Annotated in this window: 108 protein-coding genes (2 of these 108 running past the window's edge); 58 read left to right on the top strand and 50 right to left on the bottom strand. The window is 61.4% G+C overall.

The genetic code is table 11. The features are described from left to right. The 9 genes from AC3RCP_RS23035 to AC3RCP_RS22995 form a co-directional block, all read left to right on the top strand. A protein-coding gene (locus AC3RCP_RS23035; protein WP_101338728.1) for a heparinase II/III family protein crosses the window boundary here: on the top strand, positions 1 to 1,539 show its 3' portion. It extends 291 nt beyond the left edge of the window; the window shows 1,539 of its 1,830 coding nt (coding positions 292–1,830); its start codon lies off the left edge, out of view; it ends in the stop codon at positions 1,537 to 1,539. A 2-nt stretch (positions 1,540 to 1,541) separates the two neighbouring features. Beyond that, a complete protein-coding gene (locus AC3RCP_RS23030; protein ID WP_101338727.1) occupies positions 1,542 to 2,756 on the top strand; it encodes a glycosyltransferase family 4 protein in 1,215 nt (404 codons plus the stop codon). Continuing rightward, complete coding sequence (locus AC3RCP_RS23025; protein WP_101338726.1) at positions 2,756 to 3,352, top strand: sugar transferase; 597 nt, start codon at positions 2,756 to 2,758, stop codon at positions 3,350 to 3,352. Before AC3RCP_RS23030 ends, AC3RCP_RS23025 begins: the two co-directional genes overlap by 1 nt. Then, positions 3,349 to 3,978 carry an acetyltransferase gene (locus AC3RCP_RS23020; RefSeq protein WP_101338725.1) on the top strand — a complete coding sequence of 210 codons (630 nt, stop codon included), beginning with the start codon at positions 3,349 to 3,351 and terminating at the stop codon, positions 3,976 to 3,978. Before AC3RCP_RS23025 ends, AC3RCP_RS23020 begins: the two co-directional genes overlap by 4 nt. Positions 3,979 to 4,060: 82 nt before the next feature. Next, a complete protein-coding gene (locus tag AC3RCP_RS23015) occupies positions 4,061 to 5,236 on the top strand; it encodes a DegT/DnrJ/EryC1/StrS family aminotransferase (protein ID WP_101339474.1) in 1,176 nt (391 codons plus the stop codon). 167 nt (positions 5,237 to 5,403) lie between these two features. Beyond that, positions 5,404 to 7,398, top strand: coding sequence for a polysaccharide biosynthesis protein (locus AC3RCP_RS23010; RefSeq protein WP_009044988.1), 1,995 nt, complete (start codon positions 5,404 to 5,406; stop codon positions 7,396 to 7,398). A gap of 294 nt (positions 7,399 to 7,692) precedes the next feature. Next, positions 7,693 to 8,718, top strand: coding sequence for an MraY family glycosyltransferase (locus AC3RCP_RS23005; protein WP_492571847.1), 1,026 nt, complete (start codon positions 7,693 to 7,695; stop codon positions 8,716 to 8,718). 121 nt (positions 8,719 to 8,839) lie between these two features. Continuing rightward, entirely contained in the window at positions 8,840 to 9,175 is a 336-nt protein-coding gene (locus AC3RCP_RS23000; RefSeq protein ID WP_101338724.1) for a ComEA family DNA-binding protein, read from the top strand. A gap of 211 nt (positions 9,176 to 9,386) precedes the next feature. Next, the gene (locus AC3RCP_RS22995; RefSeq protein ID WP_101338723.1) at positions 9,387 to 10,181 is read left to right on the top strand and encodes an SDR family NAD(P)-dependent oxidoreductase; all 795 of its coding nucleotides are present in this window, start codon (positions 9,387 to 9,389) and stop codon (positions 10,179 to 10,181) included. A 28-nt stretch (positions 10,182 to 10,209) separates the two neighbouring features. Here AC3RCP_RS22995 and AC3RCP_RS22990 read toward each other — a convergent pair whose 3' ends face one another. Then, on the bottom strand, positions 10,210 to 10,776 hold the full coding sequence (locus AC3RCP_RS22990) for a TetR/AcrR family transcriptional regulator (protein ID WP_101338722.1): 567 nt from the start codon (positions 10,774 to 10,776) through the stop codon (positions 10,210 to 10,212). Between the two features lie 197 nt (positions 10,777 to 10,973). On the opposite strand from AC3RCP_RS22990, the gene AC3RCP_RS22985 reads away from it, so the two are divergent. Together AC3RCP_RS22985 and AC3RCP_RS22980 are read left to right on the top strand one after the other, a co-directional pair. Further along, positions 10,974 to 11,627, top strand: coding sequence for a GntR family transcriptional regulator (locus tag AC3RCP_RS22985; RefSeq protein WP_007931348.1), 654 nt, complete (start codon positions 10,974 to 10,976; stop codon positions 11,625 to 11,627). 15 nt (positions 11,628 to 11,642) lie between these two features. After that, positions 11,643 to 12,494 (top strand): urea carboxylase-associated family protein, encoded by an 852-nt coding sequence (locus tag AC3RCP_RS22980; protein WP_081360182.1) that lies wholly within the window; start codon positions 11,643 to 11,645, stop codon positions 12,492 to 12,494. A 76-nt stretch (positions 12,495 to 12,570) separates the two neighbouring features. Here AC3RCP_RS22980 and AC3RCP_RS22975 read toward each other — a convergent pair whose 3' ends face one another. Further along, on the bottom strand, positions 12,571 to 12,738 hold the full coding sequence (locus AC3RCP_RS22975) for a DUF2897 family protein (protein ID WP_007931351.1): 168 nt from the start codon (positions 12,736 to 12,738) through the stop codon (positions 12,571 to 12,573). Positions 12,739 to 12,905: 167 nt separating this feature from the next. After that, positions 12,906 to 14,291 carry an ethanolamine permease gene (eat, locus tag AC3RCP_RS22970; protein WP_007931353.1) on the bottom strand — a complete coding sequence of 462 codons (1,386 nt, stop codon included), beginning with the start codon at positions 14,289 to 14,291 and terminating at the stop codon, positions 12,906 to 12,908. Between the two features lie 415 nt (positions 14,292 to 14,706). Between eat and kdpF the strand changes: the two genes are divergently transcribed. The 6 genes from kdpF (at position 14,707) to AC3RCP_RS22940 (ending at position 22,803) form a co-directional block, all read left to right on the top strand. Next, complete coding sequence (gene kdpF, locus AC3RCP_RS22965; protein WP_007899818.1) at positions 14,707 to 14,796, top strand: K(+)-transporting ATPase subunit F; 90 nt, start codon at positions 14,707 to 14,709, stop codon at positions 14,794 to 14,796. Between the two features lie 8 nt (positions 14,797 to 14,804). Continuing rightward, positions 14,805 to 16,514: a potassium-transporting ATPase subunit KdpA gene (gene kdpA, locus AC3RCP_RS22960; RefSeq protein ID WP_007931354.1), complete on the top strand. Its 1,710-nt coding sequence runs from the start codon at positions 14,805 to 14,807 to the stop codon at positions 16,512 to 16,514. Between the two features lie 10 nt (positions 16,515 to 16,524). After that, complete coding sequence (kdpB, locus tag AC3RCP_RS22955; RefSeq protein WP_492571816.1) at positions 16,525 to 18,624, top strand: potassium-transporting ATPase subunit KdpB; 2,100 nt, start codon at positions 16,525 to 16,527, stop codon at positions 18,622 to 18,624. A gap of 114 nt (positions 18,625 to 18,738) precedes the next feature. After that, the gene (gene kdpC, locus AC3RCP_RS22950) at positions 18,739 to 19,290 is read left to right on the top strand and encodes a potassium-transporting ATPase subunit KdpC (RefSeq protein WP_150052507.1); all 552 of its coding nucleotides are present in this window, start codon (positions 18,739 to 18,741) and stop codon (positions 19,288 to 19,290) included. Positions 19,291 to 19,342: 52 nt separating this feature from the next. Beyond that, a complete protein-coding gene (locus AC3RCP_RS22945; protein ID WP_101338720.1) occupies positions 19,343 to 21,994 on the top strand; it encodes a DUF4118 domain-containing protein in 2,652 nt (883 codons plus the stop codon). Between the two features lie 113 nt (positions 21,995 to 22,107). Beyond that, positions 22,108 to 22,803 (top strand): response regulator, encoded by a 696-nt coding sequence (locus AC3RCP_RS22940; protein WP_492571815.1) that lies wholly within the window; start codon positions 22,108 to 22,110, stop codon positions 22,801 to 22,803. Between the two features lie 19 nt (positions 22,804 to 22,822). Here AC3RCP_RS22940 and AC3RCP_RS22935 read toward each other — a convergent pair whose 3' ends face one another. Next, positions 22,823 to 23,863: a patatin-like phospholipase family protein gene (locus AC3RCP_RS22935; RefSeq protein WP_007931359.1), complete on the bottom strand. Its 1,041-nt coding sequence runs from the start codon at positions 23,861 to 23,863 to the stop codon at positions 22,823 to 22,825. Between the two features lie 264 nt (positions 23,864 to 24,127). On the opposite strand from AC3RCP_RS22935, the gene AC3RCP_RS22930 reads away from it, so the two are divergent. The 3 genes from AC3RCP_RS22930 (at position 24,128) to AC3RCP_RS22920 (ending at position 26,223) form a co-directional block, all read left to right on the top strand. Next, a complete protein-coding gene (locus tag AC3RCP_RS22930) occupies positions 24,128 to 24,406 on the top strand; it encodes a hypothetical protein (protein WP_007931360.1) in 279 nt (92 codons plus the stop codon). A gap of 144 nt (positions 24,407 to 24,550) precedes the next feature. Further along, complete coding sequence (locus AC3RCP_RS22925) at positions 24,551 to 25,318, top strand: CHAD domain-containing protein (RefSeq protein WP_492571814.1); 768 nt, start codon at positions 24,551 to 24,553, stop codon at positions 25,316 to 25,318. Positions 25,319 to 25,425: 107 nt separating this feature from the next. Continuing rightward, a complete protein-coding gene (locus tag AC3RCP_RS22920; RefSeq protein ID WP_101338718.1) occupies positions 25,426 to 26,223 on the top strand; it encodes an acyl-CoA thioesterase in 798 nt (265 codons plus the stop codon). Between the two features lie 7 nt (positions 26,224 to 26,230). Here the strand turns inward: AC3RCP_RS22920 and AC3RCP_RS22915 are convergent, their stop codons facing one another. The 3 genes from AC3RCP_RS22915 to AC3RCP_RS22905 all read right to left on the bottom strand — a co-directional run bounded on the left by AC3RCP_RS22915 (position 26,231) and on the right by AC3RCP_RS22905 (position 29,118). Beyond that, on the bottom strand, positions 26,231 to 26,593 hold the full coding sequence (locus tag AC3RCP_RS22915) for an Mpo1-like protein (RefSeq protein ID WP_053262176.1): 363 nt from the start codon (positions 26,591 to 26,593) through the stop codon (positions 26,231 to 26,233). Positions 26,594 to 26,744: 151 nt separating this feature from the next. Continuing rightward, the gene (locus tag AC3RCP_RS22910; RefSeq protein WP_492571813.1) at positions 26,745 to 28,226 is read right to left on the bottom strand and encodes a methyl-accepting chemotaxis protein; all 1,482 of its coding nucleotides are present in this window, start codon (positions 28,224 to 28,226) and stop codon (positions 26,745 to 26,747) included. A gap of 85 nt (positions 28,227 to 28,311) precedes the next feature. Continuing rightward, complete coding sequence (locus AC3RCP_RS22905; protein WP_007931367.1) at positions 28,312 to 29,118, bottom strand: TatD family hydrolase; 807 nt, start codon at positions 29,116 to 29,118, stop codon at positions 28,312 to 28,314. A 236-nt stretch (positions 29,119 to 29,354) separates the two neighbouring features. On the opposite strand from AC3RCP_RS22905, the gene AC3RCP_RS22900 reads away from it, so the two are divergent. The 3 genes from AC3RCP_RS22900 (at position 29,355) to AC3RCP_RS22890 (ending at position 31,879) form a co-directional block, all read left to right on the top strand. Next, on the top strand, positions 29,355 to 30,776 hold the full coding sequence (locus AC3RCP_RS22900) for an MltF family protein (protein ID WP_007931369.1): 1,422 nt from the start codon (positions 29,355 to 29,357) through the stop codon (positions 30,774 to 30,776). A gap of 102 nt (positions 30,777 to 30,878) precedes the next feature. Continuing rightward, the gene (locus AC3RCP_RS22895) at positions 30,879 to 31,313 is read left to right on the top strand and encodes a DoxX family protein (protein ID WP_007931371.1); all 435 of its coding nucleotides are present in this window, start codon (positions 30,879 to 30,881) and stop codon (positions 31,311 to 31,313) included. A 257-nt stretch (positions 31,314 to 31,570) separates the two neighbouring features. Continuing rightward, positions 31,571 to 31,879 carry a hypothetical protein gene (locus AC3RCP_RS22890; RefSeq protein ID WP_101339469.1) on the top strand — a complete coding sequence of 103 codons (309 nt, stop codon included), beginning with the start codon at positions 31,571 to 31,573 and terminating at the stop codon, positions 31,877 to 31,879. An 81-nt stretch (positions 31,880 to 31,960) separates the two neighbouring features. Here AC3RCP_RS22890 and AC3RCP_RS22885 read toward each other — a convergent pair whose 3' ends face one another. Continuing rightward, complete coding sequence (locus AC3RCP_RS22885; RefSeq protein ID WP_007931372.1) at positions 31,961 to 32,590, bottom strand: response regulator transcription factor; 630 nt, start codon at positions 32,588 to 32,590, stop codon at positions 31,961 to 31,963. Positions 32,591 to 32,736: 146 nt separating this feature from the next. Here AC3RCP_RS22885 and AC3RCP_RS22880 point away from each other — a divergent pair, with 146 nt between their 5' ends. The 3 genes from AC3RCP_RS22880 to greB all read left to right on the top strand — a co-directional run bounded on the left by AC3RCP_RS22880 (position 32,737) and on the right by greB (position 35,798). Beyond that, positions 32,737 to 33,030 carry a hypothetical protein gene (locus tag AC3RCP_RS22880; RefSeq protein WP_492571812.1) on the top strand — a complete coding sequence of 98 codons (294 nt, stop codon included), beginning with the start codon at positions 32,737 to 32,739 and terminating at the stop codon, positions 33,028 to 33,030. 186 nt (positions 33,031 to 33,216) lie between these two features. Beyond that, positions 33,217 to 34,959 carry a hypothetical protein gene (locus tag AC3RCP_RS22875; RefSeq protein ID WP_492571811.1) on the top strand — a complete coding sequence of 581 codons (1,743 nt, stop codon included), beginning with the start codon at positions 33,217 to 33,219 and terminating at the stop codon, positions 34,957 to 34,959. A gap of 365 nt (positions 34,960 to 35,324) precedes the next feature. After that, on the top strand, positions 35,325 to 35,798 hold the full coding sequence (gene greB, locus AC3RCP_RS22870) for a transcription elongation factor GreB (protein WP_007931374.1): 474 nt from the start codon (positions 35,325 to 35,327) through the stop codon (positions 35,796 to 35,798). A gap of 16 nt (positions 35,799 to 35,814) precedes the next feature. Here greB and AC3RCP_RS22865 read toward each other — a convergent pair whose 3' ends face one another. Both AC3RCP_RS22865 and AC3RCP_RS22860 read right to left on the bottom strand, forming a co-directional pair. Then, on the bottom strand, positions 35,815 to 38,319 hold the full coding sequence (locus AC3RCP_RS22865) for an ABC transporter permease (RefSeq protein ID WP_492571810.1): 2,505 nt from the start codon (positions 38,317 to 38,319) through the stop codon (positions 35,815 to 35,817). Beyond that, positions 38,319 to 39,002 (bottom strand): ABC transporter ATP-binding protein, encoded by a 684-nt coding sequence (locus tag AC3RCP_RS22860; protein WP_007931376.1) that lies wholly within the window; start codon positions 39,000 to 39,002, stop codon positions 38,319 to 38,321. Before AC3RCP_RS22860 ends, AC3RCP_RS22865 begins: the two co-directional genes overlap by 1 nt. A 10-nt stretch (positions 39,003 to 39,012) precedes the next feature. Here AC3RCP_RS22860 and AC3RCP_RS22855 point away from each other — a divergent pair, with 10 nt between their 5' ends. The 3 genes from AC3RCP_RS22855 to AC3RCP_RS22845 all read left to right on the top strand — a co-directional run bounded on the left by AC3RCP_RS22855 (position 39,013) and on the right by AC3RCP_RS22845 (position 41,053). After that, positions 39,013 to 39,618, top strand: a complete 606-nt coding sequence (locus AC3RCP_RS22855) for an arylesterase (RefSeq protein WP_009044965.1) — start codon at positions 39,013 to 39,015, stop codon at positions 39,616 to 39,618. A 56-nt stretch (positions 39,619 to 39,674) separates the two neighbouring features. After that, a complete protein-coding gene (locus AC3RCP_RS22850; RefSeq protein ID WP_007931378.1) occupies positions 39,675 to 39,968 on the top strand; it encodes a hypothetical protein in 294 nt (97 codons plus the stop codon). 116 nt (positions 39,969 to 40,084) lie between these two features. Then, complete coding sequence (locus tag AC3RCP_RS22845; RefSeq protein WP_101338714.1) at positions 40,085 to 41,053, top strand: L,D-transpeptidase family protein; 969 nt, start codon at positions 40,085 to 40,087, stop codon at positions 41,051 to 41,053. Between the two features lie 126 nt (positions 41,054 to 41,179). Here the strand turns inward: AC3RCP_RS22845 and oprI are convergent, their stop codons facing one another. Then, positions 41,180 to 41,431, bottom strand: coding sequence for an outer membrane lipoprotei OprI (gene oprI, locus AC3RCP_RS22840; protein WP_003448337.1), 252 nt, complete (start codon positions 41,429 to 41,431; stop codon positions 41,180 to 41,182). 674 nt (positions 41,432 to 42,105) lie between these two features. On the opposite strand from oprI, the gene AC3RCP_RS22835 reads away from it, so the two are divergent. Beyond that, a complete protein-coding gene (locus tag AC3RCP_RS22835; protein WP_007931380.1) occupies positions 42,106 to 42,387 on the top strand; it encodes a GNAT family N-acetyltransferase in 282 nt (93 codons plus the stop codon). Positions 42,388 to 42,446: 59 nt separating this feature from the next. Here AC3RCP_RS22835 and AC3RCP_RS22830 read toward each other — a convergent pair whose 3' ends face one another. Next, positions 42,447 to 43,523 carry a 3-deoxy-7-phosphoheptulonate synthase gene (locus tag AC3RCP_RS22830; RefSeq protein ID WP_101338713.1) on the bottom strand — a complete coding sequence of 359 codons (1,077 nt, stop codon included), beginning with the start codon at positions 43,521 to 43,523 and terminating at the stop codon, positions 42,447 to 42,449. 131 nt (positions 43,524 to 43,654) lie between these two features. After that, complete coding sequence (locus AC3RCP_RS22825) at positions 43,655 to 44,098, bottom strand: PilZ domain-containing protein (RefSeq protein ID WP_007931382.1); 444 nt, start codon at positions 44,096 to 44,098, stop codon at positions 43,655 to 43,657. Between AC3RCP_RS22825 and AC3RCP_RS22820 the strand changes: the two genes are divergently transcribed. The 5 genes from AC3RCP_RS22820 to cysB all read left to right on the top strand — a co-directional run bounded on the left by AC3RCP_RS22820 (position 44,097) and on the right by cysB (position 48,049). After that, positions 44,097 to 44,483, top strand: a complete 387-nt coding sequence (locus AC3RCP_RS22820) for a thioredoxin family protein (RefSeq protein ID WP_101338712.1) — start codon at positions 44,097 to 44,099, stop codon at positions 44,481 to 44,483. The genes AC3RCP_RS22825 and AC3RCP_RS22820 overlap by 2 nt on opposite strands. Further along, positions 44,483 to 45,439: a putative 2-dehydropantoate 2-reductase gene (locus tag AC3RCP_RS22815; RefSeq protein WP_101338711.1), complete on the top strand. Its 957-nt coding sequence runs from the start codon at positions 44,483 to 44,485 to the stop codon at positions 45,437 to 45,439. The genes AC3RCP_RS22820 and AC3RCP_RS22815 overlap by 1 nt, the downstream gene beginning before the upstream one ends. Positions 45,440 to 45,462: 23 nt before the next feature. Then, a complete protein-coding gene (locus tag AC3RCP_RS22810) occupies positions 45,463 to 46,368 on the top strand; it encodes a 5'-nucleotidase (RefSeq protein WP_007931385.1) in 906 nt (301 codons plus the stop codon). Positions 46,369 to 46,461: 93 nt separating this feature from the next. Then, entirely contained in the window at positions 46,462 to 46,962 is a 501-nt protein-coding gene (locus AC3RCP_RS22805) for a universal stress protein (protein ID WP_007931386.1), read from the top strand. Positions 46,963 to 47,074: 112 nt separating this feature from the next. Continuing rightward, a complete protein-coding gene (gene cysB, locus AC3RCP_RS22800; protein ID WP_007931387.1) occupies positions 47,075 to 48,049 on the top strand; it encodes an HTH-type transcriptional regulator CysB in 975 nt (324 codons plus the stop codon). Positions 48,050 to 48,056: 7 nt separating this feature from the next. Here cysB and AC3RCP_RS22795 read toward each other — a convergent pair whose 3' ends face one another. Next, positions 48,057 to 48,539: a GreA/GreB family elongation factor gene (locus AC3RCP_RS22795; protein WP_007931388.1), complete on the bottom strand. Its 483-nt coding sequence runs from the start codon at positions 48,537 to 48,539 to the stop codon at positions 48,057 to 48,059. Between the two features lie 2 nt (positions 48,540 to 48,541). Next, on the bottom strand, positions 48,542 to 48,937 hold the full coding sequence (locus AC3RCP_RS22790; RefSeq protein WP_007931389.1) for a hypothetical protein: 396 nt from the start codon (positions 48,935 to 48,937) through the stop codon (positions 48,542 to 48,544). 122 nt (positions 48,938 to 49,059) lie between these two features. On the opposite strand from AC3RCP_RS22790, the gene earP reads away from it, so the two are divergent. Beyond that, positions 49,060 to 50,193 (top strand): elongation factor P maturation arginine rhamnosyltransferase EarP, encoded by a 1,134-nt coding sequence (earP, locus tag AC3RCP_RS22785; RefSeq protein WP_492571809.1) that lies wholly within the window; start codon positions 49,060 to 49,062, stop codon positions 50,191 to 50,193. A gap of 48 nt (positions 50,194 to 50,241) precedes the next feature. Beyond that, entirely contained in the window at positions 50,242 to 50,814 is a 573-nt protein-coding gene (locus AC3RCP_RS22780) for an elongation factor P (RefSeq protein ID WP_007931398.1), read from the top strand. Between the two features lie 81 nt (positions 50,815 to 50,895). Here the strand turns inward: AC3RCP_RS22780 and AC3RCP_RS22775 are convergent, their stop codons facing one another. The 4 genes from AC3RCP_RS22775 to AC3RCP_RS22760 form a co-directional block, all read right to left on the bottom strand. Next, positions 50,896 to 51,909 carry an alpha/beta hydrolase gene (locus AC3RCP_RS22775; RefSeq protein ID WP_492571808.1) on the bottom strand — a complete coding sequence of 338 codons (1,014 nt, stop codon included), beginning with the start codon at positions 51,907 to 51,909 and terminating at the stop codon, positions 50,896 to 50,898. A gap of 41 nt (positions 51,910 to 51,950) precedes the next feature. Beyond that, on the bottom strand, positions 51,951 to 52,370 hold the full coding sequence (locus tag AC3RCP_RS22770; RefSeq protein WP_009044954.1) for an organic hydroperoxide resistance protein: 420 nt from the start codon (positions 52,368 to 52,370) through the stop codon (positions 51,951 to 51,953). Between the two features lie 278 nt (positions 52,371 to 52,648). Next, a complete protein-coding gene (locus tag AC3RCP_RS22765; protein WP_053280308.1) occupies positions 52,649 to 53,110 on the bottom strand; it encodes a MarR family winged helix-turn-helix transcriptional regulator in 462 nt (153 codons plus the stop codon). Positions 53,111 to 53,185: 75 nt separating this feature from the next. Beyond that, positions 53,186 to 54,136 carry a LysR family transcriptional regulator gene (locus AC3RCP_RS22760; RefSeq protein ID WP_025805488.1) on the bottom strand — a complete coding sequence of 317 codons (951 nt, stop codon included), beginning with the start codon at positions 54,134 to 54,136 and terminating at the stop codon, positions 53,186 to 53,188. A gap of 107 nt (positions 54,137 to 54,243) precedes the next feature. On the opposite strand from AC3RCP_RS22760, the gene AC3RCP_RS22755 reads away from it, so the two are divergent. Next, positions 54,244 to 54,993, top strand: a complete 750-nt coding sequence (locus AC3RCP_RS22755) for a sulfite exporter TauE/SafE family protein (RefSeq protein ID WP_101338707.1) — start codon at positions 54,244 to 54,246, stop codon at positions 54,991 to 54,993. Here the strand turns inward: AC3RCP_RS22755 and AC3RCP_RS22750 are convergent. Continuing rightward, positions 54,983 to 55,837, bottom strand: a complete 855-nt coding sequence (locus AC3RCP_RS22750; RefSeq protein ID WP_162136185.1) for a LysR substrate-binding domain-containing protein — start codon at positions 55,835 to 55,837, stop codon at positions 54,983 to 54,985. The two genes, AC3RCP_RS22755 and AC3RCP_RS22750, sit on opposite strands and share 11 nt — an antisense overlap. Before the next feature lie 97 nt (positions 55,838 to 55,934). Between AC3RCP_RS22750 and AC3RCP_RS22745 the strand changes: the two genes are divergently transcribed. After that, entirely contained in the window at positions 55,935 to 56,156 is a 222-nt protein-coding gene (locus AC3RCP_RS22745; RefSeq protein ID WP_101338706.1) for a DUF1127 domain-containing protein, read from the top strand. Between the two features lie 64 nt (positions 56,157 to 56,220). Continuing rightward, entirely contained in the window at positions 56,221 to 57,432 is a 1,212-nt protein-coding gene (locus tag AC3RCP_RS22740; RefSeq protein ID WP_492571807.1) for a winged helix-turn-helix domain-containing protein, read from the top strand. 47 nt (positions 57,433 to 57,479) lie between these two features. Here AC3RCP_RS22740 and AC3RCP_RS22735 read toward each other — a convergent pair whose 3' ends face one another. Beyond that, positions 57,480 to 58,826 carry a class II 3-deoxy-7-phosphoheptulonate synthase gene (locus AC3RCP_RS22735; RefSeq protein WP_007931431.1) on the bottom strand — a complete coding sequence of 449 codons (1,347 nt, stop codon included), beginning with the start codon at positions 58,824 to 58,826 and terminating at the stop codon, positions 57,480 to 57,482. 161 nt (positions 58,827 to 58,987) lie between these two features. Here AC3RCP_RS22735 and AC3RCP_RS22730 point away from each other — a divergent pair, with 161 nt between their 5' ends. Continuing rightward, complete coding sequence (locus AC3RCP_RS22730; RefSeq protein WP_007931432.1) at positions 58,988 to 59,743, top strand: spermidine synthase; 756 nt, start codon at positions 58,988 to 58,990, stop codon at positions 59,741 to 59,743. Between the two features lie 89 nt (positions 59,744 to 59,832). Here the strand turns inward: AC3RCP_RS22730 and AC3RCP_RS22725 are convergent, their stop codons facing one another. Together AC3RCP_RS22725 and AC3RCP_RS22720 are read right to left on the bottom strand one after the other, a co-directional pair. Beyond that, positions 59,833 to 60,624: a crotonase/enoyl-CoA hydratase family protein gene (locus AC3RCP_RS22725; RefSeq protein ID WP_492571806.1), complete on the bottom strand. Its 792-nt coding sequence runs from the start codon at positions 60,622 to 60,624 to the stop codon at positions 59,833 to 59,835. Then, positions 60,590 to 60,925, bottom strand: a complete 336-nt coding sequence (locus AC3RCP_RS22720; protein WP_164485202.1) for a hypothetical protein — start codon at positions 60,923 to 60,925, stop codon at positions 60,590 to 60,592. Before AC3RCP_RS22720 ends, AC3RCP_RS22725 begins: the two co-directional genes overlap by 35 nt. A gap of 119 nt (positions 60,926 to 61,044) precedes the next feature. On the opposite strand from AC3RCP_RS22720, the gene AC3RCP_RS22715 reads away from it, so the two are divergent. Beyond that, a complete protein-coding gene (locus tag AC3RCP_RS22715) occupies positions 61,045 to 62,718 on the top strand; it encodes a DEAD/DEAH box helicase (RefSeq protein ID WP_007931434.1) in 1,674 nt (557 codons plus the stop codon). Between the two features lie 113 nt (positions 62,719 to 62,831). Here the strand turns inward: AC3RCP_RS22715 and AC3RCP_RS22710 are convergent, their stop codons facing one another. After that, complete coding sequence (locus AC3RCP_RS22710) at positions 62,832 to 63,599, bottom strand: DODA-type extradiol aromatic ring-opening family dioxygenase (RefSeq protein WP_277589366.1); 768 nt, start codon at positions 63,597 to 63,599, stop codon at positions 62,832 to 62,834. A gap of 101 nt (positions 63,600 to 63,700) precedes the next feature. On the opposite strand from AC3RCP_RS22710, the gene AC3RCP_RS22705 reads away from it, so the two are divergent. Beyond that, entirely contained in the window at positions 63,701 to 64,357 is a 657-nt protein-coding gene (locus AC3RCP_RS22705; protein WP_492571805.1) for a thiopurine S-methyltransferase, read from the top strand. A 69-nt stretch (positions 64,358 to 64,426) separates the two neighbouring features. Here the strand turns inward: AC3RCP_RS22705 and htpX are convergent, their stop codons facing one another. Continuing rightward, positions 64,427 to 65,317, bottom strand: coding sequence for a protease HtpX (htpX, locus tag AC3RCP_RS22700; protein WP_492571804.1), 891 nt, complete (start codon positions 65,315 to 65,317; stop codon positions 64,427 to 64,429). Positions 65,318 to 65,618: 301 nt separating this feature from the next. Then, positions 65,619 to 66,830, bottom strand: a complete 1,212-nt coding sequence (locus AC3RCP_RS22695; RefSeq protein WP_007931438.1) for a pyridoxal phosphate-dependent aminotransferase — start codon at positions 66,828 to 66,830, stop codon at positions 65,619 to 65,621. Between the two features lie 224 nt (positions 66,831 to 67,054). Here AC3RCP_RS22695 and msrB point away from each other — a divergent pair, with 224 nt between their 5' ends. The 3 genes from msrB to AC3RCP_RS22680 all read left to right on the top strand — a co-directional run bounded on the left by msrB (position 67,055) and on the right by AC3RCP_RS22680 (position 68,503). Then, positions 67,055 to 67,447, top strand: a complete 393-nt coding sequence (gene msrB / locus AC3RCP_RS22690; protein ID WP_007931439.1) for a peptide-methionine (R)-S-oxide reductase MsrB — start codon at positions 67,055 to 67,057, stop codon at positions 67,445 to 67,447. 112 nt (positions 67,448 to 67,559) lie between these two features. After that, the gene (locus AC3RCP_RS22685; RefSeq protein ID WP_007931440.1) at positions 67,560 to 68,045 is read left to right on the top strand and encodes a glutathione peroxidase; all 486 of its coding nucleotides are present in this window, start codon (positions 67,560 to 67,562) and stop codon (positions 68,043 to 68,045) included. After that, complete coding sequence (locus AC3RCP_RS22680) at positions 68,042 to 68,503, top strand: MarR family winged helix-turn-helix transcriptional regulator (protein WP_087092769.1); 462 nt, start codon at positions 68,042 to 68,044, stop codon at positions 68,501 to 68,503. The genes AC3RCP_RS22685 and AC3RCP_RS22680 overlap by 4 nt, the downstream gene beginning before the upstream one ends. Here AC3RCP_RS22680 and AC3RCP_RS22675 read toward each other — a convergent pair. Continuing rightward, positions 68,487 to 70,808: a hybrid sensor histidine kinase/response regulator gene (locus AC3RCP_RS22675; RefSeq protein WP_492571803.1), complete on the bottom strand. Its 2,322-nt coding sequence runs from the start codon at positions 70,806 to 70,808 to the stop codon at positions 68,487 to 68,489. The genes AC3RCP_RS22680 and AC3RCP_RS22675 overlap by 17 nt on opposite strands. 164 nt (positions 70,809 to 70,972) lie before the next feature. On the opposite strand from AC3RCP_RS22675, the gene AC3RCP_RS22670 reads away from it, so the two are divergent. Then, the gene (locus tag AC3RCP_RS22670) at positions 70,973 to 71,863 is read left to right on the top strand and encodes an ATP-binding protein (RefSeq protein ID WP_007931443.1); all 891 of its coding nucleotides are present in this window, start codon (positions 70,973 to 70,975) and stop codon (positions 71,861 to 71,863) included. Further along, a complete protein-coding gene (locus AC3RCP_RS22665) occupies positions 71,860 to 72,342 on the top strand; it encodes a GAF domain-containing protein (protein WP_085531688.1) in 483 nt (160 codons plus the stop codon). The genes AC3RCP_RS22670 and AC3RCP_RS22665 overlap by 4 nt, the downstream gene beginning before the upstream one ends. A 6-nt stretch (positions 72,343 to 72,348) precedes the next feature. Here AC3RCP_RS22665 and AC3RCP_RS22660 read toward each other — a convergent pair whose 3' ends face one another. The 10 genes from AC3RCP_RS22660 to AC3RCP_RS22615 form a co-directional block, all read right to left on the bottom strand. Then, positions 72,349 to 75,297 carry an HD domain-containing phosphohydrolase gene (locus AC3RCP_RS22660; protein ID WP_492571802.1) on the bottom strand — a complete coding sequence of 983 codons (2,949 nt, stop codon included), beginning with the start codon at positions 75,295 to 75,297 and terminating at the stop codon, positions 72,349 to 72,351. 206 nt (positions 75,298 to 75,503) lie between these two features. Continuing rightward, positions 75,504 to 77,609 (bottom strand): ATP-binding protein, encoded by a 2,106-nt coding sequence (locus AC3RCP_RS22655; protein WP_492571801.1) that lies wholly within the window; start codon positions 77,607 to 77,609, stop codon positions 75,504 to 75,506. A 107-nt stretch (positions 77,610 to 77,716) separates the two neighbouring features. After that, complete coding sequence (locus AC3RCP_RS22650; RefSeq protein WP_007931447.1) at positions 77,717 to 78,343, bottom strand: response regulator transcription factor; 627 nt, start codon at positions 78,341 to 78,343, stop codon at positions 77,717 to 77,719. A gap of 296 nt (positions 78,344 to 78,639) precedes the next feature. Beyond that, positions 78,640 to 83,598 carry a hemagglutinin repeat-containing protein gene (locus AC3RCP_RS22645; protein WP_492571800.1) on the bottom strand — a complete coding sequence of 1,653 codons (4,959 nt, stop codon included), beginning with the start codon at positions 83,596 to 83,598 and terminating at the stop codon, positions 78,640 to 78,642. A gap of 111 nt (positions 83,599 to 83,709) precedes the next feature. After that, positions 83,710 to 85,332 carry a ShlB/FhaC/HecB family hemolysin secretion/activation protein gene (locus tag AC3RCP_RS22640; RefSeq protein WP_492571846.1) on the bottom strand — a complete coding sequence of 541 codons (1,623 nt, stop codon included), beginning with the start codon at positions 85,330 to 85,332 and terminating at the stop codon, positions 83,710 to 83,712. Positions 85,333 to 86,190: 858 nt separating this feature from the next. After that, on the bottom strand, positions 86,191 to 87,522 hold the full coding sequence (locus AC3RCP_RS22635) for a deoxyguanosinetriphosphate triphosphohydrolase (protein ID WP_007923253.1): 1,332 nt from the start codon (positions 87,520 to 87,522) through the stop codon (positions 86,191 to 86,193). Between the two features lie 101 nt (positions 87,523 to 87,623). Next, positions 87,624 to 88,787: an EAL domain-containing protein gene (locus AC3RCP_RS22630; RefSeq protein ID WP_277589360.1), complete on the bottom strand. Its 1,164-nt coding sequence runs from the start codon at positions 88,785 to 88,787 to the stop codon at positions 87,624 to 87,626. 138 nt (positions 88,788 to 88,925) lie between these two features. Beyond that, a complete protein-coding gene (locus tag AC3RCP_RS22625; RefSeq protein WP_007923255.1) occupies positions 88,926 to 89,267 on the bottom strand; it encodes a hypothetical protein in 342 nt (113 codons plus the stop codon). Beyond that, positions 89,264 to 89,650 (bottom strand): phage holin family protein, encoded by a 387-nt coding sequence (locus tag AC3RCP_RS22620; protein WP_102679607.1) that lies wholly within the window; start codon positions 89,648 to 89,650, stop codon positions 89,264 to 89,266. Before AC3RCP_RS22620 ends, AC3RCP_RS22625 begins: the two co-directional genes overlap by 4 nt. Before the next feature lies 1 nt (position 89,651). Beyond that, positions 89,652 to 89,966, bottom strand: coding sequence for an ElaB/YgaM/YqjD family protein (locus AC3RCP_RS22615; protein WP_007923257.1), 315 nt, complete (start codon positions 89,964 to 89,966; stop codon positions 89,652 to 89,654). Positions 89,967 to 90,296: 330 nt separating this feature from the next. Between AC3RCP_RS22615 and AC3RCP_RS22610 the strand changes: the two genes are divergently transcribed. Next, positions 90,297 to 91,505 (top strand): ammonium transporter, encoded by a 1,209-nt coding sequence (locus AC3RCP_RS22610; protein WP_101338695.1) that lies wholly within the window; start codon positions 90,297 to 90,299, stop codon positions 91,503 to 91,505. Between the two features lie 49 nt (positions 91,506 to 91,554). On the opposite strand, the gene AC3RCP_RS22605 is transcribed toward AC3RCP_RS22610, so the two are convergent. Further along, the gene (locus tag AC3RCP_RS22605; protein ID WP_492571799.1) at positions 91,555 to 93,513 is read right to left on the bottom strand and encodes a cation:proton antiporter; all 1,959 of its coding nucleotides are present in this window, start codon (positions 93,511 to 93,513) and stop codon (positions 91,555 to 91,557) included. Positions 93,514 to 93,728: 215 nt separating this feature from the next. On the opposite strand from AC3RCP_RS22605, the gene AC3RCP_RS22600 reads away from it, so the two are divergent. The 4 genes from AC3RCP_RS22600 (at position 93,729) to AC3RCP_RS22585 (ending at position 95,863) form a co-directional block, all read left to right on the top strand. Next, a complete protein-coding gene (locus tag AC3RCP_RS22600; protein ID WP_101338693.1) occupies positions 93,729 to 93,965 on the top strand; it encodes a glutaredoxin family protein in 237 nt (78 codons plus the stop codon). Positions 93,966 to 94,078: 113 nt separating this feature from the next. Continuing rightward, the gene (locus tag AC3RCP_RS22595) at positions 94,079 to 94,507 is read left to right on the top strand and encodes a S24 family peptidase (RefSeq protein ID WP_009044928.1); all 429 of its coding nucleotides are present in this window, start codon (positions 94,079 to 94,081) and stop codon (positions 94,505 to 94,507) included. Positions 94,508 to 94,563: 56 nt separating this feature from the next. Next, the gene (locus tag AC3RCP_RS22590) at positions 94,564 to 94,884 is read left to right on the top strand and encodes a hypothetical protein (RefSeq protein ID WP_007923266.1); all 321 of its coding nucleotides are present in this window, start codon (positions 94,564 to 94,566) and stop codon (positions 94,882 to 94,884) included. Positions 94,885 to 94,972: 88 nt separating this feature from the next. Then, a complete protein-coding gene (locus tag AC3RCP_RS22585; protein WP_492571798.1) occupies positions 94,973 to 95,863 on the top strand; it encodes a pseudouridine synthase in 891 nt (296 codons plus the stop codon). Positions 95,864 to 95,944: 81 nt separating this feature from the next. Here AC3RCP_RS22585 and AC3RCP_RS22580 read toward each other — a convergent pair whose 3' ends face one another. Next, the gene (locus AC3RCP_RS22580) at positions 95,945 to 96,166 is read right to left on the bottom strand and encodes a YgdI/YgdR family lipoprotein (protein WP_007923269.1); all 222 of its coding nucleotides are present in this window, start codon (positions 96,164 to 96,166) and stop codon (positions 95,945 to 95,947) included. 70 nt (positions 96,167 to 96,236) lie between these two features. Next, positions 96,237 to 96,632 (bottom strand): glycosyltransferase family protein, encoded by a 396-nt coding sequence (locus tag AC3RCP_RS22575; RefSeq protein ID WP_062825099.1) that lies wholly within the window; start codon positions 96,630 to 96,632, stop codon positions 96,237 to 96,239. 79 nt (positions 96,633 to 96,711) lie between these two features. On the opposite strand from AC3RCP_RS22575, the gene moaB reads away from it, so the two are divergent. After that, positions 96,712 to 97,251, top strand: coding sequence for a molybdenum cofactor biosynthesis protein B (gene moaB / locus AC3RCP_RS22570; RefSeq protein ID WP_007923271.1), 540 nt, complete (start codon positions 96,712 to 96,714; stop codon positions 97,249 to 97,251). Then, positions 97,235 to 98,461: a molybdopterin molybdotransferase MoeA gene (locus tag AC3RCP_RS22565; RefSeq protein WP_492571797.1), complete on the top strand. Its 1,227-nt coding sequence runs from the start codon at positions 97,235 to 97,237 to the stop codon at positions 98,459 to 98,461. The genes moaB and AC3RCP_RS22565 overlap by 17 nt, the downstream gene beginning before the upstream one ends. Positions 98,462 to 98,519: 58 nt before the next feature. Here AC3RCP_RS22565 and AC3RCP_RS22560 read toward each other — a convergent pair whose 3' ends face one another. Beyond that, positions 98,520 to 98,783 carry a hypothetical protein gene (locus AC3RCP_RS22560; RefSeq protein WP_009044924.1) on the bottom strand — a complete coding sequence of 88 codons (264 nt, stop codon included), beginning with the start codon at positions 98,781 to 98,783 and terminating at the stop codon, positions 98,520 to 98,522. A gap of 224 nt (positions 98,784 to 99,007) precedes the next feature. On the opposite strand from AC3RCP_RS22560, the gene yegS reads away from it, so the two are divergent. Next, entirely contained in the window at positions 99,008 to 99,910 is a 903-nt protein-coding gene (yegS, locus tag AC3RCP_RS22555; RefSeq protein WP_007929994.1) for a lipid kinase YegS, read from the top strand. Here the strand turns inward: yegS and AC3RCP_RS22550 are convergent. From AC3RCP_RS22550 to AC3RCP_RS22540, 3 genes are all read right to left on the bottom strand, one after another. Next, a complete protein-coding gene (locus AC3RCP_RS22550; protein WP_009044922.1) occupies positions 99,907 to 100,566 on the bottom strand; it encodes a response regulator in 660 nt (219 codons plus the stop codon). The two genes, yegS and AC3RCP_RS22550, sit on opposite strands and share 4 nt — an antisense overlap. Further along, on the bottom strand, positions 100,563 to 101,456 hold the full coding sequence (locus AC3RCP_RS22545) for a sensor histidine kinase (protein WP_007929997.1): 894 nt from the start codon (positions 101,454 to 101,456) through the stop codon (positions 100,563 to 100,565). The genes AC3RCP_RS22550 and AC3RCP_RS22545 overlap by 4 nt, the downstream gene beginning before the upstream one ends. A 503-nt stretch (positions 101,457 to 101,959) precedes the next feature. Continuing rightward, positions 101,960 to 102,427 carry a hypothetical protein gene (locus tag AC3RCP_RS22540; protein ID WP_009044920.1) on the bottom strand — a complete coding sequence of 156 codons (468 nt, stop codon included), beginning with the start codon at positions 102,425 to 102,427 and terminating at the stop codon, positions 101,960 to 101,962. Positions 102,428 to 102,967: 540 nt separating this feature from the next. On the opposite strand from AC3RCP_RS22540, the gene AC3RCP_RS22535 reads away from it, so the two are divergent. Then, positions 102,968 to 103,903, top strand: coding sequence for a chemotaxis protein CheV (locus AC3RCP_RS22535; RefSeq protein WP_009044919.1), 936 nt, complete (start codon positions 102,968 to 102,970; stop codon positions 103,901 to 103,903). Positions 103,904 to 104,002: 99 nt separating this feature from the next. Next, positions 104,003 to 104,806 (top strand): MOSC domain-containing protein, encoded by an 804-nt coding sequence (locus AC3RCP_RS22530; RefSeq protein ID WP_062825103.1) that lies wholly within the window; start codon positions 104,003 to 104,005, stop codon positions 104,804 to 104,806. A gap of 80 nt (positions 104,807 to 104,886) precedes the next feature. On the opposite strand, the gene ppnP is transcribed toward AC3RCP_RS22530, so the two are convergent. The 6 genes from ppnP to atuC all read right to left on the bottom strand — a co-directional run. Next, positions 104,887 to 105,171 (bottom strand): pyrimidine/purine nucleoside phosphorylase, encoded by a 285-nt coding sequence (gene ppnP / locus AC3RCP_RS22525; protein WP_007930001.1) that lies wholly within the window; start codon positions 105,169 to 105,171, stop codon positions 104,887 to 104,889. An 81-nt stretch (positions 105,172 to 105,252) separates the two neighbouring features. Continuing rightward, positions 105,253 to 105,795 carry a 3'-5' exonuclease gene (locus tag AC3RCP_RS22520; RefSeq protein WP_007930003.1) on the bottom strand — a complete coding sequence of 181 codons (543 nt, stop codon included), beginning with the start codon at positions 105,793 to 105,795 and terminating at the stop codon, positions 105,253 to 105,255. Between the two features lie 69 nt (positions 105,796 to 105,864). Beyond that, positions 105,865 to 107,823 (bottom strand): acetyl/propionyl/methylcrotonyl-CoA carboxylase subunit alpha, encoded by a 1,959-nt coding sequence (locus tag AC3RCP_RS22515; protein ID WP_492571796.1) that lies wholly within the window; start codon positions 107,821 to 107,823, stop codon positions 105,865 to 105,867. 115 nt (positions 107,824 to 107,938) lie between these two features. Further along, positions 107,939 to 108,736, bottom strand: a complete 798-nt coding sequence (locus AC3RCP_RS22510) for an enoyl-CoA hydratase/isomerase family protein (protein WP_492571795.1) — start codon at positions 108,734 to 108,736, stop codon at positions 107,939 to 107,941. After that, entirely contained in the window at positions 108,733 to 109,890 is a 1,158-nt protein-coding gene (gene atuD / locus AC3RCP_RS22505) for a citronellyl-CoA dehydrogenase (protein WP_007930006.1), read from the bottom strand. The genes AC3RCP_RS22510 and atuD overlap by 4 nt, the downstream gene beginning before the upstream one ends. Positions 109,891 to 110,100: 210 nt before the next feature. Continuing rightward, a protein-coding gene (gene atuC, locus AC3RCP_RS22500; protein ID WP_492571794.1) for a geranyl-CoA carboxylase subunit beta crosses the window boundary here: on the bottom strand, positions 110,101 to 110,180 show its end. 1,537 nt of this gene lie beyond the right edge of the window; 80 of the gene's 1,617 nt are visible here — the last part of the coding sequence; its start codon lies off the right edge, out of view — the gene reads right to left on this strand; it ends in the stop codon at positions 110,101 to 110,103.

Raw genomic sequence — 110,180 nt, 5'->3', positions numbered from 1 at the left:
GATCCCGAAAGGGAGTGGTGGCGCATCCCTGACTTTGATGCAGCTGTTGGCGACATCAAGAATATCTGGGAAGCGTCGCGTCTAGACTGGACGCTGGCATTCGCTCAGCGAGCCTGCTCAGACGATGCCTCGCAGATGGAGCGGCTGAACCAGTGGTTGACGCACTGGTGCAAGAATAACCCTCCTTATTGCGGTCCGAACTGGAAGTGCGGTCAGGAGGCTTCCATTCGTGTTTTGCACCTGGCGATGACGGCGATCATTCTCGAGCAGTCGTCGACGCCGTTGCCTGGGTTGATGGAGCTTGTTCGACTGCATCTCAAGCGTATCGAGCCAACGCTGAGTTATGCGATGGCCCAGGACAACAATCACGGCACCTCTGAAGCTGCGGCCTTGTTTGTCGGTGGTAGCTGGCTGGCACTGTGCGATCATCCCGAAGGGCTGCGTTGGCAGCGATTGGGGCGTAGGTGGCTGGAGAACCGTGCTGCTCGATTGATTGAGCTGGACGGTAGTTTCAGCCAGTACTCGGTCAATTATCACCGGGTCATGCTCGATACCTTTTCCATGGTCGAGGTCTGGCGAGTCAAGGCCGGACTCGAGGCCTTCTCCGCAACCTTTCAATCCAGGATGCGGGCCGCTACGAATTGGCTATTTTCGCTGGTTGACGAGAGTTCCGGGGATGCGCCGAACATAGGGGCCAATGATGGCGCGCGGCTGTTGCCGCTGACGGACACTGACTACCGCGATTTCAGGCCGGCGGTTCAGTTGGCCATGGCGCTGTTCTGCGGAAAAAGAGCCTATGCGGCTCCAGGGGCGTGGGATTTGCCTTTGCAGTGGCTGCAACTGTCCGCGCCGTCGGCTGTTGTCGAGCGCCCGGCTAGCCAGCTGTTCGACCAGGGTGGATATGCACTGTTGCGACGCGTAGACACCCTTGCCGTGCTGCGTTATCCGCGCTTTCGTTTTCGACCCAGCCAGGCCGATGCCTTGCACGTGGATCTCTGGCGCTCGGGCCTCAATCTGCTGCGCGACGCAGGAACCTATAGCTATAACACCTCGGCTCAATGGCTGAGCTATTTCCCAGGTACCGTCAGCCATAACACCGTGCAATTCGACGGGCGTGACCAGATGCCAAGACTCAGTCGTTTCCTGTTTGGCGACTGGTTGCGTACGCGCAAGGTCGATGGTCTGGGCGATACACCGGAGGCCACTACCTGCGGTGCCAGCTATAGCGACAACGCTGGTGCCTCTCACACACGGCAGGTGCGTCTGAGCGATACCGGGTTACAGGTTCGGGATGAGATCAAAGGGTTCAAAGCCGGCGCGGTTCTGCGCTGGCGTTTGCAGCCTGGCGATTGGCAGATGTCGGATGGCGTATTGAGCAACGGTTCGCACCGGATATCGGTAACGGGCAGCATGTCGATTGTCCGGCAGGAGCTGGTTCAGGGCTGGGAGTCTCGTTACTACTTGCAGAAGACTGAAGTGCCGGTGCTTGAAATAGAAGTGGATTCGGCGGGTGTTTTGATTACGGAGTATCACTGGTAAACATGAAAATTCTTTATTTTCATCAGCATTTTTCCACTCCGAAAGGAGCGACTGGTATTCGTTCCTACGAAATGGCCCGTCGTCTGATTGCTCGAGGGCATCAGGTTTCCATGGTATGCGGTAGCTACGGCGGTGGGCAGACAGGGTTGGAAGGGCCTTTTGTCGGAGGGAAACGCAAGGGCACCGTCGACGGAATCGAAATCATCGAGTTCGATCTGGCGTACTCCAACAGTGATGGTCTGTTCACCCGTACACTCAGTTTCCTGAAATTTGCATTTCGCAGTATCGGCTTGGCGCTGACCGAGCGTTACGATCTGGTTTTTGCCACGACAACACCATTGACGGCAGGGATCCCCGGTATCTTTGCCCGCTGGTTGCGCAACAAGCCGTTTGTATTCGAAGTCCGCGATCTCTGGCCCGAACTCCCCAAGGCAATGGGCGTCATTCGCAACCCTCTGATTCTGTCTGCCATGTCGCTGCTTGAATGGGCAAGCTATCGTTCCGCTCACCGAGTCATCGGGCTTTCCCCGGGTATTGTCGACGGTATCGCCCATCGCGGTGTTGCACGCGATCGGATCACCATGATCCCCAATGGCTGTGACCTTGACATTTTTAATGCGCCCGCCGAGCCATGGCGGCCTGCCGGTGTGGAAAAAGATCAACTGATGGCGGTCTTTGCCGGTACCCACGGCGTTGCCAACAAACTGGATTCGGTACTGGATGCGGCGAAGGAACTGAAACTTCGCCAGCGTGACGATATCCGCCTGGTGCTGATCGGGCAGGGCAAGCTGAAGCCGGCGCTGCAGCAGCGAGCGGCCAGGGAAGGGCTGGATAATGTGATCTTTCACGATCCGGTGAACAAAGCGAAGTTGTCCGGTCTGATGGCCAGCGCAGATCTTGGCTTGCAGTTGCTCGCCAATGTTCCTGCTTTCTATTACGGCACCTCACCCAACAAGTTTTTCGACTACATTGCTTCGGCATTGCCTGTTCTGAATAACTATCCAGGCTGGCTGGCCGAAATGATCAGCAAGGAAGATTGCGGTTTTGTCGTGCCGCCGGAAAACCCATCGCTGTTCGCCGATGCCCTGATACAGGCCGCCGATGTCCGTGAAGAACTCAAGGCCAAAGGCCTGAGAGGTCGTGAGCTGGCGGTCAGAGAGTTCGATCGTCGTAAGCTGGCGGATCGATTTGTCGATTGGCTGGAGGGTGTGGCCTGATGATCAAGCGTGGGTTCGATCTGCTTGCTTCGATACTGGGCCTGTTGCTGCTGGCACCGGTCATGGCGATAGTCGCCTGGCAGATCCGCAAGAAACTTGGTTCGCCCGTGTTGTTCCGCCAGGTCCGGCCGGGCAAGGAGGGCAAGCCCTTCGAGATGGTCAAGTTCCGTACGATGCGCGATGCTCATGACGCGAAGGGCAATCCACTGCCGGATTCGGAGCGCATGACGCCGTTCGGCAGCTTCCTGCGTTCGAGCAGCCTGGATGAGCTGCCTGAACTGTGGAATGTGTTGAAGGGCGATATGAGCCTGGTAGGGCCTCGACCTCTGCTGATGGAGTATCTGCCGCTCTATAATAGCGAACAGTATCGTCGCCATGAGGTGCGTCCGGGTGTGACCGGCTGGGCCCAGATCAATGGACGGAACGCCTTGGAGTGGGAAGAAAAATTCAATCTGGATGTCTGGTATGTGGATAACCAGTCGTTATGGCTGGATCTGAAGGTCATCTTCCTGACGATCAAGAAGGTCGTTATCCGTGATGGTATTAGCGCGGAAGGCGAAGTCACCGCCGCCAAGTTTACCGGGACCAAGCGATGAACCGGCTGGCAGTGCTGGGAGCCAGCGGGCATGGCAAGGTCGTTGCTGATACGGCTGAGTGCTGTGGCTGGAAAATTGTCGAGTTTTTTGACGATGCCTGGCCCGAGCGGCGACGCAATGGTGCCTGGGATGTCGTGGGTGATACCGCGGCGCTTCTGGCCAATCTGGATCACTATGACGGTGTGATTGTCGCGATCGGCAATAATCGTATTCGTCAGGCCAAGCTTGCTCAGCTCAAGGCGGTGGGTGCCAGGCTGATAAGCCTGTTGCATCCTGGCTGTACGTTCAGCCGGTATGCCAGCCTCGGTGAAGGGTCGGTTGTGTTTGCCGCGGCTGTGGTGAATGCTGATGCGATCGTTGGCGCGGGGGCCATTCTAAATACAGGTTGTAGCGTCGATCATGATTGCCGCCTGGGCGACTGTGTACATATCAGCCCTGGTGCCCGGCTTGCCGGTGGCGTATCGGTGCAGGATCTGAGCTGGGTAGGTATTGGTGCCAGTGTGCGGCAGCTTGTGAACATTGGGGCGCAAGTCATGATTGGTGCCGGCGCGGCAGTGATCAAAGACGTGCCGGACAACGTTATCGTCGCAGGCGTGCCTGCCCGGATAATGGGGCCCGGTGTTTAAAGCACCCCCCCGCTTTTTGTAGACAGCAGGAGCTCATGAAGAGCTCTCCATATTTTCGAATGAAAACTGACGGGTATTGGTTGTGTTGAATACACCTTTTTCTCCCTGGCCTTCCTTTTCCGACGAAGAGGCCAATGCTGTACGTGATGTGATCCTGTCCAACAAAGTCAATTACTGGACCGGCACGCAAGGACGTGAGTTCGAAAAGGAATTCGCGGCATGGACGGATACTCAATACGCCATTGCGCTCGCTAACGGCACGGTTGCCCTGGACCTGGCCCTTAAGGCTCTGGGGATTGGCGCCGGTGACGAAGTGATCGTTACCTCGCGTACGTTCCTGGCATCGGTGTCCAGCATCGTCAATGCCGGAGCGACTCCAGTTTTCGCCGATGTGGATCGCGATTCGCAAAACTTCACCGCGCAGAGTATTCGTGCCGTAATGACTCCTCGTACCTGCGCGGTCATCTGTGTGCACCTGGCTGGCTGGCCTTGTGACATGGACCCGATCATGGCCCTGGCGCAGGAGTTCGATCTCAAGGTGATCGAGGACTGCGCGCAGGCCCATGGGGCCCTGTACAAAGGGCGTCCCGTCGGTTCGATCGGTCATGTCGGTGCCTGGTCTTTCTGTCAGGACAAGATCATGACCACGGGTGGCGAGGGCGGCATGGTCACCACCAACGATCGCCAGTTGTGGGCAGACATGTGGGCCTTCAAGGACCATGGCAAGAGCTGGGAGGCTGTCTATGAGCGCGAGCATCCACCAGGTTTCCGCTGGGTGCACGAAAGCTTTGGCACTAACTGGAGGATGCTGGAAGTCCAGGCCGTGATTGGCCGGATTCAACTCAAGCGCATGACCGATTGGCAGGCAAGCCGTCTGCAGAATGCACAGCAGATTTGGGATTGTGCTCGCCAATTGAATGGTCTGCGTACTCCAGCCATACCCGAAGGCAGCGTTCATGCGGCCTACAAGTGCTATGTGTTCGTGGAACCGCAACAGCTCAAGGACGGGTGGGACAGGGACCGTATTCTCGCGGAGATTACAGCGCGGGAGGTCCCGGTATTCTCCGGCTCCTGCTCCGAGGTCTATCTGGAAAAAGCCTTCGACAATACTGACTGGCGCCCCACGACTCGTTTGCCGATTGCTCGAGAGCTGGGTGAAACCAGCCTCATGTTCCTGGTACACCCTACGCTGAAGGCATCTGAAATCGAGAAAACGTGCTCGGTGCTCAAAGAGGTCATGCAACTGGCCGCGCGGTAACTATCAGCCAACGGTGTGCGGTGGGGCGGTTTCTGCTCCCTGCACAAAAAGAATTCGGCTGCTGGGCTGTAAAGCGGGTTTGCCTGTTGTCATAAAATGGAACTTCTTGGGATCACCCAGTGTGGCACCAGATATATTTCAGGAGTAATAGAGGTGTTCAAGGTGTTATGGATAAGTTGAGAGCCTTTTTACTGGGATTAACGCGCCGGCAAAAGCGTGCCTTTCAGGTGGTGACTGACGTTGTCCTCGTCTGGTTCGCCCTCTGGATGGCTTTTGTCGTTCGTTTAGGCGTCGATGAGCTGGTCAATCCCTTTGCTGATTACCTCTGGTTATTTTTGAGTGCCACTGTTGTCGCCATCCCATTGTTCATACGCTTCGGCATGTACCGCGCCGTCATGCGTTATTTCGGCAACGATGCGCTGATTACCATTATCAAGGCTGTCAGCCTGTCGGCGCTCATTCTCGCCCTGATCGTGTATTGGAGCAGCAGCCGTCAACCGCTGGTACCCAGATCGATAATCTTCAACTATTGGTGGCTAAGCCTAGTGATGATCGGCGGGTTGCGTCTCGCGATGCGCCAGTACTTCCTGGGCGACTGGTTCACGGCCGCGCAGCATGTTCCCTTTACTAGCCGGGATGACGGTTTGCCGAAGGTGGCCATTTACGGCGCCGGTGCAGCGGGTAACCAGTTGGTCGCCGCTTTGCGGATGGGCCGCCTGATGCGCCCGGTGGCATTCATCGACGATGACAGCAATATTGCCGAGCGAGTGATTTCCGGGCTGCACGTCTATAAGCCCAAACATATTCAGCAAATGATCGATGTGACCGGTGCTCAGCAGATCCTGTTGGCGATCCCTTCTGCAAATCGTACGCGCCGCCGAGAGATCCTGAGTTTTCTAGAGGGGTTCGGCCTGCACGTGCAGAGTGTGCCGGGCTTTATGGATCTGGCGAGCGGACGGGTCAAGGTCGATGATATTCAAGAAGTCGATATTGCCGACCTGTTGGGGCGCGACTCGGTCCCCCCCCAGGAAGAGTTGCTCGAGCATTGCATCAAGGAGCAGTCGGTACTGATCACGGGGGCCGGTGGCTCGATCGGTTCGGAACTGTGCCGTCAGATTCTTGCGTTGCGCCCGACCACGATGCTGCTCTACGAGCACAGTGAGTTCAATCTTTATAGCATCTTGCAAGAGCTCGAACAGCGTATCGTGCGCGAGTCGCTGTCCGTGAAGTTGCTGCCCATCCTGGGGTCTGTGCGTAATCAGGAAAAGTTGCTCGACATCATGCAAACCTGGCATGTGGATACGGTGTATCACGCCGCAGCCTACAAGCATGTCCCCATGGTCGAGCACAATATTGCTGAAGGCCTGTTGAATAATGTGATGGGCACATTGAGCACGGCGCAGGCCGCTCTTCGTGCGAATGTCGCGAACTTCGTGCTGATTTCTACGGATAAAGCGGTACGCCCGACGAATGTCATGGGCAGTACCAAACGTCTGGCCGAAATGACGCTGCAGGCTCTGAGTCGTGAGGTAGCTCCAGTATTGTTCGGAGAGCACGCCAATGTTTCCCGGGTGAATAAAACCCGCTTTACCATGGTGCGTTTTGGCAATGTGCTGGGTTCTTCCGGCTCGGTCATTCCGTTGTTTCACAAGCAGATCAAGTCCGGTGGACCGCTGACCGTCACGCATCCCCGTATCACGCGTTATTTCATGACTATCCCGGAAGCTGCCCAGTTGGTGATCCAGGCGGGCTCCATGGGGCAGGGGGGGGATGTGTTTGTGCTGGATATGGGCGAGCCGGTCAGGATTGTCGAACTGGCCGAGAAGATGGTTCATCTGTCCGGGTTGAGTCTGCGTTCCGAAAAGAATCCCCACGGCGACATAGCCGTCGAGTTCACTGGACTGCGGCCGGGCGAAAAGCTTTACGAAGAACTGTTGATCGGCGACAACGTCGTGGCGACACAGCATCCAATGATCATGAGCGCCAACGAAGACTATCTGCCTTGGGATGTATTGAAGGCCAGGCTGGGTGAATTGCTGTTGGCAGTCGACCAGGATGATTACTCAAGAGTCCGGCAACTGTTGCGTGACACGGTCAGTGGCTACACTCCGGATAGCGAGATTGTCGACTGGATTTATCAACAGCGTCGTCTCGAGCCTTAGTTGCACCGATAAAGCCCCTCGCCCGCCAGAAAGCTTTCTGTCTGGCGCTGAGGGGCAGTTACACCAACCGGCATTACCCGTATTCTTGTTGTACTTACACGGAGCGAGCGCCGCCGGGATGGCCACCATCCTGACCCGTCTGAAAAAACGTTCTGCTCTGCAACTACAAAAATAAAAAACATATTGAAGTGGTCAGCCGGGACCGCAGTCTGGTTCCAGACTTCGCTGCCACGACATGCCGTTGGAGTCGACACCTTGAACTTTCAAGCATCGTCTGACCTATGGTTTCCTTGGATTGGACTTTTGTGGTCGCTACCGATCATGGCGATCCTCTCGCTGGCGGTGACCGGTGTTTTTCTTCGTTATGCGCTTACTCAAAGGCTGATGGAGATTCCGAACGCACGCAGCTCCCATTCCATTCCTACACCGCGTAGTGGCGGAGTAGGCATTGTCCTGACCTTCCTTATTGCCTTGCCCTTGGCCGGAATGCTTGGCGCTATCAGCCAGAATCTGGTCTGGAGCCTGTCAGGCGCTGGTGCTGGCATTGCTTTGCTCGGGTTTATGGACGATCACCGGCCTATTGCAGCCCGCTGGCGTTTGCTCGGACATTTTGCGGGTAGTCTCTGGGCGTTGTTCTGGCTGGGAGGATTGCCGGCGCTCGAGGTGTTCGGCATGACGCTGGAGCTTGGCTGGATCGGGCATGGGCTGGCGGTGGTGTATCTGGTCTGGATGTTGAACCTCTACAACTTCATGGATGGCATCGATGGGATTGCCAGTGTCGAAGCCGTGACATCCTGCCTGAGCATTTGTCTGATCTATTGGTTGTCGGGATATGACGAGCTGATCTGGCCGCCGTTGCTGCTTGCCACCTCCGCTCTGGGTTTCCTGTACTGGAATTTCCCGCCGGCGAAAATCTTCATGGGTGATATCGGCAGCGGTTTCCTGGGGATTGTGCTGGGTATTCTTTCACTGCAGGCCGCCTGGAGAAACGCCGATTTCCTGTGGGTATGGTGCATTTTGCTCGGGGTGTTCATCGTTGATGCGACCTTTACCTTGATCCGGCGTTTTTTACGTGGAGAGCGTATCTATGAAGCTCATCGCAGCCATGGTTATCAATTCGCTTCACGCCAACTGGGAAGTCATTTCCCGGTGACCTTGGGCGTTGCATTGATCAACCTTCTCTGGCTGTTACCCATCGGTCTGTGCGTCGCCATGCAGAAGCTTGACGGAGGACTGGGGGTAATCATGGCCTATGTACCTTTGCTCATCCTGGCGGTGAAGTATCGGGCCGGTGAGTCGGAACACCGAGCAGATGGATGAGGCTTTACTATTACATAAGCTGTAATTAATCCCTTTTTGACAGTGCATCACCATGACCTAAGTTTGAGGGGCAGCTTCGGAAAAGCTGCATCTCTATCAACGGTGTCATGGAGTGTCACTTATGCGTGCAAATTATTTCTATTCCTTGCTTTTTGCCCTGCTGACTAGCGCCTCTATCAGTGTAATTGCTGCTCCCGCGTCGAAACAGGAGGCAGCAAGCACGGCGCCAGTCGTGACTGCGGCTGTTGCCCCACAAACTGCCACGGTCGATATCAACAAGGCTGATGCGGCTACGTTGCAGCGTGAGTTGTTGGGAGTCGGTGAGGTAAAAGCCAAGGCAATTGTTGCATATCGTGAAACTAATGGAGCTTTCTCGTCAGTGGACGAACTGCTCGAGGTCAAGGGAATCGGCAAGGCGATTCTGGAAAGCAACCGGGACAAATTGAAGGTCAACTGACGCTTCAATTCATGCGCAAGGCCGATCACTGATCGGCCTTGCGTTTTTCGGGCCCACCATAAGCAAGGTTGTGCCATTCAATGTTATCTATCGTATCGATAGAATTATGATCGTAATATTTTATTAAATTATGACTATAATCAAACCGCTTCCCAAGCAGCGTATCAATTCCTTGTCTTTCCCTTCTCAAGCACTTTTCTGGAGAGCCGTCATGAATTCGATTTCCCCCAGGGGGCTGGCACTTGTCACCGGTGCTTCATCTGGCATCGGTGCGGTTTATGCCGAGCGGCTGGCCGCTCGTGGTTACGATCTGTTGCTGGTTGCACGCGATGAGCAGCGCCTGCAAGCCGCCGCGACCCGGTTACGGGCCGAACACAAGGTGCAGGTTGAAGTGTTGAAGGCCGATCTGACGCTCCAGGTCGATATGCTGAAGGTCGAGCAGCGCTTGCGCTCCGACTCGAGCATCAGTCTGTTGCTGAACAATGCCGGTATCGCGGCTGACGGAAGCCTGGCCGTTGCCGACACCGATCAGTTGGAGGCAATGATCCAGTTGAATGTGGTTGCGGTCACTCGTCTGGCTGCTGCGGCCGCCGGCAGCTTTTCGGCGGCGGGAAGAGGAGCGATCATCAATATCGCTTCGGTGGTGGCGCTGATTCCCGAGCGTTTTAATGCGACCTACAGCGCGACCAAGGCCTATGTCCTGAGCCTGACTCAATCGCTTGCTGCGGAATTGGACGGTAAGGGTGTGCAGGTCCAGGCGGTATTACCTGGGGTGACCCGCACTGAGATCTGGGAGCGCTCGGGCATCGACGCCCAAGGGATTCCAGCCGAGATGATCATGGAAGCCACCGAGATGGTGGATGCGGCTCTGGCCGGTTTTGACCAGGGTGAGTTGATCACCATTCCCTCGCTACCTGACTCGGCTGACTGGGAGGCCTTTGTAGCTGCGCGTTTTGCCCTGGGGCCGAACCTGTCGAAAAGCAGTGCGGCTGCTCGCTACAAATAACGGTGTCGAGGCGGGAGGTTGGTGGAGATCACTCCGCCTGACCATCCTGTTTTTTCAGATGCTCGCGTGTTACCTCCAGTATCCGTTTGGCCAGGTCGGGGTTCTCGACACTGCGCGACAGCACCAGGGCCCCGACCAGGGTCGACATGATCACCAGGCTCTGGTCGGCGGCATTTTCTCCTTCGAGACTGGCCTCTACCTGTGCAAGTCGTGCATTGAGCACCGCATCAGTGGTGGGGCTGGCTTGCCCGCGCAGGCCCAGCTCCGATGACATGGTGGGCAGCGGGCAGCCTTCACCGGGGGAGGTCTGGTGCCACTCGGACAGGTAGCTGTCGATAAAGGCCGGCAGGGGTTGTTCCTGGGCAAATAGCGTGGCGCAGTGCGCATCGAGTTCTTCCGCCGCGGCCTGCAGGGCTTTTTCGACCAGTTCGTCCTTGGATTTGAAATGCGAGTAAAAACCGCCATGGGTCAGGCCCAGGGCTTTCATCAATGGTTGCAGGCCTGTCGCCCCGATACCGTCGCGCCGAAAGCGCTCGGCGGCCTCCTTGATGATGCGTTGATGGGTTTGGGCTTTATGGTCGTGCGAGTAACGCATCGGGGAAGTCTCCACAGCTAGGGAGTCATCTTACCCAAGGTTGATGGAAGGGGGATTGCACTATTAACCCCGGAAACCTCATTTTTTCCTACTGAATGGCTAGAAAGACATGGTTCGTCAGTGAGCCAAGTATCAGTTGGCATGAATAGTGATTATTGGATATCCATAGATTGTTCAACAATCGCAAGGCGATATTCATGAGCAACGTACTGTCCCTGGCCGATCAGATAACCCTCGAATTACGTGCCGATATCATCGGCGGTCGCTTGCTGCCGGGCATGGCCCTGGTGGAAAACGATCTGGTCTGCGCCTATAACGCCTCGCGCAACACCATTCGCGAGGCCTTGCATCGCCTGGGGCAGGAAGGCCTGACCCGCTACACACGCAATAAAGGCGTCACGGTGCGCAGGCTGGGCATCGATGAAGTGCGAGATCTGTTCCAGGTGCGCCGTACCCTGGAGTTGCAGGCCATTGCCTCCAGCAAACCGCTGCGCGACTACCAGTCCGACCGGATGCTCGAGGCTATCGAGGCCAGCGAACTCGCCCGCGAGCGCGAGGACTGGCGCTCGGTGGGCACCCACAGCCTGGCCTTTCATCAACACATCGTTGGTCTGATGCGCAGCCCCTTGTTCGATGAGTTCTTCACCAACGTCGTGGCGCAGATGCGCCTGGTGTTCTGTGCCGCCCCTGACGAGCAGCATTTTCAATCGCCCTGGCTGGCCCGCGACCGGCAGATCCATGACTTGCTCGCCGCTGGCGACAAGCAGGCCGCCAGCGAAACCCTGGCGGTTTACCTGGACGATTCCGAACGGCTGCTGCTCGACATCCTCAGCCACTCTTCCCGCCACTGATCGAGGGTTTCAACCATGTACAAAGACTATCCCGCGGCTTATCAGGTCAGCAAAGGTTCGGCCCTGCAGGTGGACACGGCCTTTTATGAGCGGGTCCGTGACAGCAAGGACCAGCGCACCTTGATCGAGCAATTCGAAGTGCCGATCCGTACCGGGCGCGCCTGGCATGTGCCGGCCGGGCATGTGTTCCGGGTGACCACGCCGGCCGGCCCGCAGGTCGGGGACTTCAACGTCTGGAATGCCAACGATCCGCGGGAGCGTCTGTGGGCGGCGCGCACCCGGCAGTTGCAGGGCGCGCATGTCAGTACCCATGACCGGTTGTGGTCGAACCTGCCGTTTTTGCGGCCACTGGTGACCATCACCGATGACAGCCTGGCCGGTTACGGGATCGACGAGCATGGCGGGCGCTTGCACGACCTGCTCGGCACGCGCTGCGATCCTTACGTGAACCGCATGCTCACCGGGGAGGACTTCCATCACCATTGCCATTCCAACCTGACGCGCGCGGTCCTGCCCCACGGCCTGACCGAGTTCGATGTGCATGACGTGCTGAACATCTTCCAGTGCACCGGGCTCAATCATGACGACATGTACTTCATGAAGGCCTGCCCCGCGCAGAAGGGCGATTACCTGGAGTTCTTTGCCGAAATCGATCTGTTGTGCGCGTTGTCGACCTGCCCGGGTGGCGATCTGTCGCTGCCCATGTGGGGCCCGGAGGCTCAGGACCCACTCAGCGTCTGTCGGCCGTTGGGTGTGGAGATCTACCGGCTCGACGAGGCATTGCTCGAAGGCTGGAGCCAGCCTGAGCGGGCGGCCTACAAAGGTTTGCATGGCCTGCACATCGCCAAGGCTGCCTGGGAGAAATAGCGCTGCCGGCCGCAGGGGCGGATAAAAAAGCCCCGCCATTTCGAGAAGGGCGGGGCTGTTCGATCGGGTTATCCAGTCAGCGGTCCTGCGCGTCCTTGGCGTCCGCTTCCGCGTTGCGTTCAGCAACGCGCTTGCGTTGCTCATCGGTCAGTTCCACCTTGTTGGCGGTGTCGCGCAACATCATCAGACCGCCAACGATCGAGCCGATTGCAACGACCAGAATCAACCAGGCATACCAGGGCATAGGGCTCTCCTTGAGGGCATACCGGCGGGCGAGGAGTTTCGCCCGTCAAGTTGCCATACCACTTCGAGTTACAGCGTTCCGCAGTGGTTCCATTGTAGGCCTGATCTGCCCCGGCAACCTCTCTTGCATCAATCTTCTCGAAGGTCGCATTCGGCCATGCAAGCCAACTACAGAGAGATGCCATCCCCTCGGAGCCCGGTCAGCATTGCATCCGCCGGCGCATCGGCGCGCAGTTGCGCGGTCAGTTGGAAATAGATGAAACCGGCCACCATGAAACCGAGGAAAATCAGACCGATCAGGCTGTTGAACCAGGCCATCGCCACCAGGCAGACCACGGCCAGTGTCAGGGCAATGGCGGGGACCAGCGGGTAGCCCGGTGCGCGGAAGGTGCGTTCCAGGTGAGGCTCGGCCTTACGCAACTTGAACAGGCTGAGCATGCTCATGATGTACATCACGATGGCGCCGAATACGGCCATGGTGATCATCGCCGCAGTCAGGGTCATGCCTCCCAGGTTGATCAGGCCATCGCTGTAGATGGCGGCGATGCCGATCAGGCCGCCGGCGATGATGGCGCGGTGCGGCGTCTGGAAGCGTGACAGCTTGGCCAGCGACGACGGCAGATAGCCGGCGCGGGCGAGGGCGAAGAACTGCCGCGAGTAGCCAAGAATGATGCCGTGGAAGCTCGCCACCAGACCGAACAGGCCGATCCACACCAGCATGTGCAGCCAGCCGGAGTTGTCCCCGACCACGGCTTTCATCGCCTGGGGCAGCGGGTCGTTGATGTTCGACAGGGTGCGCCAGTCGCCCACGCCACCGGCGAAGAACATCACGCCCATGGCCAGCAGCACCAGGGTCAGAATGCCGCTGATGTAGGCCTTGGGGATGGTGCGTTTCGGGTCCTTGGCTTCTTCGGCAGCCATGGCCGCGCCTTCGATGGCGAGGAAGAACCAGATGGCGAACGGAATCGCCGCGAACATCCCGGCAATCGCCGGCGCGCCGAAGGTGTCCGAGCCCGCCCAGCCGTTGAGGGCGAAGTGGCTGAAGCTGAAGGCCGGCGCGACCACACCCATGAACACCAGCAGTTCCGCCACCGCCAGTACGCAGACCACCAATTCGAAGGTGGCGGCGAGTTTGACCCCGAGGATGTTCAGCCCCATGAACACGATATAGGCGCCGACCGCCGCATGCTTCGGGTCCAGGGCCGGGAACTGCACATTCAGGTAGGCACCGATCGCCAGAGCGATGGCCGGTGGCGCGAAGACGAATTCGATCAGGGTCGCCAGCCCGGCGATCAGCCCGCCTTTTTCACCGAAGGCCCGGCGGCTGTAGGCAAAAGGGCCACCTGCATGGGGAATGGCGGTGGTCAGTTCGGTGAAGCTGAAGATGAAACAGGTGTACATGGCCGCGACCATGAGCGAGGTCAGTAGAAAGCCCAGGGTGCCGGCGACGCCCCAGCCATAACTCCAGCCGAAGTATTCCCCGGAGATCACCAGCCCGACCGCGATCCCCCATAAATGCAGCGTGCCCAGCGTTGGTTTGAGTTGTGTGTTCATGCGTGGCTCCCGGAACGGAATGAAATGCTCGGGACTGCTCACTGCACCGCTCATGCCAGAGCGAAAACGGCCGTCGTAAAGCGTAAAAAGCTGTCGTATCGAGGATGTTTCCAGTTGTTTCGGGGGCGAAGGCGCCTGGGTTGGTGCACAGCCGTGCAACAGAGGAGGGCGGCGGAGCCTGGAGGCGCGCGATCGCGAGCAGGCTCGTTTCTACGTGCATCGTGCTTTTCCGGTGCAGCAGCAAACCGGCTGGCGATCCCTCCCCCTGGCCACGCCGATGGCCGGTGTAAATCCCGCGTAAAGCCTTTCTTTACGCTTTCTTTATGCGTCGCCCACGCCCTCGATCTCGTTCCTTTACAGCCTCCCTGCGGACAATGCCCCACACGCGGCGATTGCCGTACGACGGAGAGATTCCATGAGCGTTCTGGACGGGGTGTCCCTGCTGCTGGCAGTGGGGCTGTTCATCTATCTACTGGTTGCGCTGTTGCGCGCGGATCGGAACTAGGAGCGGCTATGCACAGTTATGACTATTGGCTGATCCTCGGCTTCTTTGCCTTGGTGCTGCTGCCCGCGCCTTTCCTGGGGCGGTTCTACTACAAGGTAATGGAGGGCCAGCGCACCTGGCTGACGCCGCTGTTGGGGCCGGTCGAACGCGCTTGTTACCGGCTTTCGGGCGTCGATGCGCAAAGCGAACAGAGCTGGCAGAAATACACCCTGGCCCTGCTTGCGTTCAACCTGGCCGGCTTCTTGTTGCTGTTCACGATTCTGTTGTTCCAGGACCATCTGCCGCTCAACCCGCAGAACCTGCCGGGGCAGGAGTGGACGCTGGCATTCAACACTGCGGTCAGTTTCATGACCAACACCAACTGGCAGTCCTACAGCGGTGAAGCCTCCCTGAGCTACCTGAGCCAGATGATCGGCCTGACTGTGCAGAACTTCGTCAGCGCCGCCACCGGTTTGGCGGTGCTGGTTGCACTGTGTCGTGGCATCGGCCGCAAGTCGACCAAGACCCTGGGCAACTTCTGGGTCGACATGACCCGTGCCACCCTCTACGGCCTGCTGCCGCTGTGCCTGCTGCTGGCATTGTTCCTGGTCTGGCAGGGCGTCCCGCAAACCTTCGCCCAGTATGTCCACGCTGTGACCCTGCAAGGTGTCGATCAGGTGATTCCATTGGGCCCGGCCGCCAGCCAGATCGCCATCAAGCAACTGGGCACCAACGGCGGGGGCTTCTTTGGCGTCAACTCGGCGCATCCGTTCGAGAACCCGACGGCCTGGAGCAATCTGTTCGAGGTGGCCTCGATCATCCTGATCCCGGTGGCCCTGGTGTTCACTTTCGGCCACTACGTCAAGGATCTGCGCCAGAGCCGGGCGATCATCGCCTGCATGCTGGCGCTGTTCCTGATCGGTGGCGCGACCTCGCTGTGGGCCGAGTACCAGCCCAACCCGACCCTGAACAACGTCGCGGTCGAGCAGACCGCACCGCTCGAGGGCAAGGAAGTGCGTTTCGGGACCACCGCCACCGTGCTCTGGTCGGTGACCACCACCGCGGCCTCCAACGGTTCGGTCAACGGCATGCATGACAGCCTCAGTCCGCTGAGCGGCATGGTCGCGCTGATCAACATGATGGTCGGCGAGGTGATCTTCGGCGGCGTCGGCGCGGGCCTCTACGGCATGTTGCTGAACGTGCTGATCGCGGTCTTCCTCGCCGGCCTGATGATCGGGCGCACCCCGGAATACCTGGGCAAGAAGCTGCAGGCCAAGGAAGTGCAGTTGCTGGTGGTGACGCTGATGGTGATGCCGGTCGGCGTGCTGGTACTGAGCGCCATCGCCGCGAGCCTGCCGGGGCCGGTGGCGGCGGTGAGCAACCCTGGCGCCCACGGTTTCAGCCAGTTGCTGTACGCCTACACCTCGGCCAGCGCCAACAACGGTTCGGCCTTCGCCGGCCTGGGCGCCAACACCCCGTTCCACAACCTGATGCTGGGCCTGGGCATGTTGATCGGCCGCTTCGGCTACATCCTGCCGGTGCTGGCCCTGGCTGGCAGCCTGGCGCTGAAAAAGACCGCGCCGGTCGGCCAGAACAGCTTCCCGACCCATGGTCCGCTGTTCGTCACGCTGCTGACCATGACCATTTTGCTGGTGGGCGGGTTGACCTTTTTGCCGACCCTGGCGCTGGGCCCGATTGCCGACCACTTGAGCTTGGCTGCCTTTGGAATGAAGGGCTGAGGACTTAATGATGAATATGCATGTTCCTGCCTCCAAGAAGGCTGTAACCGAAATGCCCGGCGCTAAAACCGCGGCCTCGAAACACACTGCTGCCGAACAACAGAAAACCTCGATCGCAGCCCTGTGGCGTCCGGCGCTGGTACAGGCCTTCGTCAAACTCGACCCACGCCAGTTGCAACGTTCGCCGGTGATGCTGGTAGTCGAGCTGACCGCGATCCTGACCACGGTACTGTGCCTGGTGCCGGATACCGCGGTGCCGACCTTCGTCGCCGCGCAGATCGCCCTCTGGCTGTGGTTCACCGTGCTGTTCGCCAACTTCGCCGAAGCCCTGGCCGAAGGCCGTGGCAAGGCCCGCGCCGACAGTCTCAAGGCCGGCAGCGAGGGCCTGAGTGCACGCCTGAAAAAGGCCAATGGCAATTTCCAGGTGATCCCTGCCGCCAATCTGCGCAAAGGCGACGTGGTGCGGGTCGAGGCCGGCGAGATGATCCCCGGTGACGGTGAAGTCATCGAAGGTATTGCCGCGGTCAACGAAGCGGCGATCACCGGCGAGTCGGCACCGGTCATCCGCGAGTCCGGCGGCGATCGCTCGGCGGTGACCGGCAATACCCGGCTGGTATCCGACTGGTTGCTGGTGCGTATTACCAGCAATCCGGGCGAATCGACCCTCGATCGCATGATCGCCCTGGTGGAAGGCGCCAAGCGCCAGAAGACCCCGAACGAAGTGGCCCTGGATATCCTGCTGATCGGCCTGACCCTGATCTTCCTGATCGTGGTCGTGACCCTGCAGCCGTTCGCCCACTTTGCCAATGGCAGCCTGCCGCTGGTGTTCCTGGTGGCATTGTTGGTGACCCTGATTCCGACCACCATCGGTGGCCTGCTGTCGGCCATCGGGATCGCCGGGATGGACCGTCTGGTGCGGCTGAACGTGATCGCCAAATCCGGTCGTGCCGTGGAAGCGGCGGGTGACGTGCATGTCCTGCTGCTGGACAAGACCGGCACCATCACCTTCGGTAACCGTCGTTGCGCGGCCATCCACGCAGCGCCTGGGGTCAATCACCAGGAAATGGCCGAGGCCACCTTGCTGGCCTCGCTGGCGGACGACACGGCGGAAGGCAAATCCATCGTTGAATACCTGCGCGGGCTTTATCCACAGCCCGAGCCGGGCGCCGAAATGCTGACCGCCGTGCCGTTCAGTGCCGAGACCCGGCTGTCCGGGGTCGACTATCAGGGGCGGGTCTATCGCAAGGGTGCAGTGGATTCGGTGCTGGCCTTCGTTGGCCTGCAACGTGGCGACCTGGCCCCGGCGCTGTCCCGGGAGATCGACAAGATTGCCCAGAGTGGCGGCACGCCGCTGCTGGTGTGCGCCGAGGGCAAACTGCTGGGGGCAATCCACCTCAAGGACGTGGTCAAGCCCGATATCCGCGAGCGTTTCGCCGAGTTGCGCAAGCTGGGGATCCGTACCGTGATGGTGACCGGCGACAACCCGCTGACCGCCGCCGCCATTGCCGCGGAGGCCGGGGTGGATGACGTGCTGGCCGAAGCCACGCCGGAGAAAAAGCTGGCGCGCATTCGCCACGAGCAGAATGACGGTCGCCTGGTCGCCATGTGCGGCGACGGCGCCAACGACGCCCCGGCACTGGCCCAGGCCGACGTCGGCATGGCAATGAACGATGGCACCCAGGCGGCGCGCGAAGCGGCGAACATGGTCGACCTCGACAGCGATCCGACCAAGCTGCTGGACGTGGTGCAGATCGGCAAGGAGCTGCTGGTGACCCGCGGCGCCCTGACCACCTTTTCCATTGCCAACGACATCGCCAAGTACTTCGCGATCCTGCCGGCGCTGTTCGCGGCGATTTATCCACAGCTCGGCGTGCTCAATGTCATGCAACTGAGCAGCCCGCAGAGCGCGATCCTTTCGGCGATCGTGTTCAACGCCCTGATCATCGTCGTGCTGATTCCGCTGGCCCTGCGCGGGGTGCGGGTGCAGGCGGCCAGCGCGGCCCATCTGCTGCGCCGCAACCTGCTGATCTATGGCCTGGGCGGGATCCTGGTGCCGTTCCTGGGCATCAAGCTGATCGACATGCTGCTGACGGCTTTGCATCTGGTGTAACCGCATCCCTGGAGGAGCGGGCCTGCTCGCGAGGTGCTGTCACTGAAGCACTGCCGACAGGCTGGCTCCTACAGCGTTTGGGGTGAGTTTGTTAACCGAATCGAGGATTTGATGATGTCCACAGTATTGCGTCCGGCCTTGAGCCTGATTGTGTTGATGACCCTGATCACTGGCGTGGCCTATCCGCTGGTGGTCACCGGTGTAGCCCAGGTGGCGTTCCCGAAACAGGCCAATGGCAGCCTGGTGCTCGATGGCGTGGGCCAGGTCCGTGGTTCGGCCCTGATCGCCCAGGATTTCAGCGGCGACAGCTGGTTCCACCCGCGTCCATCGGCGGGGGGCTTTGCCACGGTATCCAGCAGCGCGAGCAACCTGGCGCCGAGCAACCCGGCCCTGGCCAGCCGTGTGATCGACGACGCCAACAAGCTGGCGGTGCCAGGGCAGGGGCCGGTACCGCTGGCACTGCTGACGACTTCGGGCAGCGGCCTGGATCCGCACTTGCCACCGGCAGCGATTAACTATCAACTGGCGCGGGTCGCGGCGGCGCGCAACCTGCCGGTCGCCACGTTGCAGCAACTGGTGGATGCCCATGTCGAGCAGCCTCTGATCGGCCCGCCGGTGGTGAATGTGCTGGCCTTGAACAGGGCGTTGGAAAAGCTCGCCCTGTAGCCAGCTGCTACAAGTTTGTATGTCGATGATTTGAGTCCAGAGAGAACAATGCATGAGTGATTCCGGCCGCGCCGACGCCCTGTTAGCCGATCTGTCCCATGACGGCCGCGGCCGCCTCAAGGTCTTCCTTGGCGCCGCCCCGGGCGTCGGCAAGACCTACGCCATGTTGCAGGCGGCGCACACGCAATTGCGCCAGGGGGTGACGGTCCTGGCCGGGGTGGTGGAAACCCATGGCCGGGCGGAAACCGAAGCCTTGCTCGGCGGTTTGCCGCAACAGCCGCTGGTGCGTTCCGAATACCGCGGGGTCATGCTCGAAGAGATGGACCTCGACGGCCTGCTCAAGGCCAAGCCCAAGCTGGTATTGGTGGATGAACTGGCCCATACCAACGCCCCCGGCAGCCGGCACGCCAAGCGCTGGCAAGATGTTCAGGAACTGCTGGCGGCCGGTATCGACGTCTTCACTACGGTCAACGTGCAGCATCTGGAAAGCCTCAACGATCAGGTCCGCGGCATTACCGGGGTGCAGGTCCGCGAGACCCTGCCCGACTGGGTGCTGCAGGAAGCCTACGAGTTGCTGCTGGTGGACCTGCCGCCGCGAGAACTGCTGGAGCGCCTGCGCGAAGGCAAGGTGTATGTGCCGGAGCAGGCCCGGGCGGCGATCGATGCGTTCTTCACCCAGACCAACCTCACCGCGCTGCGCGAGCTGGCGATGCAGGCCGCGGCGGCGCAGGTCGACGACGATCTGGCCCAGGGGTATCGCAAGCTCGGGCAGGCCGCGCCGGCGGTGCGCGGACGCTTGCTGGTAGGGGTCGATGGCGATGCCCAGGCCGAGCGCCTGGTGCGTCATGCCAGCCATGTCGCCCGGCGGCGGCATCTGCCCTGGAGCCTGGTGCATGTGGATGACGGCCGGGTGCCTGACGAGCAAGCTCGCCAGCGCCTGCAAAGTGCCCAGCAACTGGCCGAGCGCCTGGGCGGCGAGGTGGTCCTGCTGCGGGCCGGCGAGGTGGCCAAGACCCTGATCCAGCATGCCGCGGAGCGGCGCGCCAGCCTGGTGCTGGTGGGGCAGTCACGCAAACGCCTGCGCCGTCGTTTGTTCGGCGGCGGCCTGGCGGCGCGCCTGCTGCGCAACGCCCAGGGCCTGGAAATCAACGTGCTCGACAGCGAGGACGAACCCGGCCAGCCGCGCCTGCGGGTGGAGCGTTCGCTGGTCTGGTTCGACTACGCCCTGGCGGTCCTGGCGACGGTCCTGGCTTCGGGGCTGTCGTGGGCGGTGGCGAGCGTGCTGGCGTTGCCGAACATCTCCCTGGTGTTCCTCGCCGCGGTGCTGCTGGTGGCGGTGCGCAGCAGTCTCGGGCCGGCACTGGTGTGCGCGGCGTTGTCGTTCCTGACCTACGATTTCCTGTTCATTCCGCCGACGTTCTCCTTCGCCATCCAGCGCGAGGAAGACGTGCTGACGCTGCTGTTCTTCCTGTTGATGGCGGCCCTGACCGGCAACCTGGCGGCGCGCCAGCGTCGGCAGTTGCAGGCATTGCGCGACACCCAGGAAGAAACCAGCGAGCTGTTGGACCTGTCGCGCAAGCTCACCGCCGCCACCGACCGGCAGGCGGTGATCAGTGCCGCGGCGCAGCACCTCAATGGCTGGAAGGAACTGCAACTGTGCCTGCTCAATCGTGACGGGCAGGGTGGCTGGAAGGTCGAGACGGGTGGGCCCTTGCAGTTTTCCGAGTCCGAACGGGCCGCCGCCGACTGGGCCTGGCAACACGATCAACCGGCCGGGATGGGCACCGGAACCCTGCCTTTCGGGCGCTGGTGGTGGTGGCCGTTATCCGTCGACGAGGGCCCGCTGGGCTTGCTTGGAGTCTGTCCGAAAGAAGGCGAGGAGCTCAACGCTCAGCGTCGTCGCCTGTTGAGTGCCTTGAGCCAGCCCCTGGCCCAGGCTTTGGCCCGGGCACAGTTGGCCGAGGATCTGGAAGCGGCGCGTCTGCACGGCGAAACCGAGCAATTGCGCAGTGCGCTGCTGGCCTCGGTGTCCCATGACCTGCGTACCCCCTTGACCTCGATGCGCGGCAGCATCGACAGCCTGTTGGCGCTGGGGGAGGCGATCCCCCTGGAAGACCGTCGCGAACTGCTCGAAGGCACGCGGGATGAGGCCGAGCGCCTGGATCGCTACATTCAGAATCTGCTGGACATGACTCGTCTTGGCCATGGCTCGTTGAAGCTGGCGCGAGACTGGGTGGCGCCGGCCGATATCGTTGGCAGCGCGCTGAATCGCCTGCGAGTGGTGCTGGCGCCGCTGCGGGTCAGCACCGAATTGCCGGCCGAACTGCCGTTGCTGTTCGTGCATGCGGCGCTGATCGAACAGGCGCTGATCAATGTCCTGGAAAACGCCGCGCGCTTTTCACCGGCCAACGGCCGTTTGCAACTGAGTGTCGGGACCCGCGATACCGAGTTGCTGTTTGCCGTGAGCGACGAGGGGCCGGGAATTCCAGTGGAAGATCGGCCGCGGATTTTCGACATGTTCTACACCGCGGCACGGGGCGATCGCGGCGGGCAGGGCACCGGCCTGGGGCTGGCGATCTGTCAGGGCATGGTCGGTGCCCATGGCGGGCGCATCACGGTGGGCGAGGGGATCGATGGGCGTGGTACCTGCATCACCTTGTGCCTGCCGCTGCAGGCGCAACCCGAGCTTGAAGGAGAGGCCTGAGTGCCGGTAAAAAGCGTCAACCCAACGAGGCCAGGAGGGCCGCATATGTTCTTTACGATCCACAGCCTCGCCTGCGCTACTCTTGCGCCACTTATTTGTCTTGAAGCGAAACCATGAGCCAGACCGCGACCATCCTGGTCATCGATGACGAGCCGCAGATCCGTAAATTCCTGCGCATCAGCCTGGTGTCCCAGGGCTACAAAGTGCTTGAAGCCGGCACCGGCAACGAAGGCCTGGCCCAGGCGGCGCTGAACAAGCCGGACTTGCTGGTGCTCGACCTCGGCCTGCCGGATATGGACGGCCAACAGGTGCTGCGTGAGTTTCGCGAGTGGTCGGGTGTACCGGTGCTGGTGTTGTCGGTGCGGGCCAGCGAGGGGCAGAAGGTCGAAGCGCTGGACGGTGGCGCCAACGACTACGTGACCAAGCCCTTTGGCATCCAGGAGTTCCTGGCGCGTATTCGAGCGCTGTTGCGCCAGGCGCCCGTCGGCGAAGCGCAGGAAGCAGCCCTGGATTTCGGCCCGCTGACCGTGGACCTGGCGTATCGCCGGGTACTGCTCGACGGTGCCGAAGTGGCGTTGACGCGCAAGGAATACGCCGTGCTGGCGCAACTGGCGCGGCACCCGGGGCGGGTGATCACCCAGCAGCAACTGCTCAAGGATATCTGGGGGCCGACACACACCGAGGACAGTCATTACCTGCGTATCGTGGTCGGGCATCTGCGGCAAAAACTGGCGGACGATCCGACCCGGCCACGCTTTATCGTGACCGAGGCCGGGGTGGGGTACCGGTTGCTGGGGACGCAGGAGTGAGCGGGCTCGCGGCCCTCTTTCAGTTCAGTTCGTTCTCGTAGCGGTCCAGGGTGTCGCTGGCAATTTCCCGTCCCAGTGCGATCAGTTCCGGAGCCTTGTAGAACTCGAAGAAGCGGCACACCCGCTTGGGTACGTTGATCAGGATGTCCGGCGGGTAGCCGGCGATCTTGTACTGGGCCAGCGAGGTCTGCATGACCTCGAAGCTCTGGTTGATCAGGTCCAGCAGGGAAGCGGGGCCGACGTTATCGATAATGAACGAGCCGGTGGCCGATTTTGGGGCGCCATCGGTTTCCGGAGCCGCGGCCGGTTGCTGGGCCTCGGGCTCGGCGGATTCGATCCAGGGGTTGCCGATGTCGGCTGCCTCGCTGCGCAGCGCTTCCTGTTCGAGCAGCAGCAGTTGTTCAGCTTGCTTGCGGCGAAAGGGCAGGTGCGAGCCCAGGGAGTTGATCAGGCTGTCGAAGCGGCTCTTGAAGGCGGCGGGGCGCTGGATCACCGGCAACTGGTAACGACGCTGGTTAGTCGAGTTGAGGTTGACGGCGATGATCAGGTCGCAGTGGCTGGAGACCACCGGCACGATGGGCAGCGGGTTGAGCAAGCCGCCGTCCACCAGCATGCGATTGCCTTGCATGACCGGGGTGAACAGGCTGGGGATCGCCGCCGAAGCCCGCATGGCCTGGTGCAGGCAGCCTTCCTGGAACCAGATTTCCTGCTGGTTGGTCAGGTCGGTGGCCACGGCGGTGTAAGGGATGCGCAGGTCTTCGATGTTGATTTCGCCGACGATCTTGCGGATCTGGCCGAATACTTTCTCCCCGCGTATCGCCCCCAGGCGAAAGCTGACATCCACCAGCCGCAGCACATCCAGATAGTCCAGGCTTTCGATCCAGCTGCGGTAGTCGTCCAGTTTGCCGGCGGCGTAGATACCACCGACCACCGCTCCCATGGAACAGCCCGCGACACAGGCAATGTCGTAACCACGTCTTTCGATTTCCTCAATCACCCCGATGTGGGCGTAACCCCGGGCACCACCAGAGCCCAGGACCAGTGCGACACGCTTCTTCATGACTCGATCCTTCGCCAGACAGGTTTCCACAATGCACCCATCGAGGGTCTCGGTTCAATCACTGACGGCCTCTGCGGGCCCTGGATAGAGGGATTTTTTCCAGTGTTTTGCCGCATGGGGTTATGCTCGCGCGGCTATATTTTCCCTGACGAGCCAAGGCACTTTTAGTGGCGGCGATCGTCTTACGTTCACGATTGTTTTTATTGTTCGCAATTGCTTCTTATCGTTCACGACTGTTTCCCCCCCTACCTTGAGGTGTCATTGATGAAAGCCTGGATCTGTCTACCGTTGATTGCATTGGTACTCGGTGGTTGTGCTGGCAAGACCGCCTATCGCGACAGCTGCGGTACGCAACTGGATGCGGCCTGGCATGAACTGGACCTGGCCAAGGCCGAAGGTTTCGCTGGCACAGTCAGCTATTCCAAGGCCCTGTCGCTGCTGACCGGGGCCAAGACCCAGCAGCAATTCGAAGCCTTCGAGGGCTGCACCAAAAAAGCCGAGAAAGCTCGTTTCTATATTCGTGAGTCGCGCGCCGGCCGCTGATCGCAAGGCTGGCGTTTGCCGCTAGACTGAAGAGCGCTCTTCAGTTTCCGTCTCGCAGGCGTCGTGAGCGCGCCTGCCAGTCATGCCAGGGCCCGGCCGCAGTCTTTGTGCTGCGAGCCGGGTCATTCGTTTCGGGAGTCAATGATGTCTGCCTTGGTTGATCGGTTGGTGGCACAGGTGTTGGGGCTGGAGGTGCGCTTGCTGGCGTGCCAGGCGCGTTTGCAGGCGGTGACCGACCCCGAGGCGCTGCACGACCTGCGTACCACGGTGCGCCGCTTGCGCAGCCTGTTGCGAGCGTTGCGCGGCTTGCCTGGTGTCGAGCAACTGGAAGCGGCGGCTTCGGCGGTCGGGCAACTGACGACGCCGTTACGCGATCGTGAGGTCCTGGCTGCGTACCTGCATCAGCATGACTACCATCAGGCCGCAGAACGCCGTACTGCGGGGTTGGCGGATGAATACCGGACAGTGGCGACGGGCTCCGAACTCCAGCAGCTGCTGCTGGTGCTGGATGCCTTCCCGCGTTTCCTGCGGGCGGCGCAACGTCAGGAGCTGTTGCGCGGCTTGCGCAAACGCATCAAAAAGCGCCTGTCCAAGCAATGGAAGGCACTGGACGAGGCCCTGCACGATCCGGCTCACGATCGGCACCGTTTGCGCCTGCTGATCAAGCGTGTGCGCTACGCCGCCGAGGCTTATCCCGAACTGGCCGAACTGTCGCCCAAGGCGGTCTCTCGCTTGAAGGCTGCTCAGGGCGCGCTGGGCGACTGGCATGATTGCTGGCAATGGCTGGCCCAGGCCGAACGGCAGGCGGACCTGTTGCCTTGTGTTCCGGTCTGGCACGCCACCATGCACAAGGCCGAGGGGCGTGCCGATCGGGTGCTCGGCAAGCTGAGCGCTACCTGTTTCCGTAGCTGACTCCCGGCTGGCGGCTTATCTGTCAGTCTTTTTGGCGGGAACAAGTGCTTTACGCGTGTGCGCTGCTGGTTAAGATCCTCGAACCCTTTTCTTGATCAGAGGTGCTCATGCGCTTTTGCGATTTGCTCGATGCCGTCCGCCACCATCCGTTGGAACTGTCGATTCCAACCGAGTGGGCGCAGGGGCGGGCCAGTTTCGGCGGATTGGTGGCGGCTTTGCAGTATGAAGCCATGCGCGCAAAAGTCCCCGCCGAACGTCCGGTGCGTTCACTGGCGATCACCTTTGTCGGTCCGGTCACCCCCGATGTGCCGGTCAGCTTTGAAGTCGAGGTGCTGCGCGAAGGCAAGGCCGTCAGCCAGGTGCTGGGGCGTGCGGTGCAGAACGGTCAGGTAGTGACCCTGGTACAGGGCAGTTTTGGTGCCTCTCGGCCGTCCGAGGTGACGGTTGTCGCCGAGGAAGCGCCCAGCATGAAACATTGGGACGAGTGCCCGGAACTGCCTTACGTCAAGGGCGTGACGCCGGAGTTCATGCGCCATCTGGCAATGCGCTGGAGCATCGGTGGCATGCCGTTCACCGGCAACAAGTCGCGGGACATGGGCGGTTGGGTGCGCCTGCGGGGCGACGTCAAGGAAGAGCCCATGACTGAGGCGCATATCCTCGCACTGGTGGACGCCTGGCCGCCGGCCTTGTTACCACAACTGACCAGCCCGGCACCCGGCAGTACCCTGACCTGGACCATTGAATTCGTGCAGCCGCTGCTGGCGTTGAGCACCCTGGACTGGTGCAAGTACCGGGTGAATATCGAACATGCCCGTGACGGTTACGGGCATGCGGCCGCGGCACTCTGGAGTGCCGAAGGCCGGTTGATTGCGCTCAGCCGGCAGACGGTCACCATCTTCGGTTGAACCCCTCTCAATGTCGGTGGCGCTTGCGCCATGCACGCCACCAGGCGCCGCTGAGGACGAAGCGTGGAAAGGTCACGAATTGTTCTACCAGCAGGCGCTGGACTGCATCTTTACGGTCACTGAACGGCTCGGCGGCTTGGGCCTCCAGGCTATGGCCGTGACGCTGCAGGCCCAAAGCGGCGATCAGGCCTACCACGCCGATGGCGACGTTGGTGAAGCTCAAGCCGAATACTCCTGAAACCAGCAACAGAAAGCCGACGATGAACAGCGGCACTGCAATCAGGTGCAACACCAGGTTGGTCGGGTTGCGGTGGTTATGCGGGTAGGAGCGCCATTGCCAGGCGGGGAGGTTGGGGTGACGTTTACCCATGACAGTGATCCTTGATTCGTAGAAGCCTATGTATCAAAGGATAGGCCTCATGCGAGGGGGCGGCGAATCAAGGCTGGCTATGGGGGCGATAGCTTGGCAAGGGTTTCGCCGCGGCAGGGAGGCTGATCCTGCTGCAACGAAACTCGTGTTTTTAAAGCTTCAATTGACCGATGGCCTTGCTCAGTTCCCCAGCCAGGGTCGCCAGTTCGTTGCTGGTGGTCGCCGAGTCGACGGTCTGTTGCACCGTGTTTTCGGTGACGTCGCGAATACTCACCACGGCGCGATTCATTTCTTCCGCCACCTGGCTTTGCTGCTCGGCCGCCACCGCAATCTGGGTATTGCTCTCACGCATCTGCGCCACGGCCGCGGTGATTTCCGCCAGCGCCGCTCCGGCTTCCTGGGCCTGCTGTACGCAATCGTCCGCCTTGAACGAGCTTTCCTGCATGAAGTCCACTGCGTCGCGGGTACCGGCCTGCAGGGCGGAGACCATCCGGGTGATTTCGTCGGTGGAGGTCTGCACCCGCTTGGCGAGGTTGCGGACTTCATCGGCGACCACCGCGAACCCCCGGCCCATTTCACCGGCGCGCGCCGCTTCGATCGCGGCATTGAGCGCCAGCAGGTTGGTTTGCTCGGCAATGCTGTGGATTACGTTGACCACGCCATTGATCTTCTGACTGTCCTCGGCCAGGCGCTGGATCATTTCGGCGGTCTGTTGCACGCCGCTGGAGAGCCCGGAAATGGACTTCTGCACGCGGCTGACCACTTCCTGGCCGCTGCCGGCGAGGACATCGGCGGCCTGGGAGCGATCCCGGGTGGCGCCGGCGTGCTGGGCGATGTGATAGACGGTGGCGGACATTTCGTTGATCGCTGTCGCGGCCTGATCGGTTTCGCTTTGCTGGCCCAGCATGCCGTGACGCACATCGTTCATGCTCGATGCCAGGCGCGCGGCGCCGATATCCAGTTGCCGGGCGGTATTGGCGACGGTGTTGACCACCCGCTGATAACCCGCCTGCATCGCATTGAAGGCGCTGGCCATCTGGCCGACCTCGTCCGTGCACGACAGGGGCACGCGGGCCGACAGGTCGCCGGTCTTCTCCACATGCAGCATCACATCCTTGAGGGTGTTCAGTTGGCTGAGCAGGAAACGGATCAACAGTTGCGAAGCACCGAGCATCGCCAGCATCAGAATGAACACGGCCACCGCGTACTGGCTGAAGCGTTCGCTGAACACCTGACGCAGGCTTGGCCCATGGGCAAGCACCGCAATCCGTTGGCCATCGGCCCGGGGCAGCACTTGCGCGCCGATCAGAGGGTTTTCGCCGAACAGCGGCATTTCATCGAAGGCCACCCATCCATTGGCATTGCTCAACTGCGGCAGGGAGCGCTGATCGAGGCTGGGGATCTGGCCGGCCGCGAAGCTCAGCAGATTCTCGGCATTGGGCAGCGCTTGCCCGGAGGGCCATGCGTCGAGCAGGCTCGCCTGGGCCCTGGCGTTGTTTTGTGAGGCCTGGCTACGCGCTTGCTGCTCCAGCTGGACGGCGTACAGGACCAGTAGCAGGGTGGTCACGAAGGCGACCGCATTGACCGCCCAGAACTTGTATTTCAATGAGATATTGCTGAGCCAGGCACCCATGGAAGGTCTTCTCTGATTAAGCGGAACAGTATTGGCAAGGTGCCATTATTGTGCCGCTATGCAGAGAGTCGAATCTTGATATGCGTCAAGCAATCTCGGGCAAGGCGAAGAAGGCTCGGGCGCTGGCGGTACTGTGGGCCGCCAGCTCTTCCTGGCTCTCGCCGCGGTGCAGGGCCACCTCGCGCAACACTTCGGTCAGGTAGGCCGGTTCGTTGCGACCGTTCTTCGGCTTGGGGCGCAGGCTGCGTGGCAACAGATAGGGGGCGTCGCTTTCGAGCATCAGGCGACCGCGGGGAATCTCTCGTACCAGCGGGTGCAAGTGAGTGCCACGGCGCTCGTCGCAGATCCACCCGGTGATGCCAATGTGCAGGTCAAGGTCCAGATAGTTGAACAGCGCGCGCTGTTCGCCGGTGAAGCAATGCACCACCGCGGCCGGTAATCGGTCACGAAAGTCGCGGACTATTTCCAGCAGGCGCTGGCTGGCGTCGCGTTCGTGGAGGAAGACCGGCAGTTGCAGTTCAACGGCCAGGGCCAGGTGTTCCTCCAGCACTTTTTCCTGTTGCCCTCGGGGGGAGAAGTCCCGATTGAAGTCCAGGCCGCATTCGCCCACGGCCTTGACGCTGCTTTCCTTGAGCAGACTGCGCAAGCGCTGTGCGCTGTCGGCATTCCAGTCGCTGGCGCAATGCGGATGAATCCCGGCGGTAGAGAACAGTTGGCGGCCACTTTCATCCAGTTGCCGCGACAGCTCGAGTGCCTGTTCGCTGCCCTCGACACTGGTGCCAGTGAGCACCAGTTGGCAGACGCCGGCGGCATAGGCACGGTCCAGTACTGCGCGATGTTTTTCGGCGAAACTTGGATTGGTCAGGTTGACGCCGATATCGATGAGTTGCATGGTGCTATCTCCGCCTGCGGCCGGAAAGCATATCAGAGCTGTAGATTTATAAGAAAAGCCAAGAACTACAACGAGTTGAAGCTGTCTCTTGATGCCGGAAGAAAGGCTGCGGTTGGTTTGCCAGCCGTGGTTGTGCCAGTCTTTCGCATCTTGTCAGCGCTCTAGGCGCTCTGTTTCTGTCGCCCGCGTTTTCGCCATTGCTCGAAAACCCGGACAGTATTCTTCCCGGAGAGCGGATGACGCGACCCTCGGTTTTGCTAGCGTTGTGCTTGTCGTTGCTGCTGCCCCTGCCGGCGGTAGCACGCTTGGCTGGCCCTCCGGAAGCGGCCGTAGCGGGCAAGGTTCGCGACCTGGCGGACATTCGCAGCAGCCGGGTCTTGCGCGTGCTGGTCAACCAGAGTCGCAATAGCTCCGGTGAAGTCCAGGGCCAGGCCATCGGTGTCGAATATCACCGTCTGCGTGCCTTTGAGCAGTACCTCAATGGTCACGCTCGCGACGGTCAGGAAATCAGTCTCAAGATCATTCCCAAAGCCAAGGATCAATTGCTCGGTGCGCTGCAGCGTGGCGAGGGGGATCTGGTCGCTCCGGGAGAGTTGTTGGAGGCGCTACCGGGGCAAGCGGTAAGCCCCAGCGAACCGGTCGCCAGCAACGTGCCGTTGCTGCTGGTGGGAATCAAGGGCGAGCGGCGCTACACCCGACCTGAACAACTCTCCGGCAAGACCCTGGCGCTGACCACAGGCAGCGCTGCCGGGGATGCGGTGAGCCAGATCAATCAGAAACTGGCGCTGCATAAGCTGGCGCCGGTCAAGGTCGAGTGGGTCGATCCGAGCCTGGCAGTCGAAGATGTCCTGGAAATGGTCCAGGGCGGGATCTTTCACCTGACCATCGTCGAGAAGCCCATTGCCGAGCGCTGGGGCAAAGTCCTGCCAAAGCTGCGTTTTGATCGGCAACTGGTCATCAGCGAGCCTGGCGAGGAGCACTGGTTCGTGCGGCGGGATGCCTCGATGCTGCGGGCGAGCATCGATCGTTTCCTGAAGGTCTATAAGGCTCCGGCGGATCAGGACGTTGCGTTCTTGCGCATCTATCGACGCCTGTATCAGGTGCATAACCCTTTGACCCGGGCCGATCGCCAGCGCCTGGAAAAATTGCGCCCGGTATTACAGAAGCATGCCGATGCCCAGAACATGGACTGGTTGAACCTGGCGGCGCTGGCCTTCAAGGAGTCGTCGTTGCAGCCCTCTGCCAGGAGCGGCAGCGGCCCGACCGGCCTGATGCAGATCACCCCGTCAGCCGCCCAGCGGGTAGGGGTCAATAACATCCAGACCCTCGATAACAATGTGCTGGCCGGAGCCAAGTACCTGGCGTTGATCCGGCGCAAGTTCTTTTCCAGTCCCAAGCTCAACGAGCGCGAGCGTATGGCATTTGTCCTGGCGGCCTACAACATGGGGCCGGAGCGAGTACAGGGTATGCGGACCGAAGCCCGGCGACGCGGGTTGAACCCCAATCAGTGGTTTTTCCAGGTCGAGCGCATTGCCATGGAACAGGTCGGAATGGGCGCCGTCAGCTATGTTAATAGCGTCAACAAATACTATTTGGCCTTTGACCGGGAACGCGAATCGTTGGAGCCGCAAGCGCGTAAGGTCGTCTCAAGGAAATAATCGATAAAGTTGATTGTTATCTTGCTATTTTTGCACTTTTAACATGAGATTTTGTGATTAATATAGCGACCCATTACCCAACACTACAAAGGACTACACAGCATGAGCACACTGATCAAAACCGTACTGAACACCCGTGCAGGCTACGGCCTGACCGTCCTGCGAGTTTTTGTCGGCATCATTTTCGCCGCTCACGGCGCGCAAAAGCTTTTCGGCCTGTTTGGCGGTTATGGATTGGCAGGTACGGCACAGTGGATGGAGAGCATCGGCCTGGCACCAGGACACCTGATGGCGCTGTTAGCGGGCGGTACCGAGTTCTTCGGCGGTCTGGCGCTGATTATCGGTCTGTTGGCACGTCCTGCCGCGTTGGGGTTGAGCTTCACCTTGCTGGTGGCGATTTTCTCCGTGCACATCAGCAATGGCCTGTTCATGGCGAACAATGGCTATGAGTTCGCCCTGGCTCTGCTCGGTGGCACCATTGCGGTTCTGATCGAAGGCGCAGGCAAATTGTCACTCGATGCGGCGATTGCCAAGTAACTTCCGGAAAACACCCAAGGCCCGCTTGTAGCGGGCCTTTTTCGTTGCTGATTTCGTTATTGGGGATTCTTGACACTACCCCGTCGGCTTCTCTAGGATTGTTGCCCATGCGCCGATTTAAACAGCTACTTGCGGGGCGCCAGGTGATTCGGAATATCACCGACAGAAGCTCTACCGGCTTCGAAATACCGCTAAAGCGCTGGTTCGGTGTTGCCTCTCACCTGCCCGGCAGAAAATTGAGGCAGAGACACGACACGATGAATGCACTCCACCCTCCTGTACGTCTTGCGCCAATCACGGCGAATCTTGTTCAGCGCAATCCAAAAATTCTTCTTGGCGGCACACACCAGCCGACATTGCTGCGTTATCTCGATGGCTGGCCACGTCGTAGCACAGGCCCTTCGGCCTTTCTCATCCAGTTCATCGAAGACGGCGAGCCCTTGGCTCGTTTTGCCAACGACAGTTTTGACCTTGCGGTGATACAGGCGCCCAGCTCGGAAAATGCTGCGGAAGTCATCCGGCATCTGACCCGTGTGGCTCGACAGGGGCTGATCACCCGCAGGTAAGTACCGTAGGTGATCAACCTGGCTGTCGAGGTGGGGCGATGTTTCTGAATCCCAGCTAAAGGCTGCATCGATATCGGGGGTTCAAACTACGGAGTTGCGTTTGGCCAGCTCCGCCAGCGCTACCAGATTGGAAACATTGAACCGTTTTAGCAGCCTGACCTTATAGGTGCTCACCGTCTTGTGGCTGATCAGCAACGCATCCGCGATTTTCTGATTATTCAGACCGCTTGCCAGCAGTTTCAGGACGGTGATTTCCCGGTCGGTCAGTTGGGCAATCAAGACACTCTCTTGGCAGGCGGCGTTTGTATTCTGTTGCAAGGTGCTGATTGTATCCTCGGGGAAATAGCTATACCCCGACAATATGGCTTTTACCGCATTAGCCAGTTCGTTCAGATTATCGTTCTTGCACAGAAACCCGGCCGCACCGGCCTGCAAACAGCGCAAGGCGAAGTTCTTGGAGTTGCTGGAAGTCAGCACCAGTGTCTTTATTGGCAGTCCAGCGGACTTTATATGGGAGATAACGGAAAAACCGTCGAGGTTGGGTATGTTCAAGTCCAGGATGAGCAGGTCTGGAAGATGCTTGCGTACCAGCTGGACGGCGTCGGCCCCGTTGTCCGCCTCCGCGACGATGTTGTGTTCGTGAGGTTCCAGAACGGTTCTTATGGCGAGTCGAATCAACGGATGGTCGTCGACGATGATGATACTTCCCATGCAAGGCATCTCGATATTTAGGGGGAGGGTGCCCTGCGTATGTTATCCGAGCACTCTGAAAACTAAATCAGACGAATCTGATAGTTGTCATTGTGTGGCTAAGTTATGGTTGAGCTCCGTTTTTATCTGGCCAAGCCACGCTCGCTATGCATATTATTATCTTTAGACCGATCTCTCATCTGAAAGGCTCTTGGTTATTCAACACTCTTTTGCGTCTTGATCGTTTTATCTACTGGTTTGCTCCTTCTCTAGCGATGTTGATGGGGGTGGCTGGTGTCGCGCTGTGTTTTTTTAGCTGGCAGCAACGACTGATATTGACAGGAGGGGCCGGGCTAGTACTGCTACTGCTGGCGGGAGGGTTAGTCATGCTATGGTCGAATTATGATTGGTGGCTGTTCAAGCTCAGTCCACAGAAGGGCTTGAATATTCCTCTTAAATGAGATCGGAGTTGTCAAGGCTGTCAGCCATAACATGGTAAATCGAAAGCGTTGACTTTTCTGGTAGTGAGTTGTCGGATAGTTCTACCTGAAGAATGGGAATTGTCCGGTTGCTGGCATGTGTTGTTAGGAGGTATTTTTTACTCCGTGTGATATGTTTTTAGATATATGACGGAGCCTAAGTCAGCGATGCTGCTACGAACTATTTCCATCGAAAACGCAGAGCAAGAAGTGCTGAATGGTGCGGTGCTCTGCAGTTTTGCAATTCCTATGCTGAGGCGTAATTTTCTTGCCTATAGCTTAAATGAGGGCGCTGAAGTCGGAGAGTCGCGAGTTTATATTGCGATGTTGCATAAAAAGGGGGAAGAGTATGCGCTGAGTTCGATTGAAAGCGAACGCGATTGGCGTCTGGTTATTCAGGTCTTCAAAGAGATAGTTACTCATGCAACGCGGCTTGAGATTCGACAACAAGGTGCTGCTGGCAGTGTTGGCACTCCCTACCATCTGATTGACCTTAAAGGCTGTGTGATACCGACGGGGAACCTTTCCGAGCATCGTTCACTCACCATCAAGAAAAATTTGGTGGTGAAACTCATATCATCAGAAGCTTCGACAGTTTGTCTGCCTGCAATTGATGACACCGAACTCAGCGTTCCAGCCCTTGATGTTTCTATTGAGACGACCTCTCAAAATCCCCCTGCTGCAAAAGATGCCACAGAGTGTGTGGACGAGGTTCCTGACTCGAACGAGTATGGTTCGCCAGAAACTGTTGAGGACCTTGAAGGGGACCTGCCTGATGATGCCCCATCCAGATCTGAGCCGATTGGAGAGCCATATGAATTATGCCAAAAGGACGCTGAAACCGAGGCTTATGTAGGGGAGGGCTCTACTGAGACCTCGTTATTGGCCGAGGATCTTCAACAGGGTATTGCTGGCTTAGCTATCACCAATGTCGAAAGTCATGTCGACTCATCCAGGAATGATGCTCTCCTGTCAGGTGTTACAACACATAGAGTAGATGCTGACCAGTCTGCTGACCCGGAGGTCGATGCCGTACGTCTGCATCAAGGTATACAGAACACACTGGCTGACTTGGCGGAGGTGGTTCGCGATTTGACTTCGGAGGATGATGTGGAATTAACCCAGGGAAATGAGTACGACCTGTCGATGTCTGACAGAGTTCCGACTTTGGTAGACAGGCAGCTTCAAACCATCCCTGATATCGATCAGTCCGGTGAAAATGCTGTGGATGCAATGCCGGATGAGTCGGACGGTTGTGAAGCCTCACTAGAGCATTCGCTGGATAAGGATCAGTTCCTGATGGATACGGCTCCCGATACCGAAGTTGTATCTCAGGGGGCGGATACCGATCATCTGCTTTTTGATGTAGAGAACACGTTGTCGAATCTTGCACATATGGCGCAGGAACTGGCACAACAAAAATTGATTGCAGTGAAGCAGCAGGAGGCCTTGGAGCTTTTAAAGGAGCAATTGCAGGAGCGAGAACGCAAGCTTCAGGAAAAGGATGAATACTTGCGCCAGTTACAAAGCCAGCTTCAACAAGAGAGGATCACTATCGATAAATCCGCAGAGCACAACTCCAGGGTGATTGCCGAACGCAGCGTTGCGCTACAGCAGTTGGCTGAAAGTGTGGAGTCCCGAGAGCGAAGTGTTGCGCGGCGCTCTGAGCTATTGCAGTTGGAGCAACAACGTCTTGAAGGAATTTCTGTAAAACAAAGTGTTCGTGCATCCGAGCTTGAAAAACGGGACATCGGGATCCAGCAAAAAAATGCCGAGCTTGTGGAAAGATTAGCGCAGCTATCCAGTACCCGTAAAAAACTGAGCAATATTGTAAAAGGCTTCAATGAGACAGTGACCTTCAATAATAGTCTGCATAGCATATCTAGTACCTTATTCAACGACGACGAGTAAGGCACCTCAGTTGAAATCGCAAGTGTCTATTTTAGTCCCTGGGTGTTTTTTCATGTAAGGCAATATGTGATCTGTATGAAATAGTCGGCTAGTAATGGTTGGGCAGGAGACGGGAGAAATGGGGGGCATGCATGTTCTTTGATGAGCGTTCTGATCGGACTTGCACATGAGCTTGTTTTTACCTCGCATGACCAAGGCAGTCGCTTTTCATACAGAGCCTAGAGATCGATTCATTCTAGATGGTGGATGTTCCGATGGCATGCGTCTTACTGGAAGGTTTATTTTGCTCAATATTGGTTCTCAGTGCTCCGGTTGACCCATAATGCTGAACGGCTCATAAGGCTCTGCATGGGGAATTTAACCAATTGAGTACCAAGCTCATTACGCAGGAAGGTTTCGAGGCTCTGAAAAGCGAGCTGGATTACCTGTGGCGGGAGAAGCGTCCGGATGTGACGCAGAAAGTCACTTGGGCGGCCTCCCTGGGGGACAGAAGTGAAAACGCCGATTATCAATACAACAAGAAACTCCTGAGGGAAATTGATCGCCGGGTTCGCTACTTGCGCAAGCGACTCGAAGACATGAAGGTCGTGTCTTATTCGCCGGAACAGGAGGGTCGGGTTTTCTTCGGCGCCTGGGTCGATATCGAGAATGAAGAGGGTGAAACCAAGCGTTTCCGTATCGTCGGTTATGACGAGATATACGGGCAGAAGGATTACATCTCTATCGATTCACCCATGGCCCGGGCGCTCTTGAAGAAAGAAGTCGGCGACGAGGCGATAGTGCAGACGCCTGGTGGAGAAATGTGCTGGTGGATCAATCAGATCGAATACGTGAAATGAACTGCCTGCGAGGGGCTTACCCCTCGCGCAGTACTGTCAGTGGACTGGCATTCAATGCCCGGCGTGTCCCGTAGACACCGGCACCGCCGATCAGCAGGGCACCGATAACAGGCAGGAGCAACAGCCAAGGATGTGGATGCCAGGGCAGGTCGAAGGCAAACCGATACAGCACCAGGCTCACCAGTTCCGATCCCAATGCCGCCAGTAGCCCGCTGACGGCTCCCAGCAGCCCGAACTCGATACGCCGGGCCTTGACCAGTAATTGTCGTTCTGCACCCAGCGCCCGTAGCAGGGCGCCCTGACGAATACGCTCGTCCAGGGTGGCCTGCAGTCCGGAAAACAGCACGGCCATGCCGGCGGCGAGCACAAACAGCAGCACGTATTCCACGGCCAGGGTGACCTGGGCCAGGATGCTGCGCAGTTGTTCGAGCAGAGCCTCCACTTGCAGGATGGTCACTGCCGGAAACGCCCTGGACAACTCGACCACCTGCTGGTCATGACCCGCAGCCAGATAGAAGCTGGTCAGGTAAGTGGCGGGCAGATCCCGCAGCGTGCCCGGCTGAAAGATCATGAAGAAGTTGGGCTGGAAGTTGTCCCAGTTGATTTCCCGCAGGCTGGTCACCCTGGCCTCGCGATTGACCCCTCCGACGCTGAATGTCATCTGGTCGCCGAGTTTGAGTTTCAAGCTTTCGGCCACCAGGGCCTCGACCGAGACGCCAGGTAAATCCCCTTCGGGCTGTTGTGCCCACCACGAGCCGCTGGTGATCTTATTGTCCGCTGGCAGATCCGCGGCCCAGGTCAGGCTCAAATCGCGCTGCACGGCGCGGTCGCCACTGGAATCCTTGCTGACGATTTCCCGGACCGGTTCGCCATTGATGCTGATCAGCCGCCCTGGCACTACCGGATACAGCGGTGCGGAAGGGGCGGAAAGCGCCACCAGCTTGTCGGTGAAAGCTTGTTTGTCCGCGGGCAGGATATTCAGCGCGAAATAGTTCGGTGCGTTCTTGGGCAACTGGTTTTGCCAGGTGTCGAGCAACTCTCCACGTAACAGCGCAATCAAGGCCATCGACAGCAGAATCAAGCCGAAGGCCAGGGATTGCCCCGCAGCGGCCAAAGGATGCCGCAGCAGCTGGCCCAGCCCCAGGCGCCATGGCAGCGACGCCTTGGTCAGCAAGCGACGCAGACTCTGCAGGGCCAGCAGCAGTAATCCGCCCAGAACCAGGGCCGCAATGACGCCGCCGCCGAGCAAGGCAAAGGTCAACAGCAGATCCAGGCTCAGGCGCCACATGATCAAGCCCAGGGCCAGCAAGGCGGCGCCATACACCATCCAGGTGCTTGGGGGGATCGGCAGCAGGTCACGGCGCAACACCCGCAAGGGTGGGACACGCCCCAGCGCCGCCAGTGGCGGCAAGGCGAAACCGCCAAGTGCCACCAGGCCGGTGCCGATACCGGCGACAGCGGGCAGCAGCCCGCCAGGAGGCACGTCGGTTGGTAGCAGGTCATGCAGCAGGTAAAACAGCCCAAGCTGGGCGAGCCAGCCAAGCAGTGCGCCGACGATGCTGGCCAGGATGCCGAGCAGGGCCAGTTGCAGGGTGAACAGCAGCATGGTTTCCCGGCGGGACAGGCCCAGGCAGCGCAGCAGCGCGCAGGCATCGAAACGGCGGGAAGCGAAGCGCGCAGCGGACAGGGCAACCGCCACGCCTGCCAGCAGCACCGCCACCAGGCTGGCCATGTTCAAGTAGCGTTCGGCCTTGCCCAGGGCTCCGCCGATCTGGCGGTTGCCATCTCGGGCATCCTGCAGGCGCTGATTGGCCGCCAGGCCTGGCTTGATCAATTGGCGATAGGTTTCCAGGGCGCTTCCCGGACCGCGCCAGAGCTCCTTGTAACTGACCCGGCTGCCCGGTTGCACCACGCCGGTGGCGTTCAGGTCGCTCAGGTTGATCAGGACCCTGGGGGTCAGGCTATAGAAGTTGCCGGCGCGATCCGGTTCGTAAGTCAGTACCCGGCTCAGGCGCAGGGTTTTCATCCCGACGTCGATGCTGTCGCCGATTTTCAGGTCCAGCGCGGTCAATAGTCGGGCTTCGACCCAGGCTTCACCCGGTTGCGGACCACCGCCGGTTTCTTCCGTCGCGTAAGGGGCTGGGGCGCTTTTCAGTTCGCCGCGCAGCGGGTAGGCATCGTCCGCGGCCTTGATACTGGAAAGCTGGATGCCATTGTCGGTGGCGATCACACTGGAGAACTCCACCACCTGCGCATGTTGCAGGCCCAGTTCCCGGCCGCTTTGTATCTGTTCTGGCCTTGCTGGAGAGCTGCTTTCAAGCAGCAGGTCCGCGCCGAGAAACTCCGTGGCGCGCAACAGCATCGCGCCGTTGAGGCGTGCACCGAAATAGCCGATGGCGGTGCTGGCGGCTACAGCCACCACCAGGGCGAAGAACAATACCCGCAGTTCTCCGGCGCGGGCGTCGCGCAGAAGTTGGCGAACGGCAAGGCTGAACAGGCGCAACAGCGGCAGGCGTGCCATCAAGGCTCCAGGGGGGCGACCAGCAGGCCGGCTTCAAGGCGGATCAGGCGCCGGCAACGATGGGCCAGGCGTTCATCGTGAGTGACCAGGACCAGCGTCGTGCCGCTTTCCTTGTTCAGATCGAACAGCAGGTCGCTGATGCGCTCGCCGGTGTGGCTGTCGAGGTTGCCGGTCGGCTCATCGGCGAACAGCACGTCAGGTTCGGCGGCAAAGGCGCGGGCGATGGCCACCCGCTGTTGTTCGCCGCCGGAGAGCTGGCGAGGCGAGTGACTCAGGCGTTGCCCGAGCCCGACGCGCTGGAGCAGTTCGGTCGCACGCTCGCGGGCATCCCGACGGCCGTCCAGCTCCATGGGTAACATGACGTTCTCCAGGGCATTGAGGCTGTCGAGCAGTTGGAACGACTGGAAGACAAAGCCCACATGCTCGGCCCTGATTCGGGCGCGCTGGTCTTCGTCCAATGTGCCGAGGCTGCGACCGGCCAGGGTGACCTCGCCGCTGCTGGGCAGGTCGAGCCCGGCCAGCAGGCCGAGCAGGGTGGATTTTCCGGAGCCGGAACTGCCGACGATGGCCAGGCTGTCGCCTTTGTTCAGTTCCAGGCTGAGTTCGTGCAGGATGGTCAGTTCACCTTCCGCGCTGGGAACCACTTTGCTAAGGTTCCGCGCAGTGAGAATGCTTGCGCCCATGGAGAATCCGATGCGTGTGTGGTTTTTGAGTGCTGGCCTGGCCTTGATGTGCATGGCCCAGAACGCAGCGGCGGGTACAGTCCTGATCGTTGGCGATAGTATCAGCGCGGCTTTCGGCCTGGATACCCGGCAGGGGTGGGTGGCACTGCTCGAGCAACGGCTCAAGAGCGAAGGTTTCAACGATAAGGTGGTCAATGCTTCCATCAGTGGAGACACCAGCGCAGGTGGCCAGGCGCGGCTGCCGGCGCTGCTTGCAGAGCACAAGCCGGAGCTGGTGATTCTCGAGTTGGGCGGCAACGATGGCCTGCGTGGGCAACAGCCCACGCAATTGCAACAAAATCTTGCTTCGATGATCGACAGCTCCAAGGCCAGTGGTGCCAAGGTGCTGTTGCTTGGCATGCAGCTGCCACCCAATTACGGCGTGCGTTATACCCAGGCGTTTGCCGAGGTGTACAGCAAGCTCGCGAATGAAAAAAACGTAGCGCTGGTGCCATTTTTTCTGGAAGGGGTCGGCGGCAATCCCGAGCTGATGCAGGCCGATGGCATCCACCCTGCGGTCACCGCTCAGGGCAAGTTGCTGGAAAATGTCTGGCCGACGCTAAAACCGCTGCTTTGACGCTTTTCTACCGGCAGTGTTTCGGCTAATGTGGCGCCCCCGATTTGGAGCCCCCGATGCCGCGTCCCGCCTGGTCCCTGTTTGCCTACCAACTGATCGAGCCTGACGAACAGCTCGACCTGTTCGCCTGCCAGGAAGTCCGGGTGCACCTGGTGACGCGTCAGCTGGAGCTGGGCGGCTCTGCCGATCGCACGTTGTGCGGCACCTTGCTGCCCGCGCAACCGCGCTGGTCGAGTGTCGACCGGACCATTTTCCAGGACCAGCGCCTGTGTCCGTTGTGCCGGGCGATCCTCGAATCGCAAAAGCGCGGCACGCCACCGATCTGGCCAGAGTTGCGTTTCGAGCTGTAAGGCAGCAAGTTCTCGCCCGGCTCCCTTCTTGCGCTGATGCAGCTGTCGCTCCCGCAGTCACGGGGGCGGGTGTACAATCACTTTTTTACTCGTTGATCATGCGAAGGATTTTCCGGATGTTGCCGCGCTTTCCTGTCGTCACCCGTTGCCTGACGCTTGCCGCCTTCTGTGTGGCCGGCCCCGTTGCCGCATTGGAACTGCCTCTACCTCCACCGGGCGAAGATATCGTCGGTCAGGTACAGGTGATCAAGGCCAAGTACGAAGACACCTTTGCCGACCTGGGCACGACCTACGATCTGGGCTATTACGAGATGGTCGCGGCCAACCCGGGAGTGGATCCCTGGTTGCCGGGCGCGGGCACCGAAGTGGTGTTGCCGACGCGTTTCATCCTGCCGCCGGGACCTCGTGAAGGCATCGTGATCAACCTGGCTGAATATCGCCTGTACTACTACCCGAAAGGGCGGAACGTGGTGTACACCTTCCCCCTGGGTATCGGCCGGGAAGGTTGGGGGTCGCCGATCGCCCATACCAGCATTGTCGCGAAGACGCCGAATCCGACCTGGACTCCGCCAGCCTCGATCAAGGCCGAGCACGCCGCCGACGGTGACCCGCTGCCAAACGTGGTGCCGGCGGGTCCGGACAATCCGTTGGGGCCATTCAAGTTCACCCTGGGCACGCCGGGCTACCTGATCCACGGTTCGAACAAGAAGTTCGGGATCGGCATGCGCACCAGCCACGGCTGCTTCCGGATGTTCAACAACAACGTCCTGGAAATGGCGAGCATGGTGCCAGTGGGGACATCGGTGCGCATTCTCAACGATCCGTACAAGTTTGGTATCAGCGCTGGCAAAGTCTATCTGGAAGCTCACACGCCGCTGGATGACAAGGGCAATCCGTCGGTCGTGGACAAGCACACCGCGGTGATCAACGCCTTGCTCAAGCGTGAAGACCTGGCCAATAACTTGCGGATGAACTGGGATGTGGTGCGCGACGTGGTGGCGGCCGAAGATGGTTTACCGGTAGAGATCGCCGTACCGAGCACTGCGCCCGTAGTCTCGGCGCTGCCTATCGATATGCAGCAGTAACGGCTGGAACAGCAACCCGTCGATGCCTCCGGGCGTCGACGGGTTTTTTATTGCCGCAAGAAAATCCGGGCAATAAAAAAGCCGACCCAATAAATGGGTCGGCTCGATAACAATCCCGAGGGATTATTACTTGCGGCTAGCTTTTTCCAGCATACGCAGAGCGCGCTCGTTAGCTTCGTCAGCAGTCTGTTGTGCTTTTTGAGCAGCAGCCAGAGCTTCATCAGCTTTACGGTAGGCTTCGTCTGCACGAGCCTGGGCACGAGCTGCTGCGTCTTCAGTTGCAGTCAGACGAGCTTCGGTTTCTTTGGATACGCTGCTGCAACCGGTAGCCAGAACTGCGGCCAGAGCCAGAGCAGAGAATTTCAGAACGTTGTTCATCGTGTTCCCCTTCAAGGACTTTCTATTAAGTAGCTATCTCATCCGAGTGATGAAATGGCCGGCGTACATACTACCCATTACTTGTAGTAAGTAAACTGACGTAGCGCAAGAAGCAAAAAAAATTCTAGGCGTTGAATCTTTTTCGAGCAACTTTTTATTGATCTGTATAAAAAATACGCAACCTTGTCACCCTGTTGGGAGGTTGCGCTTGTTGACCGTATCTGCCGTAGAGCCCCTTTGCACGGCGCTTGCGGAGTGTAGGCTAAAGTCTATCTATATCGACTCGTCTACACTTTTGTTCAGAATCTGTGGGGCGCCTCACGCATCTTTGTCCATGTTGAGGTGACTTTAAATGGGTGGGCTCGTCTTAAATCTCAACATCCGGTGATGTTCAGGTTGTTGATCCTCAGGCGGTTTGATCGAGCGTTTTGTATGTAGCTGGGAACAGGTCCGGGGAAGTATCGACAGAAAACTGGCCTGATGCCAGTATCTTGAACGCAAGCGTCCCTTGAGCATTGGTGCCAATGGTGCCTACTATTTGAAACGTGCTCGGTCATGCGAGAGCGGCAAGCTCTCCTCGGTGTCCAAACAGGCACGGGGTGGCGTAGTTGTTCCTTCGCCGGAAAAACATCGGTAAGGTAGGGGTCAGAATCCAAGACCCGCGAGGAGTAGTGATGAGCGAGGCGTTGTCCATCCACCATGACCAGGCTGGTCATCAATTCGAGACCAATGTGGACGGTCATCGTGCCTACCTGACCTATATGGACCTGGGTAAGCAGACCCTGGATATTTATCGGACGTTCGTGCCTAACGCGCTGCGTGGTCGTGGTATTGCCGCGGCACTGACCGAGCAGGCGTTGGAATATGCTGACCGCATGGGTTACACGGTGATTCCGTCGTGCTCATATGTGGAGCGCTATATGGAGCGCCATCAGCGCCACGCCGCGAAACTCTGAGCGGGGACGCCAAAAAAACGCCGGGCTTGGCCCGGCGTTTTTGTGTCTGCGATACGGGGTCAGGTACGAACCCGTTTTGGCAGGACGTCCTTGAGCTTGGCGTGCATGCTGCGCAAGGTTTTCTCAGTGCTTTCCCAATCGATGCAGGCATCGGTGATCGACACGCCGTATTGCAGTTCGGCCAGATCCTTGGGAATTGCCTGGCAGCCCCAGTTCAGGTGGCTTTCGACCATCAGGCCGATGATCGACTGGTTGCCTTCGAGAATCTGGTTGGCCACGTTCTCCATCACCAGCGGCTGCAAGGCCGGGTCCTTGTTGGAGTTGGCGTGACTGCAGTCGACCATGATGTTCGGCTTGATCTTCGCCTTGTTCAGCGCCTGCTCGCAGAGGGCGACGCTGACCGAATCATAGTTCGGCTTGCCATTGCCACCACGCAGAACTACGTGACCGTAGGCATTGCCCTTGGTGGTGACGATGGAGACGCCGCCTTCCTGGTTGATGCCGAGGAAGCGGTGAGGGCTGGAAACCGATTGCAGGGCGTTGATGGCAACGGTCAGGCCGCCGTCGGTGCCGTTCTTGAAACCTACCGCCGAGGACAGGCCGGAAGCCATCTCGCGGTGAGTCTGGGATTCGGTGGTACGTGCACCGATCGCCGACCAACTGATCAGGTCCTGCAGGTATTGCGGGGAGATCGGGTCCAGCGCTTCGGTGGCGGTCGGCAGGCCCATCTCGGCCAGGTCCAGCAGCAACTGGCGACCGATGTGCAGGCCGTCCTGGATCTTGAACGAGTCGTCCAGGTACGGGTCGTTGATCAAGCCTTTCCAGCCAACGGTGGTCCGTGGTTTCTCGAAGTACACGCGCATCACCAGATAAAGGGTGTCGCAGACTTCGGCGGCCAGGACTTTCAGGCGCTCGGCATATTCGTGAGCCGCCTTGATGTCGTGGATCGAGCACGGGCCGATGACGACGAACAGGCGGTGGTCGGTGCCGTCGAGAATATTGCGGATCACTTCGCGACCCTTGGTCACGGTGCGCAGGGCGGCGTCGCTCAGCGGGATGTCACGCTTGAGCTGGTCGGGAGTGATCAGGGTTTCGTTGGAGGCGACGTTAAGGTCGTTGATCGGTAAATCAGCCATCGTGTTACTCGTCAGGTCACGGGTGCCGGCCGCCAGCGATCCCCGCGCGGCGGTGCACAGCGGATTTAAGCGCGTCGGGGAGCCGAACCTTAGCGCGTTACACCGGGGCTCGACAATGGGCAGAGGCGGGTTTAATCCAGCGCTGGCTGCATAAAAGCCTGGTGAACCCGGTCATGGGAGAACTCGGCGGCATGCTGTTCGACCCATTGCTGGGCCAGGGCTTCGATCTGTCGCTGCTCAGCCTGGGGCTCATGCAGGTGGCAGTAGTGGGTGATCTGGCACACCTGCTCACTCATCCGGGCATGGAACAGGGTCTGTTCGTCGATGAAGGCGATCCCCACCAGATAGCCATGCTTGCGTCGCAGGCACCAGGCCACATAGCCGTTGTAGCGGGCGTTTTCACCCAGAGTGGGGATGCAGATTTCCAGTGCGGTGCCGCGGCGCCAGGCGCGGTGATAATTGCAAGCCATGCCGCCGAGGCTGATAGTGTGCAACCGTTGACGCGAAATACATGCGTGTTCGCGTAAGGTCATCTCAACCGGAACATCGTCAGGATGAGGAATGAAACGTCCCATGAACGCAGACTCCGAGTGTCGGCTATGTGACATTGTTTCCCCCAGTATAGTGGTCGAATTGGAGCTGACCGATTTCGATATCGATCAGCGGTTGTTGGCGATGAGCGGTGTTTCGCTGGTGATATTCACCAGCGTCGGCTGCGCCAGTTGTCGTTGGGCCCGGCAGCAGTTGCCCGGCTTCGATCTGCCGATCGAGCGGTTGTGCTGGATCGACGCGGGGAACAATGGCGGCGCGGTCGAGCGTTATCAGGTGTTTCACTTGCCGGCACTGTTCGTGGTGCGCGACGGTGAGTTTTATGGGGCCTTGCAGTCGCGCCTGGCACCCGGCGAGCTCCGCGAGCGCCTGGCGCAGACGCTGAACCGAATTCCAGAGGAGTTGCCTTGATGGAAGCAGTCCACACGCCGCGAATCGGCATTATCGGTACCGGAGCGATCGGTGGTTTCTATGGGATGCTGCTGGCGCAAGCCGGCCTGGATGTGCATTTCCTGCTGCGCAGCGAATTCGCCGCGGTCACCGAGCGGGGGTTGCAACTGCATAGCGCGGTGCATGGTGAGCTGACCCTGAACCCGGTCCAGGCCTATGCCAGTGCCGAAGATATGCCGCCCTGCGATTGGCTGCTGGTGGGGGCCAAGACCACCAGCAACGCCGAGCTGGCTCCGGCGATTCTTCGCGCGGCGGCTCCCGGCGCCAAGGTGCTGTTGTTGCAGAATGGCCTGGATGTGGAAGATGGCCTGCGCGACCTGCTTCCCGACTCGCTGCATCTGTTGGGCGGCCTGTGTTTTATCTGCGTGCACCGTGCCGGACCAGGGGTGATCGAGCATCAGGCGCTGGGCGCGGTGAACCTGGGGTATCACAGTGGCCCGGCAGCGCAGGACGAGTCGCAGCGCCAGGCAATAGTGGAAGAGGGGGCGGCGCTGTTCCGCAAGGCCGGTATCGGCTCCCAGGCCATGGCCAACCTGCAGCAGGCGCGCTGGCAGAAACTAGTGTGGAACGTGCCCTATAACGGTTTGTCAGTGTTGCTCAACGCCAGCACCACGCCGCTGATGGCCGATGCCGACAGCCGCGAGCTGATTCAGGCCTTGATGCGTGAAGTGGTGCAGGGCGCCCTGGCCTGTGGTCACAGCATGCCGGACGGCTATGCTGAGCACTTGTTCAAGGTGACCGAAGGCATGCCGGACTATTGGCCGAGCATGTACCACGACTACCAGCACAAACGTGCGCTGGAGTTGTCGGCCATCTATGCCGCGCCATTGGCCGCGGCCAAGGCGGCGGGATGCGAGCTGCCGAAAATGGAAGCCTTGTATCAGGCGTTGAGTTTTATCGACCGGCATAACGGTTGATCGCAGCATCGGGGGGAAGGGATATGGCAAAGGGCTTGGGCGGTAAACTGGTGGTGGCGATTTCATCGCGGGCCCTGTTCGATCTCAGCGAGAGCCATAAGGTCTATCTGGCCGAGGGGGTCGAGGCCTACCGCAAGTATCAGATCGATCACGAGGAGGAATCCCTCGAACCGGGCGATGCTTTTCCCCTGGTGAAAAAGCTCTTGAGCCTCAATGCCAGCCTCGGCCGGGCTCGGGTCGAGGTGGTACTGGTGTCGCGTAACAGTGCCGACACGGGCCTGCGGGTCTTCAACTCGATTCAGCATTACGGCCTGGATATTTCCCGGGCCGCGTTTGTTGGTGGGCGCAGCCCTTATCCCTACCTTGCGGCCTTTGGTTGCGACCTGTTTCTTTCCACCCACGCCGAAGATGTGCGCAGCGCACTGGACGCCGGGTTCGCCGCGGCGACCATTCTTTCCGGTGGCGCCCGACGCGCCGCCAGCGCCGAACTGCGGATCGCCTTCGACGGTGACGCCGTGCTGTTTTCCGATGAGTCGGAACGGGTCTATCAGCTCGGAGGCCTGGAAGCCTTTCAGGCCAAGGAGCGCGAGTCCGCCCGCGAGCCGTTGCGTGGGGGGCCGTTCAAAGGCTTCCTCGCCGCGCTCAATCTGTTGCAGCGCGAATTCCCCGACGATGGTTGTCCGATCCGCACCGCCCTGGTGACAGCGCGTTCGGCCCCCGCCCATGAGCGGGTGATCCGCACCCTGCGCGAATGGGATATCCGCCTGGACGAATCGTTGTTCCTGGGCGGCCTGGAGAAGGCCGCCTTTCTCGAAGCCTTCGCCGCCGATGTGTTCTTCGACGATCAGGCGGGTCATTGCGAGCTGGCCCGCGAAGTGGTCGCCACCGGTCACGTACCCCACGGTATCAGCAACGAAACCAAGGTTTAGCTCAATGTTCACGGGCTTGCGCGGGACGTCGTAGTCGCCTTGGCACTGCTAAGCTGAATCAATCTCCGCCATATTGGCAGTCGAGGAGGTCATATGATTCGTTCGATGCTGTATGCCACTGACCTCGGTCTGTATGCGCCCTACGTGATGCAACATGCCCTGGAGCTGGCTCGAACATTCAATGCCGAATTGCACGTGGTTCATGCGGTGGAGCCCATGGGACTGTTTGCCGAGTCGGTGTTGCAGAGTTATCTCGACGAACAGGCCCTGAATGAGTTTCACAGTCAGGGTCTGAGCACGGTGATGGCGAATATCGAGCAACGGGTACTCGACAGCTTTCGCGAAGAGTTGGGGGAGGGCATGCAGGATCTCGCGCTGATTCAGTCGGTCAGGGTCTTTCAGGGGGACCCCTCGCACGTCATTCTCGAGCAGGCGTCGAAACTCTCTGTGGATTTGTTGATCGTAGGAAGTCACAGCCATGGGGCGGGCGGTGAGACTCCATTGGGCAGGACGGCAGCCAGGGTACTGCAACTGGCCAAGGTTCCGGTTTACCTGGTGCCCTTGGTACAGCGTCGGCGGCTCGGAGATATCTGACGCGCTTGTTGGAATTTTCTGAAGAAAAGTTCTAGATTTATTCTTCGAACCATTAATATAGTTATATACCGTCGCTGATGCCCGTGGCGTCTACCTGCTTTGAGGGATTCATATGAAGCTTCAACAATTGCGCTACATCTGGGAAGTGGCGCACCACGACCTCAACGTCTCTGCTACAGCCCAAAGCCTTTATACCTCGCAACCGGGTATCAGCAAGCAGATCCGCCTGCTCGAGGACGAGCTGGGGGTCGAGGTATTCGCTCGTAGCGGCAAGCACCTGACTCGCGTCACCCCGGCTGGCGAACGCATCATCACCACCGCTGGCGAGATCCTGCGCAAGGTCGAAAGCATCAAGCAGATCGCCCAGGAATTCTCCAACGAGAAGAAGGGCACCCTGTCGATCGCCACCACCCATACCCAGGCCCGTTATGCCTTGCCGCCGGTGATCAGCAGCTTTATCAAGCAGTACCCGGATGTGGCGTTGCACATGCATCAGGGCTCGCCGATGCAGATCGCCGAAATGGCTGCCGATGGCACCGTCGACTTCGCCATCGCCACCGAAGCGCTGGAGCTGTTCGGCGATCTGGTGATGATGCCGTGCTACCGCTGGAACCGTTGCGTAGTGGTACCGCAGGGCCACCCGCTGACCAAGCTGCCGAAGCTGACCCTGGAAACCCTCGCCGAATACCCGATCGTGACTTACGTGTTCGGTTTTACCGGCCGCTCCAAGCTCGACGAAGCCTTCAGCCATCGCGGCCTGACGCCGAAGGTGGTGTTCACCGCCGCCGACGCCGACGTGATCAAGACTTACGTACGCCTGGGCCTGGGTGTGGGCATCGTTGCCAAGATGGCGGTCGATACCAAGCTCGACAGTGACCTGGTGGTACTGGATGCCAGCGAACTGTTCGAGTCGAGCATCACCAAGATCGGGTTCCGTCGCGGCACTTTCCTGCGTGGCTTCATGTGCGACTTCATCGAGAAGTTCGCGCCGCACCTGACGCGCGAAGTGATGGCCAAGGCCATTCAGTGCCACAACAAGCAGGAACTCGAAGAGCTATTCGACGGCGTCGAACTGCCTGTCCACTAAGCCGGGCTTACTTGACCTCGGTGACAGCGAACTGTTGCCGAGCGCCCGCGACGACGATCTCCAGTTCATCCCCCTCGAACTTGCCCAGCAGGCCTTTGCCCAACGGTGAACGAGGGGTGATGACGGTCACCGGTTGCCCCACCACCTCTACCTTCAGTCCCGCCCCATCCGGCGCTAGGAACAGCCATTGTTCGTGGCCGTTTTCGTCTTCGAGGCCCAGCAGCGCGCCGACCTGGATACCAACTTGCTCGTCGTACGGGCGCAGGGTCAGGTTCTGGCAGAGCGCCAGCGCCTGCCGGATTTCCTCGACGCGCCTGGCCTGGCCGGCGGCGAGATAGGAGGCCTCGAGCCCCAGGGTGTCGTATTTGTTTTCGGCAATGTTCTCTTCGTGGGTCGCCGTCTCATAGGCGGTCTGCGCCGCACGCTGAGCGATCTCCAGATCGCCACGGAGTTTGTCGAGAATCAGTTGGTGGACCGTAGGTTTGTTCATGATCAATCGCAGAATTGCAGGACGTTGGCCCGGCTCTTTTCGCTCGGCGCCGTCTGGTCCTGTTGCAACCAGAACTGGCATTTCGGGTTGGACTGGTTGCGCAGGTTGCTGCGCGCATTATCCAGGGCCTGCTGTTGTTCGTTTTTACGCAGGTTTTCCTGGTACTGCTCGAACATGCGATTGGACGCCGCCGATTCCGCGCTGGGCGGTTTTGCCAGCTGTTGCACGGCCTGGGCGACGGGCGCCAATTGCTGGTCGAACAGAAAACGCCAGGCCAGCCAGCAGGTCAGGGCGATCGCCAGAAAACCCAGCCACAATCCCAGGGCAATACTGCCGCTGAGTTGAAGTGCGTTTACGCTGATACGTAATGATCGACGGGATGTCGGGCGATAGGGCATGGCAGCCTCCTGGCAGGCGGTGTCGGCAAGCTGCGATTGTCGCACGAAGATTATCGGCGTTGGCTCTTCTGTCAGTAGCCATTTATGCGGACAATCGGCGCCTTTGCCAAATGGAGCCCGGAATGAAAGCCTCCTGGGATATTTTCTGCAGCGTCGTCGACAACTACGGCGATATCGGCGTGACCTGGCGGCTGGCCCGGCAATTGGTGGCCGAACATCAGTGCGCGGTGCGGCTGTGGGTGGATGACCTGCGGGCCTTCGAGCGTTTGTGCCCGCCCATCGATATCGCCTTGCCTCAGCAATGGCAGGAAGGTGTCGATGTGCGTCACTGGCCAACCGAGTGGTCGCCGGTGGCGGCTGCCGATGTGGTGATCGCGGCCTTTGCCTGCCAGTTGCCAGCGGCTTATATGGAGGCGATGGCCGAGCGTGAACATACCCCTTTGTGGTTGAACCTCGATTACCTCAGCGCCGAGACCTGGGTGACCGGCTGCCACGGCCTGCCCTCGGTGAAGTTCAAGGGCGTGCAGAAGTACTTCTTTTTCCCCGGGTTTCAAGCCGGCACCGGTGGGCTGCTACGCGAGGCTGGATTGCTGGAGCGGCGCAGGGCGTTTCAGCAGGACTCCCTGGCCCGGCAACGCTTCCTGGAAGGGCTCGGCGTATTTGCAGCACCTGGCGCGCGATTGATGTCGCTGTTCGCCTATGAGAACGCCGGCCTGGCCAGTTGGCTGCAAGCGCTGGCTGCCGACTCGCGAGCTACCCATCTGCTGGTTCCCGAAGGGCGGATCCTCGGTGACGTGCAACACTGGCTGGGTGTCGAGGCGCTGGCGGCGGGTGCGGTGCAGGTCCGTGGGGCCTTGACGGTACAGGTGCTGCCGTTCGTCCGACAGGAGGAATACGACCAGCTCCTGTGGTCCTGCGATTTCAACGCGGTACGCGGTGAGGACTCGTTCGTGCGTGCGCAATGGGCCGGCCGGCCGATGCTCTGGCACATTTATCAACAGGACGAAGACATTCACCTGGACAAGCTCGACGCCTTTCTCGAGCTTTATACGCAGGGGCTGTCGCCAGAGGTCAAGGCGGCGCTGATCGACCTGTGGCGGGCCTGGAATGCCGGAGGCGAGATGGCGCAAGGCTGGAAAAAGCTGCTCGAACACTGGCCGGAAGTGGCTGCTCACGCCGAAAAGTGGTGTCTGGAACAGGGCTCGCAGCCCGATCTTGCTGCGGCGCTGGTGCAGTTTTACCTAAATTGGATATGATACGCGGCCTAGATTTTTGTAAATCCCATCCAAATTCGGATATTCGCAATGAAAACTGGTAAAGAACTCAAACCCGGTACCGTGATCCGTATCGACAACGATCCTTGGCTGGTTCAGAAAGCTGAATTCACCAAGTCCGGTCGTAACAGCGCGATCATGAAGACCAAGCTGAAGAACCTGCTGACCGGTTACAAGACCGAAACCGTTTACGGTGCGGACGACAAACTGGACGACGTGATCCTGGATCGCAAAGAAGCGACCCTGTCGTTCATCAGCGGCGACACCTACACGTTCATGGACACCACCGATTACACCATGTACGAGCTGAACGCTGAAGACATCGAAGCCGTTCTGCCGTTCATCGAAGAAGGCATGACCGACGTTTGCGAAGCTGTGTTCTTCGAAGACCGTCTGGTTTCCGTTGACCTGCCGACCACCATCGTGCGCCAGGTTGACTACACCGAAGGTTCCGCTCGCGGCGACACTTCGGGCAAGGTGATGAAGCCTGCCAAACTGAAGAACGGTACCGAGCTGTCGGTTGCGGACTTCATCGAAATCGGCGACATGATCGAGATCGATACTCGCGAAGGCGGTTCCTACAAAGGCCGCGCCAAGGTTTAAGCCCCTGCTTGAATCCTTAGCCACGAAAAAGCCCGACCATCGAGTCGGGCTTTTTTGTGGCCGAAGGCCTGGGTGGCAAACTTACTTCAGATGTTGCTTGAGCTCATCGGATGCCTGCAGCAGGGCCGAACGCACCGCGGGTACCTGGCTGACCACGTTGAGCAGACCGTAGTCATGGATCATCCCGTTGTAGAGCACCGAGGTCACGGTCACGCCGGCTTCGTCCAGCTTGCGGGCATAGGCTTCGCCTTCGTCGCGCAGTACGTCGGCGCCGGCCGTCTGGATCAGCGCGGGTGGCAGGCCCTTGAGCTGGGCGCTGGTGGCGCGCAGCGGTGAAGCGTAGATCTCGTTACGCTGCTGGGCATCGGTGGTGTAGTTGTCCCAGAACCACTTCATCATGTTTTTGCTGAGAAAGTGCCCCTCGGCATATTGGTTATACGACGCCGTTTCGAAATTCGCGTCGGTCACCGGCCATAGCAACAATTGGAAGCGGATCGCCGGCGTGCCCTTGTCCTTGGCCATCAGGCTGACCACGGCGGCCATGTTGCCGCCGACGCTGTTGCCGGCAACCGCCAGGCGCCTGCCGTCGACGTTGATTTCCCGGCCATGCTCGGCCACCCATTGGGTGGCCGCGTAAGCCTGATTGATCGCCACCGGGTAATGAGCTTCCGGGGACGGCGTGTAATTGACGAATACCGCCGCCGCCCCGGAGCCCACCACCAGGTCCCGCACCAAGCGCTCGTGGGTCGGGAAGTCTCCCAGCACCCAGCCGCCGCCGTGGAAGAACATGAACACCGGCAAGGTGCCTTTCACTCCGGCCGGCCTGACGATGGTCAGGCTGATGGCCTGGCCGTCGACGTCGATGGTCTTCTGGCTGACATCCGCCTTGGGCAGCGTCAGCTTGACCCCGGCCTGGGCGCCGACCAGCACGGCTCGGGCCTCTTTGGGTGTCATCTGTTCCATCGGCTTGCCGCTGCCGGCGTTCAAGGCGTCGAGGAACGCCTGGGTGTTGTGTTCGACCCCGCCTTCGGCGAACGCGGTGTTGATGGACAGGGCGAGAAGGCTACCGGTCAAGACCTTGCTGAAAGTGTTCATGTTCGTCTCCTGGGCGGTGCGGGCGCTGGCGCGCAGCTGGGTTAGACAGTCACGTGCAGACGTACGTCGACGTTGCCGCGGGTGGCGTTGGAGTAAGGGCAGACCTGGTGAGCCGCTTCGACCAGGGACTGCGCGTCGCTCTGTTCAAGACCTGGCAGGCTGATATGCAGGTCGATGTCCAGGCCGAAGCCGCCAGGAATCTGGCCGATGCCGACGTGCGCAGTGATCGACGCGTTGTCCGGGATCTTGCGCTTGCTTTGGCTGGCGACGAATTTCAGGGCGCCGATAAAGCAGGCGGAGTAGCCGGCGGCGAAGAGTTGCTCAGGGTTGGTCGCCTGGCCGCCGGCACCACCGAGTTCTTTTGGGGTGGAGAGTTTGACGTCGAGGATGTTGTCGCTGGAGACGGCGCGACCATCACGGCCACCGGTTGCGGTTGCGACTGCGGTATAGAGAGTTTGCATGGTGTGAGCCTCTTGGGTTTTTAGGTTTTGCGCTAAATATTTGCGCGCTAAGTAAGTGCGAAACAAATGTATCTCTCAAATATTTAGTGCGCAAGATAAATTTTGAAAAAAACTCGAAAATGCTTGCCTGCAGTCCATGTTTTTCGGCTAAGCGAATGATTTAAATAATATTTTTATCGAGAATTTTTTTCGTCGATACGCTATTAGCGGCATCGAAACAGAGAGAATCGCGAGCAAGCGCTCCTGGAGAGGGGCGGGGTGTGCTCGCGAGAGCGCCGTTAAAGGCTGTCTTGCAGATGGCCACGCAGGTTCAGCAGGTCGGCCTGCAGTTTGCGCAGTTGCTCCAGGGTCAGGCCGCTGGCGCCGAGGATGCATTGGGGAACGCCGCGCGCCCGGTCATACAGGGCCTGCCCTTGCTCGGTCAGCTCGATGATCACCACCCGTTCGTCTTCGCGGCTGCGGGTCCGGCTCAGCAATCCCTCGGCTTCCAGGCGCTTGAGCAAGGGCGTCAATGAACCGGGATCGGTCAGCAGGCGACTGCTGATCTCGCCGACGGTCAGGCCGTCCTGCTCCCAGAGCACCATCATTGCCAGGTACTGGGGATACGTCAGGCCCAGCTCCTGCAGCAGTGGTTTATAGACTTTGGTCATCAGCAACGAAGTCGAGTGAAGGGCGAAACACAGCTGGTTATCCAGCAGCAGGTCGTCGCATTTTTCCGGGGTGGAGCCTTTGGTGTTCATGGTCGGGCCTTGATCGATATTCGCCCTGAATCTAGCGGGCGAATCTTTAATGCGCCAGATAATTCTCACGAGCGCTCAGCCCATGGCGCTCTGCAGGGCCAGATCCCAGGGCGGAATCGGACTGAAGCGAGTCTTCAGGTATTCCAGCAACAGGCGGCTGCGAGCGTTGGTGTGCTGTTCCAGGCGCAAGGCGTAGATACCGGCGCTTTCCGGTTTGGGCAGGCCGGTTTCGCAGAACAGCGGCAGCAGTTCCCCACGCAGCAGGTATTCGCTGGCCAGCCAGGTCGGCAGGTGGGCGATGCCCAGCCCGGCCAGGGCTCCGGATAGCAGGGCCTCGGCATTGTTGGCGCTCATGCGGATGCGTTGTGGGCGATGAGTCTGCAACTGCCCGTCCAGTTCGAAGCGCCAGGCGAACAGTGGGGCCAGGCCGTCCCAATCCAGGCCGTCGTGCTGGCTCAGTTCGGCGGGATGCACCGGGGTGCCGCGCAGCTTGAGGTAGGCCGGGCTGGCGCAGGCGATGCGCACGATGCTCGCCAATGATGTCGCCACCATCCGGGTATCGACCCTTTGCCCGGCGCGCAGCACCAGATCGACCTTGCCCAGGTGCGAACCCTGCATGTCGACGAAGCTGTCGATCAGGTGCAACTGCACATCCAGCCCCGGATAGAGCATCAGGAAATCGGCGATCGCCGGCGCCAGGTGTCGCCGGCCGAACGCCGCGGGAGCGTCGATGCGGATCAGGCCTTCCGGCGCGTGGCTCAAGGACACGGCTTCCGCCCGCGCCAGTTGTAGTTCGGCGACGATGCGCCGGGCGCGTTCGGCAAAGGCCTGGCCAGCCGCCGTCGCCACCACCGCGTGGGTGGTGCGCATGAACAGCTTGCTGCCGACGGCGTTTTCCAGGCTGTCGATACGCCGGGCCACCGCCGAAGGGGTCAAGGGATGCCGGCGGGCGGCAGCGGAAAAACTCCCGGCTTCCAGCACATCGAGGAATAGACCGAGCTGATCGGTGAGGGCGTTGGGGTTCATGGCGGACATTTGCTTGTGCGAAGTTGGCAAAGCCATTGTGCGTTGCTGTGCGTTTCCGCACCAGAGCCGACTGCGTAGCATGCAAGGCCTGAGTGAGGAGAGCGGCGGTGATCGATTTAGCGATGTATGTGGTATTGGGCGCGGCGCTGGGCACGGTGGGCGGCTTGTTCGGGATCGGTGGAGGGCTGATTGCGATTCCGGTGCTGGGCGTGCTGTTCGGGCTGGACCAGCAGATCGCCCAGGGCACGGCGTTGGTGATGGTGGTGCCGAACGTGATGCTCGCGCTGTGGCGTTATCACCAGCGCAACCGGATCGAGGCGCGCCATGCGTTGCCGTTGGCCCTGATGGGCTTCAGTTTTGCCTGGCTCGGTTCGATCTGGGCGGTGGGCATTGATGCCCAAGTCATGCGGATCGGCTTCGTCGCGTTCCTGGTGGCCTTGTCGGCCTACAACCTGTTGCGCATGTTCCTGGCCAATGCCCCGGCTTCGGCGCAGATGCGCTATCCCTGGCCGTGGCTTGGTGTGCTGGGTGCGGCTTCCGGGGCCATGGGCGGGCTGTTCGGCGTCGGCGGCGCGGTGGTTGCCACCCCGGTGCTGACCAGCGTGTTCGGCACCACCCAGGTGGTCGCCCAGGGGCTGTCGCTGGCCCTGGCCCTGCCCAGCACCGGGGTGACCCTGGTGACCTACGGGGTGCATCAGGAAGTGGACTGGATGATCGGCCTGCCGCTGGCGGCGGGTGGGCTGTTGAGCATCAGTTGGGGGGTGAAAATCGCCCATGCGCTGCCCGAGCGAATGCTGCGCGGGCTGTTCTGCGGCTTCCTGGTGGTCTGCGCGGTGATGCTCGCCTTTAAAGTTTGAAGCCTTCGACTATGTGCTCGGCCAGGCATTCGGTGATGGGCGAAGGCGTGTTGAGGTTGCGCACCAGCATGATGCTGGCCTCGGGCAGCAGGGGCAGATCCTCGGCGGCGCCCAGGATGCGCATGTCCGGGGTGATCAGGCTTTCCAGCTGAGCGGTGATCGCCAGGCCGGCGCTGACCACGGCCATCAGTGCCGACAGGCTGGAGCTGTTATAGGCGATGCGATAGTCGCGCCCGGCGGCGTCCAGCGCATTGCAGGCCCATTGCCTGCAGAAGCAATCGCTGTTGAACATCGCCAGGGGCAGTGGCGTCTGTTCGTGGGGGCAGAACCCCTGGGCCTCGGCCCAGACGAAACGCTCCTTGCGCAGCAACTGGCCGATTTCGCTGCCTGGCTCGCGGGTGACGATAGACAGGTCCAGATCCTGGCGCAGCAGCAGTTGCTTGGAGGACTCGCAATGCACTTCGATCTGGATCAAGGGATAGGCCTGGGCAAAACGCGACAGGATCCCCGGTAGAAAGCGCATCACATAATCGTCCGGCGTACCGATGCGCACGGTGCCGACCATGTGCGGCTCGCGCAGGGTGTTGAACACCTCGCTGTGCAGTTTCAGGATGCGCCGTGCGTAACCCAGCAGCACTTGGCCTTCGGCGGTCAGGCGTACCTGCCGGCCCTCACGCTGGAACAATTGGCGTTGCAGCACATCTTCCTCGAGCCGCTTCATCTGCATGCTCACCGCGGACTGGGTGCGATTGACCTGCTCCCCGGCCTTGGTGAAACCGCCCTGGTCGGCGATGGCGACGAAGGTGCGCAGGACCTCGGTATCAATGCTTGGGTAGCTGGACAATTCATCAAACTCCGAGATGTATTGCATAAGAAACATTCGTTGGATTGATCTTAGCCCTGGGTGGAGACTTGAGCCATCCCCACTGGAGGGCAAGACGATGAAAGGTCAAAAAGGTTTTGTACTGGCTCACCGGTTTGCATGGCATGGCACTTCCTTGCGGCACCTGCTGCAGAGGATTGTCCGCTGGCATCAGCTGCACCGTGAACGCAACATGCTGGCCGGCATGAGTGATGAGGCGCTGAAGGATATCGGCCTCAGTCGCGCGGATGTGGAGCGGGAGACCGTGCGGCCGTTCTGGGACGATCCGATGCACAAGTGAATGTCAAAACGCTACACAAGCCACTTCTCACTGAGGTAGTTTGCGGGCAGACAAGGAGATTGCCATGCCCGCAGAACTGTCCTTTTCCCTCAAGCAGGCTCGGCGTCTGGCGCTGGCCGCCCAGGGTTTTTCCGGGCGGCCACTGCCTGCGACGATCAGGCCCGCACAGCTCAATCGCCTGATCGCGCGCCTGGGTATCCTGCAGATCGATTCGGTCAATGCCCTGGTGCGTTCGCACTACCTGCCGCTGTTTTCCCGCCTTGGCGACTATCCTGCGCAACTGCTGGACCAGGCTGCCTGGAGCCAGGGCCGGCAACGCACGCTGTTCGAATACTGGGGCCACGAAGCCTCGTTGCTGCCGCTGTCGCTGTACCCGCTGATGCGTTGGCGCATGCAGCGGGCCAGCCAGGGGCAGGGGATCTACCAGCAGTTGGCGCGTTTCGGCCAGGAGCAGCAGGCGACTATTCGCCGGGTGCTGGCCGCGGTCGAGGAACAGGGCGCCCTCGGGGCGGGCAGCCTGTCGACCCGTGAGGAACGCGCCGGCCCTTGGTGGGACTGGAGTGCGGAGAAGCATGCGCTGGAATGGCTGTTTGCCGCCGGTGAGGTGACGGTCGCTGGTCGGCGTGGATTCGAGCGCTTGTACGACTTGCCGGAGCGGGTGATTCCTTCGAGCATCCTGCAGCATTCGCCGCTCAGCGAGGCCGATGCCCAGCGCGGTTTGCTACTGCATGCCGCCAGCGCCCTGGGCGTGGCCACCGAGAAGGATCTGCGCGACTACTTTCGCCTGGAGCTGGCAGACAGCCGGGCGCGCCTGGCGGAATTGCTGGAGGGCGGCGAACTGCTGGCCTGCGAGGTGGCGGGCTGGAAGCAAGCGGCGTATTGCCTGCCAGAGGCCAAGGTGCCGCGCAGCGTGCCGGCCAGCGCCTTGCTTTCTCCCTTCGATTCGCTGATCTGGGAACGCAGTCGCACCGAGCGCCTGTTCGATTTCTGCTATCGCCTGGAGATCTACACCCCGCAGCACAAGCGGGTGTACGGCTATTACGTGTTGCCGTTTCTGCACCACGAACGGATCGCCGCGCGGGTCGACCTGCGGGCAGAAAGGGCGCAGGGGCGCCTGGCGGTGCATGCCGTGCATGAGGAGGATCTGGGGTTGGACGAGCAGGGGATGCAGGCGCTGGCGAGCAGCTTGCGGAGCATGGCCGACTGGCTGGGGCTGGCCGACGTCCAGCTCAATTGCCCAAGGGTCAGCGCCCAGCGCTTGCGTGCGTTTCTTTGACCAGCATCGATCATCCAGCTTCCCCTGGATGATCGAACACTACGGGTTCAACGCTTGACCTGTTTCAAGGTCTCGGCAATCAGGAACGCCAGCTCCAGCGACTGATCGGCGTTCATCCGCGGGTCGCAATGGGTGTGGTAGCGATCCGACAAAGCATCTTCGGTAATCGGCCGCGCGCCACCGATGCACTCGGTGACGTTCTGCCCGGTCATCTCGATGTGGATACCGCCGGCATAGCTGCCCTCGGCTTCGTGGACCTGGAAGAACTGCTTCACCTCATTGAGGATCTGCGCGAAATCGCGGGTCTTGTAACCGCTGCTGGCCTTGATGGTATTGCCATGCATCGGGTCGGAACTCCACAGCACCTTCTTGCCTTCGCCTTCCACCGCGCGGATCAGCTGCGGCAGGTGGTCGCCGACCTTGTTCACGCCCATGCGCACGATCAGGTTCAGGCGGCCTGGATCGTTGTCCGGGTTGAGGATGTCGATCAGGCGGATCAGCTCCTCGGTGTTCATGCTCGGGCCCACCTTGACCCCGATCGGGTTATTCACCCCGCGCAGGAATTCGACGTGGGCGCCGTCGAGCTGGCGGGTGCGATCGCCGATCCACAGCATGTGCGCCGAGCAGTCGTAATAGTCGTTGGTCAGGCTGTCGCGACGGACGAAGGCTTCCTCATAGTTCAGCAGCAGCGCCTCGTGGGCGGTGAAGAAGCTGGTCTCGCGCAGCTGCGGCGAGCTGTCCATGCCGCAGGCGCGCATGAAGGCCAGGGTTTCGTCGATGCGGTCGGCCAGCTGGCTGTATTTCTCGGCCAGGGCGGAGTTGGCGATGAAATCCAGGTTCCATTTGTGCACCTGGTGCAGGTCGGCAAAACCGCCCTGGGCAAAGGCGCGCAGCAGGTTCAGGGTGGCGGTGGCCTGGTGATAGGACTGCAGCAGGCGGTCCGGGTCCGGCACCCGGCTTTTCGCATCGAAACCTATGCCGTTGACGATATCGCCGCGGTAGGCCGGCAGGGTCACGCCATTGATGGTTTCGTCGTTGGCCGAGCGCGGCTTGGCGAACTGGCCGGCCATGCGCCCGACCTTGACCACCGGGCAACCGGCGGCGAAGGTCATGACGATCGCCATCTGCAGCAGGACCTTGAAGGTGTCGCGGATCTTCGCCGCCGAGAACTCGGCGAAGCTCTCGGCGCAATCGCCACCCTGCAGCAGAAAGGCACGACCCTGGGTCACTTCGGCAAACTGGCGGCGCAACTCCCGGGCTTCGCCGGCAAACACCAGCGGCGGGTAGCTGGCCAGGGTCTGCTCGACCTGCAACAGGTGTGCGGCGTCGGGGTAGACGGGTTGTTGCTGGATCGGCAGGGCGCGCCAGCTGTCAGGGCTCCAGGGTTGGCTCATCACGGACTCGGGTGTTTTTAAGGTCGGACAGGCATGTTATCAGCAATTAGTGCGTGACCTGTTCCCGCCGGTTCGCGGACAATCGCGCCTTTCCCGCTCGGCGCCGAGCGGCCGGTTTATCGCGACGGCGAGGTTGAGCCCCGTCGCGGCTAGGAGAAGAGATGACTGAGGAGCGCGTCGAGCGCCTGCTCGCCGAAGTGCACGATGAGTTCGGCATGATTCGGGTACTGGAAGTGGCGGATTACCGCTTCCTCGAATTTGGCGATGCCATCGAGCAGAGCTGCGTGTTTACCGCCGACCCGAGCTGGCTGGAGTACGACTACACCCGCGCCATGCTGATCGGCGCGCTGTGCCATGAGCAGCCCGAGAGTGCGCTGTTTCTCGGCCTGGGCGCTGGCACCCTGACCCAGGCCTGCCTCAAGTTCCTGCCGCTGGACGATGTCGAGGCCATCGAGCTGCGCCCCGACGTGCCGCGCCTGGCTATCGAGTACCTGGGGCTGGATGACGATCCGCGTCTGTATATCCGGGTGGGCGATGCGCTCGAACTGCTGGACAGCGCCGAGTCGGCGGACCTGATTTTCGTCGACCTGTACACCGACGTCGGACCGGGCGTCGGACACCTGGCCTGGGGTTTCCTGGAAAACTGCCAGAAGCGCCTCAACCCGGGCGGCTGGCTGGTGATCAACCAGTGGGCCACCGACGATGGCAAGCCGCTCGGTGCGGCCTTGCTGCGCGGGCTTTACCATCGGCACTACTGGGAGCTGCCGGTGAAGGAGGGCAACGTGATTCTGATCGTGCCGTCCGACCTGGAGCAGGGTCTGGACATGGACGGTCTGAGCGCCCGGGCCGAGGCGCTGGCGCCACGCCTGGGCTATTCGTTGCAGTCGTTGATCAAGTGCATCCGTCCGGCGACCTGAGTCGGCTGTCCGCTTCGCGGATCGTCCGCATCTGTAGGAGCGAGGCTTGCCCGCGATAGAACCTCACATTCACCACGGGTTCAGGCCGCTCAACACCCCTTGAACACCCCCGGGCGCTTCTCGACCATCGCTCGCACACCTTCCTTGGCATCCTCGCTGTTCAACAGCGTCTTCACCAGCGGCGGCAGCCCCTGCGCTGCCGCGCTTTCTCCTTCGAGCCGGGCTTGTCGGGCCGACATCAGGGTGGCTTGAACCCCCAGCGGCGCCTGGCAGGCGATCCGTTCGGCGAGGGCCAGGGCGCGGGGCAGCAGGTCTTCGCTGGCCATCACCTCCTGCACCAGCCCCAGGCGCAGGGCTTCATGGGCGTCGAACTCGTCGCCGGTGAGCAACCAGCGCATGGCATTGCCCCAGCCGGCGATCTGATGCAGGCGCAGGGTGGCGCCGCCAAAGGGAAAGATGCCGCGTTGCACTTCCAGTTGGGCGAAGCGGGTATTGCTGGCGCACAGGTTGATATCCGACGCCAGCATCAGCTCGATGCCTATGGTCAGGCAGTAGCCCTGCACCGCGACTATCACCGGTTTGCTGACCCGTGGCCCGGCGAAGACACCCCAGGGATCGCAACCGCCGGCCGGTGCCTGCCAGCCTTCGGCGAGTTTCGCCCCGACGTTGGCCAGGTCCAGCCCCGCGGTGAAGTGCTCGCCATGGCCGAACACCACGGCGACCCGGGCCTCGCTGCTGGCCTCGAACTCGCCGTAGGCCAGGCTGAGTTGATCGAGCAGCTGCAGGTCGAAGGCATTGCGCTTGGCGACCCGGTCCAGGCCGATGAGGAAGAGATGACCACGTTGTTCACGGCTGACGCGACTGCAACTGGGCTGGCTCATGGGGCATTTCCTCGGACGGTAAAGAGTGTCTCGGACCGACGGTATCGGCCGGCAAGATGAACCGTTTAAGCGTCATCCCCCGACAGGCGTGGGCCTGTGCAAAATAGACCTTTGCCGGATTATCCGCAAAGCCTGTGACAACTAGGTATTCAGCGGGTTTTTCCGATAAAAAAAACTCCCTTTTTTGAGTAATTCCGGTATAGTGCGCGCCGGCCTTTAACCGGGCCTCGTTTAGGTGATGCAATTCCCCGAAGTCAGCTTCGGCTGCTTGTCCGCTGCGCGGACTATCCTTGACGTTCATTTCTTTCAATCGTTTTCGCAAATCCCCGCCGACAAAGCTGCCAGGGTGACTCTTGAGTCTTACACGGCATGCGCAGCTTTGGAGCATGGGTCTTTGCGGATGCACTTAGAGGCAGACCCATGACCCAGGAAATCGGCGGCTTCGCCGCTCTTGAACTTCATCCCAATATTGTCGCTGCAGTAGTCGCTACCGGCTATGAAGAGCCTTCGGCCATTCAGCAGCAGTCGATCCCGATCATCCTCGCCGGTCACGATATGATTGGTCAGGCGCAAACCGGTACCGGTAAGACCGCCGCGTTCGCCCTGCCTATCCTGCACCGCATTGATCCGTCCAAGCGCGAGCCGCAAGCTCTGATCCTGGCCCCAACCCGTGAGTTGGCGCTGCAAGTTGCAACCGCTTTCGAAACCTACGCCAAGCAAATGCCGGGCGTAACTGTTGTGGCTGTCTACGGCGGCGCGCCGATGGGCCCACAACTGAAAGCAATCCGTAATGGCGCACAGATCGTTGTCGCCACTCCGGGCCGTCTGTGCGACCACCTGCGTCGCGACGAAAAAGTCCTGGCTACCGTGAACCACCTGGTTCTCGACGAAGCCGACGAAATGCTGAAACTGGGCTTCATGGATGACCTGGAAGTCATCTTCAAGGCCATGCCGGAAACCCGTCAGACCGTACTGTTCTCGGCCACCCTGCCGCAGTCGATCCGTGCGATCGCCGAGCGTCACCTGAAGGACCCGAAACACGTCAAGATCCAGAGCAAGACTCAGACCGTCACCGCGATCGAACAGGCTCACCTGTTGGTTCACGCTGACCAGAAGACTTCTGCTGTTCTCAGCCTGCTGGAAGTGGAAGATTTCGACGCCCTGATCATGTTCGTGCGCACCAAGCAAGCGACCCTGGACCTGGCCAGTGCCCTGGAAGCCAAAGGCTACAAAGCTGCTGCGCTGAACGGCGACATCGCCCAGAACCAGCGTGAGCGTGTGATCGACTCCCTCAAGGATGGCCGCCTGGACATCGTTGTGGCGACTGACGTTGCCGCCCGTGGCCTGGACGTACCGCGCATCACCCACGTATTCAACGTGGACATGCCGTACGACCCGGAATCCTACGTGCACCGTATCGGCCGTACCGGCCGTGCCGGTCGCGAAGGTCGTGCGCTGCTGCTGGTGACTCCACGCGAGCGCCGCATGCTGCAAGTGATCGAGCGTGTAACCGGTCAGAAGGTTGCCGAAGTTCGCCTGCCGGACGCTCAAGCCGTTCTCGACGCGCGCATCAAGAAGCTGACCAACAGCCTGTCGCCGCTGGTCGCTGACGCTGAATCGACCCACGGTGATCTGCTGGATCGCCTGACCGCCGATATCGGTTGCAGCCCGCGTGCCCTGGCCGCGGCCCTGCTGCGCAAGGCCACCAACGGTCAGGCGCTGAACCTGGCAGCGATCGAGAAGGAACGCCCACTGGTGCCGAACAGCGCGCCACGTGGCGACCGTCCTGAGCGTTCCGGCGATCGTCCTGATCGCGGCGAGCGTGAGCGTCGCGCACCGATGCCTCTGGCTGAAGGTCGTGCCCGTTGCCGTACCGCGCTGGGCGCGCGTGACGGTATCGCGGCCAAGAACCTGCTGGGCGCCATCCTCAACGAAGGCGGCCTGGCCCGCGAAGCCATCGGTCGCATCCAGGTGCGTGACAGCTTCAGCCTGGTCGAGCTGCCGGAGGAAGGTCTGGAGCGTCTGCTGACCAAGCTGAAGGACACTCGCGTGGCCGGCAAGCAGTTGAAGCTGCGTCGCTATCGCGAAGACTGATCAGTGCTGAGCTGATTGGTTGAACGAAAAAGTCCCCGCCTGGTGCGGGGATTTTTTTTGCCTGGGGGTTGGATCAGTTGTCGCATTGTGATGCGCCAGGCCCGGCAAGGGCATCAACCGAAGCGATAGATATCCATGCCCAGCGCGCCCATGGTGAAGCCTTGATGGGCGATGCTGAATTCGCCACCGGCGCCTCTGGCGAAGTACAGCGGCAGCAGGTGTTCATCGCTGGGGTGGCTACGTACGGCATTCGGCGCCTGGCGACGGTAGTCGTGCAACGCGGCTTCATCATTGGCGGCGAGTTTCTCGATTATCCAGTCGCGGAACGCCTTGGCCCACGGCTCGACGCTTTCCGGGCCGGCGTGCCAATCCAGTTCGCGCAGGTTGTGGGTAATGCTGCCCGAGCCGATCAACAACACCCCCTGTTGCCGCAGGCTGGACAGGGCAAGCCCGACCTGAGTCTGCAGGGCTGGTCCAAGGCGACTGGGCAGAGACACCTGGACCACCGGAATATCCGCCTGTGGGTACATCAGCGACAGCGGCACCCAGACCCCATGGTCGAACGGGCGCTGGTCGTCGAGCTGCGCCGGCAGGCCATCGGCCCTGAGCAACTGCGCCACCTGTTCCGCCAGTTCAGGCTGGCCGGGGGCGGGGTATTGCACGGCGAACAGCGCGGCGGGAAAGCCGCCGAAGTCATGCCAGGTTTGCGGTTGCGGGTTGCTGCTGACCCGCAGGTCCTGGCTTTCCCAGTGGGCCGACACCACCACTATGGCCTTGGGGCGCGGTAGCTCGGCGGCCAGGCGGGCGAGGGCCGGGCCGCTGGCGCCGGGTTCCAGGGCGAGCATCGGTGATCCGTGGGAGATGAACAGGCTAGGGAGCATGAATAAGGTCCTGAGCGTTAAGATGCACCATCTTCAATCAGATCATTGATCTGAATCTAATATAAGTTTTTGTGGTTTTTGATCGAATTTCAGGGTGATTTATGCAGCCGGAGTTTTGGCACAAACGGTGGGAACAGAATCAGATCGGCTTCCATTTGTCCGAGGTTAATCCTTACCTGCAACGCTACTGGCCCCAGTTGGAGCTGGCGTCGGGTTCGCGGGTACTGGTGCCGCTGTGCGGCAAGAGCCTGGACCTGAGCTGGCTGGCCAGCCAGGGCCATCAGGTGCTGGGTATCGAGTTGTCGGAGAAGGCCATCCAGGACTTTTTCAGCGAACAGCAGGTGCAGCCGCAGGTTGAGCTTCGAGGTGGATTCAAAGTCTATGAGTACGGCCCGATCCAGCTCTGGTGCGGCGACTTTTTTGCCCTGCAGGCCACGGATGTCGCCGGCTGCCAGGCGTTGTACGACCGCGCGGCGTTGATCGCCTTGCCGCCGCAGATGCGTGAGCGGTATGCGGCGCATCTGCAGTCGGTCCTGCCTCAGGGCTGCCAGGGGCTGCTGATCACTCTGGATTACGACCAGGCGCTGATGGCGGGGCCGCCTTTCGCCGTGCTCGATGACGAGGTCAAGGTCTTGCTCGGTAAGCGCTGGCAGCTGCAGGTCGAGGAGGTGCGGGACATTCTTGGCGAGAGCTGGAAGTTTCTCCAGGGCGGCGTGACCCGCCTCGAAGAACGGGTCTATCGCTTGCTGGCGCGCTGAGCCCCGGCCTTTTTCCAGACCATGAAAAAGGGCGACTTGCGTCGCCCTTTTTTGTGTTTGCCAGCGTTATCAGCCGCGACGACGGCTCAGGGCGTCGATACGCTCTTCCAGTGGAGGGTGGCTCATGAACATGCGAGCCAGGCCTTGTTTGAGGCCACCGTTGATGCCGAAGGCATTCAAGGTGTCGGGCATGTGCACCGGCAGGCCCTGTTCCGAGCGCAGGCGTTGCAGGGCGCCGATCATGGCCGCGGTACCGGCCAGTTGCGCGCCGGTTTCGTCGGCACGGAATTCGCGCTTGCGCGAGAACCACATGACGATGGCGCTGGCCAGGATGCCCAGGACCAGTTCGGCGAAGATGGTCGCGATGTAGTAGGCGATGCCCTGACCTTCTTCGTTCTTGAAGATCACCTTGTCGACGAAGTTGCCGATGATGCGCGCGAAGAACATCACGAAGGTGTTCACCACGCCCTGGATCAGCGCCAGGGTGACCATGTCGCCGTTGGCCACGTGACCGATCTCGTGGGCCAGCACGGCTTTCACTTCATCGGGCGAGAAACGCTCGAGCAGGCCCTGGCTGACCGCAACCAGCGCGTCGTTCTTGTTCCAGCCGGTGGCGAAGGCGTTGGCCTCGTAGGCCGGGAAAATACCGACTTCGGGCATCTTGATCCCGGCTTCGCGGGACAGTTGCTCGACGGTTTGCAGCAGCCATTGCTCATGACGAGTACGAGGCTGGGTAATGATCTGGGTGCTGGTGCTCATTTTCGCCATCCACTTGGAGATGAACAGCGAGAACAGGGAACCGGCGAAACCAAAGACCGCACAGAAAACCAGCAGCTGATTGAGGTTGAGATCAACCCCATTGGCCGCCATGAACCCGTTGAAGCCGAAAAGGCTCAGGGTGATGCTGGCAATCAGCACGACCGCCAGGTTAGTGGCCAAGAACAGCAGGATGCGCATCATGGTTGTAGAAATCTCCTCATGCTAAAGATGTAGCGTTCTGCGGGGTATATAAGGTGCGGCACCGGCCTATTCAACCGGGTGACTATTTCAAACTGTGTCCTGCAGGCTGATTTTAGACGCTTGCATGAGCTTTCTGTCGCAGTTGGGCAGCCACCGGAAGCCGAGCCGCACTTCAGAGGCATGCAACCACTGGGCACAAGGCGCAAGGCAAAGATACAGAAGGGTAGGCGTAGCAGGGAGTACAGAAGTGTTGCTGAATTAATCGCAGTGCGACCGGGGCGGCCGCACTGCGTCGCAAGGCTTACTGGCGATACGACTTGAGGAAGCTGCCGATACGGCCGATCGCCTGTTCCAGGTCATCGACCCGTGGCAGGGTCACGACGCGGAAGTGGTCCGGCCATGGCCAGTTGAAGGCGGTGCCCTGAACCACCAGCAGTTTCTCCGAGAGCAGCAGGTCCAGGACGAACTTCTCGTCGTTGTGGATCGGGCAGACTTTCGGGTCGATTTTCGGGAAGGCGTACAGCGCGCCCATAGGCTTGACGCAACTGACGCCGGGGATGTCGTTGAGCAGTTCCCAGGTGCGGTTGCGCTGTTCCAGCAAACGGCCCGGTGGCAGCACCAGGTCGTTGATGCTCTGATAGCCGCCCAGCGCCGTTTGAATGGCGTGCTGGCTCGGCACGTTGGCGCACAGGCGCATGTTGGCCAGCATGTCGATGCCTTCGATGTAGCTCTGGGCGTGGTGCTTGGGACCGGAAATGGCCACCCAGCCGGAACGGAAACCGGCCACCCGGTAGGACTTGGACAGGCCGTTGAAGGTCAGGCACAGCAGGTCCGGCGCCAGGGAGGCGGTGCAGACGTGCACGGCATCATCGTAGAGGATCTTGTCGTAGATCTCGTCGGAGAACACCACCAGGTTGTGCTGGCGTGCCAGTTCGAGCATGTCCAGCAACACTGCCTTGGGGTACACCGCGCCGGTCGGGTTGTTCGGGTTGATGATCACCAGGGCCTTGGTGTTCGGGGTGATCTTGGCCTTGATGTCGGCGATGTCCGGCCACCAGTTGGCCTGCTCGTCGCACAGGTAGTGCACCGGGTTGCCGCCGGCCAGGCTCACGGCCGCGGTCCACAGCGGATAGTCCGGGGCCGGGACCAGCACTTCGTCACCGTTGTTGAGCAGGGCCTGCATGGCCATGACGATCAGTTCGGAAACGCCGTTGCCCAGGTAGATGTCTTCGATGCCGACGCCTTCCACCTGCTTTTGCTGGTAGTACTGCATGACGGCCTTGCGTGCGCTGAACAGGCCCTTGGAGTCGCTGTAGCCCTGTGCGGTCGGCAGGTTGCGGATTACGTCCTGGAGGATTTCGTCCGGCGCTTCGAAACCAAAAGGCGCCGGGTTGCCGATGTTCAGCTTGAGGATGCGATGGCCTTCCTCTTCCAGGCGTTTGGCGTGCTTGAGCACTGGGCCGCGAATGTCATAACAGACGTTGGCGAGCTTGTTCGATTTGCTGACCTGCATGGCGATGTGTTCCCGAAAATGAACGATCCAGACGGTGAGTGAGCTACCGTACTGGGAATCCTGCGTTTGCACACAGGCCTGAAGCCTGGGTTCGCGGCGGCAAAATCCGTTTGAACCCGTGTAACACGGCTGCCAGACTGGCGTCTAACGAGGCGCAATCATACGTGCCGCCCGATCCGTGGAAAAGATACAGATCGGGCTTTTTCAGTTGCAGAGGAAGGACCATGGAAAAGCTGGAAAAAACCCTTGAAGAATGGCGTGCCATGCTCGATCCGGAGCAGTACAACGTCTGTCGTCTCAAAGGCACCGAACGACCGTTCTCGGGCAAGTACAACGCCACCAAGACCGACGGTGTGTATCACTGCATCTGCTGCAATGCGCCGTTGTTCGACTCCAGGGCCAAATTCGATTCCGGTTGCGGCTGGCCGAGCTTCTACGAGCCAATCGGCGAGAGCGCCATGGTCGAGATCCGTGACCTGAGCCACGGCATGATCCGTACCGAAGTGGTCTGCGCCAAATGCGATGCGCACCTGGGGCATGTGTTCCCGGACGGTCCGCCGCCGACCGGCCTGCGCTACTGCATCAACTCGGTGTGCCTGGACCTGGTTCCACGCTGACCGGAGCGAGCGGCCAAGGCGATTTTTCGGAATCGCTTTTCGATTTATTAAATTGCGCACAATTTAATTGAGTACTACTTTTATCGGACCTTTCATTTCTGGAGTCCGCACCATGAGTGACACATTGCTGAACATCCCGTGCACCACCATCAAGGGTGAGCAAAAGACCCTGGCCGACTTCGCCGGCAAGGCCGTGCTGGTGGTCAACACTGCGAGCAAGTGCGGTTTCACCCCGCAGTACAAGGGCCTGGAAGAACTGTGGCAGACCTACAAGGACCGGGGCCTGGTGGTGCTGGGCTTTCCCTGCAACCAGTTCGGCAAGCAGGAGCCGGGCAACGAAGGGGCCATTTCCGAGTTCTGCGAGCTGAACTACGGCGTCAGCTTTCCGCTGTTCAAGAAGATCGACGTCAATGGCGCCGAGGCGCATCCGCTGTTCGTGCAACTGAAAAAACGCGCGCCGGGGGTACTGGGTTCCCAGGGCATCAAGTGGAACTTCACCAAGTTCCTGATCGGCAAGGACGGCGCGCTGGTCAAGCGTTTCGCCCCGGCCACCAAGCCCCAGGACCTGACCGGCGAGATCGAAGCCCTGCTCAAATGACCGACCTGTTCGCCGACTCGCTGAAACTCGACAGCCAGCTGTGCTTCAAGCTGTACGCCGCCTCGCGGGCCGTGGTGCGGGGCTACAAACCGATGCTCGACCAGTTGGGGCTGACCTACCCGCAGTACCTGGTGATGCTGGTGCTCTGGGAATGGCAGGCCACGCCCCCCGAGCTGCCGACGGTCAAGGCGCTGGGGGAGCGCCTGGCGCTGGATTCCGGGACCCTGACGCCGTTGCTCAAGCGCCTTGAACAGCTGCAACTGGTGCAGCGCCAGCGATCGTCCCGGGACGAGCGCGAGGTGCACCTGAGCCTGAGCGCGGCCGGCCTGGCGCTGCGCGATCAGGTGCCGCCGCTCAAGGCGGCGCTGTTATGCGACAGCGGGGTCGACCTCGACAGCCTGAGCGAATTGCGCCATGGCCTGGACCGGTTGCTGGCCCAGGTCAAAGCGCCGTCGTAGTCGGCACCCAGAGGTCCAGCAGGGCAATCAGCTCTTCACGACGGAAGGGCTTGGACAGGTAGTCGCTCATGCCCGCGGCCCGGCAGCGCTCGCGCTCTTCGGGCATGGCATTGGCGGTCAGGGCGACGATCGGCAGGTCCGGCCAGCGGCCGCTGCGGCGGATCTGCCGACTGGCCTCGTAGCCATCCATCACCGGCATGTTGCAGTCCATCAGCACCAGGTCGAAATGCTGGTGCTCCAGCACGTCCAGGGCCTCGGCACCCTGGGAGGCGACCGTCACCTCGCAGCCGAGCTTGCTCAACATGCCTTTGGCCACCAGTTGGTTCACCGGGTTGTCCTCCACCAGCAGGATAAAGGCGCGGCGCAGGGGCGCCAGGGTTTCCAGCTGGGTTTCATTGATCACCGCGGTTTCGGCCAGCAGGGCCCGGCGCAGGGTCTGATACAGGGCGTTGCGCGCCAATGGCCGCGCCTGTTGCTGCAACGGCGCCAGGGCGCTGGCTTCTTCGCTGGGCAGGAAACTGCCGTAGGCGGTGACCAGCAGAATCGGCGCGCTGATGCTCGGGCGCAGGCCGAACAGGCATTCCGGGCAGTCGGTGATCAACAGGTCCGGCTTCTGCCCGAGCAGTGACTCGTCGAGATCGCAGCGCCGATACTCCAGCCCCCAGAACGGCAACTGCACGCTCAACAGTTCGGCCAGGCCGCTGCCTTCGGAGGTAATGGCCAGTACCTGGCCGTGCAGCGGCGGCGGTGGGCTGGCTGACGTGTGGCAGGGCAGCGGCAGGTCGGCACAGAACTGGCTGCCGAAACCCACCTCCGAGCTGATGCTCAGGCGCCCCTGCATGGCTTCGCAGAGGTTGTAGGTCAGGGCCAGGCCCAGGCCGGTGCCGCCGTATTGCCGGGTGATCCCGGCACCGGCCTGGGTATAGGGCTGGAAGATCTTCACCTGGGCCTCGCGGGCGATCCCGATGCCGGTGTCGCAGACTTCGATCCTGACCCCGTCCTCGAACGTACGCAGACGCACATCGACACGGCCGAAGCGGGTGAACTTGAGGGCGTTGGACAGCAGGTTGCTGACGATCTGCCGCACGCGCGTGGGGTCGCCGAGGACCAGGGCCGGAAACTCCGGCTCGATCAGGCAGGCCAGCTCGACGCTTGGCGCGGCGTTCTGCGACAGCAGGTTGGCGGTGTCTTCCACCAGTACCCCGAGGTCGAAGGGGATGCGCTCCAGTTCCAGCTGGCCGGCGTCGAACTTGGACATGTCGAGAATATCGTTGAGCAGCTCCACCAGCACTTTGCCGGAGTCGTGGGCGATCGACAGTTGCTGGCGTTGTTCGGCGTTCAGCGGGCTGTCCAGCGACAGGGCGATCATGCCCAGCAGGCCGTTGAGCGGGGTGCGGATTTCATGGCTCATGTTGGCCAGGAAGGCGGCACGCGCCTGGGCCATGTCGAGGGCGGTGCTACGGGCGACTTCCAGTTCTTCGTTGGACTGGCTCAGCCGGTCGTTGATCGCCTTGAGCTCGGTGGTGCGCGCCGAGACGATGTTTTCCAGCTGCCCGAGATAGTCGGTCAGGCGGTTTTCGGCATTGCGCCGTTGCTGGATCTCGGTGGCCATGTTGTCGAACTGCTGGTTGGCGACCTTGACCAGCACGCCGATCTCGTCCTGTTCGTGGCTGGGCGGGAAGTCCAGCCGGGTCTGGTCGGGGCTGCGCGGATCGCGCCCGCTGAGTTCGCGAATGACGCCGACCAGGGGTTTGGTCAGCATCACGTAGAACAGCGCCAGAAGCAGCCCGGTGAGGATCAGGCTGCGCACGAAACCGTTGATCAGGGTGATTTCCGCACGGCGCAGGAAGCGGCTGCCGAACGAGTAGGTGTCGACTTCCAGGTGCAGGACGCCGAGGGATTCCGAGGGCAGGTGGTCGAGGTACAGGCGGTCCTGGAACTCGCGCTTGGCGCCGAATAGGAAGTCGCTGAGCATCCGGTAGGAGCTTTGCTGGGCCGGCCGGGTGACGTTGGCCAGCAAAGTGTCGTTGTTGTCGATCAGCCGGGCGCGGATGATCGCCGGCGAGCGCAGCAGGCCGAGCGTCAGCTCCTGGGCGAGCTCGGCGTCGATGTTATAGGCGATACGCGAGGCCGGATTGTGGCTGATTTCCAGGAGTGCGTTGATTTCCCGGTTGATGGAGGCATCTTCACTGGCATAATCGATGCCGATTTGCAGCAGACTGAGCGCCGTCCCCAGGACAAAACCGACCAGCACAGTGAGCCTGGCTTGCTTGTAAGACAGGCGGTTGGTGAACTTGATGTCCATGGGGTGTTGAACCAATTTCCGTTTCCCTTCGCTGGGCAAGCATAGCTGATCATCAGTGTGTGCCGGCAGGGCTCGGCGCCGTTCGCCTGCGGTAGACCTGGCATGCGCAAGGTCGTTGCGTCTGCGTGCCACATCATTACTGGGAACCTGCCCGAGGAGAAGTTGTGGAATCTCGATTGAATGCTTTTCTTGAGCGCGCCGATGCGGTTCTGGCGCGTATCGAGCCGCTGTTGCCCGCGCCGCGACAAGCCATCGACTGGACCCAATGCCTGGCCGCGCGCTGGCAGCGTGAGGGCCGCAGCGGTTTCCTGCTGCCGCTGGACGTCAGCCTGGACATGCGCCTGTCCGACCTGATCGGGGTCGATAACCAGCGCGACCAGCTGGGGCGCAATACCCGGCAGTTTCTCGACGGCCTGCCGGCCAACCACGCCTTGCTGTGGGGCTCGCGCGGCACCGGTAAATCGTCGCTGGTCCGCGCGCTGCTGGCCGAGCATGCCCAGCACGGCCTGCGCCTGATCGAGATCGAGCGCGATCACCTGGCCGACCTGCCGCGGGTGGTGGAGCAACTGGTCAAGCTGCCGCAGCGTTTCGTGCTGTTCTGCGACGACCTGTCGTTCGAGTCGGGCGAGGGCGACTACCGGGTCCTCAAGAGCGTGCTCGACGGCTCGCTGGAGCAGGCCCCGGACAATGTGCTGCTGTACGCCACGTCCAACCGCCGGCACCTGGTTCCGGAGAAGGAAAGCGACAACGAGAACTGGAAGCGCGTCGATGGCGAGCTGCACCCGAGCGAAGCGGTGGAAGACAAGATTGCCTTGTCGGACCGTTTTGGCCTGTGGTTGTCGTTCTACCCCTTCACCCAGGAGCACTACCTGAACGTGGTCGAGCACTGGATCGGCGAGTTGGGACGCAAGGCGGGCCTGCAATGGCAGCGTGACGAAGCCCTGGACATCCTCGCCGTGCGCTGGGCCACCGGCCGTGGCAATCGCAATGGTCGCTGCGCGTATCAGTTCGCGCGCTACTGGGTAGGTTTGAAGTTGTTGGAGCAAAAAGCATGATCGATCTGCAAAACACCGGCAAAGGCCTGGACGGCTATGCCTTGCTGTGCGCCCAGCTGGAATCGTTGCTGGCCGACGAGCGCGATTTCATCGCCAACGCCGCGCAATTCTCGGCGTTTCTGTTCAACCAGCTGGACGACTTGAACTGGGCCGGGTTCTACCTCAATCGCAACGAGGAACTGGTGCTCGGCCCGTTCCAGGGCCAGATCGCCTGTGTGCGCATTCCCTTCGGTCGTGGTGTGTGCGGCGCGGCCGCGGCGAGCCTGCAGACCCAGCGGGTCGAGGATGTGCACGCGTTCCCCGGGCATATCGCCTGCGACAGCGCTTCCAACAGTGAGCTGGTGGTGCCCCTGGTCAAAGAAGGGCGGCTGATCGGCGTGCTGGACCTGGACAGCCCGAAAATCGCCCGTTTCACCCTCGAGGACCAGGCCGGCATCGAGCGCCTGGCGGCGATCTTCCTGCGCCTGACCGACTGCTGAGCCTCGTCAGACCCTGAGCCCGGCCTTGCCCAGCACGGCCTCGGGGTCTACCCCGTCGATCTGCTGCGGTTCCATGAAGCGGTCAGCGTACTGCTGGTAGATCCCGGTCTGGATGAACAGCTCGAACAGTTCCGGATCGATATGGGCAGTGCGGCACATGGTTGCCATGATGCCCAGCGCTTCGCTCAGGGTCTTGCCTTTCTTGTAGGGACGGTCCGCCGCCGTCAGGGCTTCGAAGATATCGGCGATCGCCATCATCCGCGCCGGCAGGCTCATCTGCTCCCGTTTCAGCTGCTTGGGATAACCGCTGCCATCCATTTTCTCGTGATGGCCGCCGGCGATCTCGGGAATGCTGCTCAAGTGGCTGGGGAAGGGCAGATGGTTGAGCATCAGGATGGTCTGCACCATGTGATGGTTGATCACGTAGCGCTCTTCCCGGGTCAGCGTGCCTTTGCCAATGCTCAGGTTGTACAGCTCGCCACGGTTGTATTTGTAAGGCGGGACATCGAGCTTGAAGCCCCAGGGATTGTCCGCCGGGATCAGCTCGGCGGGGTTGCGTTCGATCAGTTGCTCGGGCTTGTCGGCCAGCAACTGTTCGGTGACCGGCAGGGGCGGCGCCGGTGTGCGTTGCTGGCGGTGGTTTTCTTCCCATGACACGCCCAGGCGGTCGTCCAGCGTCCGGCTCCAGGTGCGCTGGGCGATCCTCGCCAGCCGTTGCAGATCGGCCTCGCCCATGGCTTCGGTGCCCAGGTTGCAATGGGCGATAAAGGCAAAGTCGTCGTCCAGTTCCACCAGGCTTGCATCGCGGGTCGCGGCCAGGGAAACCTCATCGCCACCCTGGGCGCGAGCCTGCCAGTAGTCGATCCAGGCATCGCGCTTGAGCACCTCGACGCGGGTGCGGATTTCATGGATACGGTCGTTCAGGGTTTCCAGCTTGGTGGCCTTGTCGACCACGTACTCGGGGGTGGTGATCTTGCCGCAATCGTGCAACCAGGCGGCGATATGCAAGGCCTCCCACTCATCTTCGCTGGGCTGGTAGGTGCTGAACGCCGGCTGCTGGCTGGCCGCGGCGGCCTGGGCGAGCATCAGCGTCAGTACCGGCACCCGCTGGCAATGCCCGCCGGTGTAAGGGCTCTTGGCGTCGATGGCCCCGGCCAGCAGTTGGATGAAGGCGTCGAGCAATTGTCTTTGCCGGTTCTGCAGGCGCTGGCTGTCGATGCTGACCGCCGCGGCGCCGGAAACCGCCTGCAGGAACGCGACGCGGTCCGGGCCGAGTTTTTCCAGGTCGGCTTCCTGGCCGCTATCGGCCAGCAGCAGCACAAGGATGCCGACGGTTTCGTTGTGGCGATTGTGCAGGCGGATACCGATCAGGTGCACGCTGGGGCAGTTCATCGCCAGCAGCACGCCTTGCAGGTCGGCCGCCTGCTCGAACCCCAGGGTCGTGACCAGGCTCTCGCCGTTCGCCAGTTGCCGCAGCCATGCGGGGCTTGCCTCGTGCTGGATGTCCTGGCTGCGTACATCGAACGCCTGCAGGTCCTGGACAACATCGGCGATGATCAGGCCGTGGGGCTTGAGGTTCATGCCATCGTTTTCGCGCAGGTAGATCAGCCCGGCCTGGGCCTGGCCGATCTTCATGGTTTCAACCAGCACCCGTTGCAGCAGCGGGTCGAAGCGGGTTTCCGCGGAAAGGCTGGCGGTGATCTCGAAAAAGCTGGCCAGGGTTTCCTTCATGCGGGCCATCGACACGCTTAACTGGTCGATTTCCAGCACGGGTGAGCGGCGGGTCAGCGGGTAATCGAAATCGAAGCTGCGGATGGCATCGGCTTCCTGCACCAGGGCGCGCAGCGGCCTGACCAGCACGCGCGAGGTCAGCCAGCCGAGCGGCAGGCACAACAGCAGAATGCCCAAGGTGATGAGCGCGCCTTGCCAGCGCAGGCGATAGGCATCCGTCAGCAGCTCGTCCTCGGGCACCAGCAGCGCCAGCTGCAACCCACCGGGCCCACCTTCCTGCAGGTGCTGGCTGGCAACTATCCATTGGCGATCCCCGAGCCGCAGGCGGTTGCCCTGGGCCTTGCCTTGCAGCAACGCGTCGAGAGCCGGGTTCAGGTCGTTGGCGCGGATCAGCCGGGCGCTCTGTTCTTCGACGATCAGGCGACGGCTGTCCGGGTAGGCCACGGCATGGCCATTGCCATCCACCAGAGCGATTTCGGTGCTGGGCGTGACCCGATGCTTGGCCAGGGTCGCCGAGAGTTGTTCCAGGGTCAGGTCGGCCCCGATCACCGCCTGGTTGCCGCTGCGGCGGGCGAGGGTGGTGCCGACGTTGCGGGTCGAGAAAAAGACGTAGGGCTCGGTGGTGATCTGATCGGTGTCGTCCTTGGCGCCCGCAAACCAGTTGCGGGCGCTCGGGTCGTAGGATTCCTGGGGGTTGTCGCGGCGGCTGACGGGGCCGAGGCTGGCGTCGTAGAACAGCGACTGCGAATGCAGTTGCCCGGTGTGGCGGTCTCGCTCGATGCTCCAGACTTCGTAGGCCGCGGCTTCAGGGGCCTGGCGAGCTTGTTTCAAAGCCTGGGTGCGCAAGGGCCGGACCATGAAAAAATCCCCATCGGCATAACCCACATAGAGTGAGGCCAGGTCGGGGTTGTCCTTGAGCGATTGGCTGAAAGGCCCAAGCAGCGCCAGGCGTTGCTCGAGGTCGCCGGCCTGGATGGCCGGGTTGCCCACCAGCAGGCTGAGCAGATGGCGAATCGGTTCGTAAGTCGCTTTCAGGTCCAGTTGCACGTCCTGTTCGATGCGCTGGAACAGTTTTTCACTGCTGGAAAGGATGATGCGGGTGGTCTGCTGGTAATTGAAAAAGCCCAGCACCACGCCGGTCAGCAGAAGCAGGCAGGTGAACATCACGCTGATATGCACATGGAGAGGAAATCGGCGTTTATCGAATGACAGCGTGCTTGGCATTGCAGCTCTCTCCAGGGGGCGCGTGATGCGCAACTCAACGTTTGAGCATAGTTAAGGCAGGTGCATTGCGCTCAGGGGAGGCAGCTCCGGGGGGCGTTGCGAATTGCATTGCCATGAGGCTTTTGGGGTCGACTGACAGGATAGTGGCTTTTTGATATTTGCCTGGCAACTAGCCGCACCACAAGTTGCTGCGCTGGTGATGGGGATCAGGTCGTAGCCGGGCTGTGCTGTTGATCGATTTGCCACAGCAGGGCCCGTTCGAGCTTGAGCATGGCCTGTTCCAGGGCGGTTCTGCGCTGCATCAGGGTTTGCCTGTCCGCGTCTTGCAAAACAGCCTGCTCAAGGGCTTCGCACTGCGTTTCAAGGTCTTTTGCCTGCACCATCAGGGCCGAGCCCTTGATCTTGTGGGCGAGTTCCGCCAGTGCCTGGGGCGGGGGCTCGCAGGGCAGGGCCATCAGTTGCTGGCGGTCCCGGTAGCTGCAATGCAGCAGTTCGGTAAGGATGCGCAGGGCGAACTGCGGTTTGCCGCGGGACAGGGTGCGCAGCGCCTTCAGGCTGAACACGCCATTCCAGGGCCGCGGTTGCAGGCCCGCCAGTTTATGGCCGAGGGTCGCCAGGCCGACAGGCTTGAACAGGCAGTCATCGATGCCGGCCTGTTCGCACTGCTGCCTCTCTCGCGGCCTGGGGCTGGCGGTCACCCCCAATACCCGGCAAGCCGCGCGGGACTCCAGGCGTTCATGCTCGCGGATGGCGCGGACCAGGTCGTAGCCGTGCATACCCGGCATATTGCAATCGACGATGAGCAAGTCGAAGAACCCCTTGCACCAGAGCTCGAAGCCTTGCTCGACGTCTTCGGCGGTGCGGCAACGGTGCCCGAGAAAGTGCAGTTGTTCGCTCAGCAGCAGGCGGTCCGCCGCATGGTCATCGATCACCAGTACGTTCAAGGCCCGGGTGGCAGGGGCAATGAGTGGTTCGACGAGGGGCGCGGGTTTTCGCGCTGGCTGACAGGCCAGCGGCAACAGGACCCGGACTTCCGTGCCTATGCCCGGCTGGCTGGTCAGTTGCAGCGTGCCCTGCATGAGCTCGCAGAGGTGACGGCAAATGGTCAGGCCCAGCCCTGCGCCGTCAGGTCTGGATGGGGTGCGAGCCTGGGCCTGGAAGAAGGGTTCGAACAGCCTGTGCTGATCCTGCTCGTCGATGCCGATGCCGCTGTCCGTCACTTGCAGCATCAGCCGCACCTGTTGCGGCTGTGTGGCCGCTTGCAGGTCGAGATGGATTTTGACCTGACCCTGTTCGGTGAACTTGATCGCGTTGTGCAGCAGGTTGCCCAGAACCTGCTTGAAACGCAGTGGGTCGAGCAGCACATCGACTGGCTCGACGCTGGAGTGGACGGTCGGTAGCAGCTTGAGGTGCTTCTCCCGGGCCTGGCTGTCGAACTCCCTGACGATGGATTCGACAAGGGCGCGCGGCTCGAGCCATTCGGGCGCCAGGTCCAGGCACCCCGATTCGATGCGGGCGATATCGAGGGTGCCGTCGACCAGGCCCTGCATCGCCCGGGCCGAGCGATAAGCCATTTCAATGACCGGACGATCCTGGGACTGGCTGTCGGAGCGCTGCCGCAGCAGTTCCAGCGCCCCGATCAGGGCATTCATGGAGCGGCGCAGTTCGTGGCTGGTGCTGGCCAGGAAAGCGCTTTTCGCCAGGCTGGCTGCTTCGGCCTGTTGTAGGGCGGCCTTGAGGCTGTCGCTGAGCCGATGGCGTTCGCTGATATCGACCCAGCCGCCGATGATGCCCTGGACCTCGCCGTTCGCGTCCCGGTAGGGCAGGACCCAGTGCTGGACGGTCAGCTCCTCTGTGTTCAGGCGTAGTGGCCGGTCACGCAGCAACGGGCTGTCTTGCGCCATGACGCGCTGGTAGTCGGTGTGATATTCGCGGGCCTGCTGGGGATCGTCCAAAAGTCCCTGCAACAGGCTTTTGCCGATGACCTCTTCGCGCCGGGCGGCGAAGCTTTCCAGGTAGCTGGCATTGCAGCTTTGCAGCAGGCCCTGGCGGTCGCGCACGTAAGTCGGATGCGGCACGCCGTCGATCCAGGCCTGCATGAAGGCGAGCTGCTGCCTGAAGTCATGGGTGGCCTGTTGCTGCTGGGTCAGTCGCCGGTGCAGCCAGGCATTCCAGCCCAGGGACGCCAGCAGCGGCACGCCGAGCACCAGGCCTGCGAGCAGGAGCAGCCCGCGATGCCCGTTATCGAGAGGCGGGGCGGTGGCCGATTCAAGACAAGGCGCCGTGTCAGGGCACTGAGGGAGGGATGTCATTGCGGACTCTGGTTGCCCGGCCTCGACCAGGCCAAACAACAGGAACAGCGAAACTGCCGTGGCCGTCAGGGTTAAATAATAAAGAATGGGTTTGAACATCCTGTTTCTCACACCAGTTCGTGACGTTGTGCCAACTCGATAAGTTCCGCCATGGAAGTCGCGCGAAGTTTGTGCATGATTCTTTTTTTATAGGTACTGACGGTCTTGCCACTGAGAAATATGCTGTTGGCTATTTGCGTGCTGGTGCTGCCCTTGGCAAAAAGTTGCAACACCATCAATTCCCGATCGCTGAGCAACATCAAGCGGCTCAGTTCGTTGTTTGCCGTTTCATCCTGACGCGGCGTTTGCAGGGCATGGCTCGGAAAGTAGTTGTAGCCGCACAACACCGCCTTCATGGCGCTGAGCACTTCGCTCAGGTCTTCCTGCTTGCACACATAGCCGCAGGCCCCGGCCTGCATGCAGCGCGCGGCGAACAGGGCCGGCGATTGCGCCGTCAGCACCAGCACCCGCAAGGACTTGTCCAGGGCGCCGAAACGCAGCAGCAGTTCCAGCCCGTCGAGCTTGGGGATGCTGATATCGAGCACGATCAGGTCCGGCATGCTGTCGCGAACCATTTGCAGGGCATCGACACCGTTATCGGTTTCGCCGACGACTTTATAACCCTCATGTTCCAGCAACATGCGGATGGCCAGTCGGATAACGGGATGGTCGTCGATGATGAAAACAGAACTCATGGTCAAACCCGTGGAAATAAATACAGGTCTGGACCTTAGCGCAGGCAGGACAGTGGATATATGCGGGTTAAGGCGGGGTTGGGGACAATAAGGCAGTTCTTACATGAAAGACGGTTTCGGATTACAGCAGTTTTTCAGTTGAAAGTAGGAATGAGTATCCAGCCATGTAAAAGGTAAGGAGATGTTGGAGGTTTAGTGCACTTTTTCGCAGGGCAATAAAGGGCGCTGAGAAGAGAAGGGAGCCAGGCAAGGCTGCCCCCCGTTCATGGGGGGCAGCCGCTCACGGAGCGCTTGCCTCAGGGCGCTTTCTGATCGATGCCGGCCTGCAGCAGCTGGCTGTCGCTATGGCCACCGACGCGCAGCGGCCCCAGGTTGAACGCCTGGTCGTTGCGGGTGGCGTCGTCCTGCTTGCGGGTCAGCTCATCCTTGGCGCCAAGGACCAGGTTGACCGGCGACTTCGACAGGTTGAGCCCGACGTCGGCGCGGTAATCCGTGCCCGCCAGTGCGGTGCTCTTGACGGTCGAGCCGCCGAGGTCGACCTTGCCTTCGCTGGCGCCGATCCGCGCACCGCTGAGCTGGGTTTCACCCGACACCTGCAGGTTGACCCCGCGGCTGCCACTGATGCCAGAAGCCTCTGCCACGCTGTCCTTGCTCTGACGGCTGACATTCAGGTTCAGGGTCGGCGTGTAGGAGGTGTTGCCGCTCTTGTCGCCGAACAGCACGCCTTGTGCGGTGTTGGTCAGCTTGCTGCCAGCGCCGGTTTTCTCGCTGACGGCGTAGCTGTCGCTGGTTTTCGGCCAGACCCGTTCCTTGAGGCTGGAGAAGCGATCGCCCAAGGCTTCGGTCTTGTCGGCGAGGTAGCTCTTGGCTTTGTCTACGCCGCGACCGAAGGCGCCCTTGGGTTCCGGGTTGACGTCATAGCTGCCGCTGCGGGTGAATTTCTCGCCCAGGCGTTCCTTGGCGATTTCGGCCTTGTTCACCAGGTTGTCCTTGGCCGCAGTCAGGCGTTCGGTGCCTTTGTCGACGACGTTTTCCAGCTTCTCGCGGTGCTTGTCGAAACCGCCTTCGGCCTTGGCCTGCAGCTTGTCCTTGAGCGGGCCGGTCTGCTTGGTCAGCTTGTCGACCACGCCAGGCTGGTTTTTCTCGGCATCCAGGCGGGCGTCGAGGTTGACCGTGGTGCTGCTGAGCTGGTCCTTGCGGCTCTCCACCTTGAGGTCGCCACCGATCCGCCCATCGACCTGATTGGCGTCGATGCGCGCCCCTGCCAGATGGGTGTCGCCGTTGCTATTGAGCGTCACCTGGTCGGCCTTGATCAGGCTGTTGTGCTGGGTGGTGCTGTGCAGTTGCTCGACGTCGATCTTGGCCCGGGCATGGATACCGCGATCGGTTTTCGGCGATTCGTGTTCGCCGGCGTCGGCCCGGGTGGTCTTGCCACCGTTGCCGCCGGCACCCAGGGTCAGGCCCCAGTTGTTGTGGGCCTGGGTGGACTGCGCCGACTCCTGGTAGATCCCGCCCTGGTCGGCGCTGAGGGTGACACCCTTGGCCTCGATCTGGGTGCCCTGCAGGTGCAGCGCGGTAGTGCTGTCGGAGCCGCTGGCGAGTGTTACCTGGCCATTGCTGTGCAGTTGCCCGCCGGTCTGGCTCTGGTCCTGTTCCGAGACCCGGCCGATGTTGAAGTTGGCGCTCAGGTTGGCGCTCTTGCCGCTGCTCTGCTCGCTGCTGGTCTTGCTGGCGCCGCCCGTCAGGCCGCCACCGAGGTTGCTGCCCTGGCTGCTATGGGTATCGACCGCGGCCTGCAGGTCGAGCTTGCCGCCGGCGTTCAGGTTGATGTCGCCGGTCTTGGCGGTCTTGCTGCCGATGGTGGTGCCCTGGAGGATCAGGTCGCCGCCGCTGGTCAACTCGATCGGGCCCTTGCCCTGGATAGTTGCCACCCGCGCCTGGCTGTCCTGCTGATCCAGGCGCTTGTGGTCCAGTTGTACGCCGGCGCCGAGGTTGAGGTTATTGCCGTTGGCGCCCGGTGCGCTGCCGACGGTGAGCGAGGCATCGCCGCGCAGGCTGGAGTCGCTGCTGTTCTGCCGGTCATTGGCCTGGTTCAGCGCCAGTTCGCCGCCGCTGTGCAGCTTGACGCCGGCGTCGCCGCCATCGAACCGGCTGCCTTCGTACTGGCCATCGCCGTTCAGCACGATGTCCACACCCTGTTTGCCCACATAGCTGCCGACTACCGCCTTGCTGCTGTCGCTGCGCTTGTCGCTGCTGCCGCCGGCGCCGCTGCCACGCACGTTCACGTCCTCGCCAGTGGTGGTGTAGACCCGCACGCCGGCCTTGGCGTCCAGTGCCTGCTCGCTGCTGCTGTGGGTATCGCTGGCGGCCTTGGCCACCTGGCTGCCGGCGTCGATCTTCAGCGCACCTTGAGTCGCCTCGTAGCGGCTGCCTTCATCCTGCAGCTGGCCGGCGACCTTGACCTCGACCTGGCCACCCGTGAACTGGCTGACCACGGCGGTGCTGCCTTGCTCGGTGCGCTGTTTGTTCTGGTGGCCGACTTCCACGTCCAGGCCAACATTGGGTTGTTCCAGGGCATCGAGCAGGCCCGGTTGATGGAACTTGCGCTGGGCCACGCCTTCGATGGCTTTTTCCACCGGGCGGGTCAGGCCCTTGTATTCGACGTTGGCGCCGATATCGGCGCTCCAGGTGTTTTCCTTGTGGCTGGTGGACTCACTGTCGTGCGCCGCGCGGTTGTCGACCTGCTCGGCCTTCACCAGCAGCTTGTCGCCGGCCTTGACCTGGGCACCCTCGGTCACCAGGGCGTTGCCGGCCTTGATGGTCAGGTTGCCGGTGGCATTGATGCCGGTGGTGTTGGCGGTGCGGGTATCGCGGGTGTCCTGGGTACTGCTGTGGGCGAACTCCACACCGTTGCCGGCGCGGTCCAGGCCGCCGGTGTAGTAGAAGCCGCCGCCGGTGGTGCGGGTGTCGGTGCTGCTGCTCTTTTGGTCGTGATCGGCCAGCAGCTCGACCTGCTGGCCGCTGAGGCTGGCATCGCCGTGGGTGGCTTTCAGGTCGCCGCCCTTGATGCTCAGGTTGCCCTTGGCAGCGACTTCCAGGCTGCCGCCGCTGAGGCTCGAACCCTGTTGCTGGGTGTCGTCGGTCTTGACCGTTTTCTGCTGGTCTTCGTAACGCACGCCGGCGCGGTATTGCCGGGTGCCCGGGGCGTTTTCCTTGGCATAGGCGTCGAAGCCACGGGTGTGGGTCGTTTTTTCGCTCTGCGTAGTGTCCTGCGCCGAGTCGATCTTGATGTCGCCGTCGGCCTCGGCCTTGAGCTCGCCGGTCGCGGCCACGTACGCGCCGCTGATGGCGATGTCCTTGGCACTTTCGAGCTTGAGGTTGCTGTCCGAGCGCAGGTCGCTGGTGACGGTGGTGCTGTCTTTGCGGTTCTGCCGGCTTTCGTCCTTGGTGATACCGAAGAACTTGCTGTCCTTGCTGTAGCTGTTGTCGTGGGAGCGGTCCTGCACGCCGTCGATGGTCAGCGAGCCTTTTTCGCTGATCACGCTGGCCTGCTTGCCGCCGCGGGCCTGGCTGCCGCTGATGCGGACCTCGTCGGCCTTGACGATCAGGTCGCCCTTGGCATTGACCTTGCTGCCCTTGTTCAGGGTCTTGCCCTTGTCGCCGTCGCCGTTCTTGCCGAAGAAGCTGCCACCGACCAGGTCGCCGGAATAGGACTTGTCGCTGTTGCTCTGGGTGCGGCTGGCGCTGGTGATGTCCACCTGGCGCCCGGTCAGCTCGATATTGGTGCTGGCCAGTTCGGCGCCCTGCAGTTGCAGTTGCTTGCCGCTGGTCAGGTGCAGGTCGTCGCCAGCCTCCAGTTGGCTGGTGATGCTGCGTTGCTCGCTGCTGGACTTGTCCCAGTCGGCTTTCCACAGGTGCTTGCGGTGCCGGCCCTGATCGCGTTGTTCGTGGGTTTCGGTGGCGGCGGTCAGGCGCAGGTCGGCACCGCTGTCGACTGTCAGCTTGTTTTTGGCCTTGATCTGGCTGGCCTTGATTTCGGTGTTGGCGCGGGCCTTGAGCTCGGCATCGCGGCGGGCGGTCAGTTGGTTGCCGTGCTGACGGCTGTCGCTGTCGGTCAGGGTACGGTCGTAGGTTTCCCAGGTGATGCCGATGGTGCTGTTGTGCCACTGCTCGCGCTTTTCCTGGAGCTTGCGGCTTTCGATGGCGCTCAGGGTGAGGTTGCGTCCGGCATCGAGCTTGATATCGCGAGCGCTGACGTCGGTGGCGGCGAGGGTCAGGTCCTGGCCGCTGCGCAACTGCACGTCGCCCTGGCTGCTGTGCACGCCGGCACGGATGGCGTCGAGGCTGTCGGGCCTGGCCTGGCCGCTGATGTGCAGGTCGCCGGCGGAGGCGATATCCACCCCGTCGCGGCCCTTGACCTGCACCGCGCCGACCCGCACGCCCGCGCCTTCGGCGGTGCTGACAATGTTGATGCGTCCGGCCTGCATGGCGCCGAACAGGCTGGCGTCGATGCGCTGCTCCTGGGTGTTGCCGGCCGGGTCGGTGCTCAGCACCTTGCCGCTGGCCGGGTCCACGCGGTTGCGCCCGACGGTGAGGTTGAGCTGGTCGCCGGCCGTAAGGTCGCCCTGGCTGTCGATGCGTGGGGCGATCAGGTTGATGCTGCCCTTGGTGTTGCTCAGGCCTCGGCCCTCGACCGTCAACTGGCCCTTGGCGTCACGGGTGCTCAGGGCTTGCAGCTTGCCGTCGTTGAGCTCGGGGCGGCCGACCAGCAGGCTGGCGTTCGGCGTATTGATGAAGCTGCCGCCGTTGACCGAGATGCCGTTGGGGTTGGCCAGCACATAGTCGGCGGCGCGGCCGAAGATCTCCTGGGTGCCGTTGAGCGCCGAGGCGTTGCGGCTGATCACCTCGTTGAGAATCACGCTGGCGTCCTGGCCGTGGAACTGCGGGTTGGCAGCCAGCTGCCCGGCCAGTTGCGAGGCGCCGGCTTGCAGGGAGTTGTTCAGCACCACGCCCTGGCGATCGACGTTGTAGTCGAGGAACTGGTTATGGGAGAGCCCGGCGCCATTGGGCGCGACGATGTTGACGATCGGCACGCCGTTCTGGTTCTGCAGCTGCGGGATGCCGCCCGGGCCCGGGGCCACGGTGATGCCGCCGGCCAGCGCCTGCGGCAGATGGGAGACCAGAAGCAGGCTGGCGATGGCCAGGCGCAGTTTGCCCCTGGGGGACAGGTGAAACACAGATGTGTTGTCGGGCATAAGAAGCTCTCTATGTGTGGGCCGAGTGGCAGTGCGCGTTGTTCGTTGCAACGCTGCTGTGGTGTTCAGGCTCGGCTGTTTTTTTCAGGCTGATGCACGGTTCGCGGAACCTCAGATCTGCACACTCAGGCGGGTCAGCCAGGTGGGCGATTCATGGTGGAAACGGTCGGGTGTTTCCAGGCTGTGCTGGTAGTCGACGTCGACTTGCACGTTCTTCCAGCTCAGGTTCAGGCCGATGCTGGCGCTGCTCAGGCGCTCGCTGCTGGCGCCCTCTTGCGCCTTGATCCGGCCGTGGTCGAAGGCCAGGCGCGGGGTCAGCTTGACCGGCAGATCGTTCTGCAACGGCAGGCGCAGGGTGTTGCGCCAGATCCCGCCGATGGCGCCCGAGGCGCTGTTTTCGCGATAGCCGCGCACGGCGGAGTCGTCGGTGCCCAGCAGTTGTTCGATGGCCGGCAGCGGGTCGGGGCTGTACTGCAGCGACAGCTGGCTCTGCCACTGCCAGGGCTGGTTGCCGAAGCGGCCATTGCGCCATTGGCTGAGGCTGGCGCGGTACTTGCGGAACTGCGCCTGCGGCAGGTTTTTCTGCACCTGTTGCGAGTCGCGGTCGGCGCCGAACCAGGTCAGGCCCTGGGCATAATTGATGTCGAGGTTCCACACCGCGCTGTCGAGCCAGAACAGGTTGAGCCCGGCTTCGGCCACGGTCAGGGTCGGGCTCTGGATGCCCAGGCGGACCTTCTCCAGGTAGCTGTCGACATCCTTGTGGGCCAGTTGCAGGTTGGCGCTCAACTGGTGGCCCTGGTCGCGCCACAGCACGCGGTCGGCGCGCAGGCTGAGCAGGTCGGTGCGCCCGCTGTTGTAGAAGGTCACGCTGCTGAGCTTGAACGGCGCACGGTACTCGGCATGGCTGGCGAACAGGCTGTAGGTCCAATAGCCGTAGGGGATCGAGTAGAAAACGCTGGCGCTGCGGCTGTAGCGCGGACCGTGATTGAGGGTGTCGCTGAAGTTCAGGTTGAGCGCGTCGTTGAGTTGCAGTGGGCTGTCGAGGCTCAGGTTGACGGAGTTGCGATCGCGCCCGGTACTGGCGCTGCCGAGGTTATCCACACCCAGCCCCAGGGCCCAGCGCGAAGCGCCGCTGCTGCGCGAGCGCAGGATGATCCGCGAGGCGCCGGGCTGGCTGCCGGGGGCGATATCGGCGGTCAGGTCGAGGGAGCGCAGGCGATTGAGCTGGTCCAGGCCCTGTTCCAGGTCGCGCAGGTTCAGCGGTTCGCCGAGCATGCCGGGAAAGGCCCCGGCCAGGGAAACCGGCAGGCTCTGGTCGGCCAGTTCGACGGCCTCGACATACCCTTCGTCGACCACGATGTCCAGCGAATGGCCGGCGGCGGGGGCGCTGCTCAGGTAAGGGCGGCTGGCGATGTAACCGGCCTCGACATAGATCCGGGTGATCTGCGCCAACAGGCGGTTGATCCCGTTCACGCCCATGCAGGGCGCGATATAGGGTTCGAGCTGGCGGTTCAGCCGGTCTTTCTTGAATAGCGTGACACCGGCGATCCGCGTGCCGCTCAGGGCCCAGCACTGTTCATCCTCGCTACCCTGGGCGGTTTCGGCGGGAGCCACCGCCGGCGTACCGAAGCTGCCGCGCTGCAACTGGCGCTGGCGCTGTTCCAGCTGCAGTTGTTGCAGGTCGCGCTGTTGCTGTTGCTGCAGGCGCAGGGCTTCCTGACCCGGTTGTGGCATATCGGCGGCCACCACGGGCAGGGCCCCGGCCAGCAGCGAGAGCAGCAACCAGCCGCGCAGGCCAGGGTGACAGCTTGGGTGACTTGAGGACGTATAGGGCACTCGACATCCTTAATAGTGGAAAACGGATGAGGAAGTGCGGGAACAACTTATCGACACGGATTCATTCCGTGTACTCACTTCCATTTTGACGCTTGAGTCCTGGGCGCGCTCTTTGTTACAGCGAGAGGTGAAATTATTTTGCAAATGCCTGCTGAACTAACAGGTGAAGCCGAAGTTTTAGTGTAGGTACTTAGTTCGCTTGCTATTTGTTTTTTGCACCGATCACTCGGGCAGGGTCATGAAAGGGGAACGATCTGTCGCGGAGTGAAATTAATCCTGGTTAACCCATTACGGTTCGAGACTAGCGGAAACGATAAAGTTGATTTGTACGGAATTTGTAATCGTGGTGGATCCGTAGGGGCCTTGTGCTGCAAGGGTTTCTGCCTGAAGGCTAGGCAGATGTATCGAAAGGTAAAGGTAGGATGTTTGGTTGTGGCGTTAACGATCTGTTTAATTCAGCCTAGTTGGCTTGCTTGTCGGGCGGCATGTATCGGTCAATATCGCTAGTTATAGAGCAAGTGCTCTAGCTGGGCGCGGTTGCGTGGAATATTGTCGATCTGGATGGTGTCTGGCGAACTTGCTGGAAGTGAACGGCACTCTCAATGCAGTGTGAAATGGCCGGGATCTCAAAGTTGAAGTAACGGCGGTGTCCGGTTACTGCCTTACAACAGACTAGGGGAATCCCTTAGTTGTCGACTCACGAGAAACCGTTCGAACGGCCACCTCGATAACGCGAGGTAGCCGCTCGACGGCGGGTCATTGCGGGCTGGAACGCCCGGTCATTTCCCGGGCCATTTCGCTGGCGTAGCTGTCGGTCATGCCGGCGATGAAGTCGATCATGCGCAGGAAGGAGGCATGCAGCGAGCCGTTCGGATCCGGCGCGTTGTTGCCCAGCAGGTCGAGAATCCGCCGGTTCTTGAACGACGGCGTGCGTCCGCCGTGCTGTTCCAGCGCGGCGCCGCAGAACGAATTGAGGAGGATTTCCAGGGTGGTGTAGGCGCCGATCTCGTGCAGGGTCTTGCGCTTGTCCTGGAAGATCTTCTTGCGCGCAATGTCCTTGGCATTGAGCACGCAACGCTTGGCCGGGCCGTGCATATGCTCCACCAGATCGCCCGGCAGGGTGCCGCTGAGCAGGGCGTCCTGCTGTTCGACGAAGGCCCGGGCGGCGGCGTTGGTCAGGTGCTCGATGGCCTTGCCGCGCAGGATCGCCAGCTTGCGCCGGCGCGAGTCCCGCGGGCCGAGTTGGCGATAGGTTTCCGGCAGGTCGTCGCCCACCAGCCCGAGCAGCAGCGACTCGACTTCGGCATAGTCGAGCAGCTCCATCTCCAGCCCGTCCTCGAGGTCGATCAGGGCATAGCAGATGTCATCGGCGGCCTCCATCAGGTACACCAGCGGATGGCGGGCCCAGCGTTGTTCCTCGAGTTGCGGCAGGCCGAGCTTGGTGGCGATCTGTTCGAGCAACGGCAACTCGCTCTGGTAGCAGCCGAACTTGTGCTTCTTGTAGCCCAGGGAGTCGGCGTGGCGCGCGGTCCAGGGGTACTTCAGGTAGGTGCCGAGGGTGGCGTAGGTCAGCCGCGTGCCGCCGTCGAACTGGTGGTATTCCAGTTGGGTCAGCACCCGGAACCCCTGGGCATTGCCTTCGAAGTTGAGGAAGTCGTTGCGCTCGTTTTCGTGCATGGCGTCCAGCCAGCCGCGCCCGGCGGCCTGCTGGAACCAGTGGCGGATCGCATCTTCGCCGGAGTGGCCGAACGGCGGGTTGCCGATGTCGTGGGCCAGGCAGGCCGATTGCACCACCATCCCCAGGTCGCTGGGTTCGCACCACTCGGGCAGGGCGTCGCGAATGGTCTCGCCGACCCGCATGCCCAGGGAGCGACCGACACAGCTGACTTCCAGGGAGTGGGTCAGGCGCGTGTGGATGTGGTCGTTGCTGGACACCGGGTGCACCTGGGTCTTGCGGCCCAGGCGGCGGAAGGCACCGGAGAAGATGATGCGGTCGTGGTCCTTGTGGAAGGGGCTGCGGCCCAGTTCTTCAGGGCTGTGCAGCGGCTTTCCGAGGCGTTCGCGGGTAAGCAGGGTATGCCAATCCAAGGCGGGGTCTCTCCGTCGAATGACTGATGGGCTAGCTTCCCGGTTCACGCCAGCGCCTGCAAGGGGAACACGCTGAATAACGGGGCCGACCACGCACGCCACTAAAGCCCCGCGGCATCGATATCGATCAACAGCAGGCGCTGGCCATTGTCGAAGAACTGCCCGGCGGTCAGGCAGTACTGGTTGCTGGTGGCATCGCGGTAGGTGTTCGACAGGGTCAGCCGTCGCTCGTCCCAGCCTTCGGCCAGCAGGTGATAGAAGTACGGGCGCCACGACCAGTTGTGGCCGACGTAGCTGTGGTCGGCCTGCCAGCGGTCGTGGCGCCATTCCAGGTTCGGCGTCAGCTGGGTGCCGTGGCGATCGCACTGATAGAAACGCAGCAACCAGGGAAAGGCATCCAGCTGGGGCAACCGTTCGATCGGGGCCCGGGCCTGGGCCCAGTCCTGCAGCAGGGTCATCAGCTCCGTGAGTTGCTGACGCATCTGCATCAGGCGTCCGCGCTCGGCCAGTTTCTGTTGCACATAGCGCTGGCGCACCCGGGCAAAAGGCGCGACGAAAGCATCGCTGGCGAAGAACGCCTGCTCGGCCCGGGCAAACAGGAAGCCCTGGACATACCGCGAGCCGCATTCCAGGGCGAAGTTGAGTTCGGTTTCGCTCTCGACCCCCTCGGCGATGATCCAGCAGCCGGTTTTCTCGGCCATTTGCGCCAGGGCCTTGACCACGTCGCTGCTGGGCCCGCCACGGGCCGCGGCCTGGAACAGGCGCATGTCGAGCTTGAGAATGTCCGGTTGCAGGGCCAGCACCCGGTCGAGCTGGGAGTAACCGGCACCGAAGTCGTCGATGGCGATCCGCACGCCGGCTTCGCGGTAGCGCGCCACCACTTCGCTCAGGCGCTGGCTGTTGCCGCTCAGTTCGGTGATTTCGAAGACCACGCGCCGCGGATCGACGCCCTGTTGCTGCAATTGCCTGAGGCTCGGCAAGGGCTGGCCGGCGCGCAGGCGGCTGATCCAGCGGGGCGAGATGTTGATGCTCAGGAACCAGTCGGCGGGCGCTTCATGCAGGCGGCCCAGGGCGTCGGCGCGAATCAGCCGGTCGAGCCGCCGCAGGGCGCTCGAGGAGGTCCGGGGATCGTTGAACAATGGGCCGACCGACAGCAGTTGGCCGTTCGGTTGGCGCAGGCGGCCCAGGGCTTCGACACCGGCAATACGGCCGGTGGCGGTGTCGATGAAGGGTTGAAAGCAGGCAAGCGGTTGCCCGTCGATCACGGGGCCTCCTTGGTTGATCTTGTTGATTCTGGCGCTGCGCCGACGCAACAGGCAGGCACGACCCGACCTCTCGCGGGAGAGGTCGGGTGCGCAGCTATTGCGGGAATGATTGCAAGAATGCAGCCAGATGGCGCCGGCTCAGTGCTTGTTCGAAGAACCTTGCATGACCAGCTTGATCAGCGGCAACAGGCCGGCGCTGAGCCGCACCAGCCGGGCGAAGCTTCTGACGCTGCCGCTCTTGGCGCCTTTGCCGGTGAGAAAACCCAACAGGGTCACGGCAGCCACGCCCCACAACGGCGCGTGCTTGATGCCCAAGCCCTGTTGCCAGCTCTGGCCAAGGCCACGGACCCGCTGCAAGGGTTGCAACAACTGTTGGGATTCGTGGCGGATTTCCTGGCGATGCATTTCCATACGCAGGCGGATCAGCGCCTTGCGCATCTCGCGCCGGGAGTTGGTTTGCGGGATGTCAGGCAGGCTCATGGCAGCAGGCGCTCCCTGTCGTTGGCCAGCTCTTCAAGGGTGGCGTGGAAGGGCGAGGACTCGTCGAAAATCGCCGCCTTCAGGCGCAGGGCGCAGAACAGCGCCGCCAGCGTATAGAAGACGCACAGCCCGATGATGGCGCTCAGACGATAGGTGTCCCAGAACAGGATCAGCACCAGCGCCGACAGGCCTATCAACAGCAGCAGGGCAAACACCAGGGCCAGCCCGGCGAACAGCAGCAGGCTGACGGTTCTGGCTTTCTGTTCCTGCAACTCGATGCCGAACAGTTCGACGTGGCTGTGCAACAAGCCCAGGAAAGCAGCGCCCAGGCGCCGCGTTGAAGAGCCTTGGCCCGCCGTGGAGCCGGATTCATCGATAGCCATATCAGCGCCGGGTCGCCAGCAGGCCGATCAGGAAGCCCACGCCCGCCGCGATGCCCACTGCTTGCCAGGGGTTGCTCTGCACATAGTCTTCGGTGGCGGTGACCGCCGCCTGGCCGCGTTCGCGCAGCGATTGTTCGGTCAGTTGCAGGGTCTCGCGGGCGCGCAGCAGGCTGTCGTGAATCTGCGTGCGTAATTGGTCTGCCTGGTCGCCAGCCAGGGTGGCGGTGTGTTCCAGCAGACGTTCCGTGTCACTGACCAGTGCCTGAAAGTCCGCCATCAGTGTTTCTTGAGCTGTCTTGGTGGTTTTGCTGGCCATGGTTATCTCCGTAGTGGCGTTCTGAAGGGTTCGAGTATGAGCCTTGCGCGAAGGTTCAGTGCAATTGTCTGGTACAGCTTTTGCTTTGTCCTGGTGCGTAAACACGGGTGGTTGCGCCGAAAGCGCGCAGGATGCGCTGCCTGGCAGCTAAAACCTTACCCTAAAAAATCAACACTTATGGAAACACCCGAGCGATACATCCCTCTCGCAAAAGCGTCGCGCCAAAATGGGTCGTAATACCTGGGTCGACAGGGCCTTAGGTGCCAAGTTGGTGCAAAAAACGTTCGAGCGGCTCGCGGCTTTTTCCTGAATATCAGGTCTGCCCATTCCATGGAAAATCTGCAAAGCGCTGTGGACACTCTGGTCCATGGTTCCAATACCCTGTTCATCCTCATCGGTGCGGTCATGGTCCTGGCCATGCATGCCGGCTTCGCCTTTCTCGAGGTGGGCACGGTGCGCCAGAAAAACCAGGTCAACGCCTTGTCGAAGATCCTCAGCGACTTCGCGGTCTCGACCCTGGCCTATTTCTTTATAGGCTATTGGATCTCCTACGGCGTCAGCTTCCTGCAACCGGCGGCGGTGATCAGCGCCGATCACGGCTACGGACTGGTGAAGTTCTTCTTCCTGCTGACGTTCGCCGCGGCCATCCCGGCGATCATTTCCGGCGGCATCGCCGAGCGTGCGCGGTTCGTCCCGCAGCTCTGCGCCACGGCGCTGATCGTGGCCTTTATCTATCCCTTCTTCGAAGGCCTGGTGTGGAACGGTAACTATGGCCTGCAAGCCTGGTTGCTGGCGAGCTTCGGCGCGAGCTTCCATGATTTCGCCGGCTCGGTGGTGGTGCATGCCATGGGCGGCTGGCTGGCGCTGGCCGCGGTGCTGTTGCTCGGGCCGCGCAACGGTCGTTATCGCGACGGCAAGCTGGTGGCGTTCGCGCCGTCGAGCATCCCGTTCCTGGCCTTGGGGTCGTGGATCCTGATTGTCGGCTGGTTCGGCTTCAACGTGATGAGCGCGCAGACCTTGCAGGCGGTCAGCGGGCTGGTGGCGGTGAATTCGCTGATGGCCATGGTCGGCGGCACGGTGGCGGCGCTGATCGTCGGGCGCAACGACCCGGGCTTCCTGCACAACGGCCCGCTGGCCGGGCTGGTGGCGATCTGCGCCGGCTCCGACCTGATGCATCCGGTGGGCGCGCTGATCACCGGGGCGATTGCCGGCGCGCTGTTCGTCTGGTGCTTTATCGCCACCCAGACCCGTTGGAAGATCGACGATGTGCTGGGTGTCTGGCCACTGCACGGGCTGTGCGGCGTGTGGGGCGGTATCGCCTGCGGGATCTTCGGCCAGAGCGCCTTGGGCGGCCTGGGCGGCGTCAGCCTGGTCAGCCAGTTGATCGGTACCGGCCTGGGTGTGCTGGTGGCGCTGGTCGGCGGCTTTATGGTGTACGGCGCGATCAAGGCGCTCTGCGGCCTGCGCCTGACGCAGGAGCAGGAGTACTACGGCGCCGACCTGTCGCTGCACAAGATCGGCGCGGTCAGCCAGGACTGAGCCTATGCGGCCCAGGCTGGAGTACCCGGCCAGGGTCGCTTGCCGCTGATCATTGGCCGCCGAGCAGGCGCGCCTCCGACGCTTCGATGGCCGCCAGCGGGCCGGACATCAACACCGTATCGCCGGCTCGCAGCAGGGTGCCGGCGGCCAGCTCCAGGTCGCGGCCATCGCGCTGCACGCCTTGCACATCCACGCCCAATTGCTCCAGCGCCAGCTCGCCGAGGGCCAGGTCGCAGGCGTGGGCCGCGCTGCCGAGATTGACCGCATGCATCAGCACCCGCGGCTGGCCGCGATTGTCCAGCAGGTCGGTCTGCGCCCCATGGTAGAAACCATGCAGCAGGCGATAGCGGTTGTGGCGAACCTCATCGACCTTGATCTGTACCTGGTGTTCCGGCAGCCCGAGCATCACCAGCGCATGGGACGCCAGCATCAGGCTCGACTCCAGTAGCTCCGGCACCACTTCGCTGGCACCGGCGGCTTTCAGTTCGGCCAGTTGGCTGTCGTCCCGGGTGCGCACCAGGATCGGCACTTCGCTGTTGATCCGGCGCGCGCTTTTCAGCACGTTGAGGGCGATGTCGGTCTTGTCCACGGCAATCACCAGCAGGCGCGCGCGTTCGAGGCCGACCGCCGCCAGCAGCTCGGCGCGGCGGGAGTCGCCGTAATGCACGCAGCTTTCGCCGGCCGCGGCTTCCTGGACCCGCACCGGGTCGTCGTCCAGGGCAATGAAGCGCTGCTGTTCGCGGCGCAGGAAACGGCCGATCGACTGGCCGACGCGGCCATATCCGCAGATCACCACATGGTCCTGCAATGCGGCGTTGAGGGCGCTGATTTCTTCCAGGTGGGCCTCCTGGTTCGGCTTGCGGTGCAGGCGCGCGGCAATGCCCGGGGCGGCGCGCAGCAGCAGGGGCGTCAGCAGCATCGAACAGAAGGTCGCGGCCAGCAGCAGGCCGCTCAGATCGGCCGGCATCAACTGGCTCTGCTGCATCTGCGCCATCAGCGCAAAACAGAACTCGCCGCCCTGGGCCAGGGCCAGGCCACTGCGCCAGGCCGTCTCGCCGTCGCTGCCGCGCAGCTTGAGCAACAGTGCCACCACGGCGCCCTTGATCAGCATCAGGGCCAGGGTCAGGCCGAGGATCAACAGGGCATGGCTGGCGAACAATTGCAGGTCGATCAGCATGCCGATGCTGACGAAAAACAGCCCCAGCAGAATGTCGCGGAACGGCCGGATATCGGCCTCGATCTGGTGCCGGTAACGGCTCTCCCCCAGCAGCATGCCGGCGAGGAATGCACCGAGGGCGGGGGACAGGCCGAGCAGGTGGGTCAGCCAGGCGGTCAGCAGGACGATGACCAGGGCCAGCAGCACGAACAGCTCGGCGGAATGGGAGGCGGCCACCTCGTGGAATAGCCGTGGCAGCAACCAGCGGCTGGCCAGCGCCAGGCCGATGAACAGCAGGGCGGTCTTGCCCAGCGTCAGGGGCAGGGCCCAGTACCAGGCCTGTTCGGTGTTGCCGGCGAATACCGGCACCAGGGTCAGCAACAGCACCGCCACCACGTCCTGGAACAGCAACACGCCGATCGCATTCTGCCCGTGGCTGCTGAAGATTTCCCCGAGGCTGCCCAGCTCCTTGCTGACAATGGCGGTGGAGGACAGCGCCAGGCCCGCACCAAGCAGCAGCGCCGGGATCGGCAGCACACCGGCGAGGATCAGCAGGCCGCCGAGGATGGCGCCGCTGCACAGCACTTGCAGGCTGCCCAGGCCGAATACCACCTGGCGCAGGGCCAGCATTTTCGATACGGAAAACTCCAGTCCCAGGGAAAACAGCAGAAACACCACCCCCAACTCCGCCAGGTCAGGCAGGTTTTCGTTGTCGTTGACCCAGCCGAAGGCGGTCGGCCCCACCAGCAGGCCCACGCACAGGTAGCCCAGCACGGGCGGCAGGCGCAGGCGGCGGAACAGGGCAATCACCACCAGGGATGAAGCGAGGATGATCAACAGATTGGCGAACACAGACATCTCCGGGCGGCGGGTTGGAATACAGAGCGTAGAGGCAAAAAAAGCCGCGAGGGTCGCTCAACCGCAAGTTGGTGGCGCTGACCTGCATCAGCTGTTTGGCAGAATGCTCGACGATGGCCATTGTTGGCCGCAGGGTGCTGCGTTCATCGGTCGACGGCTTTTTCCCGCCGGCCTAGAATAAGCGCCTGTCTCTTTTCGGTCTGTATGTCATGCCTCCTGAATGTCAGCTGTTCGGCACCCTGGGCTGCCACCTGTGCGAACTCGCCGAGGCGGAGTTGATGCCGCTGGTGGAGCACGGGCTGATGGTCGAGCTGGTGGATATCGCGGAAGACGAAACCCTGTTCGAGGCGTATGGCCTGCGTATCCCGGTCCTGCGCCGGGCGGACAACGGCGCCGAGCTGGGCTGGCCGTTCGATGCCGAGCAGGTGGTGGCCTTCCTGCGCTGAGCCGGCCTGTCGCTGGCACGACCCTTTCCGTTTGTCGCCTGCGCTGCAATCCCTTGGCGGGATCCCGATTATTCGGTTACTGTATATGCGTACAGTTATCGGGATGGTTCGTCATGTCTCTCACAATCCTCGCCCGCGCCGAGCGTTTGCAACACCTGTCGCCCGAGCATGCAGGGCACGACGGGTTTGCCGCCGGGCTCACGTTCGAAGGCGGTTTTTCCCTGGATCGTACCGTGGGGCTCGGAGCGCCGCAGATCCGCGCGGTGCTGGTGGATGACGACAGCCTGCTGGGCTTCGGGATCTATCCCGGCGACCGGCTGATTGTCGATCGTTCGGCGGCCCCGGCGGTGGATCAGTACGTGGTGGCCCATCTCGATGGCGAAGACGCCTATGGCGTGCGCCTGCTGGCGCCCGATCCCAAGGGTGGGCTGCTGCTCAAGGCGGCGCGACCTTCGGTTGCACCGATCCCTCTGGACGATCGGGACTCGGCGCAAATCTGGGGCGTGGTGTTGTGGGTGGTCAGTTATGTCGGCCGTGGCTGATATCGATGCGCAGGGCGTGTGCTCAGTGGATGAATGAGAGGGTAGAAGGACTGATGATGGTCAATGTCGAACAATTGAAGAGCAGTGTGAACCGCATGTCCGCCGATGTGGTGCGCGAAGCGGTACTCGAACTGCGCCTGGACGGCCTGGTCACGGAAGGCAAGACACCGTTCAACAAGCTGCATTTCAATACCTGCTTTGCCGAAATCGAAGCCCTGTTCCAGCGTGCGGGTTATCACCGGCAACTGGACGTGGTGGGGTACCAGGGGTTGTTGTATGCGCTGTATGACCCGGCCCGCTGGGAGGCGGTCGATGTGCTGCGCTGGCTGAAGGAGTTCACCGATGCCGCCGCGCAAGCCGGTGTGGCCCGGGCTTAGTCGCAGGTTCCGGAGGGGGAAACTCTCCTAGGCTCCCCGGGACCCATGTTGGATAATGTCGCTCTGCATTGTCCGTTCGAGCTTTTGTATGTCTTCCGTACCTTTTTTTGCCGCACAGCATCAGGCCAGCACCCTGTACCTGCCCCCCGGTTCATGGCCAACCGTACTGGATTGCCTGTGTGACCATTTCAGCACCATCAGCCGCGAGCAGTGGCTGAGCCGGATCGCCCGCGGCCGGGTGCTCGATGGACAGGGACTACCGATCGGTGTCGACCTGGCGTACCGCGAAGGCCTGCGCATTCATTATTTTCGCGAAGTGCCCGACGAAAAGATCATCCCGGTGCAGGAGTCGATTCTTTACGTCGATGAGCACCTGGTGGTGGCGGACAAGCCGCATTTCCTGCCGGTCACCCCGGCGGGGGAATATGTCGAGCAAACCTTGTTGCGCCGCTTGATCCGCAGCCTGGACAATCCCCACCTGGTGCCTCTGCATCGCATCGACCGGCATACGGCGGGCCTGGTGTTGTTTTCGGCCAATCCGCAAAGTCGCTCGGCCTATCAGTCGCTGTTCCCGACGCGCAGGATCGACAAGCGCTACGAGGCCATCGCACCGGCCTTGCCCGGTCTTGAGTTCCCGCGGGTGCATAAAAGCCGCCTGGTCGATGGCGAGCCCTTTTTCCGCATGCAGGAAGGGCCTGGTACGCCTAATACGGAAACGGCACTGGAGGTCCGGGAAAAGAACAGCGACCTCTGGCGTTATGGGCTGTATCCGGTGACCGGCAAAAAGCACCAGTTGCGGGTGCACATGAGTGCGCTGGGGGCGGCGATCTGCAACGACCCGTTTTATCCCGATGCGCTCAAGGATGTGGAGGACGATTACGCCAAGCCGCTCAAGCTGCTGGCCCAGGGCCTGCGTTTTACCGACCCGCTGACAGGGGAGGAGCGCGAGTTCGAGAGTCGGATCACCTTGCAGTGGTAATCCAGGCAACTGCTTGCTGCTGCCAGAAACGATAAAGCCCGCGACAGCGGGCTTTATCGTTCGAGGCTGTAACGGTATGGATTACAGCTCTTTTACCGTACGAACCTGATCCTTGTTGATGCGGGTTTGTTTGCCGTCCAGTTGTTCGAACTCGTAGAAGCCGGAGTCCTCATCGTATTTCGGCGTATCGACGGCCTGGATTTCGCGACCGTCATTCAGGGTGATCACAGTAGGCGATGCGCAACCGGCGAGAGTGGCAAGGCCCAGTGCAAGCATGAGAGTGGCGAGAGTCCGCTGAATCATTGTGTGTCTCCGAGATGAATACTTTAGTTACTGTGCTTGAGACGTATGCAACGCCTGCAAGTTCCTTGAGTTAAGGGCATTCTGACACGCCGTGCTGCTGGCTTAACAGCTCTGGTGTATTCAGATTAGCCAATCGGGGATCGTTTGCCGGACATTGCAGGGCCTGAGCATCCAGCCCGCGCATGATACGTCCGGGGCTGCGCTCACCGTTCTGCCAGGCTCCGTCGAAGGTGCCGAGCAGCGTGCGCGGAATGATACACAGCAAGGGTTCCCAGTGCTCGCCATGGCGCAGCATCAGCGGTTTGTCCGGATGCAGGGCGGCGCTTTGTCGCATGGCGTCTATCAGTTGCGCATCGATGCGCGGCACGTCGCAGGGCAACCCCTTGTCCCTTCCGCCCATGCGTTGGCCGCGTCCACCGGCCAGGAGCAGAATGGAGCAGGGCAGCAAATCTGCGCGCTGGGTCATGGCACGTCTCCACAGGGGCGGGCAAAGAGAGCGCTGTGATATAACACCGGGCTGTTTCTCCTACAACTGGATCGAGCCTATGAAAGCCAAGGCTGATGTACCTTTTGCACCCCTGAACATCGCCGTGCTGACTGTCAGTGATACCCGGACTCTGGAAACCGATACCTCCGGCCAGGTCTTCGTCGATCGTCTGAGCGCTGCTGGCCATAACCTGGCCGCGCGCGTCCTGCTCAAGGACGATCTCTACAAGATTCGCGCGCAAGTGGCGACCTGGATCGCCGACGACCTGGTCCAGGTGGTGCTGATCACCGGCGGCACCGGTTTTACCGGCCGCGACAGCACCCCGGAAGCCGTGTCTTGCCTGCTCGACAAACAGGTCGACGGTTTTGGCGAGTTGTTCCGTCAGATCTCGGTGGCCGACATCGGCACTTCCACCGTGCAGTCGCGGGCCCTGGCCGGGCTGGCCAACGGGACGCTGGTGTGCTGCCTGCCGGGCTCGACCAACGCGGTGCGTACCGGTTGGGACGGCATCCTCGCCGAGCAGCTGGACTCGCGGCACCGGCCGTGCAATTTCGTCACGCACCTGAAACAGGCGGCACCTTGTGAATCCCGTGGGTAAGCCGGGCAAGACCGGTGCCTTGATGCCGGTCGAGGTCGCATTGGCCCGTTTGCTGGAGATGGCCGAGGCTACTCCCATTCTCGAGCGCGAGCGGCTGCCGCTGGCGGCAGCTCAAGGCCGGGTCTTGGCCGACGATTTGATTTCCACCCTGGATCTTCCGCCCTGGCCCAACAGCGCCATGGACGGCTATGCCTTGCGTGCCGCGGATTGGAGTGGTGAGGCCCTTGTGGTCAGCCAGCGTATTTTCGCCGGCCAGGCGCCCGAGCCTTTGGCGCCCGGTACCTGCGCACGCATCTTCACCGGGGCACCGGTCCCGGCGGGAGCCGACTGCGTGGAAATGCAGGAGAACGCCGAGGTTCAGGCCGATGGGCGGGTGTCCTTTACCGAGCCGCTCAGCGCCGGGCAGAACATTCGTCCCCAAGGCCAGGAAACCACGGTCGGTGAGTGTGTATTGGTGGCCGGAACGCAGCTGGGGCCGATCGAGCTGGGGCTTGTTGCTTCCTTGGGTTGCGGGGAGTTGGAGGTGGTGCGTCGAGTGCGGGTCGCCGTGCTTTCCACCGGCGACGAGCTGGTAGAACCCGGGCAAGCGCTGGGTCCAGGGCAGATCTACAACAGCAACCGTGTCCTGCTGTGCAGTTGGTTGCAGCGGCTGGGCTGTGAAGTGGTCGACGGCGGGATCCTGCCCGACGATCTGCCCACGACCCGGCGGCGCCTTGCCGAACTGGCGGATGTGGACCTGATCCTGTCCACTGGTGGTGTATCGGTGGGCGAGGCGGATTTCCTGGGCATCGCCTTAAGAGAAGAGGGCGAGCTTGCGCTCTGGAAGCTGGCGATCAAGCCGGGCAAGCCGTTGACCTTCGGGCATTTCCGCGGCGTGCCGGTGATCGGCCTGCCGGGTAACCCGGCCTCGACACTGGTGACCTTTGCCTTGCTGGCTCGCCCCTATATTTTGCGGCGCCAGGGAGTGAAGGAGCTGCAGCCCTTGCAGTTCCAGGTTCCAGCCGGGTTTGCCTGGTCGAAACCGGGGAATCGACGAGAGTATCTGCGTGGGCGTCTGGAGCAGGGCAGAGCAATCATCTACCGGAACCAGAGTTCCGGGGTCTTGCGCAGTGCCGCCTGGGCCGAGGGGCTGGTCGAGGTACTGGAAGAGCGAACGCTGGTTGAGGGCGATTGGGTCAACTTCATCCCATTGAGTGAAGTCCTGGGCTGACTCCAGTGGAGGCGGACCTGGTCGGCAGCGCCGGGTCCATCCTCCAGGGCCCTGCCTATCAACGCAGGAGTAAAAGGATCAGCAAGCCAAAACGGCTGTTCAGTCCCCAGGACAGCAGTGCCGATATAAATCCGGCATAGGCCAACACCCACGCGAGCTTCTTGAGCAAGGCATGAAGCTTGCTGTCGGGCTTATGCTCGGGGTCACGGGTATGTACTTGATGGACACTCAGTTCCGGGTGTTTGCCTGTACTGAGCAGGATGCTCCCTTCCAGCCGAGTGAGCGCGGAGTTCGAGCGTTCAAAGCATTTCTTGTCATCCATGTGTTTCGCTTCCCTGTTTGAGGCGTCGTTCGCCTGCCATGAACATTCTCCGATTGTCTGTTTCGGGTCAATTCAGGTGATTCTCAATCTGCGGTCAGAAAAGTTACCGGTCAGCCAGCAGACGGCCTGACGGCGACAAATTGATTACATCCCGATCGGACTTTTTCTCATGGCCCGAGGGTCAACATCCTTCAATGGCCCTCGAATGACAGGAGTGATGAGCGATGAGCGAACGCAAGGCGATGCTGATACTGCACGGCAAGCAGGCCCTCAACGAAGAGGTCCGCGACGCTGTCGAACGCAAGCGTGAAGAGGGTTGGGAGCTGGCGGTCCGCCTGACCTGGGAAGCGGGCGACGCCCAGCGCCTGGTGGATGAAGCCCTCGTGACTGGTTACACCCGCCTGATCGCGGGGGGCGGTGATGGCACTTTGCGTGATATCGCCGAGGCCATGGCGGCGCAGGCCAACGATGCCAGCCTGGTGTTGCTGCCGCTGGGGACGGCCAATGATTTCGCGCGGGCGGCCGGTGTGTCGTTGCTGCCCCATGAGGCATTGAACCTGCTCGACGTGCCGGCACGGGCGATCGACCTCGGCGAGGTCGGTGGCCAGGTATTTCTCAACATGGCCACGGGCGGGTTCGGCAGCCAGGTGACGGCCAATACCTCCGAGGACCTGAAAAAGATTCTGGGGGGCGCGGCCTATCTGTTCACTGGTTTGTCTCGTTTCAACGAACTGCATGCGGCATACGGTGAACTGCAGGGGCCGGATTTCCATTGGCGCGGCGAGCTGTTGGCCCTGGGGATCGGCAACGGGCGCCAGGCCGGTGGTGGTCATCTGCTGTGCCCTGAGGCGATGGCCGATGACGGATTGCTGGATGTCAGTATCCTGCCGGCCCCCCAGGAGTTGGTGGGCACCTTGAAGGACCTGCTGGCCGGCGGCTGGGGGATCGACAACCTGTTTGTGCGCACGCGCCTGCCCTGGGTTGAAATCAAGGTGTCCGAGGGGCTGGATATCAATCTCGACGGTGAGCCCCTGCAAGGCGAAAACCTGCGTTTTCGCGCGCTCCCAGGGGCATTGCGGGTGCATTTGCCGGAAGACTCCCCGCTGTTGGCGGCTTCGGCGTCTTAATCGTCGAGGCTGATGATCTGTTCGCGGACGGCAAACAGGACCAGGCCGGCCACATCATAGATCTGCAGGCGTTTCATGATCTGCGAGCGGTGGGTTTCCACGGTCTTGATGCTCAGGCCAAGCCCATGAGCGATTTCGCGGGTCGATTTGCCGCGAACGATCAGGCGCAGGATCTCCAGCTGGCGTGCGGTCAGGTTATGGGTTTCAACGGGTTCCGGATGGGGCTTCTGCACGCGGATCAGCGCCTGGTTGATCACCGTGTGTGCAATGGCCGGGCTGAGATAACGCTCGTTGTTGCGCAAGGCGTCGAGCGCGTGCTCGAGCTCGTTGGCGGTGGTGTCCTTGAGCAGATAACCATGAGCACCGGATTCCAGGGCCTGCATGATCAGCGCCGGATCGGTGTGCATCGAGAGAATCAGTACTTTGCTCTGCGGGTGCACCACCTTGAGTCTCTTCAGGGCCTCAAGGCCGCCGATATCCTTCATGGAAATATCCAGAAGGATAATGTCCGGCGACAGCCTCTCGACCATTTCCAGTACTTGTGCGCCATCGTTGGCTTCGCCGATCACGGCATAGCCAGGAATGTCCATGACCAGGGCACGCACGCCAGCCCTGATGAGCGAGTGGTCATCCACCAGAAGTAAATTGCAGGTCAATGTAAAACCTTATTCGTACTGGCCCGTTCGAGTGCGCGAGGCGCCCAGGGGAAGAGTGCTTCGATTTGTGTGCCCTGGTCGGGCTGGCTGGAAACCTTCAGTGTGCCACCCAGTTGCGCGATTCTTTCCGCCATGCCCGCCATGCCGCGTTGTCCTTGCGCGCCAGGATTGGCCGCTGGGGAAAAGCCACAGCCATCATCGCTGATAAACAGCGAAAGGCCCTCGGGCAGGCGTTGCAGGCGTACCAGCAGGTTATCCGCCTGGGCGTGGCGCAGCATGTTGGTGACGGCTTCCTGAGTGATGCGAAAGGCGGCCACCGCCATCTCCTCGGGGATGCCTGCCAGGCGTTGCTTGCATTCCAGGCTCCAGTGCACGGAAGTGTTTTCCAGGGTCTTCAGCAAGTGTGCCCGCAGGCTGGCTTCCAGGCCCAGGCTGGCCAATTGCCGGGGATTAAGAATGGCCGATACATCGCGCACCTTGGCCAGGGTTTCTTCCAATGTGCTTTGAAGCGTCGTGCAATGCTGTTGCAGGTCTTCGGGCAGGCGGCGCTTGAGCCATTCGCTTTGCAGCTTGGCGGCAGTCAACAACTGACCAATATCATCATGCAATTCACGACTGAGGCGATGGCGCTCGTTTTCCTGGACTTCCAGCAAGCGATCCGCCAGTTCCTGAGGCTGGAACTTGATCGAATTGCGCGAATCGCCGTAATAGGCCCAGACACTGGCCAGGGCCGCCAGATTCAGGATCAGCAGGCTGAGGGGAAAGGTCGTCGACAGGCAATAGACGGCCAGACTTCCAAGTGCCGAGCATGAGCACAGCAACAGGTTGAGCCAGCGCAGGTTTATTCGAGAGAGAAGCCTGGTGGCAGTTGACTTGAGGCTGGCGTACATAGCGGATGGAGCCAATGAATGTTCGCTGCGGGGAGACCGGTCAAGTCGACTGACGGGCCCCGGTTTGGAAAACGGTATTGTTTGAGTATGCGGCTTCAATTAACGCGGTCTATTCGTTGGGAGCAAGCCTTGCACTGATCAGGTGTGTAACAAGATCAATCTGAAATCACAGTGCCATTAAGGATATCGTTTAGTGGCTGGCATAGTATCAGCTTAGCTACCGTTGGTCGCGCCTCTATATATGTCCAGCGGGTCAGGAATATTGCCTTTTGGGACGTATGTTCCGATTCGCTTGTTTTAACTGGCTCCGCTCAAACAGTGGCTGTATCTGGCCTTGGCGAACGGGTAGGCGAGATTCAGAATACTTGAAGTCTCGGGATTGGTTTTATTTAGTTGTGTTAGTTGGTTCTGTCGTTAACAGGCATGAAATATTGGATAACGACATGATGCTGGTCAATGTCACGACATATCTAACGACTGAAGTTAGGTATTAACGACAGGGTCTATGCGTTTCTCTTGGCGATCGAAAAAACTTTGAACGAATTTTGGTGGCAGGACAGGGGTGCGGGCAGAGGGTCGATTTGCACGGCGAGGGATTCGATGAGGGTGGCCTGTTCGTTGCCATCGAGGTTCAACTGCCCAGTCACCGGATCGACGAGTTCAAGCTGCCAGGCCATCAGGCTGAAGCATTCCCCGAGGGTGTCGAGGATCTGCTCGTTCATGTCCGGATGAGGATGGGAGTGATCCAGCAACGCATGAACCTGGCGCGAGAATTCGGCGGTGCTGCGCAGCGCCAGCGCATCGGTTTTCTCGGCCAGTTTGAGCAGGGTGGACAACATGCAATCGATGGCGTCCTGATCGTTCCTGATCAGGTTGAGATGGTTCAGGCATTCAACAGACTTGGCCAATAGTGCTTCTGCCTCAAGCAGAAAGTCGGGTGACTGGTGCCACTCTTTATCGTCGATCAGCATGCTTGTCTCCACGACGCCACGTCAGATGATGGAATGGTCCGTTTTGTGAGCGGCTGTAAGGTATTACGTCGGTTATGCCGTGGGATATAGGACGAATCTGATTGGTTCTCAATGGACGAAGACGCTGTGCTGGTGTTTAGTCTGCAGGCGACAGACTGCCGAGCACGGTGTGTCGGCCACGCTTGGACAGCGGAGGCGGGGGGGCTCGAAGGGGCACCAGCCCATCTTCCTGCGATCACAAACAAAAGCCTGACTCCATTCATGCAATGAGAATGGCGTCACATTAATGGCTATTGGATATTGCGAATATCAGGTTGGTCCTGATTGCCGATAGGGGATTCCCTTATAAAGGGGAACCAAGCGCTGAAATAGAGGTCGCGGCGGGGAAGTTGTGTGGATGAAATCGCGAAGCCAGTAAAGCATGATGTTAATGTGACATCAATGCCTTTGCATGGCATTTTGTATGCGGGTCAAGATTCGGCGAATTGCGCCGATAACCCACGTTAGTGAATTCATCAGAACAAGCCCAGGAGTCATTACATGGCCGGCATTCTCGACACGGTAGATCAACGCACGCAACTGGTGGGTGAGAATCGCCTGGAAATCCTCATGTTCCGTCTGGCCGGGCGACAGTTGTTCGCGATCAACGTGTTCAAGGTGCAGGAAGTCCTGCAATTGCCGAAGCTGACGCTGATGCCCCAGCGCCATCCGTTCGTCTGTGGCGTGGTCAACCTGCGGGGGCAGACGCTGCCGGTCATCGATCTGTCCCAGGCGATCGGCATGCGACCGCTGGTGCCGGGTCCCAACAGCACCATCATCGTCACCGAGTACAACCGCTCGGTGCAGGCCTTCCTGGTGGGGGGCGTCGACCGTATCGTCAACATGAACTGGGAAGCCATCCTGCCACCGCCGACCAGTGCCGGGCGCCAGCATTACCTGACGGCGATCAGCAAGGTCGACGATCAACTGGTCGAGATCATCGACGTGGAAAAGGTCCTGGCCGAAATCGTTCCGTACAACGCCAAGGTGTCGCGCGACAAGCTCGACGATCCGGTGCTCGAACGTGCCCGCGGCCGTGAAGTGCTGTTGGTGGACGACTCCAACGTGGCGCTGTCGCAATTGCGCGACACCCTGGGTCAGTTGGGGGTGAAGATGCACATTGCCAGCGACGGCCTGAAGGCCCTGAAGATGCTCAAGGCCTGGGCCGATACCGGGGTCGACATGACCGACAAGCTGCTGATGGTGTTCACCGACGCCGAAATGCCGGAAATGGACGGCTATCGCCTGACCACCGAAATCCGCAACGATCCTCGTCTGCGCGGCCTTTATGTGGTGCTGCATACCTCCCTGTCCGGCAGCTTCAACGAGTCGATGGTGAAGAAGGTCGGTTGCGACAACTTCCTGTCCAAGTTCCAGCCGGACAAACTGGTCGACGTGGTGCGCCAGCGCCTGATGCTGGACGAAGTTCCCGCCTGACGGGAGCCGTGGCCGGAGCGACGCCTGCGCGGCAGCTGCTTCTTTGATTCGCGGGCCGGCTCGTATAAGGTTGCTTTCTTTGCCACCCGGGAGCTGGCCATGCGTCTCAGCGCGCTTTATCGATACCCCTTGAAATCCGGCAAGGGCGAGTCCCTGCAACAGGTCGCGCTGGACAGGCTGGGGCTGGAGGGAGATCGACGCTGGATGCTGGTCGATGAGCCCAGCGGACGCTTCCTGACCCAGCGTGCGGTCCCGCACATGAGCCAGCTTTCGGCGCTCTGGAACGCCGAGGGAGGGCTGACCCTCAGTGCTCCCGGCTACCCATCCCTCGATGTGCCACTGCCTGGTGCGGATGCCCCGTTACGTGGCGTGACCATCTGGCGCGATACCCTGCGCGTACCGGATGCCGGCGACGAAGCCCATGCCTGGCTGAGCGATTTCATCGGCAAGCCGACCCGCCTGGTACAGGTCCCCCCGGAGCGTGCGCGCACCACTCAGGCCGGTTACGGCAAGGATGACGATCAGGTGGCCTTCGCCGACGGTTTTCCGCTGTTGCTGATTGGCGAGTCCTCCCGGGAAGACCTGTCCAGTCGTGTCGGCCGTCCCCTGGAAATGCTGCGCTTTCGCCCGAACCTGGTGATCGAGGGCTGCCCGGCCTTCGCCGAAGATGGCTGGAAACGCATCCGCATCGGCGATATCGAGTTTCGGGTGGTCAAGCCTTGTGCGCGTTGCATTCTCACCACCATCGATCCGCAGACCGGCGAGCGCAGCGCCGACCGTGAACCGCTGGCCACGCTGCAGCAGTACCGGGCGCAAGAAGGCGGGGCGATGTTCGGGCAGAACCTGGTGAACGATGGCATTGGCCGCCTGGAAGTCGGCATGCCGGTCACGGTGCTGGAATAGTCGGTGGCGCTGAAACGAAAAATGCCCGTATCGCCAGATATGGGCATTTTTTTATCGCCGAGGATCAGCTCCCGGAGGGATCAGCCGCGGTATTCGCACAGGTAGGCGGTGTCGACGGCCACTTTCAGCTGGAACTTGCTGTTGGCCGGTACGTTGAACTGGCTGCCGGCGGCAAAGGTTTCCCAGTCGTTGCTGTCAGGCAGCTTGACGGTCAGGGCGCCGGAAACCACGTGCATGATTTCCCGTTGAGCCGTGCCGAACTCGTATTCGCCCGGAGCCATGACGCCGATGGTGGCGGGACCTTCGGCCGTGCCGAAGGCAATCGACTTGACGGTGCCGTCGAAGTACTCGTTGACTTTAAACATGGGCGATTCCTCAAAAAGGGGTCAAAAAGGCCGGCCAGTATGCACAAGGCCTTCAGATGCGTCACCTGTTGCGCGGACGGATCAGCCGGGAAGAATCAGAGGCAATAAACGCGCCGTATTGCGGGCATCTTCCAGGGCGCGATGCTGCTGGCCGGTGAACTGCAGCCCGGCCAGTTGCAGTGCGCCGTTCAGGCCCAGCGGTCGTTCGAGGCGGCGGGCCTTGGCGAAGCGTTGCTTGAGGTTCATGTGCGGCAGTTGGGCGAGGGCGCTGTGCAGTTGCGAGCGTTGCCACTCCTGCAGCAGTTGCTTGCGATCGTAGTCGCCCCAGCTGGCCCAGCCCTCCAGGCGCGTGTGATGCTGGCCCAGCCAGCGTTCGAACAGCGGCCAGACTTCGCTCAACGGCTGGGCGCCGTCGATCTGGGCCTGGGTGATGTGGGTCAGTTCACGGCAGAACGGTGTCAGCATCGGCCGCCGCAGCGGGCGCACGAAGCGTTGGAAATGGTCCAGTTCACGCCCTTCGCGGTTCACCAGGGTGGCGCCGATCTCGATGATTTCCATGTCGGTCAGCGGCCAGCCTCCTTCGTCCGTGGTGGCTTCCAGATCAATTACCAACCAGTGGGGCATCACAGGCTCCAGCTTCAACATCCCGATGAGGCTTGAGCGTAGCCAAACCCGACGTCTGCGCCTAGCGGCTTATTCCACCTCCAGCAGAATCTGGCGGTTTTTCACCTGATCGCCGAGATTGACCTGCAGCCGCTTGATCACGCCATCGATCCCGGCCTTCAGCGGATGCTCCATTTTCATTGCCTCCAGCACCAGCAGCAATTGCCCCTTGCTGACGGTCGCGCCCTCGCTGACCAGTACGTCGACTATGGCGCCGTCCATGGGCGCCTTGAGCATGCCGCTGTGGGCGCCGGCCTGGCTGGCGATCGGCGCGTGGCTCAGGTCTTGAAGGTGCAGGCTGCCAGGACGGGTGAACAGCCAGAGCTGCCCGGCTTCCAGGGTGTAGGCGTAGCGGCGGCGGATACCGTCGATGGTCGCGCAGGCCCAGCGGCCATCCGTCTCCAGCAGCTGTACCTCGAAGCCTTGGTCGGCGTGTTGAATCCGCAGCGTTCCGGCCTGGTTATTCAGTTCAAGGTTCCATACGGCTTCACCCGAGTCCAGGCGATAGTGCAGCGGCACGCTGGCGTTGTTGCGCCAGCCGGCCAGCGCCGTGCCGTGACGCTGGGCCGCGTGCTGATAAAGCAGTGCCGCGGCCAGGGCCAGCTCGGCACCTCTTGGCGACTGGGGGTGCAGGCTTGGATCGTCGGCGAAATGTTCGGCGATAAAGGCGGTGCTGAATTCGCCGCTGGCAAAACCGGGATGGCGAAGCAGGTTCGCCAACAGCTTCTGGTTGCTCGCCACGCCCGTCAGCACCGTGTCCTCGACCGCGCGCAACAGCTTGCGACGCGCTTCTTCGCGGGTGGCGCCGTGGGCGATGAGTTTGCCCAGCATCGGGTCATAGAACGGGCTGACGCTCTGGCCTTCCAGCAGGCCGTGATCGATACGCACATCGGCACCCAGCGCCGGTTCCCAGCGCCGTACCTGGCCGGTTTGTGGCAGGAAGTCCTGCGCCGGGTCCTCGGCATACAGCCGCACTTCGATGGCATGGCCCTTGAGTTCGACCTGTTCCTGGCGCAGTGGTAACGGTTGACCGGCCGCCACCTGTAGTTGCAGGGCCACCAGGTCCAGGCCGGTGATCATTTCGGTGACCGGGTGTTCGACCTGCAGGCGGGTGTTCATTTCCAGAAAGTAGAATTGCCCCCGTGCATCGAGGAGAAATTCCACGGTGCCGGCACCGACATAATTCACCGCCCGGCCGGCCTTGAGGGCGGCCTCGCCCATGTCCTGGCGCAGCTCGGCGGTCATCACCGGACAGGGCGCTTCCTCGACGACTTTCTGATGACGGCGCTGGATCGAGCAATCGCGCTCGCCGAGGTAGATCAATTGGCCGTGGCGGTCGCCGAACACCTGGATTTCCACATGCCGCGGTTCGATCAGCGCCTGCTCCAGAATCAACTCGTCGCTGCCGAAGGCGTGCAGCGCCTCGGAGCGCGCGGTACGCACCTGGGCCAGCAGCTCATCGGCTCGCTGCACCAGGCGCATGCCGCGTCCGCCGCCACCGGCGCTGGCCTTGATCATCAGCGGGTAGCCGATGCGTTCGGCTTCGCGTTGCAGGGTCGCATCGTCCTGTTCCGCGCCCTGATAACCGGCGATGCAGGGGACGCCCGCCGCGAGCATCGCCAGCTTGGACAGGCGCTTGCTGCCCATCAATTCGATGGCCTCGGCGCTGGGGCCGATAAAGGTGATGCCGGCTGCCTCGCAGGCGTTGGCGAACTCGGCGTTCTCCGACAGAAAGCCGTAGCCGGGATGCAGCGCGTCGGCGCCCGTGCGCCGGGCCGCGTCAAGGATCGCCTGGCTGTTCAGGTAGGACTGTTGGACCGCCGCCGGGCCGATACGCACCGCCTCGTCGGCCATCCGCACATGCAGCGCATCGGCGTCGGCATCGCTGAACACCGCCACGGTGCGATAACCCAGGGCTTGGGCGGTGCGCTGGATGCGGCAGGCGATTTCACCGCGATTGGCGATCAGGATTTTGCTGAAGGCGGGCATGAGGTGGTTTCCTGAGATCGGTGGTGTTTGGTCGGGCATTTCGCGAGCAAGCTCGCTCCTACAAAGGCGTAGGCCAGTCACGGACCGGTAGGAGCGAGCTTGCTCGCGATGGGGCTCATGAGGCCCACGCCGGTTTGCGTTTCTGCACGAAGGCCATGGTTCCTTCGATGCCTTCGGCACCGGTGACGGCGGCGCCAAACTGTTCCGCCGCGCGATCGAGCAGCGGCGCCAGCGGTTCTTCAGCGCTGGCCAGCAACAGGGCCTTGGTCGCGGCGTTGGCCTCGGGCGCGCAGCACAGCACATGGGCCAGCACCTCATCGAGGCGCTCGGCCAGGGCCTCCGGGCCGTCTTCGACAAAATGCACCAGGCCCAGCCGTTCGGCTTCGTTGCCATCAAAGCGCGCGGCGGTCAGGGCCAGCCGACGGGCCTGGGTCAGGCCGATGCGCTTGACCACAAACGGCGCGATCTGCGCCGGCAGCAGGCCGAGGCTGGTTTCCGGAATGCCGAATTGCGCCTGATGATCGGCGATGGCGATATCGCTGACACAGGCCAGGCCGAAGCCGCCACCCAACACCGCGCCCTGCAGCAGCACGATCAGCACCTGCGGGCTGTGCTGGGCTTCCTCGAGCAGTGTGCCGAACGCCCGGTTCAGTTCCTGATAGGCACTGGCGCCCTGGGCACGGGCACTGGCCATGTCTTTCAGGTCGCCGCCGGCGCAGAAGTGCCCGCCGGCGCCCCTCAGGACCAGGGCGCGAATGCCGCGGTCATCGCGTACCGCCGCCAGCACCGCGCGCAGTTCGGCGACCATGTGCAGGCTCATGGCGTTGCGGCTGTCCGGGCGATCGAGGGTGATGTGCAGGACGCCGCCACGGGGCGCCAGCAGCAGGGTTTCGCAGGCGGGCAGGCGGCTCATTTTCTTTTCCCCGGCAGGATGCCCATGAGTTTGCAGATGATACCCAGCATGATTTCGTCGGCACCGCCGCCGATCGAAACCAGGCGCACGTCGCGGTAGGCGCGGGCCACCGGGTTGTCCCACATGAAGCCCATGCCGCCCCAGTATTGCAGGCAGCTGTCGCTGACTTCTCGGCCCAGGCGCCCGGCCTTTAGCTTGGCCATGGACGCCAGGCGGGTGACGTCCTGACCGCGCACGTATTGCTCGGTGGCCTGGTAAACCAGGGCCCGCAGGCATTCGATTTCGGTGGACAACTCGGCCAGGCGGAAGTGGATCACCTGGTTGTCGATCAGCGCGCTGCCGAAGGTCTTGCGCTCCTTGCAATACTCGATGGTGCTGTCGACGCAATACTCCAGGCCCTTGATCATGTTGGCCGCGCCGAACAGCCGCTCTTCCTGGAATTGCAGCATCTGCATCATGAAACCCGCGCCTTCGTGGCCGATGCGATAGCGCTGGGGCACGCGCACGTTGTCGAAAAACACCTGGGCGGTTTCCGAACTGCGCATGCCGAGCTTGTCCAGGTGCGGGCTGAGGCTGATGCCGGGGCTGTTCATCGGCACCATGATCAGCGACTTGTTGACGTGGGGTTTGTCGTCCGAGGTGTTGGCCAGCAGGCAGATGAAGTCGGCGCTGGGGGAGTTGGTGATCCACATCTTGCTGCCGTTGATCACATAGTCGTCGCCGTCCTTGCGCGCGGTGGTCTTGAGCCCGGCCACGTCGGAGCCGGCACCGACTTCGGAGACACCGATGCAGCCGACCATTTCCCCGCTGATGGCCGGGCGCAGGAACTCCTCGCGCAACTCGTCGGAGCCGAAGCGCGCCAGGGCCGGGGTGCACATGTCGGTCTGCACGCCGATGGACATCGGGATGCCGCCGCAATGGATGGTGCCGAACTCTTCGGCGGCGACGATCGAGTAGCTGTAGTCCAGGCCCATGCCGCCGAACTTCTCCGGCTTGGAGATGCCCAGCAGGCCCAGTTCGCCGGCCTTGCGGAAAATCTCGTGGATCGGAAAGCGCCCGGCCTTTTCCCATTCCTCGACATGCGGGTTGATCTCGCGCTCGACAAAATTGCGCACCGTGCGCCGCAGTTCTTCATGTTCCTGGGTGAAGATCATTTTTATTGTTCTCCTCAAATTGAGTGACGCAATCCCTGAACCTTGTTACCCCTGTAGCCGCTGCCGCAGGCCGAAAACACCGTCGTTGCGGAACTGCTCGCTGTCCCTGTAGCCGCTGCCGAAGGCTGCGATCGGCCCCGCAGGGGACGTGCTCTGGAGGCCCTCGAAGACCCTTCGAGCCTTATCGCAGCCTGCGGCAGCGGCTACAGGTCAGAACCGGGCGACGCCGAAGCTATTGGGTTGTAGCTGACGCACCTGCGCCTCGTGGCAGATATCCAGCAGATAACCCA

It is taken from the genome of Pseudomonas sp. GW822-FHT05A08 (genome assembly GCF_058800485.1).
Note: the sequence above shows the minus strand (reverse complement) of the source record. Positions and strands in the feature narration are given on the sequence as shown.

Excerpts from the sequence above, each read along its gene's own strand:
- AC3RCP_RS22920 (WP_101338718.1), top strand. The coding sequence starts at position 25,426 with ATGCGCTTTTGCGATTTGCTCGATGCCGTCCGCCACCATCCGTTGGAA.
- AC3RCP_RS22985 (WP_007931348.1), top strand. The coding sequence starts at position 10,974 with ATGAGCAACGTACTGTCCCTGGCCGATCAGATAACCCTCGAATTACGT.
- AC3RCP_RS22795 (WP_007931388.1), bottom strand. The coding sequence starts at position 48,539 with ATGAACAAACCTACGGTCCACCAACTGATTCTCGACAAACTCCGTGGC.
- AC3RCP_RS22925 (WP_492571814.1), top strand. The coding sequence starts at position 24,551 with ATGTCTGCCTTGGTTGATCGGTTGGTGGCACAGGTGTTGGGGCTGGAG.
- AC3RCP_RS22740 (WP_492571807.1), top strand. The coding sequence starts at position 56,221 with ATGCCCGCAGAACTGTCCTTTTCCCTCAAGCAGGCTCGGCGTCTGGCG.
- oprI (WP_003448337.1), bottom strand. The coding sequence starts at position 41,431 with ATGAACAACGTTCTGAAATTCTCTGCTCTGGCTCTGGCCGCAGTTCTG.
- AC3RCP_RS22775 (WP_492571808.1), bottom strand. The coding sequence starts at position 51,909 with ATGAACACTTTCAGCAAGGTCTTGACCGGTAGCCTTCTCGCCCTGTCC.
- AC3RCP_RS22760 (WP_025805488.1), bottom strand. The coding sequence starts at position 54,136 with ATGAACCCCAACGCCCTCACCGATCAGCTCGGTCTATTCCTCGATGTG.
- AC3RCP_RS22980 (WP_081360182.1), top strand. The coding sequence starts at position 11,643 with ATGTACAAAGACTATCCCGCGGCTTATCAGGTCAGCAAAGGTTCGGCC.
- AC3RCP_RS22860 (WP_007931376.1), bottom strand. The coding sequence starts at position 39,002 with ATGGGCGCAAGCATTCTCACTGCGCGGAACCTTAGCAAAGTGGTTCCC.
- AC3RCP_RS22975 (WP_007931351.1), bottom strand. The coding sequence starts at position 12,738 with ATGCCCTGGTATGCCTGGTTGATTCTGGTCGTTGCAATCGGCTCGATC.
- AC3RCP_RS22915 (WP_053262176.1), bottom strand. The coding sequence starts at position 26,593 with ATGGGTAAACGTCACCCCAACCTCCCCGCCTGGCAATGGCGCTCCTAC.
- AC3RCP_RS22905 (WP_007931367.1), bottom strand. The coding sequence starts at position 29,118 with ATGCAACTCATCGATATCGGCGTCAACCTGACCAATCCAAGTTTCGCC.
- AC3RCP_RS22850 (WP_007931378.1), top strand. The coding sequence starts at position 39,675 with ATGCCGCGTCCCGCCTGGTCCCTGTTTGCCTACCAACTGATCGAGCCT.
- AC3RCP_RS22830 (WP_101338713.1), bottom strand. The coding sequence starts at position 43,523 with ATGGCTGATTTACCGATCAACGACCTTAACGTCGCCTCCAACGAAACC.
- AC3RCP_RS22910 (WP_492571813.1), bottom strand. The coding sequence starts at position 28,226 with ATGGGTGCCTGGCTCAGCAATATCTCATTGAAATACAAGTTCTGGGCG.
- ppnP (WP_007930001.1), bottom strand. The coding sequence starts at position 105,171 with ATGTTTAAAGTCAACGAGTACTTCGACGGCACCGTCAAGTCGATTGCC.
- AC3RCP_RS22990 (WP_101338722.1), bottom strand. The coding sequence starts at position 10,776 with ATGCGTTACTCGCACGACCATAAAGCCCAAACCCATCAACGCATCATC.
- AC3RCP_RS22545 (WP_007929997.1), bottom strand. The coding sequence starts at position 101,456 with ATGTACGCCAGCCTCAAGTCAACTGCCACCAGGCTTCTCTCTCGAATA.
- AC3RCP_RS22835 (WP_007931380.1), top strand. The coding sequence starts at position 42,106 with ATGAGCGAGGCGTTGTCCATCCACCATGACCAGGCTGGTCATCAATTC.
- AC3RCP_RS22855 (WP_009044965.1), top strand. The coding sequence starts at position 39,013 with ATGCGTGTGTGGTTTTTGAGTGCTGGCCTGGCCTTGATGTGCATGGCC.
- AC3RCP_RS22805 (WP_007931386.1), top strand. The coding sequence starts at position 46,462 with ATGATTCGTTCGATGCTGTATGCCACTGACCTCGGTCTGTATGCGCCC.
- AC3RCP_RS22575 (WP_062825099.1), bottom strand. The coding sequence starts at position 96,632 with ATGACCCAGCGCGCAGATTTGCTGCCCTGCTCCATTCTGCTCCTGGCC.
- AC3RCP_RS22640 (WP_492571846.1), bottom strand. The coding sequence starts at position 85,332 with ATGCCACAACCGGGTCAGGAAGCCCTGCGCCTGCAGCAACAGCAACAG.
- eat (WP_007931353.1), bottom strand. The coding sequence starts at position 14,291 with ATGAACACACAACTCAAACCAACGCTGGGCACGCTGCATTTATGGGGG.
- AC3RCP_RS22825 (WP_007931382.1), bottom strand. The coding sequence starts at position 44,098 with ATGGGACGTTTCATTCCTCATCCTGACGATGTTCCGGTTGAGATGACC.
- AC3RCP_RS22875 (WP_492571811.1), top strand. The coding sequence starts at position 33,217 with ATGCTGCTACGAACTATTTCCATCGAAAACGCAGAGCAAGAAGTGCTG.
- AC3RCP_RS22815 (WP_101338711.1), top strand. The coding sequence starts at position 44,483 with ATGGAAGCAGTCCACACGCCGCGAATCGGCATTATCGGTACCGGAGCG.
- AC3RCP_RS22535 (WP_009044919.1), top strand. The coding sequence starts at position 102,968 with ATGGCCGGCATTCTCGACACGGTAGATCAACGCACGCAACTGGTGGGT.
- AC3RCP_RS22680 (WP_087092769.1), top strand. The coding sequence starts at position 68,042 with ATGACCGACCTGTTCGCCGACTCGCTGAAACTCGACAGCCAGCTGTGC.
- AC3RCP_RS22685 (WP_007931440.1), top strand. The coding sequence starts at position 67,560 with ATGAGTGACACATTGCTGAACATCCCGTGCACCACCATCAAGGGTGAG.
- AC3RCP_RS22590 (WP_007923266.1), top strand. The coding sequence starts at position 94,564 with ATGGTCAATGTCGAACAATTGAAGAGCAGTGTGAACCGCATGTCCGCC.
- AC3RCP_RS22865 (WP_492571810.1), bottom strand. The coding sequence starts at position 38,319 with ATGGCACGCCTGCCGCTGTTGCGCCTGTTCAGCCTTGCCGTTCGCCAA.
- AC3RCP_RS22650 (WP_007931447.1), bottom strand. The coding sequence starts at position 78,343 with ATGAGTTCTGTTTTCATCATCGACGACCATCCCGTTATCCGACTGGCC.
- AC3RCP_RS22845 (WP_101338714.1), top strand. The coding sequence starts at position 40,085 with ATGTTGCCGCGCTTTCCTGTCGTCACCCGTTGCCTGACGCTTGCCGCC.
- AC3RCP_RS22530 (WP_062825103.1), top strand. The coding sequence starts at position 104,003 with ATGCGTCTCAGCGCGCTTTATCGATACCCCTTGAAATCCGGCAAGGGC.
- AC3RCP_RS22895 (WP_007931371.1), top strand. The coding sequence starts at position 30,879 with ATGAGCACACTGATCAAAACCGTACTGAACACCCGTGCAGGCTACGGC.
- AC3RCP_RS22620 (WP_102679607.1), bottom strand. The coding sequence starts at position 89,650 with ATGGCTATCGATGAATCCGGCTCCACGGCGGGCCAAGGCTCTTCAACG.
- AC3RCP_RS22820 (WP_101338712.1), top strand. The coding sequence starts at position 44,097 with ATGAACGCAGACTCCGAGTGTCGGCTATGTGACATTGTTTCCCCCAGT.
- AC3RCP_RS22615 (WP_007923257.1), bottom strand. The coding sequence starts at position 89,966 with ATGGCCAGCAAAACCACCAAGACAGCTCAAGAAACACTGATGGCGGAC.
- AC3RCP_RS22660 (WP_492571802.1), bottom strand. The coding sequence starts at position 75,297 with ATGCCAAGCACGCTGTCATTCGATAAACGCCGATTTCCTCTCCATGTG.
- AC3RCP_RS22510 (WP_492571795.1), bottom strand. The coding sequence starts at position 108,736 with ATGAGCCGCCTGCCCGCCTGCGAAACCCTGCTGCTGGCGCCCCGTGGC.
- AC3RCP_RS22715 (WP_007931434.1), top strand. The coding sequence starts at position 61,045 with ATGACCCAGGAAATCGGCGGCTTCGCCGCTCTTGAACTTCATCCCAAT.
- AC3RCP_RS22580 (WP_007923269.1), bottom strand. The coding sequence starts at position 96,166 with ATGATTCAGCGGACTCTCGCCACTCTCATGCTTGCACTGGGCCTTGCC.
- AC3RCP_RS22540 (WP_009044920.1), bottom strand. The coding sequence starts at position 102,427 with ATGCTGATCGACGATAAAGAGTGGCACCAGTCACCCGACTTTCTGCTT.
- earP (WP_492571809.1), top strand. The coding sequence starts at position 49,060 with ATGAAAGCCTCCTGGGATATTTTCTGCAGCGTCGTCGACAACTACGGC.
- AC3RCP_RS22885 (WP_007931372.1), bottom strand. The coding sequence starts at position 32,590 with ATGGGAAGTATCATCATCGTCGACGACCATCCGTTGATTCGACTCGCC.
- AC3RCP_RS22745 (WP_101338706.1), top strand. The coding sequence starts at position 55,935 with ATGAAAGGTCAAAAAGGTTTTGTACTGGCTCACCGGTTTGCATGGCAT.
- moaB (WP_007923271.1), top strand. The coding sequence starts at position 96,712 with ATGAAAGCCAAGGCTGATGTACCTTTTGCACCCCTGAACATCGCCGTG.
- AC3RCP_RS22890 (WP_101339469.1), top strand. The coding sequence starts at position 31,571 with ATGAATGCACTCCACCCTCCTGTACGTCTTGCGCCAATCACGGCGAAT.
- AC3RCP_RS22600 (WP_101338693.1), top strand. The coding sequence starts at position 93,729 with ATGCCTCCTGAATGTCAGCTGTTCGGCACCCTGGGCTGCCACCTGTGC.
- AC3RCP_RS22705 (WP_492571805.1), top strand. The coding sequence starts at position 63,701 with ATGCAGCCGGAGTTTTGGCACAAACGGTGGGAACAGAATCAGATCGGC.
- htpX (WP_492571804.1), bottom strand. The coding sequence starts at position 65,317 with ATGATGCGCATCCTGCTGTTCTTGGCCACTAACCTGGCGGTCGTGCTG.
- AC3RCP_RS22995 (WP_101338723.1), top strand. The coding sequence starts at position 9,387 with ATGAATTCGATTTCCCCCAGGGGGCTGGCACTTGTCACCGGTGCTTCA.
- AC3RCP_RS23020 (WP_101338725.1), top strand. The coding sequence starts at position 3,349 with ATGAACCGGCTGGCAGTGCTGGGAGCCAGCGGGCATGGCAAGGTCGTT.
- AC3RCP_RS22935 (WP_007931359.1), bottom strand. The coding sequence starts at position 23,863 with ATGAAGAAGCGTGTCGCACTGGTCCTGGGCTCTGGTGGTGCCCGGGGT.
- AC3RCP_RS23000 (WP_101338724.1), top strand. The coding sequence starts at position 8,840 with ATGCGTGCAAATTATTTCTATTCCTTGCTTTTTGCCCTGCTGACTAGC.
- AC3RCP_RS22515 (WP_492571796.1), bottom strand. The coding sequence starts at position 107,823 with ATGCCCGCCTTCAGCAAAATCCTGATCGCCAATCGCGGTGAAATCGCC.
- yegS (WP_007929994.1), top strand. The coding sequence starts at position 99,008 with ATGAGCGAACGCAAGGCGATGCTGATACTGCACGGCAAGCAGGCCCTC.
- cysB (WP_007931387.1), top strand. The coding sequence starts at position 47,075 with ATGAAGCTTCAACAATTGCGCTACATCTGGGAAGTGGCGCACCACGAC.
- AC3RCP_RS22725 (WP_492571806.1), bottom strand. The coding sequence starts at position 60,624 with ATGAGCCAGCCCAGTTGCAGTCGCGTCAGCCGTGAACAACGTGGTCAT.
- atuD (WP_007930006.1), bottom strand. The coding sequence starts at position 109,890 with ATGATCTTCACCCAGGAACATGAAGAACTGCGGCGCACGGTGCGCAAT.
- AC3RCP_RS22610 (WP_101338695.1), top strand. The coding sequence starts at position 90,297 with ATGGAAAATCTGCAAAGCGCTGTGGACACTCTGGTCCATGGTTCCAAT.
- AC3RCP_RS23010 (WP_009044988.1), top strand. The coding sequence starts at position 5,404 with ATGGATAAGTTGAGAGCCTTTTTACTGGGATTAACGCGCCGGCAAAAG.
- AC3RCP_RS22940 (WP_492571815.1), top strand. The coding sequence starts at position 22,108 with ATGAGCCAGACCGCGACCATCCTGGTCATCGATGACGAGCCGCAGATC.
- AC3RCP_RS22595 (WP_009044928.1), top strand. The coding sequence starts at position 94,079 with ATGTCTCTCACAATCCTCGCCCGCGCCGAGCGTTTGCAACACCTGTCG.
- kdpA (WP_007931354.1), top strand. The coding sequence starts at position 14,805 with ATGCACAGTTATGACTATTGGCTGATCCTCGGCTTCTTTGCCTTGGTG.
- AC3RCP_RS22710 (WP_277589366.1), bottom strand. The coding sequence starts at position 63,599 with ATGCTCCCTAGCCTGTTCATCTCCCACGGATCACCGATGCTCGCCCTG.
- AC3RCP_RS22880 (WP_492571812.1), top strand. The coding sequence starts at position 32,737 with ATGCATATTATTATCTTTAGACCGATCTCTCATCTGAAAGGCTCTTGG.
- AC3RCP_RS23030 (WP_101338727.1), top strand. The coding sequence starts at position 1,542 with ATGAAAATTCTTTATTTTCATCAGCATTTTTCCACTCCGAAAGGAGCG.
- AC3RCP_RS23025 (WP_101338726.1), top strand. The coding sequence starts at position 2,756 with ATGATCAAGCGTGGGTTCGATCTGCTTGCTTCGATACTGGGCCTGTTG.
- AC3RCP_RS22520 (WP_007930003.1), bottom strand. The coding sequence starts at position 105,795 with ATGCCCCACTGGTTGGTAATTGATCTGGAAGCCACCACGGACGAAGGA.
- AC3RCP_RS22675 (WP_492571803.1), bottom strand. The coding sequence starts at position 70,808 with ATGGACATCAAGTTCACCAACCGCCTGTCTTACAAGCAAGCCAGGCTC.
- AC3RCP_RS22585 (WP_492571798.1), top strand. The coding sequence starts at position 94,973 with ATGTCTTCCGTACCTTTTTTTGCCGCACAGCATCAGGCCAGCACCCTG.
- AC3RCP_RS22770 (WP_009044954.1), bottom strand. The coding sequence starts at position 52,370 with ATGCAAACTCTCTATACCGCAGTCGCAACCGCAACCGGTGGCCGTGAT.
- AC3RCP_RS22780 (WP_007931398.1), top strand. The coding sequence starts at position 50,242 with ATGAAAACTGGTAAAGAACTCAAACCCGGTACCGTGATCCGTATCGAC.
- AC3RCP_RS22645 (WP_492571800.1), bottom strand. The coding sequence starts at position 83,598 with ATGCCCGACAACACATCTGTGTTTCACCTGTCCCCCAGGGGCAAACTG.
- AC3RCP_RS22560 (WP_009044924.1), bottom strand. The coding sequence starts at position 98,783 with ATGGATGACAAGAAATGCTTTGAACGCTCGAACTCCGCGCTCACTCGG.
- msrB (WP_007931439.1), top strand. The coding sequence starts at position 67,055 with ATGGAAAAGCTGGAAAAAACCCTTGAAGAATGGCGTGCCATGCTCGAT.
- AC3RCP_RS22655 (WP_492571801.1), bottom strand. The coding sequence starts at position 77,609 with ATGACATCCCTCCCTCAGTGCCCTGACACGGCGCCTTGTCTTGAATCG.
- AC3RCP_RS22945 (WP_101338720.1), top strand. The coding sequence starts at position 19,343 with ATGAGTGATTCCGGCCGCGCCGACGCCCTGTTAGCCGATCTGTCCCAT.
- AC3RCP_RS22930 (WP_007931360.1), top strand. The coding sequence starts at position 24,128 with ATGAAAGCCTGGATCTGTCTACCGTTGATTGCATTGGTACTCGGTGGT.
- AC3RCP_RS22625 (WP_007923255.1), bottom strand. The coding sequence starts at position 89,267 with ATGAGCCTGCCTGACATCCCGCAAACCAACTCCCGGCGCGAGATGCGC.
- AC3RCP_RS22735 (WP_007931431.1), bottom strand. The coding sequence starts at position 58,826 with ATGAGCCAACCCTGGAGCCCTGACAGCTGGCGCGCCCTGCCGATCCAG.
- AC3RCP_RS22730 (WP_007931432.1), top strand. The coding sequence starts at position 58,988 with ATGACTGAGGAGCGCGTCGAGCGCCTGCTCGCCGAAGTGCACGATGAG.
- AC3RCP_RS22765 (WP_053280308.1), bottom strand. The coding sequence starts at position 53,110 with ATGAACACCAAAGGCTCCACCCCGGAAAAATGCGACGACCTGCTGCTG.
- AC3RCP_RS22720 (WP_164485202.1), bottom strand. The coding sequence starts at position 60,925 with ATGAACGTCAAGGATAGTCCGCGCAGCGGACAAGCAGCCGAAGCTGAC.
- AC3RCP_RS22665 (WP_085531688.1), top strand. The coding sequence starts at position 71,860 with ATGATCGATCTGCAAAACACCGGCAAAGGCCTGGACGGCTATGCCTTG.
- kdpB (WP_492571816.1), top strand. The coding sequence starts at position 16,525 with ATGAATATGCATGTTCCTGCCTCCAAGAAGGCTGTAACCGAAATGCCC.
- AC3RCP_RS22900 (WP_007931369.1), top strand. The coding sequence starts at position 29,355 with ATGACGCGACCCTCGGTTTTGCTAGCGTTGTGCTTGTCGTTGCTGCTG.
- AC3RCP_RS22790 (WP_007931389.1), bottom strand. The coding sequence starts at position 48,937 with ATGCCCTATCGCCCGACATCCCGTCGATCATTACGTATCAGCGTAAAC.
- kdpC (WP_150052507.1), top strand. The coding sequence starts at position 18,739 with ATGTCCACAGTATTGCGTCCGGCCTTGAGCCTGATTGTGTTGATGACC.
- AC3RCP_RS22810 (WP_007931385.1), top strand. The coding sequence starts at position 45,463 with ATGGCAAAGGGCTTGGGCGGTAAACTGGTGGTGGCGATTTCATCGCGG.
- kdpF (WP_007899818.1), top strand. The coding sequence starts at position 14,707 with ATGAGCGTTCTGGACGGGGTGTCCCTGCTGCTGGCAGTGGGGCTGTTC.
- AC3RCP_RS22695 (WP_007931438.1), bottom strand. The coding sequence starts at position 66,830 with ATGCAGGTCAGCAAATCGAACAAGCTCGCCAACGTCTGTTATGACATT.